Origin of the sequence: Limimaricola variabilis (assembly GCF_014195545.1) — a bacterium.
Classification (GTDB): Bacteria; Pseudomonadota; Alphaproteobacteria; order Rhodobacterales; family Rhodobacteraceae; genus Limimaricola; species Limimaricola variabilis.
Map to the genome: position 1 here is coordinate 216892 of NZ_JACIBX010000002.1, position 111555 is coordinate 328446.

At 68.7% G+C, this 111555-nt stretch carries 108 protein-coding genes, 2 tRNA genes and 2 pseudogenes (2 of these 112 cut by a window edge); 69 read left to right on the forward strand and 43 right to left on the reverse strand.

Going from position 1 to position 111555, the window contains the following annotated elements:
• From rnr to FHS00_RS04150, 3 genes are all read left to right on the forward strand, one after another.
• A protein-coding gene (gene rnr / locus FHS00_RS04140) for a ribonuclease R (protein WP_183470162.1) crosses the window boundary here: on the forward strand, positions 1 to 282 show its end. Its footprint begins 1983 nt before the window's first position; 282 of the gene's 2265 nt are visible here — the last part of the coding sequence; the start codon falls outside the window, past its left edge; its stop codon occupies positions 280 to 282.
• 55 nt (positions 283 to 337) lie between these two features.
• The gene (locus tag FHS00_RS04145; RefSeq protein ID WP_183470164.1) at positions 338 to 1852 is read left to right on the forward strand and encodes an FAD-dependent oxidoreductase; all 1515 of its coding nucleotides are present in this window, start codon (positions 338 to 340) and stop codon (positions 1850 to 1852) included.
• Between the two features lie 94 nt (positions 1853 to 1946).
• The gene (locus tag FHS00_RS04150) at positions 1947 to 3203 is read left to right on the forward strand and encodes a lytic murein transglycosylase (protein ID WP_425486028.1); all 1257 of its coding nucleotides are present in this window, start codon (positions 1947 to 1949) and stop codon (positions 3201 to 3203) included.
• A gap of 16 nt (positions 3204 to 3219) precedes the next feature.
• Here the strand turns inward: FHS00_RS04150 and FHS00_RS04155 are convergent, their stop codons facing one another.
• The 9 genes from FHS00_RS04155 to FHS00_RS04195 form a co-directional block, all read right to left on the reverse strand.
• Entirely contained in the window at positions 3220 to 3750 is a 531-nt protein-coding gene (locus tag FHS00_RS04155; RefSeq protein ID WP_221188705.1) for a GNAT family N-acetyltransferase, read from the reverse strand.
• Entirely contained in the window at positions 3747 to 4196 is a 450-nt protein-coding gene (locus tag FHS00_RS04160) for a hypothetical protein (RefSeq protein WP_183470169.1), read from the reverse strand. The genes FHS00_RS04155 and FHS00_RS04160 overlap by 4 nt, the downstream gene beginning before the upstream one ends.
• 17 nt (positions 4197 to 4213) lie before the next feature.
• Positions 4214 to 4696 (reverse strand): RNA pyrophosphohydrolase, encoded by a 483-nt coding sequence (locus tag FHS00_RS04165; RefSeq protein WP_183470171.1) that lies wholly within the window; start codon positions 4694 to 4696, stop codon positions 4214 to 4216.
• Positions 4693 to 6084: a S41 family peptidase gene (locus tag FHS00_RS04170; RefSeq protein ID WP_183470173.1), complete on the reverse strand. Its 1392-nt coding sequence runs from the start codon at positions 6082 to 6084 to the stop codon at positions 4693 to 4695. Before FHS00_RS04170 ends, FHS00_RS04165 begins: the two co-directional genes overlap by 4 nt.
• A gap of 58 nt (positions 6085 to 6142) precedes the next feature.
• On the reverse strand, positions 6143 to 7261 hold the full coding sequence (locus FHS00_RS04175) for a murein hydrolase activator EnvC family protein (protein WP_183470175.1): 1119 nt from the start codon (positions 7259 to 7261) through the stop codon (positions 6143 to 6145).
• Complete coding sequence (gene gpmI, locus FHS00_RS04180) at positions 7258 to 8772, reverse strand: 2,3-bisphosphoglycerate-independent phosphoglycerate mutase (RefSeq protein WP_183470177.1); 1515 nt, start codon at positions 8770 to 8772, stop codon at positions 7258 to 7260. Before gpmI ends, FHS00_RS04175 begins: the two co-directional genes overlap by 4 nt.
• A gap of 72 nt (positions 8773 to 8844) precedes the next feature.
• Positions 8845 to 9315, reverse strand: a complete 471-nt coding sequence (gene rlmH, locus FHS00_RS04185; RefSeq protein WP_183470179.1) for a 23S rRNA (pseudouridine(1915)-N(3))-methyltransferase RlmH — start codon at positions 9313 to 9315, stop codon at positions 8845 to 8847.
• Positions 9315 to 9752 (reverse strand): ribosome silencing factor, encoded by a 438-nt coding sequence (rsfS, locus tag FHS00_RS04190; protein ID WP_407660050.1) that lies wholly within the window; start codon positions 9750 to 9752, stop codon positions 9315 to 9317. The genes rlmH and rsfS overlap by 1 nt, the downstream gene beginning before the upstream one ends.
• Before the next feature lie 86 nt (positions 9753 to 9838).
• Entirely contained in the window at positions 9839 to 11263 is a 1425-nt protein-coding gene (locus FHS00_RS04195; protein ID WP_183470181.1) for a mechanosensitive ion channel family protein, read from the reverse strand.
• Positions 11264 to 11544: 281 nt separating this feature from the next.
• On the opposite strand from FHS00_RS04195, the gene leuC reads away from it, so the two are divergent.
• The 8 genes from leuC (at position 11545) to FHS00_RS04235 (ending at position 19398) form a co-directional block, all read left to right on the forward strand.
• Entirely contained in the window at positions 11545 to 12948 is a 1404-nt protein-coding gene (gene leuC / locus FHS00_RS04200; protein ID WP_183470183.1) for a 3-isopropylmalate dehydratase large subunit, read from the forward strand.
• Positions 12948 to 13553 carry a 3-isopropylmalate dehydratase small subunit gene (gene leuD, locus FHS00_RS04205; protein WP_183470185.1) on the forward strand — a complete coding sequence of 202 codons (606 nt, stop codon included), beginning with the start codon at positions 12948 to 12950 and terminating at the stop codon, positions 13551 to 13553. Before leuC ends, leuD begins: the two co-directional genes overlap by 1 nt.
• 402 nt (positions 13554 to 13955) lie before the next feature.
• The gene (locus tag FHS00_RS04210; protein ID WP_183470187.1) at positions 13956 to 14789 is read left to right on the forward strand and encodes a hypothetical protein; all 834 of its coding nucleotides are present in this window, start codon (positions 13956 to 13958) and stop codon (positions 14787 to 14789) included.
• Positions 14789 to 15874, forward strand: a complete 1086-nt coding sequence (locus FHS00_RS04215; RefSeq protein WP_183470189.1) for an endonuclease/exonuclease/phosphatase family protein — start codon at positions 14789 to 14791, stop codon at positions 15872 to 15874. The genes FHS00_RS04210 and FHS00_RS04215 overlap by 1 nt, the downstream gene beginning before the upstream one ends.
• A gap of 87 nt (positions 15875 to 15961) precedes the next feature.
• Positions 15962 to 17068, forward strand: coding sequence for a 3-isopropylmalate dehydrogenase (leuB, locus tag FHS00_RS04220; RefSeq protein ID WP_183470191.1), 1107 nt, complete (start codon positions 15962 to 15964; stop codon positions 17066 to 17068).
• A 113-nt stretch (positions 17069 to 17181) separates the two neighbouring features.
• Complete coding sequence (locus FHS00_RS04225) at positions 17182 to 18147, forward strand: DMT family transporter (protein WP_183470193.1); 966 nt, start codon at positions 17182 to 17184, stop codon at positions 18145 to 18147.
• A 53-nt stretch (positions 18148 to 18200) separates the two neighbouring features.
• A tRNA-Pro gene (locus FHS00_RS04230) sits at positions 18201 to 18277 on the forward strand.
• 98 nt (positions 18278 to 18375) lie between these two features.
• Complete coding sequence (locus FHS00_RS04235; RefSeq protein ID WP_085895142.1) at positions 18376 to 19398, forward strand: aspartate-semialdehyde dehydrogenase; 1023 nt, start codon at positions 18376 to 18378, stop codon at positions 19396 to 19398.
• Positions 19399 to 19536: 138 nt separating this feature from the next.
• On the opposite strand, the gene FHS00_RS04240 is transcribed toward FHS00_RS04235, so the two are convergent.
• The 4 genes from FHS00_RS04240 to FHS00_RS04255 all read right to left on the reverse strand — a co-directional run bounded on the left by FHS00_RS04240 (position 19537) and on the right by FHS00_RS04255 (position 22262).
• The gene (locus tag FHS00_RS04240; RefSeq protein ID WP_183470195.1) at positions 19537 to 19806 is read right to left on the reverse strand and encodes a hypothetical protein; all 270 of its coding nucleotides are present in this window, start codon (positions 19804 to 19806) and stop codon (positions 19537 to 19539) included.
• A gap of 333 nt (positions 19807 to 20139) precedes the next feature.
• Positions 20140 to 20562, reverse strand: coding sequence for a response regulator (locus tag FHS00_RS04245; RefSeq protein ID WP_183470198.1), 423 nt, complete (start codon positions 20560 to 20562; stop codon positions 20140 to 20142).
• An 8-nt stretch (positions 20563 to 20570) separates the two neighbouring features.
• Complete coding sequence (locus tag FHS00_RS04250; protein WP_183470200.1) at positions 20571 to 21647, reverse strand: PAS domain-containing protein; 1077 nt, start codon at positions 21645 to 21647, stop codon at positions 20571 to 20573.
• A 117-nt stretch (positions 21648 to 21764) separates the two neighbouring features.
• On the reverse strand, positions 21765 to 22262 hold the full coding sequence (locus FHS00_RS04255) for a GbsR/MarR family transcriptional regulator (RefSeq protein WP_183470202.1): 498 nt from the start codon (positions 22260 to 22262) through the stop codon (positions 21765 to 21767).
• A gap of 190 nt (positions 22263 to 22452) precedes the next feature.
• Between FHS00_RS04255 and FHS00_RS04260 the strand changes: the two genes are divergently transcribed.
• The 4 genes from FHS00_RS04260 to FHS00_RS04275 all read left to right on the forward strand — a co-directional run bounded on the left by FHS00_RS04260 (position 22453) and on the right by FHS00_RS04275 (position 27818).
• Positions 22453 to 23646, forward strand: a complete 1194-nt coding sequence (locus tag FHS00_RS04260) for an efflux RND transporter periplasmic adaptor subunit (RefSeq protein ID WP_183470204.1) — start codon at positions 22453 to 22455, stop codon at positions 23644 to 23646.
• Positions 23643 to 26771, forward strand: coding sequence for an efflux RND transporter permease subunit (locus FHS00_RS04265; protein WP_183470206.1), 3129 nt, complete (start codon positions 23643 to 23645; stop codon positions 26769 to 26771). Before FHS00_RS04260 ends, FHS00_RS04265 begins: the two co-directional genes overlap by 4 nt.
• A gap of 117 nt (positions 26772 to 26888) precedes the next feature.
• Complete coding sequence (locus FHS00_RS04270) at positions 26889 to 27209, forward strand: hypothetical protein (protein ID WP_183470207.1); 321 nt, start codon at positions 26889 to 26891, stop codon at positions 27207 to 27209.
• Between the two features lie 177 nt (positions 27210 to 27386).
• The gene (locus FHS00_RS04275) at positions 27387 to 27818 is read left to right on the forward strand and encodes a DUF411 domain-containing protein (protein ID WP_183470208.1); all 432 of its coding nucleotides are present in this window, start codon (positions 27387 to 27389) and stop codon (positions 27816 to 27818) included.
• A 54-nt stretch (positions 27819 to 27872) separates the two neighbouring features.
• On the opposite strand, the gene FHS00_RS04280 is transcribed toward FHS00_RS04275, so the two are convergent.
• Positions 27873 to 28487 carry a L,D-transpeptidase gene (locus FHS00_RS04280; protein ID WP_183470209.1) on the reverse strand — a complete coding sequence of 205 codons (615 nt, stop codon included), beginning with the start codon at positions 28485 to 28487 and terminating at the stop codon, positions 27873 to 27875.
• Between the two features lie 47 nt (positions 28488 to 28534).
• Positions 28535 to 28918, reverse strand: a complete 384-nt coding sequence (locus tag FHS00_RS17855) for a metal-sensitive transcriptional regulator (protein ID WP_183470210.1) — start codon at positions 28916 to 28918, stop codon at positions 28535 to 28537.
• Positions 28919 to 29022: 104 nt separating this feature from the next.
• Between FHS00_RS17855 and FHS00_RS04290 the strand changes: the two genes are divergently transcribed.
• Positions 29023 to 29919 (forward strand): DUF6692 family protein, encoded by an 897-nt coding sequence (locus FHS00_RS04290; protein ID WP_183470211.1) that lies wholly within the window; start codon positions 29023 to 29025, stop codon positions 29917 to 29919.
• 111 nt (positions 29920 to 30030) lie between these two features.
• On the opposite strand, the gene FHS00_RS04295 is transcribed toward FHS00_RS04290, so the two are convergent.
• Together FHS00_RS04295 and FHS00_RS04300 are read right to left on the reverse strand one after the other, a co-directional pair.
• Complete coding sequence (locus tag FHS00_RS04295) at positions 30031 to 30582, reverse strand: ActR/PrrA/RegA family redox response regulator transcription factor (protein ID WP_183470213.1); 552 nt, start codon at positions 30580 to 30582, stop codon at positions 30031 to 30033.
• A 52-nt stretch (positions 30583 to 30634) separates the two neighbouring features.
• Positions 30635 to 31261 (reverse strand): SCO family protein, encoded by a 627-nt coding sequence (locus tag FHS00_RS04300; protein ID WP_183470215.1) that lies wholly within the window; start codon positions 31259 to 31261, stop codon positions 30635 to 30637.
• A 91-nt stretch (positions 31262 to 31352) separates the two neighbouring features.
• Here FHS00_RS04300 and regB point away from each other — a divergent pair, with 91 nt between their 5' ends.
• The 11 genes from regB to hslU all read left to right on the forward strand — a co-directional run bounded on the left by regB (position 31353) and on the right by hslU (position 45374).
• A complete protein-coding gene (gene regB / locus FHS00_RS04305) occupies positions 31353 to 32726 on the forward strand; it encodes a sensor histidine kinase RegB (protein ID WP_246391043.1) in 1374 nt (457 codons plus the stop codon).
• A 76-nt stretch (positions 32727 to 32802) separates the two neighbouring features.
• Complete coding sequence (locus FHS00_RS04310; RefSeq protein WP_183470217.1) at positions 32803 to 34452, forward strand: PAS-domain containing protein; 1650 nt, start codon at positions 32803 to 32805, stop codon at positions 34450 to 34452.
• A gap of 47 nt (positions 34453 to 34499) precedes the next feature.
• Complete coding sequence (gene tsaE / locus FHS00_RS04315; protein ID WP_183470219.1) at positions 34500 to 34967, forward strand: tRNA (adenosine(37)-N6)-threonylcarbamoyltransferase complex ATPase subunit type 1 TsaE; 468 nt, start codon at positions 34500 to 34502, stop codon at positions 34965 to 34967.
• Positions 34960 to 35907 carry an aminoglycoside phosphotransferase family protein gene (locus FHS00_RS04320; RefSeq protein ID WP_221188706.1) on the forward strand — a complete coding sequence of 316 codons (948 nt, stop codon included), beginning with the start codon at positions 34960 to 34962 and terminating at the stop codon, positions 35905 to 35907. Before tsaE ends, FHS00_RS04320 begins: the two co-directional genes overlap by 8 nt.
• Positions 35904 to 36602, forward strand: a complete 699-nt coding sequence (locus FHS00_RS04325) for a nucleotidyltransferase family protein (RefSeq protein WP_183470221.1) — start codon at positions 35904 to 35906, stop codon at positions 36600 to 36602. The genes FHS00_RS04320 and FHS00_RS04325 overlap by 4 nt, the downstream gene beginning before the upstream one ends.
• Entirely contained in the window at positions 36592 to 39543 is a 2952-nt protein-coding gene (addB, locus tag FHS00_RS04330) for a double-strand break repair protein AddB (protein WP_183470223.1), read from the forward strand. The genes FHS00_RS04325 and addB overlap by 11 nt, the downstream gene beginning before the upstream one ends.
• Positions 39540 to 42911 carry a double-strand break repair helicase AddA gene (addA, locus tag FHS00_RS04335; RefSeq protein WP_183470225.1) on the forward strand — a complete coding sequence of 1124 codons (3372 nt, stop codon included), beginning with the start codon at positions 39540 to 39542 and terminating at the stop codon, positions 42909 to 42911. Before addB ends, addA begins: the two co-directional genes overlap by 4 nt.
• 57 nt (positions 42912 to 42968) lie before the next feature.
• Positions 42969 to 43289 (forward strand): thioredoxin, encoded by a 321-nt coding sequence (gene trxA / locus FHS00_RS04340; protein ID WP_183470227.1) that lies wholly within the window; start codon positions 42969 to 42971, stop codon positions 43287 to 43289.
• Between the two features lie 10 nt (positions 43290 to 43299).
• Entirely contained in the window at positions 43300 to 43482 is a 183-nt protein-coding gene (locus FHS00_RS04345; protein WP_183470229.1) for a hypothetical protein, read from the forward strand.
• Entirely contained in the window at positions 43479 to 44036 is a 558-nt protein-coding gene (gene hslV / locus FHS00_RS04350) for an ATP-dependent protease subunit HslV (protein ID WP_183470231.1), read from the forward strand. Before FHS00_RS04345 ends, hslV begins: the two co-directional genes overlap by 4 nt.
• A 39-nt stretch (positions 44037 to 44075) precedes the next feature.
• Positions 44076 to 45374: an ATP-dependent protease ATPase subunit HslU gene (hslU, locus tag FHS00_RS04355; protein ID WP_183470233.1), complete on the forward strand. Its 1299-nt coding sequence runs from the start codon at positions 44076 to 44078 to the stop codon at positions 45372 to 45374.
• On the opposite strand, the gene FHS00_RS04360 is transcribed toward hslU, so the two are convergent.
• The 5 genes from FHS00_RS04360 to FHS00_RS04380 all read right to left on the reverse strand — a co-directional run bounded on the left by FHS00_RS04360 (position 45371) and on the right by FHS00_RS04380 (position 49447).
• Positions 45371 to 46159, reverse strand: coding sequence for a metallophosphoesterase family protein (locus tag FHS00_RS04360; protein WP_221188707.1), 789 nt, complete (start codon positions 46157 to 46159; stop codon positions 45371 to 45373). The genes hslU and FHS00_RS04360 overlap by 4 nt on opposite strands.
• Positions 46156 to 47094, reverse strand: a complete 939-nt coding sequence (locus tag FHS00_RS04365; protein ID WP_183470235.1) for a diacylglycerol/lipid kinase family protein — start codon at positions 47092 to 47094, stop codon at positions 46156 to 46158. The genes FHS00_RS04360 and FHS00_RS04365 overlap by 4 nt, the downstream gene beginning before the upstream one ends.
• A gap of 66 nt (positions 47095 to 47160) precedes the next feature.
• On the reverse strand, positions 47161 to 47760 hold the full coding sequence (locus FHS00_RS04370; protein ID WP_183470236.1) for a Smr/MutS family protein: 600 nt from the start codon (positions 47758 to 47760) through the stop codon (positions 47161 to 47163).
• Positions 47760 to 48791 carry a murein transglycosylase A gene (gene mltA / locus FHS00_RS04375; protein WP_183470238.1) on the reverse strand — a complete coding sequence of 344 codons (1032 nt, stop codon included), beginning with the start codon at positions 48789 to 48791 and terminating at the stop codon, positions 47760 to 47762. Before mltA ends, FHS00_RS04370 begins: the two co-directional genes overlap by 1 nt.
• Complete coding sequence (locus tag FHS00_RS04380; RefSeq protein WP_183470240.1) at positions 48788 to 49447, reverse strand: Tim44/TimA family putative adaptor protein; 660 nt, start codon at positions 49445 to 49447, stop codon at positions 48788 to 48790. Before FHS00_RS04380 ends, mltA begins: the two co-directional genes overlap by 4 nt.
• A 143-nt stretch (positions 49448 to 49590) precedes the next feature.
• On the opposite strand from FHS00_RS04380, the gene FHS00_RS04385 reads away from it, so the two are divergent.
• Both FHS00_RS04385 and secB read left to right on the forward strand, forming a co-directional pair.
• Entirely contained in the window at positions 49591 to 50070 is a 480-nt protein-coding gene (locus FHS00_RS04385) for an FxsA family protein (RefSeq protein ID WP_183470242.1), read from the forward strand.
• A gap of 53 nt (positions 50071 to 50123) precedes the next feature.
• Positions 50124 to 50663 carry a protein-export chaperone SecB gene (gene secB / locus FHS00_RS04390; RefSeq protein WP_183470244.1) on the forward strand — a complete coding sequence of 180 codons (540 nt, stop codon included), beginning with the start codon at positions 50124 to 50126 and terminating at the stop codon, positions 50661 to 50663.
• 4 nt (positions 50664 to 50667) lie between these two features.
• Here secB and dnaQ read toward each other — a convergent pair whose 3' ends face one another.
• Genes dnaQ through FHS00_RS04410 form a run of 4 tightly spaced genes read right to left on the reverse strand, consistent with a single transcriptional unit; the run spans position 50668 to position 53366 of the window.
• Complete coding sequence (gene dnaQ / locus FHS00_RS04395) at positions 50668 to 51357, reverse strand: DNA polymerase III subunit epsilon (protein WP_183470246.1); 690 nt, start codon at positions 51355 to 51357, stop codon at positions 50668 to 50670.
• Complete coding sequence (gene coaE / locus FHS00_RS04400; RefSeq protein ID WP_183470248.1) at positions 51350 to 51943, reverse strand: dephospho-CoA kinase; 594 nt, start codon at positions 51941 to 51943, stop codon at positions 51350 to 51352. The genes dnaQ and coaE overlap by 8 nt, the downstream gene beginning before the upstream one ends.
• Positions 51940 to 52770 carry a shikimate dehydrogenase gene (locus FHS00_RS04405; protein WP_183470250.1) on the reverse strand — a complete coding sequence of 277 codons (831 nt, stop codon included), beginning with the start codon at positions 52768 to 52770 and terminating at the stop codon, positions 51940 to 51942. The genes coaE and FHS00_RS04405 overlap by 4 nt, the downstream gene beginning before the upstream one ends.
• A complete protein-coding gene (locus FHS00_RS04410; protein ID WP_183470252.1) occupies positions 52767 to 53366 on the reverse strand; it encodes a Maf family protein in 600 nt (199 codons plus the stop codon). Before FHS00_RS04410 ends, FHS00_RS04405 begins: the two co-directional genes overlap by 4 nt.
• A gap of 418 nt (positions 53367 to 53784) precedes the next feature.
• Between FHS00_RS04410 and hemJ the strand changes: the two genes are divergently transcribed.
• The 7 genes from hemJ (at position 53785) to FHS00_RS04445 (ending at position 61108) form a co-directional block, all read left to right on the forward strand.
• A complete protein-coding gene (gene hemJ, locus FHS00_RS04415) occupies positions 53785 to 54234 on the forward strand; it encodes a protoporphyrinogen oxidase HemJ (protein ID WP_183470254.1) in 450 nt (149 codons plus the stop codon).
• Positions 54235 to 54367: 133 nt separating this feature from the next.
• Positions 54368 to 55642 carry a transcription termination factor Rho gene (rho, locus tag FHS00_RS04420; RefSeq protein ID WP_183470256.1) on the forward strand — a complete coding sequence of 425 codons (1275 nt, stop codon included), beginning with the start codon at positions 54368 to 54370 and terminating at the stop codon, positions 55640 to 55642.
• A gap of 24 nt (positions 55643 to 55666) precedes the next feature.
• A complete protein-coding gene (mnmE, locus tag FHS00_RS04425) occupies positions 55667 to 56950 on the forward strand; it encodes a tRNA uridine-5-carboxymethylaminomethyl(34) synthesis GTPase MnmE (RefSeq protein WP_183470258.1) in 1284 nt (427 codons plus the stop codon).
• Positions 56951 to 56954: 4 nt separating this feature from the next.
• Positions 56955 to 58820, forward strand: a complete 1866-nt coding sequence (gene mnmG, locus FHS00_RS04430; protein ID WP_183470710.1) for a tRNA uridine-5-carboxymethylaminomethyl(34) synthesis enzyme MnmG — start codon at positions 56955 to 56957, stop codon at positions 58818 to 58820.
• Positions 58820 to 59443 carry a 16S rRNA (guanine(527)-N(7))-methyltransferase RsmG gene (rsmG, locus tag FHS00_RS04435; protein WP_183470261.1) on the forward strand — a complete coding sequence of 208 codons (624 nt, stop codon included), beginning with the start codon at positions 58820 to 58822 and terminating at the stop codon, positions 59441 to 59443. The genes mnmG and rsmG overlap by 1 nt, the downstream gene beginning before the upstream one ends.
• The gene (locus FHS00_RS04440; protein WP_183470263.1) at positions 59436 to 60218 is read left to right on the forward strand and encodes a ParA family protein; all 783 of its coding nucleotides are present in this window, start codon (positions 59436 to 59438) and stop codon (positions 60216 to 60218) included. The genes rsmG and FHS00_RS04440 overlap by 8 nt, the downstream gene beginning before the upstream one ends.
• Positions 60219 to 60226: 8 nt before the next feature.
• Positions 60227 to 61108, forward strand: a complete 882-nt coding sequence (locus FHS00_RS04445; protein WP_183470265.1) for a ParB/RepB/Spo0J family partition protein — start codon at positions 60227 to 60229, stop codon at positions 61106 to 61108.
• A gap of 3 nt (positions 61109 to 61111) precedes the next feature.
• Here the strand turns inward: FHS00_RS04445 and hemW are convergent, their stop codons facing one another.
• The 3 genes from hemW to rph are packed head-to-tail and all read right to left on the reverse strand — an operon-like array spanning position 61112 to position 63580.
• Positions 61112 to 62275 (reverse strand): radical SAM family heme chaperone HemW, encoded by a 1164-nt coding sequence (gene hemW, locus FHS00_RS04450; RefSeq protein ID WP_183470267.1) that lies wholly within the window; start codon positions 62273 to 62275, stop codon positions 61112 to 61114.
• Positions 62265 to 62876 carry an RdgB/HAM1 family non-canonical purine NTP pyrophosphatase gene (gene rdgB, locus FHS00_RS04455; RefSeq protein WP_425486029.1) on the reverse strand — a complete coding sequence of 204 codons (612 nt, stop codon included), beginning with the start codon at positions 62874 to 62876 and terminating at the stop codon, positions 62265 to 62267. The genes hemW and rdgB overlap by 11 nt, the downstream gene beginning before the upstream one ends.
• A complete protein-coding gene (gene rph, locus FHS00_RS04460) occupies positions 62873 to 63580 on the reverse strand; it encodes a ribonuclease PH (protein WP_183470269.1) in 708 nt (235 codons plus the stop codon). The genes rdgB and rph overlap by 4 nt, the downstream gene beginning before the upstream one ends.
• Before the next feature lie 132 nt (positions 63581 to 63712).
• Between rph and hrcA the strand changes: the two genes are divergently transcribed.
• Together hrcA and FHS00_RS04470 are read left to right on the forward strand one after the other, a co-directional pair.
• Positions 63713 to 64777, forward strand: coding sequence for a heat-inducible transcriptional repressor HrcA (gene hrcA / locus FHS00_RS04465; protein WP_183470270.1), 1065 nt, complete (start codon positions 63713 to 63715; stop codon positions 64775 to 64777).
• Between the two features lie 14 nt (positions 64778 to 64791).
• Positions 64792 to 65367: a nucleotide exchange factor GrpE gene (locus FHS00_RS04470; protein WP_183470271.1), complete on the forward strand. Its 576-nt coding sequence runs from the start codon at positions 64792 to 64794 to the stop codon at positions 65365 to 65367.
• 89 nt (positions 65368 to 65456) lie between these two features.
• On the opposite strand, the gene mutS is transcribed toward FHS00_RS04470, so the two are convergent.
• Positions 65457 to 68102 (reverse strand): DNA mismatch repair protein MutS, encoded by a 2646-nt coding sequence (mutS, locus tag FHS00_RS04475; protein ID WP_183470272.1) that lies wholly within the window; start codon positions 68100 to 68102, stop codon positions 65457 to 65459.
• Positions 68103 to 68242: 140 nt separating this feature from the next.
• On the opposite strand from mutS, the gene FHS00_RS04480 reads away from it, so the two are divergent.
• From FHS00_RS04480 to FHS00_RS04515, 8 genes and pseudogenes are all read left to right on the forward strand, one after another.
• The gene (locus FHS00_RS04480) at positions 68243 to 70504 is read left to right on the forward strand and encodes an NADP-dependent malic enzyme (protein ID WP_183470273.1); all 2262 of its coding nucleotides are present in this window, start codon (positions 68243 to 68245) and stop codon (positions 70502 to 70504) included.
• Complete coding sequence (locus FHS00_RS04485; protein ID WP_183470274.1) at positions 70501 to 71373, forward strand: ribokinase; 873 nt, start codon at positions 70501 to 70503, stop codon at positions 71371 to 71373. Before FHS00_RS04480 ends, FHS00_RS04485 begins: the two co-directional genes overlap by 4 nt.
• 19 nt (positions 71374 to 71392) lie before the next feature.
• Positions 71393 to 72163, forward strand: a complete 771-nt coding sequence (locus FHS00_RS04490) for a sulfite exporter TauE/SafE family protein (RefSeq protein WP_183470276.1) — start codon at positions 71393 to 71395, stop codon at positions 72161 to 72163.
• Between the two features lie 77 nt (positions 72164 to 72240).
• On the forward strand, positions 72241 to 73035 hold the full coding sequence (locus tag FHS00_RS04495; RefSeq protein WP_183470278.1) for a hypothetical protein: 795 nt from the start codon (positions 72241 to 72243) through the stop codon (positions 73033 to 73035).
• Positions 73032 to 74387, forward strand: coding sequence for a tetratricopeptide repeat protein (locus FHS00_RS04500; protein WP_183470280.1), 1356 nt, complete (start codon positions 73032 to 73034; stop codon positions 74385 to 74387). Before FHS00_RS04495 ends, FHS00_RS04500 begins: the two co-directional genes overlap by 4 nt.
• On the forward strand, positions 74384 to 74788 hold the full coding sequence (locus FHS00_RS04505; RefSeq protein ID WP_343064582.1) for a DUF6165 family protein: 405 nt from the start codon (positions 74384 to 74386) through the stop codon (positions 74786 to 74788). Before FHS00_RS04500 ends, FHS00_RS04505 begins: the two co-directional genes overlap by 4 nt.
• A 73-nt stretch (positions 74789 to 74861) precedes the next feature.
• The gene (locus FHS00_RS04510; protein WP_183470282.1) at positions 74862 to 75698 is read left to right on the forward strand and encodes a flagellar motor protein MotB; all 837 of its coding nucleotides are present in this window, start codon (positions 74862 to 74864) and stop codon (positions 75696 to 75698) included.
• 63 nt (positions 75699 to 75761) lie between these two features.
• A pseudogene (locus tag FHS00_RS04515) lies at positions 75762 to 76985 on the forward strand (flagellar hook protein FlgE); the annotation flags it as partial.
• 32 nt (positions 76986 to 77017) lie between these two features.
• On the opposite strand, the pseudogene FHS00_RS17650 reads toward FHS00_RS04515, so the two are convergent.
• From FHS00_RS17650 to FHS00_RS04525, 3 genes and pseudogenes are all read right to left on the reverse strand, one after another.
• Positions 77018 to 77158: pseudogene (locus tag FHS00_RS17650) on the reverse strand (flagellin N-terminal helical domain-containing protein); the annotation flags it as partial.
• 221 nt (positions 77159 to 77379) lie between these two features.
• Positions 77380 to 77727, reverse strand: a complete 348-nt coding sequence (locus FHS00_RS04520; RefSeq protein ID WP_183470286.1) for a hypothetical protein — start codon at positions 77725 to 77727, stop codon at positions 77380 to 77382.
• Positions 77724 to 78005 (reverse strand): rod-binding protein, encoded by a 282-nt coding sequence (locus FHS00_RS04525; protein WP_183470288.1) that lies wholly within the window; start codon positions 78003 to 78005, stop codon positions 77724 to 77726. The genes FHS00_RS04520 and FHS00_RS04525 overlap by 4 nt, the downstream gene beginning before the upstream one ends.
• 2020 nt (positions 78006 to 80025) lie before the next feature.
• Here FHS00_RS04525 and FHS00_RS04530 point away from each other — a divergent pair.
• A complete protein-coding gene (locus tag FHS00_RS04530; RefSeq protein ID WP_183470290.1) occupies positions 80026 to 80484 on the forward strand; it encodes a flagellar hook-length control protein FliK in 459 nt (152 codons plus the stop codon).
• A gap of 9 nt (positions 80485 to 80493) precedes the next feature.
• Positions 80494 to 81159 (forward strand): flagellar hook capping FlgD N-terminal domain-containing protein, encoded by a 666-nt coding sequence (locus FHS00_RS04535; protein ID WP_183470292.1) that lies wholly within the window; start codon positions 80494 to 80496, stop codon positions 81157 to 81159.
• On the opposite strand, the gene ubiB is transcribed toward FHS00_RS04535, so the two are convergent.
• Both ubiB and ubiE read right to left on the reverse strand, forming a co-directional pair.
• Positions 81156 to 82682, reverse strand: a complete 1527-nt coding sequence (gene ubiB, locus FHS00_RS04540; protein WP_183470714.1) for a 2-polyprenylphenol 6-hydroxylase — start codon at positions 82680 to 82682, stop codon at positions 81156 to 81158. The genes FHS00_RS04535 and ubiB overlap by 4 nt on opposite strands.
• Complete coding sequence (ubiE, locus tag FHS00_RS04545) at positions 82679 to 83425, reverse strand: bifunctional demethylmenaquinone methyltransferase/2-methoxy-6-polyprenyl-1,4-benzoquinol methylase UbiE (protein WP_425486027.1); 747 nt, start codon at positions 83423 to 83425, stop codon at positions 82679 to 82681. The genes ubiB and ubiE overlap by 4 nt, the downstream gene beginning before the upstream one ends.
• Before the next feature lie 81 nt (positions 83426 to 83506).
• On the opposite strand from ubiE, the gene mutM reads away from it, so the two are divergent.
• The 9 genes from mutM (at position 83507) to gyrB (ending at position 93555) form a co-directional block, all read left to right on the forward strand.
• Positions 83507 to 84358, forward strand: a complete 852-nt coding sequence (gene mutM, locus FHS00_RS04550; RefSeq protein WP_183470296.1) for a bifunctional DNA-formamidopyrimidine glycosylase/DNA-(apurinic or apyrimidinic site) lyase — start codon at positions 83507 to 83509, stop codon at positions 84356 to 84358.
• Positions 84359 to 84415: 57 nt separating this feature from the next.
• Positions 84416 to 85192 (forward strand): enoyl-CoA hydratase-related protein, encoded by a 777-nt coding sequence (locus FHS00_RS04555; protein WP_183470298.1) that lies wholly within the window; start codon positions 84416 to 84418, stop codon positions 85190 to 85192.
• A gap of 97 nt (positions 85193 to 85289) precedes the next feature.
• Positions 85290 to 85556: a 30S ribosomal protein S20 gene (gene rpsT / locus FHS00_RS04560; protein ID WP_183470300.1), complete on the forward strand. Its 267-nt coding sequence runs from the start codon at positions 85290 to 85292 to the stop codon at positions 85554 to 85556.
• A 723-nt stretch (positions 85557 to 86279) separates the two neighbouring features.
• Positions 86280 to 87638, forward strand: coding sequence for a chromosomal replication initiator protein DnaA (gene dnaA, locus FHS00_RS04565; protein WP_221188708.1), 1359 nt, complete (start codon positions 86280 to 86282; stop codon positions 87636 to 87638).
• A gap of 106 nt (positions 87639 to 87744) precedes the next feature.
• The gene (dnaN, locus tag FHS00_RS04570; protein WP_183470302.1) at positions 87745 to 88863 is read left to right on the forward strand and encodes a DNA polymerase III subunit beta; all 1119 of its coding nucleotides are present in this window, start codon (positions 87745 to 87747) and stop codon (positions 88861 to 88863) included.
• A 49-nt stretch (positions 88864 to 88912) separates the two neighbouring features.
• On the forward strand, positions 88913 to 90013 hold the full coding sequence (recF, locus tag FHS00_RS04575; RefSeq protein WP_183470304.1) for a DNA replication/repair protein RecF: 1101 nt from the start codon (positions 88913 to 88915) through the stop codon (positions 90011 to 90013).
• Positions 90010 to 90444, forward strand: coding sequence for a VOC family protein (locus FHS00_RS04580; RefSeq protein ID WP_183470306.1), 435 nt, complete (start codon positions 90010 to 90012; stop codon positions 90442 to 90444). The genes recF and FHS00_RS04580 overlap by 4 nt, the downstream gene beginning before the upstream one ends.
• On the forward strand, positions 90441 to 91061 hold the full coding sequence (locus FHS00_RS04585) for a LysE family transporter (RefSeq protein WP_183470308.1): 621 nt from the start codon (positions 90441 to 90443) through the stop codon (positions 91059 to 91061). The genes FHS00_RS04580 and FHS00_RS04585 overlap by 4 nt, the downstream gene beginning before the upstream one ends.
• A 79-nt stretch (positions 91062 to 91140) precedes the next feature.
• Complete coding sequence (gene gyrB, locus FHS00_RS04590) at positions 91141 to 93555, forward strand: DNA topoisomerase (ATP-hydrolyzing) subunit B (RefSeq protein WP_183470310.1); 2415 nt, start codon at positions 91141 to 91143, stop codon at positions 93553 to 93555.
• Between the two features lie 199 nt (positions 93556 to 93754).
• Here the strand turns inward: gyrB and FHS00_RS04595 are convergent.
• From FHS00_RS04595 to FHS00_RS04610, 4 genes are all read right to left on the reverse strand, one after another.
• Positions 93755 to 93830, reverse strand: a tRNA-Thr gene (locus tag FHS00_RS04595).
• 42 nt (positions 93831 to 93872) lie between these two features.
• Positions 93873 to 95438 (reverse strand): heme biosynthesis protein HemY, encoded by a 1566-nt coding sequence (locus FHS00_RS04600; RefSeq protein ID WP_183470311.1) that lies wholly within the window; start codon positions 95436 to 95438, stop codon positions 93873 to 93875.
• Between the two features lie 10 nt (positions 95439 to 95448).
• On the reverse strand, positions 95449 to 96825 hold the full coding sequence (locus FHS00_RS04605; RefSeq protein ID WP_183470313.1) for a COG4223 family protein: 1377 nt from the start codon (positions 96823 to 96825) through the stop codon (positions 95449 to 95451).
• Positions 96826 to 97017: 192 nt separating this feature from the next.
• Entirely contained in the window at positions 97018 to 97746 is a 729-nt protein-coding gene (locus FHS00_RS04610; protein ID WP_183470315.1) for a uroporphyrinogen-III synthase, read from the reverse strand.
• 76 nt (positions 97747 to 97822) lie between these two features.
• Here FHS00_RS04610 and tsaD point away from each other — a divergent pair, with 76 nt between their 5' ends.
• The 6 genes from tsaD to FHS00_RS04640 all read left to right on the forward strand — a co-directional run bounded on the left by tsaD (position 97823) and on the right by FHS00_RS04640 (position 101992).
• Positions 97823 to 98914 carry a tRNA (adenosine(37)-N6)-threonylcarbamoyltransferase complex transferase subunit TsaD gene (gene tsaD, locus FHS00_RS04615; protein WP_183470317.1) on the forward strand — a complete coding sequence of 364 codons (1092 nt, stop codon included), beginning with the start codon at positions 97823 to 97825 and terminating at the stop codon, positions 98912 to 98914.
• On the forward strand, positions 98911 to 99879 hold the full coding sequence (locus tag FHS00_RS04620; RefSeq protein WP_183470319.1) for an NAD(P)H-dependent glycerol-3-phosphate dehydrogenase: 969 nt from the start codon (positions 98911 to 98913) through the stop codon (positions 99877 to 99879). The genes tsaD and FHS00_RS04620 overlap by 4 nt, the downstream gene beginning before the upstream one ends.
• Positions 99876 to 100148, forward strand: coding sequence for a YciI family protein (locus FHS00_RS04625; RefSeq protein WP_183470321.1), 273 nt, complete (start codon positions 99876 to 99878; stop codon positions 100146 to 100148). The genes FHS00_RS04620 and FHS00_RS04625 overlap by 4 nt, the downstream gene beginning before the upstream one ends.
• On the forward strand, positions 100148 to 100573 hold the full coding sequence (locus FHS00_RS04630) for an EVE domain-containing protein (protein ID WP_183470323.1): 426 nt from the start codon (positions 100148 to 100150) through the stop codon (positions 100571 to 100573). The genes FHS00_RS04625 and FHS00_RS04630 overlap by 1 nt, the downstream gene beginning before the upstream one ends.
• Positions 100574 to 100622: 49 nt before the next feature.
• A complete protein-coding gene (locus tag FHS00_RS04635; RefSeq protein WP_183470325.1) occupies positions 100623 to 101018 on the forward strand; it encodes a DUF1761 domain-containing protein in 396 nt (131 codons plus the stop codon).
• 239 nt (positions 101019 to 101257) lie between these two features.
• A complete protein-coding gene (locus FHS00_RS04640) occupies positions 101258 to 101992 on the forward strand; it encodes a hypothetical protein (RefSeq protein WP_183470326.1) in 735 nt (244 codons plus the stop codon).
• A 31-nt stretch (positions 101993 to 102023) separates the two neighbouring features.
• Here the strand turns inward: FHS00_RS04640 and ahcY are convergent, their stop codons facing one another.
• Positions 102024 to 103412 carry an adenosylhomocysteinase gene (ahcY, locus tag FHS00_RS04645; protein WP_183470327.1) on the reverse strand — a complete coding sequence of 463 codons (1389 nt, stop codon included), beginning with the start codon at positions 103410 to 103412 and terminating at the stop codon, positions 102024 to 102026.
• 122 nt (positions 103413 to 103534) lie between these two features.
• On the opposite strand from ahcY, the gene FHS00_RS04650 reads away from it, so the two are divergent.
• A complete protein-coding gene (locus tag FHS00_RS04650) occupies positions 103535 to 104125 on the forward strand; it encodes an HD domain-containing protein (RefSeq protein ID WP_183470328.1) in 591 nt (196 codons plus the stop codon).
• Between the two features lie 4 nt (positions 104126 to 104129).
• On the opposite strand, the gene msrA is transcribed toward FHS00_RS04650, so the two are convergent.
• The 3 genes from msrA to FHS00_RS04665 all read right to left on the reverse strand — a co-directional run bounded on the left by msrA (position 104130) and on the right by FHS00_RS04665 (position 106660).
• Entirely contained in the window at positions 104130 to 104768 is a 639-nt protein-coding gene (gene msrA, locus FHS00_RS04655; RefSeq protein ID WP_183470329.1) for a peptide-methionine (S)-S-oxide reductase MsrA, read from the reverse strand.
• A 135-nt stretch (positions 104769 to 104903) separates the two neighbouring features.
• Positions 104904 to 106130, reverse strand: a complete 1227-nt coding sequence (locus FHS00_RS04660; RefSeq protein ID WP_183470330.1) for an argininosuccinate synthase — start codon at positions 106128 to 106130, stop codon at positions 104904 to 104906.
• A 35-nt stretch (positions 106131 to 106165) separates the two neighbouring features.
• The gene (locus FHS00_RS04665; RefSeq protein ID WP_183470331.1) at positions 106166 to 106660 is read right to left on the reverse strand and encodes an NUDIX domain-containing protein; all 495 of its coding nucleotides are present in this window, start codon (positions 106658 to 106660) and stop codon (positions 106166 to 106168) included.
• Between the two features lie 70 nt (positions 106661 to 106730).
• Between FHS00_RS04665 and hslO the strand changes: the two genes are divergently transcribed.
• From hslO to FHS00_RS04690, 5 genes are all read left to right on the forward strand, one after another.
• Entirely contained in the window at positions 106731 to 107783 is a 1053-nt protein-coding gene (gene hslO, locus FHS00_RS04670) for an Hsp33 family molecular chaperone HslO (RefSeq protein WP_183470333.1), read from the forward strand.
• Positions 107770 to 108378: a CoA pyrophosphatase gene (locus FHS00_RS04675; protein WP_343064583.1), complete on the forward strand. Its 609-nt coding sequence runs from the start codon at positions 107770 to 107772 to the stop codon at positions 108376 to 108378. The genes hslO and FHS00_RS04675 overlap by 14 nt, the downstream gene beginning before the upstream one ends.
• On the forward strand, positions 108375 to 109532 hold the full coding sequence (locus tag FHS00_RS04680; RefSeq protein WP_183470337.1) for a CCA tRNA nucleotidyltransferase: 1158 nt from the start codon (positions 108375 to 108377) through the stop codon (positions 109530 to 109532). Before FHS00_RS04675 ends, FHS00_RS04680 begins: the two co-directional genes overlap by 4 nt.
• Before the next feature lie 80 nt (positions 109533 to 109612).
• On the forward strand, positions 109613 to 111463 hold the full coding sequence (locus tag FHS00_RS04685; protein ID WP_183470339.1) for an ABC transporter ATP-binding protein: 1851 nt from the start codon (positions 109613 to 109615) through the stop codon (positions 111461 to 111463).
• Positions 111460 to 111555: the 5' end (the start) of an ABC transporter ATP-binding protein gene (locus FHS00_RS04690; protein ID WP_183470341.1), read on the forward strand. It continues 1728 nt past the right edge of the window; 96 of the gene's 1824 nt are visible here — the first part of the coding sequence; its start codon is at positions 111460 to 111462; its stop codon lies off the right edge, out of view. The genes FHS00_RS04685 and FHS00_RS04690 overlap by 4 nt, the downstream gene beginning before the upstream one ends.

Below are 111555 nucleotides of genomic sequence, written 5' to 3' on the forward strand. Positions count from 1 at the left end.
GGCAACGAGTTCTTCCACTTCGACGCCGAGGACCAGACCCTGATGGGCTCGGACAGCGGCCGGGTGATCGCGCTGGGACAGCGCGTCACCGCGCGGCTGGTGGAGGCCGCGCCGATCTCCGGCGGGCTGATCGCGGAGCTGGTGGAGATCGACGGCGCGACCATGCCCCGTGGCCCCTCCCGCCGCTCCGGCAAGCCGGCCAAGCGCAAGCTCGGCGCCGCCAAGAAGAAGGCGGCGGCCAAGGCCAAGAAGGAAAAGCGCAAGGTCACGCGCAAGCGTTGAGCCGGAACCACCCGTCCTTCCGCCGGTTCGCCCAGAGCTACCGGCGGAGGGCGACATGGCACGGCACGATATCGGCACGCTCGAGGATTTCGAGGAGAACCGCCCGATCAAGGGGATGGCGGGCGAGACCGCCATCCTGGTGATCCGGCGCGGGTCGGAGGTGACGGCGCTGGCCCATGCCTGCCCGCATTTCGGACTGCCCCTCTCCAAGGGGCATCTGGAAGGCGACCGGCTGATCTGCCCGTTCCACCATGCCTGCTTCGACGTCTCGTCCGGCCGGCAGACCCAACCGCCGGGCCATGGCGACCTGGCCCGCTACGCGGTCGCCATCGCGGATGGGCGGGTGACGGTGGAGATCCCCGAAGGCGCTGATCCGCATCCTGCTCCGGCGCATGTGCGGCGCGGCGCGGACAACCGCCGCGTCGTCATCGCGGGCACCGGCGCCGCCGCCGATGCCTGCGCGCTGACCCTGCGCGAGGAGGGCTTTGAGGGGAGCATCGCGATGATCTCGCCCGAGGGACAACCGCCCTATGACCGCACCTTGCTCAGCAAGGCGGTGCTGGCCACGGGCGACCTGCCGCGTCATCTCACCCTGACGCCGCCGGAGGCGCTGGCCGCGCGCGACATCGACCTGATCGAGGGCCGGGTCGCGGCGATTGACGCCGCCCGGCACGAGATCCGTACCGAAACCGGCGCGGTCCATGGCTACGATTCGCTGCTCATCGCCACCGGCGGCACCGCCAACCGCCTCGACCTGCCCGGCAGCGATCTGGGCGGGCTGCACCACCTGCGCTCACGCCAGGAGGGCGAGGTGCTGGCCCGCGACGCCGGCACGGCGCGCCAGGCGGTCGTGGTCGGCGGCGGCTTCACCGGCATGGAGGCGGCGCTGAGCATCGCCAAGCGCGGGCTCGAGGTCACCGTCGCGCTGCGCGAAGCGGTGCCGCTGGCTCGGATCGTGGGCGAAGCGGTGGGCCGGGCGATCATGGCCGAGCATGAGGCCAAGGGCGTGCGCTTCGTCACCGGCGCGAAAGTTGCGGGCTTCGAGGGCGACGGCCGGGTCGCGGCGGTGCGGCTGGAGGACGGGTCCCGACTCGACGCCGATCTGGTGCTGCTCGCCATCGGGGTGCGGCCCGCCACCGATATCGAGGGGCTGTCGCCCGAGGATGATGGCGGGCTGGCAACCGGTCCAGACCTCGCGGTTGAGGGGCTGGAGGGGGTCTGGGCCGCGGGCGACGTCGCCCGCCTGCCGACCCCATGGGGCCGCACTCGGATCGAGCATTGGCGGCTCGCGCGCCAGCACGGCGCGCGCGCGGCGCGGGCCATGCTGGGACACGACACCGGCGCGCCGGACATCCCCTTCTTCTGGACCGCGCTGGGCCGGCAATACCGCTATCTCGGCCATGCCGAGGATTGGGACGAGATACGCATCGACGGCGAGGCATCCGGCGATTTCGTCGCGCGCTTCATCCGGGACGGCCGGGTCATGGCGCTGCTCGGGGCGGGCTGCGACGCCGAGATCGCCCGCGCCCATGCCGAGATGGCGCGCGTTGGTGGGCCGCTACCGCTCTAGGCGATTTCCCGCCGCCCGGTGCCGCGCCCCTGTGGCGACTCACCTGCATCGCGGTAGTGCTGCCACAAACGAAAAGGAGCAGTCGGTGCGGAACTTGACGACATTTGGACGGGCGGGCCTTCTGGGCCTCGCACTCGCGGCGCTGGCCTCGTGCGGGGCGGTCTCCGGACCCCTCGACAGCTCGCTCCGCCCCCCCGCCCGCGCGGAAAAGATGGACGAGAACATGCGCCCCCGCCCCAATGCCGGTTTTTCGAACTGGGTCGCAGGCTACCGCCCGCGCGCGCTGTCGGCCGGCGTCTCCGGCGCCACCTTCGACCACGCCTTCGCCTCCGCCGGCTATATCCCCGGCGTGATCGAGAAGGACCGCAACCAGGCCGAGTTCACCAAGACTCTGGGCGAGTACCTCTCCACCGCCGCCTCCGACACCCGTGTCGAGACCGGCCGGGCGATGCTGTCGCAATATTCGAGCCTGCTGTCGGAGATCGAAGCCCGCTACGGCGTCGACCGGCAGACCGTGCTCGCGGTCTGGGGCATGGAGAGCAATTTCGGCAAGCGACGCGGCGACGTGCCCGTGGTCTCGGCGCTCGCGACCCTCGCCTATGAGGGCCGCAGGGGCCGCTTCTTCGAGCAGCAGCTCACCTCGGCGCTCAAGATCCTGCAGAACGGCGATGTCAGCCCCGAGAACATGAAGGGCAGCTGGGCCGGGGCGATGGGCCACACCCAGTTCATCCCCACCTCCTACGAGGCCTATGCCGCCGATTTCCGCGGCGACGGGCGGCGCGACATCTGGTCGGACGATCCGACCGACGGTCTCGCCTCGACCGCGAAATACCTCTCCAGCTTCGGCTGGCGCCGCGGCCAGCCCTGGGGCGTCGAAGTGGTGCTGCCCGCGGGCTTCAACTACGGCCTCGCCGGCGGCACCAAGAAGAGCGCCGCCGAATGGCAGGCGCTGGGCGTGCAGGCGGCGACCGGCGGGCGGATCGGCGATTTCGGCGCGGCCGAGATCCTGGTGCCCGAGGGCGCGCAGGGCGCGGCCTTCATGACCTTCAAGAACTTCGACGTCATCAAGCGCTACAACGCCGCCGATGCCTATGCGATCGGCGTCGGCCATCTGGGCGACCGGATCGCCGGAGCCGGGCCGTTCCGCACGCCGATGGCCACCGGCCGGGCGCTGAACCGGGCCGAACGCTCCGAGGTGCAGCGCCGCCTGACCGCGCTGGGCTTCGACACCGGCGGTGCCGACGGCATCATCGGCCCGAACACCACCGCCGCGATCCGCCGCTACCAGCAGGTCAACGGCCTGCCGGTCGACGGCTTCGCCTCGGAATCGCTGCTCAAGCGGCTGCGCTGAACGCTGGGGTGGCGGTTCAGCCCGCCACCCTCGCAGGCCCCGGCTCCGGCCAGACCAACCCCATGATCAGCATGTCGTCGGTCGTCCCGTCGAAGCGGCATGCGGCGAGCTTTCGCCCCTCGTGGCGAAAGCCCATCCGCTCGTAGAGCGCGATGGCCGGGGTGTTGGAGCCGCGTACCTCAAGCTCGACCCGCAGCATGCCTGCCACCCGCGCCGCGCTCAGCGCGGCGCCCAGAAGCGCCCGCCCGATCCCGGCGCCACGATGCCCGGCCACGACCCCCATGCCGAGCACGCCGCAATGCGCCCGCAGCGGCGAGCGATGGCGGGTGATGTCGCACCAGCCGAGGAGACGATCACCGCCGCGGGCCACGACATGCGGGTTGCCCTCGCGCAGATTGGTTTCGACGAAGGCGCGCACCTGTTCGATCGGCGGCGCCTCGAAGGCCGCGAGGTAGAGCCTCTCCCGCGCCACGGAGTCGAGCGCCGCGCAGAAATCCTCGACATCCTTCGGGGAGATCGGCTCGATCCGGACAGGCATCTCGCTCATTGATCCGGCAGGCAGTCCTCGCCGCGCATGCAGGCGGCCAGCCTCTCGCGCATGGCGGCATCCGGCGCGCCCTGCACCTTGCCCGGGCAGGGTTCGAGATCGACGATCAGCCGCCCGTCCTCCTCGCGCGCGAAGACCAGCACCTCGTCGCCGGGGGACAGGCTGCCACACCAAGGCCCGGCGCAGGAGGGTTGCAGGATCATCGGCGCCTCGACCGGCGTGTCGAAGCCGGTCGGCCCGAGCTGGCGACCGGCGAATTCGGCCGGCACCGGATTCGGGGTCGCGGTCACCGGCTGAGACAGATCCTGCATCGGCGGCAGCTTGTCCGCGTCGAAGGCGAAGCTTCCGACATAGGCGCGGTAGCTTTCGGGCGCGGCGTGAATCTCCGCGAAGCTGCGGATCGGGTCGGGCACGAGGCAGGACAGGGCGGTGGCAGGCTGCGCCACCGCTGCCAGAACGAGGCTCAGACCAGCGGCCCGAGCTGCTCCAGAACCTGTTCGTAGACGCGCCGCTTGAAGGGCACGATGGCCGAGACCAGCTCGGCGGGGTCGATCCATTTCCATGCGCTGAACTCCGGGTGCTCGGTGGCGATGTCGATGTCGGAATCCCGCCCCGTGAAGCGCATCAGCACCCATGTCTGGGCCTGGCCGCGATAGCGGCCGCCCCAGATATGCGGCACCACGTCGGCGGGCAGATCATAACGCAGCGGCGCCTCGGTCTGGGCCACCATGATCACCTTGTCGGGCGTCACGCCGGTCTCCTCGCGCAGCTCGCGCAGCGCCGCCCCGGTCACGTCCTCGCCCGGGTCGATGCCGCCTTGCGGCATCTGCCAGGCATCCTGGTCGCGATCGATCCGCTGGCCGACGAAGACCTTGCCCTCGGCATTGACCAGCATGACGCCCACGCAGGGGCGGAACGGCAGCGCGGCGATGCTCGATGGCCTCACTGCGCCTCCTCCTCCTCCGCGGCCTCGGCCCGCTTCTCGGGGTCGGGCAGCGACCGGGGACCGAGCGCGGAGAGGCCCTTGAGGATGTCGATCGCATAGGCGAGCTGGTAGTCCTGCTCGCGCAGTTCCGCCGCCTTCTCGGCCCGCTCGCGGTCGGCCTCGAGCTGCTTGATCTCGTCCTCGGTCAGGCTGTCATTGTCGAGGCTGCCGCGCAGATCGGCCTCCGACCGCAGCGGACGCGGCGTCGTGTTCTCCTCCTCGGTCTCCGCGACGGGCTTGGGCCGGGGCTGCTCGACGATGATGTCGGGCGAGATGCCCAGCGCCTGGATCGAGCGGCCCGACGGCGTGTAGTAGCGCGCCGTGGTCAGCCGCATCGCGCCTTCGCCCCGCAGCGGCATCACCGTCTGGACCGAGCCCTTGCCGAAGCTCTGGGTGCCGACGACGATGGCGCGGCGATGGTCCTGCAGCGCGCCGGCGACGATCTCGGAGGCCGAGGCGGAGCCGCCATTGACCAGCACCACCATCGGCTTGCCGTCGATCAGGTCGCCTGGGGTGGCGTTGTTGCGCTCGGACTGGATCACGTCGCGGCCACGGGTCGAGACGATCTCTCCTGCCTCGAGGAAGGCGTCGGAGACGTAGATCGCCTGGTTCAGCAGACCGCCGGGGTTGTTGCGCAGGTCGAGCACCACGCCGTTGACGTTGTCGAGCCCGCCCGCCTTCTCGATCTCCTCGGCCAGACCCTTTTTCAGGTCGGGATAGGTCTGGTCGTTGAAGGTGGTGACGCGGACCACGATGGTGTCGCCCTCGGTCCGGGCGCGCACGGCGTTGAGCTTGATCGTGTCGCGGATGATCGAGACGTCGAAGGGCTCTTCCTCGCCCTCGCGCACCACGGTGATGATGATCTCGGAGCCGACCGGCCCGCGCATCAGGTCGACCGCCTCGTCGAGGGTCAGGCCGAGCACGCTTTCGCCATCGACGGCGGTGATGAAGTCACCGGCGAGGATGCCGGCGGCGTCGGCAGGGGTGCCGTCCATCGGCGAGACGACCTTGACGATCCCCTCCTCCTGCGTGACCTCGATCCCGAGGCCGCCGAACTCGCCGCGCGTCTGGGTGCGCATGTCGGCGGCATCCTCGGGCGACAGGTAGGAGGAATGCGGGTCGAGCGATGTCAGCATGCCGTTGATCGCGGCCTCGATCAGCTCGCTCTCCTCGACTTCCTCGACATATTCGGCGCGGATCCGTTCGAAGATGTCTCCGAACAGATCGAGTTGTTCGTAGACGCTGGCGTTGCGCTCGGCCTCCTGCGCGACGAGCGGCCCGGCCACCTGCGTCGTGACGACCAGCCCGAGCGCAGTTCCGCCCAGCGCGGCCAGTAGCAGTTTCCTCATGCGCGACCTTCCCTCTCGTTTCCGGCGCTGCGGCCGTTTCCGTCGTGCCCCCGGCAGATCAGCCGGACACGAACCACGTGGCGGGGTCGACCGGCGCGTCGCCCTCCCGCACTTCCAGATAAAGCGTTTCCGGGCGCGGCGCGCCACCGCCCTGCGCCGTTTCGGTCAAGATTTCGTGCGGGGCTGGCAGCTCTCCGCCCATCAGCCCCACCGCCGCGCCCTCGGGCAGGATCTCTCCCGGGGTGCCATAGACCTCGGCGAGCCCGGCCAGAATCACAAGAACTCCTGCCGCCGGCTCGAGGATCGCGACATTGCCGTAATCGAGCAGCTCGCCGCGGAACCGCAGCGTCGCCGCGACCGGCGTGGTGACGAGGCTGCGCGGCGCGGTCGCGATCACGAGGCCGGGCCGGGTCACCCCGGCGGCGTCGGCCTGGCCGAAGCCGCGCAGCACCTGTCCCTGCACCGGCAGCGGGATCGATCCCTTGCGGTCGCTGGCATCCGGCGCGTTGGCCGACAGCTCGGCATCCACCGTCTGCGCCAGCCCGGAGGCAAAGGCGTCGAGCGTGTCGGTCGAGGCGATCAGCAGCGCCGTGGCGACCGGGTCCTCGGTGAAACGGCGCGGCAGGTCGGTGCGCTCCGAGATCGCCTCGGAGAGCGCGCTGCGCGCGGCCTGGGCCCCGGCCAGCCCCTCTTCCAGAGTGACGATCGCGCTTTGCTGCAGGGCGGCGAGATCGGCCGCCTCCTGCAGGTCGAGGCGCAGCTTCTCGGCCTCGGCCTGCAATGCCGGGGTAACTTCGGCGGCGATCAGGCCGGCCCGCGCGGTGCCCAGCGGCCCTGCCGGGTGCAACAGCAAGGCCGGCGCCGGAGCGCGCGACATCGCCTGCAGCGCGCCCAGAAGCGCCGCGATCTCCTCGCGCCGCGCGTCGAGTTCCACCGCGATGGCCCGCTCGCGGATCGCTGCGCGCCGCAGCCCGTCGCGCAGCGCCTCGAGACCGGTCTCGTAGGCGCGCACCGTCTCGGTCAGCGCGGCGACCCGGTCACGCGCGGCCTGCGCCGCGTCGAGCTGTTCCGAGGCGGCGGCGAGACGTGCGGCGGCCTCGCGCGCCGCAGTGGCGGTGTCCTGCGCGGCGGCGGGTGTGGCGAGCAGCGCCAGCGCGAGGGCGAGCGCCGCCCTCATTCGATGAGGCTGCGCCCGGTCATCTCGGACGGCAGGTCGAGGCCCATCAGGTCCAGCAGCGTCGGCGCCAGATCGGCCAGCCGCCCGTCGCGCAGCCGCGCACCCTCGGGCCCGCCGAACAGCGCCACCGGCACCGGGTTCAGCGTGTGCGAGGTGTGCGGCCCGCCGGTCTCGGGGTCGATCATCATCTCGCAATTGCCGTGATCGGCGGTGACGATCATCGCGCCGCCCGCCTGCTCCAGGGCCTCGCAGACCCGCGCGAGGCCCTGATCCACCGCCTCGCAGGCGCGGATCGCGGCGTCGAGATCGCCGGTATGGCCGACCATGTCGGGGTTGGCGAAGTTGGTGACGATCAGGTCGTAGCCCTGGCCGATCGCCTCGACGAACTTCTCGGTCACTTCGCCGGCCGACATCTCGGGCTGTATGTCATAGGTGGCGACGTTCGGCGATTTCGGCATGAAGCGGTCCTCGCCCGGCTCGGCCTCTTCCTTGCCGCCATTGAGGAAGAAGGTGACATGCGGGTATTTCTCGGTCTCGGCGAGACGGAACTGCCGCAGCCCCTTGGACGCGACCCAGGCGCCCAGCGTGTTGGCGATGTCGCGCTTGGGAAACACGGTCTTGTACCAGGCGACATGCTTGTCGGAGTATTCGACCATGCCGAGGCGCGCGGCCAGCGCCGGGGCCTCGCCGCGATCCCAGCCGTCGAACTCCGGATCGGCAATGGCAGCGAGGATCTCGCGCGCACGGTCGGCCCGGAAGTTGAGGCAGAACAACCCGTCCTGCGGCTGCATGCCGGCATAGTCGCCGATCACCGTGGCGGGGATGAACTCGTCGGTCTTGCCGGCATCCCAGGCCGCCTTCACCGCCGCGAGCGGATCCTCGGCGCGGTTGCCTTTGCCTGCCACGATGGCCTCGTAGGCGGTCTTCACCCGGTCCCAGCGGTTGTCGCGATCCATCGCGAAGTAGCGGCCGATCACGGTGGCGATCCGGGTGCCCTCGGGCAACTTCTGCAGCAGATCCTCGACATAGGCGTCGGCCGAAGAGGGCGCGACGTCGCGCCCGTCGGTGATGGCGTGGATCGTCACCGCGACGTCGCGGTCGCGCAGCGCCTTGGCCGCCGCGACGATATGGTCGAGATGGCCGTGCACGCCGCCATCCGAGACGACACCGAACAGATGCGCGGTGCCGCCCGAATCCTGCAGGGTCTTGGCGAAATCGACGATCGCCTCGGCGTCGTGGAAGGAGCCGTCCTCGACCGCGAGGTCGATCTGCCCGAGATCCATGGCGACCACCCGCCCGGCGCCGATATTGGTGTGACCGACCTCGGAGTTGCCCATCTGCCCGGAAGGCAGCCCGACATCCGGCCCATGCGTCACCAGCGTGGCGTTCGGACCTTGCATGATCCGGTCGAAAGCGGGGGTCTTGGCCAATGCGGGCGCGTTGCCCTCGCGCTCCGCGCGCAGGCCCCAGCCGTCGAGGATACACAGGACCACGGGTTTGGGTGTCGTCATCGGGGGGCCTCCTGCAATGGGTCGGGCAAGTCCTGAGCCAAAGCGCCCCGTTTGTCCACCGAGGGCCCCGGTTCAGACCCGGTGATAGGGCGCGCCCGCGAGGATCGAGGCGGCGCGGTAGAGCTGCTCGGTCAGCATCGCCCGCACCAGCATATGCGGCCAGACCATCGGCCCGAAGGAGAGCATCGCGTCGGCGCGCGACCTGAGCGCCGGGTCGATCCCGTCGGCGCCGCCGATCACGAAGGCGACCTCGGAGCGACCCTGGTCGCGCCAACCGGCCAGCATCTCGGCAAAATCGGGGGAGGACATCTGGCGACCGCGCTCGTCCATGGCGCAGATCACCGCGCCTTGCGGGATCGCGCGCTCCAGCAGCGCCGCCTCGGCGGCCATGCCGCCGCCCTTACGGTCGTCGACCTCGGAGACGGCGAGCGGGCCGAGGCCCAGCGCCCGCCCGGTCCGGTCGAACCGAGCAGTATAGTCATCAACCAGAGCGCGTTCGGGGCCGGCTTTCATCCGGCCCACCGCGCAGATCCTCACGCGCATCAGCGGAAGGCGTCGGCGGCCGCCCCCTGGGGCGCCCACATCTTCTCCAGCTGGTAGAACTCGCGCACCTCGGGCCGGAACACGTGAACGATCACGTCGCCGGTATCGATCAGCACCCAGTCGCCGGTCTCCTTGCCCTCGGTCTTCGAGAGCACGCCGAACTCCTGCTTGAGCTTGTCGGTGAGATGCTCGGCAATGGCCGCGACCTGGCGGGTCGAACGGCCCGATGCGATCACCATGTAATCGCCCATCTCCGAGCGTCCGCGCAGATCGATCTGCACGATCTCTTCGGCCTTGTCGTCATCGAGGGAAGCGAGGATTGCTGCGAGCAGCGTTTCACTCGTCGCGGAGGGCGCCCCGGCCATCAGGCCCGCGCCCCGGGAAGCGGCTTGCGCCGCATGGGTGGAAAGGGACAGGTCATCATCCTCCGGTTTCACGCCGCCGACTTTGCCCCGGCGCCAGGCATGGTTTCAATGTAGCAAGGGGGGTGGCCGTTTTCAACGATCCCGCCCCTCTCGTCCGATCACTCGGCGGTGCGTTGCGCGACCTGCAAGGCGGAGCCATCGAGCACCCGAACCTCGCGCTGCGGAAAGGGAATTGAGATGCCCTCGGCCTTGAACGCGTCCCACAAGGCGAGGAACACGTCGCCGCGGATATTGGTGAGTCCCGCCGTCGCGTCGTCGATCCAGAAGCGCAACGTGTAATCCACGCTCGAATCGCCGAAGGCGGTGATATGGCAGACCGGCGCGGGCTTTTCCAGAACCCGTCCGCAGCCCGCCGCCGCGGCCACCGCCACCCGCCGCACGAGATGCGGATCGTCGCCATAGGAGGCGCCGAAGGCGATGTCGATCCGCACCGAGTTGTCGGAATGGGTCCAGTTGACCACCTGCGTGGTGATCAGGTCCTCGTTCGGGATCAGGTATTCCTTGCCGTCTCGGGTGACGACGCTGGCGTAGCGCGCGCCCAGCGTCGAGATCCAGCCGAAGGTCTCGCCCAGCGAGATCACGTCCCCGGGCTTGATCGACTTGTCGAGCAGGATGATCAGGCCCGAGACGAGGTTCGACACCACCTTCTGCAGGCCGAAGCCGAGACCCACGCCGATCGCGCCCGACAGTACCGCGAGACCGGTGAGGTCCACCCCCACCGCGCGCAGCCCGACGAAGACCGCGATGCCGTAGAACAGCAGCTGCGACAGCTTCACCGCCAGCACCTGCATCGAGGGGCTGATCTCGGCATTGCTCTCGATCCGGTGCGCCGAGGTCCGCGCCAGCAGCCGCGCCAGGAAGAAGGCGACGCCGAGCACCAGCGCCGCCTTGAGCACCAAGAGCACCGAGATCCGCAGATCGCCGGTCTGGATCGACAGGCTGTCGAGCAGCCGCGAGGTCTCCTCCGTCAGGTCGAGGATGCGCAGGGTGATCCAACTCCAGGCGCCGTAGCGCACGATGCCGCGCAGGATCGGGTTGACGATCATCCGCGCCACCAGCGCCACGATCAGCCAACCGGTGGCGAGGTTGGCCACGATCCTGAGCACCCCGGCCCCGCCGCCGGGGTCGATCTGCCGCACCACCGCCAGCGCGATCCACAGCAGCAGCACGAACAGCACCCCGCGCAGCCGCCGGTGCAGCGTCACCGCGTAGCGCATCCGCCAGCGCGGCCAGCCCGTGCGGTGCCGCATCCAGTCATGCAGCTTCGGCCCGAGCCAGGCCCGGCCCAGATGCGCCAGCACGAAGACGCCGAGCACGATCACCAGCTGCCAGGCGTTCCAGGGCTGCATCACGCCCTGCGCCACCCGCTCGGCATCCGCGAGCAGCCGGTCGCCCAGATCGGTCGCCGCCTGGGCGATCACCTCGGGCGCCTCCTCGGCCTGACGGGCCATCTCGGCGGCGGCCGCCTCGGCTTCCTGCGCCGCGGTCCCGGCCACCTCGTCCACGCCCGTCTCCGGCTCCATCACCCATCCCCTGCCCGTTCGACTGTCCGAAGAATGTAGCGCCCCGCCCCCCCGGTCCAGCGGCTGCACAGGCTCTTGTGCCGCAGGGTCCGAAGGAGTATCTGGACGCCATGACACGGGTCTTCGACATGGATGATCGCGCGCGGCTGCCCTGGCGGTTCTTTGGCGCGACCTGCACGATCCTCGCGCGACTCTGACGCGGCGGGGCGCTTTCGCGCCCGCACGACCCCCGGCGCCAGCGCGCGCCCGTCACACATATCCAGCCGCAAGAGGACCACTCCATGACCGGCAAGACACTCTACGACAAGATCTGGGACGCCCACCTCGTCCAGCAGGATGCCGACGGCACCGGCCTGCTCTATATCGACCGTCACCTCGTGCACGAGGTGACCAGCCCGCAGGCCTTCGAGGGGCTGCGCATGGCCGGTCGTCAGGTGCGCGCGCCGGAGAAGACCATCGCCGTGCCGGACCACAACGTCCCCACCACCGAGGGCCGCGACAAGGTCATCGAGAACGAGGACAGCCGGATCCAGGTCGAGGCGCTCGACAAGAACGCGCGCGAGTTCGGGATCAACTACTACCCGGTCTCCGATATCCGTCAGGGCATCGTCCATATCGTCGGTCCCGAGCAGGGCTGGACCCTGCCCGGCATGACCGTGGTCTGCGGCGACAGCCACACTGCGACGCATGGCGCCTTCGGCGCGCTGGCGCATGGCATCGGCACCTCTGAGGTCGAGCACGTGCTCGCCACGCAGACGCTGATCCAGTCGAAGTCCAAGAACATGAAGGTGGAGATCACCGGCAAGCTCGCGCCGGGCGTCACCGCCAAGGACATCACCCTGTCGGTGATCGGCAAGACCGGCACCGCCGGCGGCACCGGCTATGTCATCGAGTATTGCGGCGAAGCGATCCGCGCGCTGTCGATGGAAGGTCGGATGACGGTCTGTAACATGGCGATCGAGGGCGGCGCCCGCGCCGGCCTGATCGCGCCCGACGAGACCACCTTCGAATACGTCAAGGGCCGGCCCCATGCGCCGAAGGGCGCGCAGTGGGAAGCGGCGATGGAGTGGTGGAAGACGCTCTATTCCGATGACGACGCGCATTGGGACAAGGTCGTCACCATCCGCGGCGAGGACATCGCCCCGGTCGTCACCTGGGGCACCTCGCCCGAGGACGTGCTGCCGATCACCGACGTCGTGCCGGATCCGGCCGCCTTCAAGGGTGGCAAGGTCGAGGCCGCGAAGCGCGCGCTCGACTACATGGGCCTCAAGGCCGGCACGCCGCTCAAGGAGATCAAGATCGACACGGTCTTCATCGGCTCCTGCACCAACGGCCGGATCGAGGATCTGCGCGCCGCAGCCGCGATCCTCAAGGGCAAGAAGATCAAGGACGGCATGCGCGCCATGGTCGTGCCCGGCTCGGGCCTCGTGCGCGCCCAGGCCGAGGAAGAAGGCCTGGCCGATATCTTCAAGGAGGCGGGCTTCGAATGGCGCCTCGCCGGCTGCTCGATGTGCCTGGCGATGAACCCCGACCAGCTCGCCCCCGGCGAGCGCTGCGCCGCGACCTCGAACCGCAACTTCGAGGGGCGCCAGGGCAAGGGCGGGCGCACCCACCTGATGAGCCCGGCGATGGCGGCGGCCGCCGCGATCACCGGACACCTGACCGACGTGCGGGAGATGATGTGATGGACAAGTTCGAAAGCTTCAGCGGCATCGCCGCGCCGATGCCGTTGGTCAACATCGACACGGACATGATCATCCCCAAGCAGTTCCTCAAGACCATCAAGCGGTCGGGGCTCGGGGTGAACCTGTTTGCCGAGATGCGCTACCTCGACGACGGCTCCGAGAACCCGGATTTCGTGCTCAACAACCCGGCCTACCGGAACGCCGAGATCATCGTCGCCGGCGACAATTTCGGCTGCGGCTCCTCGCGCGAGCACGCGCCTTGGGCGATCAAGGATTTCGGGATCAAATGCGTGATCTCGACCAGCTTCGCCGACATCTTCTTCAACAACTGCTTCAAGAACGGCATCCTGCCGATCACCCTCCCCGAGGAGCAGGTCGAGGTGCTGATGCGCGACGCCGAGAAGGGCGCCAACGCCCGGCTCGACATCGACCTCGAGAACCAGACCGTGACCACCTCGGAGGGCGAGAGCTTCCACTTCGAAGTCGACCCCTTCCGCAAGCACTGCCTGCTCGAGGGGCTCGACGATATCGGCCTGACCATGGAGAAGGCCGCCGCGATCGACAGCTTTGAAAGCCAAGCCGCGCAAGCCCGTCCCTGGGTCTGATTGAGGCAGCACGCCCCGGCGCGGGCGGGCGATGATTCGGACAAGAATGGGGCGGCCCGCCGGGGTCGCCCCGTTTTTCGTGGGGCCCAATCCAAAAGAATATGACGTAAAGTCATATATACCCACCGCTGGTAGGGCATCCCCCACCCTCTCCCACAAGATATGGCCCGAATAAGGCATAGAATTGGGCGTACCCGTCCCATTATCGGACCAGTTCGGCTGCCTCCGCGTCGCAAAAGAGCCGCAGTTCGAGCGCTTCCTGAGTCTTGATCGTTGCGCCTGAACTCGGAAAGGGCCCAAATAGTGGCAGGATTGAGGCAAGCGGGCCTGCATGGGCCGCACATCGCCGATGAAGAGCCGCGGATTTCAATCGTGGCCGCTCGGCACAGGAATGGGCAGACTATGGTCACGCGACTGACAGGAGGACTCCTGCGCGCGGCGCTGATGATGTTGCTGATCGCGACACCATCGATGCTGTTGCAGACCGGCGCCTCGGGCACCCCCGAGATCGTCGCGCTGGTCGCGCTCGGCGCCGGCCTGTTCACGGCGGTGGAATATACCTCGGTTTCGCCCAGCCTGGTGGAGTTCCGGGACGCGCCGCCCTTCAACCGCATCCGCTTCGTCACCCTCGGCGCGGCGGTGTTCCTGCTGTCGCTGCTGGCGCGCGACGCCAGCGAGCCCGCGACCATCACCGCGCTGGTCGCCGCGCTGACCGCGCCGCTGGGCCACCTGCTCGACATTCCCTATTCGCCGGTGCGGCTACTGATGCTGACCCTGCCCGACGGCACGCCCGGCGCGCTCGCCGACCAGGTCCGGGCCGGCGCGGCGCTGAGCTACCTGCTCTCGCTCGCCTCGATGGCGCTGTTTGCCGGGCTGCTGCGGTTCCGCGGCTGGCCGATGCGCTCGGGCAATTTCAACGTTTGGATCAACCTGCCGACCTTCGACCCGACCTCGGGGCCGGACGTGATCTGGCGGCTGCGCCGCGACGGTCAGGTGAACCTGGTGCTGGGCTTCCTGCTGCCCTTCGTGATCCCGGCGCTGCTCAGCCTCGGCATGCCGATGTTCGGCCAGCTCGACCTGTCCAACCCGCACACGATGATCTGGGCGCTGACCGGCTGGGCCTTCCTGCCCGCCAGCCTGCTGATGCGCGGCGTCGCGCTGCAGCGCGTCGCCGACATGATCGGCGCCCAGCGCGAGCGCGCCTCGGCCCGCGAGGCCGGGCTGATCCCGGCCTGATGCGCGGGGCGCGGCTCGGCGCCCTGCTCTCCACGCTTGCCCTCCCGCTTGCGGCCGAACCGATCCGGATCGCCAGCTACGACCCCGAACTGAGCCGCGACGGCCCCGGCCTGCTTTTGCGCGATCTGCAGCGCGGCGAGGATCCGCAGATCGCCGCCATGGCCCGGATCGTCGCCCATGCCGCCCCCGACATCCTGCTGCTCACGGGCGTCGACCGCGACGCGCAGGGCGCGACGCTCGACGCGCTCGCGGCGCGGCTGCAGGCGGCGGGCGCGCCGGACTATCCGCACCGCCTCGCCCCGCCCTCCAATGCGGGGCTGGCCTCCGGGCTCGATCTCGACGGCGATGGCCGCATCGACGGGGCGCGCGATTCCCATGGCTACGGCCGCTCCACCGGCGACGGGGCCATGGCGCTGCTGTCGCGCTTCCCGCTGCGGCTGGAGCGCGACCTGACCGGGCTGCTCTGGCGCGACCTGCCGGGCGCGGAGCAGCCCGCAATCGAGGGCACACCGTTTCCCTCCGCCGAAGCGCAGGCGGCGCGGCGGCTGTCGAGCGCGGGACACTGGGTGGTGCGGGCCGAGACCCCGTCCGGGCCGCTCCGGCTGCTGGCCTTCGCCGCGACCCCGCCGGTCTTCGACGGGCCCGAGGATCTCAACGGGCTGCGCAACCGCGACGAGATCCGGCTGTGGCCGCGCCTCATGGACGGGGATCTCGGCCCCGCCCCCGCGCCGCCCTTCGTCATCCTGGGCCTTGCCAATCTCGACCCCGCCGATGGGGAAGGACGCCGCGAGGCGATGCGCGCGCTGCTCGGCGACCCGCGTCTCGCCGACCCCCTCCCCGGCAGCGAGGGCGGCCGCGCGGCGGCCGATCCCGCCCATGCGGGCGACCCCTCGCACGACACGGCCGACTGGGATGCCCCCCCGGACGGCCCCGGCAACCTGCGGGTCGATTACGTCCTGCCCTCGCGCGACGGGCTGGCCGTCATCGATGCCGGCGTGGTCTGGCCCGCCACCGGCCCGCTGGCCGAGGCCGCGGCGCGCGCCTCGGCGCACCGGCTGGTCTGGGTCGATCTCGAACTGGAGTGAGCGCGGGCGGCCGGGCGCGAACTTGACCCGAGGGCGACCACGGGCTACCGCATCGCCATTCCATTCGTTTCAACCCGGAGCGCCAAAGTGTCCAATCCTTCCCTTCTGATCCTCGCCGGCGACGGCATCGGTCCCGAAGTCATGAACGAGGTGAAGAAGATCATCGGCTGGTACGGCGAGAAGCGCGATCTCGCCTTCGACGTCGAGGAGGACCTCGTCGGCGGCGCGGCCTATGACGCGCATGGCACCCCGCTCACCGACGCCACCATGGAGCGTGCCCAGAACGCCGACGCCGTGCTGCTCGGCGCCGTGGGCGGCCCGAAATACGACACGCTCGACTTCTCGGTGAAGCCCGAGCGCGGCCTGCTGCGCCTGCGCAAGGAAATGGACCTGTTCTCGAACCTGCGCCCGGCGCAGTGCTTCGACGCGCTGGCCGATTTCTCCTCGCTCAAGCGCGAGGTGGTTGCCGGCCTCGACATCATGATCGTGCGCGAGCTGACCTCGGGCGTCTATTTCGGCGAGCCGCGCGGCATCCACAAGGAAGGCAACGAGCGCGTCGGCATCAACACCCAGCGCTACACCGAGAGCGAGATCGCCCGCGTCGCGCGCTCCGCCTTCGAGCTGGCCCGCCGCCGGAACAACAAGGTCTGCTCGATGGAGAAGGCCAACGTCATGGAGTCGGGCGTGCTCTGGCGCCAGGTGGTGACCGAGATCCACGAGGCCGAGTATCCGGATGTCGAGCTGAGCCACATGTATGCCGATGCCGGCGCCATGCAGCTCTGCCGCTGGCCCAAGCAGTTCGACGTGATCGTCACCGACAACCTGTTCGGCGACCTGCTCTCGGACGCCGCGGCGATGCTGACCGGTAGCCTGGGCATGCTGCCCTCCGCGTCCCTGGGTGCACCGATGGCCAATGGCCGTCCCAAGGCGCTCTACGAGCCGGTGCACGGCTCGGCTCCCGACATCGCGGGTCAGGGCAAGGCCAACCCGATCGCCTGCATCCTGTCGTTCGCCATGGCGCTGCGCTACAGCTTCGACAATGGCGACGAGGCGACCCGCCTCGAGCAGGCCGTCGAGAAGGTGCTGGCCGATGGCAAGCGCACCGCCGACCTGCTCGGCCCCGAGGGCGGCACGCCGATCTCCACCGCCGAGATGGGCGACGCCATCATCGCCGCGCTCGACGCCTCGATCTGACACCGGTCATGCGGGCGGGGAAACCTGCCCGCATAACCCTCCCCGGCTTGCATCGCGCGCGGGGCTCGGACAATGGTGGCGCTATCATCGCCATTTCGACCGGGAGAACGCGCATGGGTGACAATGCGAGAGGCGCGCTGCTGGCGCTTGCTTCCTTCGGCGTCTTCGCCACGCATGACGTGGTCATCAAGGTGCTGGGCAGCGGCTACTCGCCGGTGCAGCTGATCTTCTTCTCGGTGACGCTCGCCTTCCCGCTGGCGCTGGTGATGATCATCGGCGATCCCGAACCCGGCACCCTGCGTCCGCGTCACCCCTGGTGGGTCGCGCTGCGGACCGCCGCCGGCTTCCTGACCGCGACATCCGCCTTCTACGCCTTCTCGCAGCTGCCATTGGCACAGGTCTACGCGCTGATCTTCGCGACGCCGCTGCTGATCACCGTGCTGGCCATCCCCGTGCTGGGTGAAACCGTCGGCATCCACCGCTGGGCGGCGGTCCTGGTGGGTCTCGCGGGGGTGCTGGTGGTGCTCAGGCCCGGCCAGACCGAGCTGTCGCTGGGCCATCTCGCGGCGCTCGGCGTGGCGATCGGCGGCTCCACCGCGTCGATCGTGGTGCGCAAGATCGGCCATGACGAGCGCCCCGTCGTGCTGCTGCTCTACCCGATGATCGCCAATTTCGTGCTGATGGGCGCGGCTCTGGCCTTCGTCTACAAGCCGATGCCGATCTCGGATTTCGGGCTGATGGCGCTGATCGCGGTGCTGGGCTGGATCGGCGGGCGGATCATGGTCGCGGCCTATTCCACCGGCGAGGCGGTCGTGGTCGCGCCGATGCAGTACAGCCAGATCATCTGGGCCACCGCCTATGGCGCGCTGTTCTTCGACGAGCTGCCCGACGGGGCGACCATCCTCGGCACCGGAATCATCATCGCCTCCGGCATCTACATCGTGCTGCGCGAGGGCCGCGGCGGCAGGTCGGCGCACCGCCCCGTCTCGCAGACGCGGCTGCGCTGGGAGACCGGTAGCGCGCCGCGCGCCAGCGTGCTCAAGCGGTTCCTGCGGCCCGGACGGTTCCGCCAGGAATGATCGCCACCCCCTCTTGCAAAGCGGCAAACAAGGCGTTAGGTCGGCGCCACGGTCGGAGTGTAGCGCAGCCTGGTAGCGCACCTGCTTCGGGAGCAGGGGGTCGGAGGTTCGAATCCTCTCACTCCGACCAGTTTTTCCCCACATGACAGCCTCGATGCGCAGCCGGGCGCTTTCCCTTCCGTCGCGAAACGTGTAGGGACCGCTCGAACTTTCAGGAGGCTCCAGAACATGGGCTACAAGGTCGTCGTCGTCGGCGCCACGGGCAACGTGGGTCGCGAAATGCTCAACATCCTGGACGAGCGCGCGTTTCCGATCGAGGAAATCGCCGTTCTCGCCAGCCGCCGCTCGCTCGGCACCGAGGTGAGCTTCGGCGACCGAACTTTGAAAACCCAGGACCTCGCTGCCTTCGATTTCACCGGCTGGGACATCGCGCTCTTCGCCGTGGGCTCCGAGGCCACCAAGGAATACGCCCCCAAGGCCGCCTCGCAGGGCTGCGTGGTGATCGACAACTCGTCGCTCTACCGCATGGACCCCGACGTCCCGCTGGTGGTGCCCGAGGTCAACGCCGACGCCGTGCTGGGCTACACCAAGAAGAACATCATCGCGAACCCGAACTGCTCGACCGCGCAGATGGTGGTGGCGCTCAAGCCGCTGCATGACCGCGCCAAGATCAAGCGGGTCGTCGTCTCGACCTACCAGTCGGTCTCCGGCACCGGCAAGGACGCGATCGACGAGCTGTGGAACCAGACCAAGGGCATGTACGTGCCCGGCCAGGAGGTCGCGCCTTCGGTCTATCCGCGTCAGATCGCCTTCAACGTGATCCCGCATATCGACGTCTTCATGGAGGATGGCGGGACCAAGGAAGAGTGGAAGATGATGGTCGAGACCAAGAAGATCCTCGACCCGTCGATCAAGCTCACCGCCACCTGCGTGCGGGTGCCGGTCTTCGTCGGTCACTCCGAGGCGATCAACATCGAGTTCGAGGAATTCCTCGACGAGGACGAGGCCCGCGACATCCTGCGCGAGGCCCCGGGCGTCATGGTGATCGACAAGCGCGAGCCCGGTGGCTACGTGACCCCGGTCGAATGCGTGGGCGACTTCGCCACCTTCATCAGCCGGATCCGCCAGGACTCGACCATCGAGAACGGCCTGAACCTGTGGTGCGTCTCCGACAACTTGCGCAAGGGCGCGGCGCTCAACGCGGTGCAGATCGCCGAAGTGCTCGGCCAGAAGGCCCTCAAGAAAGGGTAAGGCGCGCCCCGATGAGGCTCCGCCGGAGCCTCGTCAGCGCCGAACGGCCCCATGCAGACGCATGGGGCCGCCCATCACACGCACTGAACGGTCAGAGGCGAAACCACGTCGCGGAGGCGTTCTCCTTCCCTCCCGATCTCAACGATCGTGGGAACGGACATAATCCAACGACGAAATGCTGCCGTTGCGTGGGTGGATGGTCAGGGCGACCTCGCTGCCGTTTCGGTCGAAGGCGACGATCCTGCGGGCGTCGGTGTCGACCAGCCGCACATGGCGGTAGCCGTTCTCCTGCAACTGCGAGGCGACTCCCTCCAGATAGCCCGGCACGGCCGCATCCTGCGCCGCCGCGGCCCATGGCTGCACCAGCACGGCGAGCCCGAGGCCCGTCGCGAGAATTGCGATTCTCATAAAATTTCCAATCATCAAGCAAGAGCGTCCCGGCCCTGCACCACGGCATGGGGCACGGTCGTCATGACGCCGTTCATGGACTTCGGATGACGCGCCCCCGAGAGAAGTGACGCAGGGTAACACGCATCGTCATCGTGCCAGCGCGGGCCCTTCGATGCAATCGCACCACGATCCGGTGGCGGTACGGATCGCCGATGGGACAGAGCTGTGCAAGGGACAAGCCGATGCAATCGGACGGCATTTCCCGCGCCCGCAGAGTTCGAAGATCGACGTGTGCACCACTCGCACCGGGCGAAGTTTTCACCCGGTGAATGCAGCGGTGGAGAGCCTAATCTACCCGCGGCTGCGAATCGCGCCCGGCTGCGCGCTGCCGACCGCTTCCTGCAGCGCCTCGATGATCATCCCCATGTCGCAGGGCTTCTCCAGCACCGGCGCACCGATATTGGAGATGGTCTCCCCCAGACGCTGCAAATCGCCCGAATGCAGGACGAAGGGCACCCCGCGCGCCCGCAGCGCCTCGACGATCGGCAGGCAGGTTTCCGAGCGGCCGAGGGTCACGTCGAGCAGCGCCACGTCGAGTTCCTGCTCCAGCCGCTGCATCCCCTGGCGCAGGTTGCGGCCATAGACCACCTCGGCCCCCGCCTCCTCCAGCGTCTCGTTGATGTCCATGGCGATCAGCACCTCGTCCTCGACCACCAGGACGGTCAGGCCTGCGAGCGGGCGATGGCCGGACCCCGGCCTGTTGATCTCGGTCATGACGTCCCTCACAGGCTGGTCGGAAAGCTTATCTCGACCCGCAACCCTTCTGGGCGCCAGTCATGGCTGATTTCGCCGTCGCCCATGGCGAGCATGCGGCGGATGATGGTGGTGCCGACCCCGCGGCGCTTGGGCGGCCCCTCGGGCGCAGGCCCGCCGCTCTCGCGCCAGTCGAGCCGCAGTCGCTCCTCGCCCTCGGCATCGGTCTCGCGCGCCCAGGCAAGCCGGACATGGCCATCCGGCACCGAATAGGCGCCGTGCTTGACGGCGTTGATCGCCAGCTCGTGCAGCGTCAGCGCCAGCACCGAGACGATGTTGCTGTCGAGCGGGACCGCCCCGCCCTCCAGCGTCAAACCCGCCTCGCCGCTCGGCGCATAGGGCAGCAGCAGGTCGCGGAACAGCGGGTGGGGATCGGTCGGGCCCTCGGTGAAGGACACCTCCAGCATCGCCTCGTGGGCGCGCCCCAGCGACCGGATCCGGGCATTGATCTTCTCGGCCAGCTCCTCGGCGTCGTCGAGCTTGCCGGTCATGGTGACGACCGACGAGATCACCGCGAACATGTTCTTCATGCGGTGGCTGATCTCGCGCTCCATCATCCGCGCATGTTTCTCGTCGGCGCGGGCGGCGTGGACGTCGGTCACGTCCCATTGCGACCCGAACAGATACCGCACCGAGCCGTCCTCGTTGTAGATCGGCCCCAGATGCAGCGCGTTCCAAAAGGCCGAGCCGTCCTTGCGGTAGTTGAGCAGTTCGACCACCACCACGTCTTCGTTGGCGATCGCCTGGCGCAGCTTGCGCACCTGCTCGGGATCGGTGCCCGGCCCCTGCAGGAAGCGGCAGTTCCGGCCGATGATCTCCTCTTCCTCATAGCCGGTCAGATCGCGGAAGGCGCGATTGACGAAGACGAGCGGCTGGTCGGGCAGGTTCGGGTCGGCGAGGCAGATCGCCATGCGGGTCTGGGCCATCGCCTGCTCGAACAGCACCCCGGACTCGGAATGGATCGGCATGCGCTGCGCCTGGTTGCGCGCCCGGTCGAATTCCTTGCCGTGCTCGTCCCGCGTGCTGCGATGTGCTTGGTCGCTCATGTCAAACCCATGCGTCTCGCCGGATCGCGGCCCGGCTCGTCATACGAAGGCAGAAGATAAGACAACGCCGGCGGCAGTCCAGCCTCCCCCACGCGGCCGTTACGTCGTGACCCGGGGTCAGCCCTGCTGACGTCGCGACGAATGATCCGACGGTTCCGCGCCGCTCAGCGCCTCGACCATCCGCTCGTAGAAGCGCGCATAGCCCTCGACCCGCTGCCAGATCCCGGCGCAGCCATCGGGCAACTGTTCGAGGGTCGCGCCGATCTCGGCCCGGGCCCGCTCAAGGCTCGCGGCCTCGGCCGCCAGCATGCTCTCATAAGGGTCGTCGGCGAGGCGAAAGAAGTCCTGCCGCTGGCCGGGCTTGCCGACGCGCTTGATCATGCCCCGATCCTCGAGCAGCCGGGTGGCCGAGCTGACGCTGCCGCGGCTGACGCCGAGCCGGGTGGCGAGATCGGCGAAGGAGACGGTCTCGCCGTCGAAGACCAGCAGCGCGAAGACCCGCCCCGCGATGCGCGGCAAACCCTTGGATTGCGCGATCAGGCCGACCTTCTCGATGAATTCGCTGCGGATCGCCGCGAGATCGTCGCCCGTCTTCGCGGTGTCGGTGTCGCTCATCACGGGCCCTCCTAGGCCTTGAAATTAGTCGCAAGGCCCGCGAGGGTCCATATAGCGCCGGGTGCCGCACATCGTATTTACAGATCGTTCAGTCAATACTGAAACCACTGGACGGATACCTGCCCGCTACCTATATGCGGCCTCGACGCGCGCAAGGGCCGCCCTTCGGCGCGGCTGCAGGAGAGCCTCCATGACCATCGAGACCGAGACCGCCCCCGCGCCGCTGCGCTTCGACGACGATGCCGGCAGCGGGCGGGCCAAATACGTCGCGGGCGGGCTCGTGCTGGCGCTGGTCGGCTGGATGGGCAGCGGCCTCGTGCTGCCGTCGGAACCTGCCCCCGAGGCGGCGGTCCCCGATCCCGCCCCGCGCCGCGTCGCGGTCGAGGTCCAGCCCTCCCGAGCCCGCGCCGTGGCGCAGGTCTTCGCCGCCGAAGGCCAAGCCCTGCCCGAGCGCGACACCCAGGTGCTCGCCGAGACCCGTGGCCAGATCGCCGAGGTGCCTGTGCGGCGCGGCGACAGCGTTGTGGCGGGCGACGTCATCGCCCGTTTCGAGACCACCCGCAGCGCGGCCGATCTGACCCGGGCGGAGGAAGAGCGCACACGCGCCGCGCGCGAGCTCGAGAATGCCCGCACCCTGCTCGAGCGGGGCAGCGCCACGCAGGACCGCGTCACCGAGGCCCGCGCCGATCTGGCCGCCGCCGAGGCCGCCCTCGCCGCCGCGCAGGAGGCGATGGACGAAACCGTGGTGCGCGCGCCCTTCGATGGCCGGATCGAGGATCTCGAGGTCGAGGCGGGCGAATTCGTCACCGCCGGCGCCGCGATCGCCCGGGTGGTCGACGCCACCCCGCTCAGGATCGAGATCCAGGTCCCGCAGCAGCAGCTCTCCCAGATCACCTCGGGGCTGGAGGCGGAGGTGGTCTTCATCACCGGCGACACCGCCCCCGGCGAGGTCCGTTTCGTCAGCCGTAGCGCCGATCCCCAGACCCGCACCTTCACCGCCGAGATCGAGGTCGCCAACCCCGAGGGCGCGATCCCGGCCGGGGTCAGCGCCCAGGTCCGCATCGCCACCGGCGAGCGGACCGGGCATTTCGTCTCACCGGCGATCCTGTCGCTCGACACCGACGGCACGCTCGGGGTCAAGACAGTCGACGACGCGGCGCGGGTGGTGTTCCAACCCGTCCAGATCATCCGCGCCCAGACCGACGGGGTCTGGCTCGCCGGGCTGCCAGACGAGGCGCGGATCATCACCGTGGGACAGGGCTTCGTGAATGACGGCGAGCTGGTCGACCCGCGCGACCCGGCCGCCGACACGGCCTCGGCCGAGGGCGCCGCCGCCGTGCAGGACGACGCGGCGCCGCGCGTGCTGGTCGAGGCGGCCCGATGAACCGTCTGATCGACGCCGCCTTCGGGCGCACCCGGACGGTGATGCTGGCGCTGATCGCGATCCTCGGGGTTGGCGCGGTCTCCTACATGGCGATCCCCAAGGAAAGCTCGCCCGAGATCCCGATCCCGCTGGTCCATGTCTTCACCACGCTCGAGGGCATCGCCCCGCAGGACGCGGAACGGCTGCTGGTCGAGCCGATGGAGACCGAATTCGCGTCCCTCACCGGGCTGCGCAAGATGGAAGGCACGGCACGCGAGGGTCACGGCGCGGTGATGCTGGAGTTTGAGCCCGGCTTCGACGCCGATCAGGCGCTCGACTCGGTGCGCGAGGCGGCCGATCGCGCCGCGAACGAGCTGCCGGAGGACGCGGCCGAGCCGGTGGTGACCGAGACCAACACCGCGCTGTTCCCGATCCTGACCGCGATCCTGTCGGGCCCGGTGCCCGAGCGCACGCTCAACGGCCTCGCCGAGGATCTGCAGGACCGGATCGAAGGGCTGAGCGGCGTGCTCGAGGTCGACCTCGCCGGCGCCCGCGACGAGCTGCTTGAGGTGCTGATCGACCCCACCGTCTTCGAGACCTACAACATCTCCTTCGAAGAGCTGATCGGCCAGATCAGCCGCAACAACCGGCTGATCGCCGCCGGCGCGATCGAGACCGGCGCCGGGCGCATCGTGCTCAAGGTGCCGGGGCTGATCGAGAACGTCGAGGACGTGATGGCGCTGCCGGTCAAGGTGCGCGGCGACACGGTCGTCACCTTCGGCGACGTCGCCACGATCCGCCGCAGCTTTGCCGACCCATCCGGTTTCGCCCGCATCGACGGCCAGCCGGCGCTGGCACTCGAGATCAAGAAGCGGATCGGCGCCAACGTCATCGACACGGTCGAGGCGGTCAAGGCGGTGGTGGCCGAGGCCCAGGCCGACTGGCCCGACAGCGTCGACATCAACTACATGCAGGACGAGAGCGAGCAGGTGAAGACCATGCTCTCCGATCTCGAGGCCAACGTCATCGCCGCCGTCATCCTGGTGATGATCGTCATCGTCTGGGCGCTCGGCATCCGCTCGGCGCTGCTGGTCGGGCTGTCGATCCCGGGCGCCTTCCTCGCCGGCGTCGCGATGCTGTGGGCGATGGGCTACACGATGAACCTCGTGGTGCTGTTCTCGCTGATCCTGGTGGTCGGCATGCTGGTCGACGGCGCCATCGTCACCACCGAGCTGGCCGACCGGCGGCTGCAGGAGGGGGCGAGCCCGAAGCAGGCCTATGCCGACGCGGCCAAGCGCATGGCTTGGCCGGTGATCGCCTCGACCGCCACCACCTTGTCGGTGTTCTTCCCGCTGCTGTTCTGGAGCGGCACGGTCGGCGAGTTCATGAAGTTCCTGCCGATCACCGTGCTGCTGACACTGACCGCCTCGCTGTTCATGGCGCTGGTCTTCATCCCGGTGCTGGGCGGGCTGATCGGCCGCAGGCCGCCGCAATCGGCCATCGACAAGGCGGTGCTGCATGCCGCCGAGCGTGGCGACCCGCGCCGCCTGCCGGGCTTTACCGGCGCCTATGTGCGGCTCTTGGAAAAGGCGATCCTGCGCCCCGGCGCGACCCTTCTCTTCGCCGTGGCCTTCCTGCTGGCCGCCTTCGGCACCTATGGCCAGCTGGGCAACGGCGTCAGCTTCTTCCCCTCGGTCGAGCCGGATTTCATGCAGGTGCAGCTGCGCGCCCGCGACAACTTCTCGGTCTTCGAGCGCGACGCGCTGGTGCGCCGGGTCGAGGAGCGGCTGCTCGACGACCCCGAGATCGCCTCGGTCTATGCCCGCTCAAGCTCGGCCTCGGGCTTGGGCGACGAAGAGGTGATCGGCACGATCCAGCTCGAGCTGACCGAATGGGACAGCCGCCGCACGGCCGAGACGATCGGCGCCGAAATCCGCGAGGAAATGGCCGATATCGCCGGGATCGAGGTGCAGGTGCAGACCGCCTCGAACGGCCCCTCCGCCGGCAAGCCGGTGCGGCTCGAACTGCGCGGCTCCGACCCGGAGGCGCAGACCGCGGCGGTGGCCACGATCCGCGAGGAGATGGAGCGGCTCGGCGGCTTCACCGACGTCACCGACACCCGCCCCCTGCCCGGCGTCGAATGGAGCATCCGCGTCAATCGCTCGGAAGCGGCCCGCTTCGGTGCCGACGTCTCGCTCCTTGGCCAGGCGGTTCAGCTCCTGACCCAAGGCATCACCGTGGCCGACTACCGCCCCGCCGACGCCGAGGGTTCGGTCGACATCCGCGTGCGCTTTCCCTCCGACGCGCGCACGCTCGAGGAGCTACAGTCGCTGCGCGTGCCGACCAATGCCGGGCTGGTGCCGATCTCGAACTTCGTGACCTTCGAGCCCAGCCCGCGCACCGGCATCATCCGCCGCATCGATCAACGCCGGGTGCTGTCGATCGAGGCCAATGTCGCGCCGGGCGAACTGGTCGACGAGCGGATCACCGCGCTGCGCGGGGCACTGGCCTCGGCCGAACTGCCCGACAGCGTGGAGTGGTCCTTCGGCGGCGAGGCACAGGACCAGGCCGAGGCGATGATCTTCCTCCTTGGCGCCTTCGTCTCGGCGATCTTGCTGATGTTCACGATCCTGCTGACCCAGTTCAACAGCGTCTGGCAGAGCCTCGTGGTGATGTCGGCGATCGTCTTCTCGGTCGCAGGAGTCCTGTTCGGCCTGATCGTCACCGGCCGCCCCTTTGGCGTCGTCATGGGCGGCATCGGTGTGATCGCGCTGGCCGGCATCGTGGTGAACAACAACATCGTGCTGATCGACACCTTCAACGATCTGCGCCGGTCGGGGATGAGCCCGCGCGAGGCGGCGCTGCGCAGCGGCGCGCAGCGTCTGCGGCCGGTGCTGCTCACTTCGGTGACCACGGCGCTGGGGCTGATGCCGATGGTGATCGGCGCGAACCTCAACTTCTTCACCCGCGAGATCGTGCTCGGCGCGCCCTCGACCCAATGGTGGACCGAGCTGTCGAGCGCGATCGCCGGCGGGCTGATCGTGGCGACGGTGCTGACGCTGGTGGTGACCCCCGCCATGCTGATGCTGGGACAGGGTCGGGCCATCCGCGCGGCCGCCGCACCCCCCGAGCCCGCATCGGCCTGACCTGCCACAAACGATCCTGCCCCCGGACCGCTCTGGGAAGGACCGCGACATCGCGCCCACCCTGCAGTGATCGGCCACCCCTTGCGAAGCCCGAGGCGGCCCGGCCATAGTCGCCGCGTGACACGGATTCTCGCCATCTGCCTGCTGATTTTCGGCCTGCTGTTGCCGCTCGCGCCGACCGGCTCGGAGGCGGCGCAAGCCGGGCATGGCGAGATGGGCATGACCGATTGCACCGAATGCGAGACCGGCGCACCGGTGGACCGCATGGGCTGCGGCGCCGCGGGCATGTGCCTTGCGCCTACGGCCATCACCACGGCCCGCGCGCCCGAGACACGATTTGCACCGCGCGCCCGCGCCCTGCCGCGCTTTTCGGACGCCGTGGCCCTGGCCGGCCTCCGCCCGGCCCCGATCCCGCGACCGCCACGTCACCTGTCCTGACGCCGTCCGGACCCACAGGGTCCCGGGCGAATGCTGCCATGCGCGGCCCCTATGCGACCGAGGACCATCCACATGCACCCACGGGTTTCACCCGACGCGGCTTACTCGCCGGCGCTTCGGCGCCGGGTGGAGCGGCGCTGGCCCGCGTCGCAAATTGATCCCTCCAAGGAGACACTGATGAAGACCCTCAGGACCCTCACCACCGCGACCCTGTTCAGCCTCACCGCCCTGCCGGTGCTGGCCGAGACCATGACCCTCTACAAGGATCCCAATTGCGGCTGCTGCGCCGCCCATGCCGAGTATCTGCGCGAGAACGGCTTCGAGGTGGAGATCGTCGAGACCTACGACCTCGTCACCGTCAACAAGGAAGCGGGCGTGCCGCTCGGCCAGCAGGGCTGCCACACCGCGCTGATCGACGGCTACGCGGTGAGCGGTCACGTCCCCGCCGACATCCTGTCGCGCTTTCTCGCGGAAAAGCCAGAAGCGGTGGGCCTCAGCCTGCCCGGCATGCCGATGGGGGCGCCCGGCATGGGCGACGACCCCGAGGCCGAGCTCGACGTCGTGATGATCGGCACCGACGGCACCGTCACGCCCTGGCCGGCTGATTAACGAAAACGGGGCCCGGCGCCCCCATGCGCCGGGCCCCGCCCTGTCGGCTCGCACTCAGCCGTGGTGGTCCATGCCATGCGCGTCGGGCCGATAGGGATTGCCCGCCTTGGGATAGAGGAACACCTTGGTGCCCACCGGCACCTTCTCGTAGAGCTCGATCATATGCTCATTGATCAGGCGCGCGCAGCCGTTAGAGACCGCCCGGCCGATGGTCGAGGGCGCGTTGGTGCCGTGGATTCGCAGATAGGTGTCGCGGCCGTTGACGAACAGGTAGAGCGCCCGCGCGCCGAGCGGGTTGTCGATGCCGCCGGGCATGCCTTCTTCGGCGTATTTCTCGTATTTCTCGGGCTCACGCTTGATCATCGCGGGCGTCGGCTTCCAGCTCGGCCATTCCTTCTTGGCGCCGACGACATAGCTGCCGGCATGGTAGAGATCGTTGCGGCCGATGCCGACGCTGTATCGGATCGCCCGGCTTCCGGGCAGCGTCCAGTAGAGCGCGAACTCGTCGGGCATGACGTGGATCTCACCCGGCGTCAGCCCGGTGGCGACATCCACCTCGCGCGGCAGGAAGCGCTCGGGCAGCGCCTCGGCCCCGTGTGCCCGTAGCAGCCCCGGCAGGGCGAGCATGCCCAGCCCGATCGCGCCTTTGAGGATATGCCGTCTGTCCATGATGGTCCTTTCGCTTGCATGGCTGTCCGGTCGTAGCAGGGTCGGCCTCAATCGCGGGCCTGTTCCAGAAGCGCGACCAGCTCACCGAACTTGGCGCGCTGTTCGTCCGGATCGCCCGAGAGGATGGCCTTCTCCATGCAGTGATCGGCGTGATCCGCGATGATCAGCCGCTCCACTGCCCGGAGCGCGGAACGCACTGCTGCCGTCTGCATCAGCACATCGACGCAGTAGCGATCCGTCTCCACCATCTTGGTGATGCCGCGAAGCTGCCCTTCGAGCCGAGCCAGTCGTTTCAGAATGGCGGCCTTGTTCTTTTTTTTCCTGCATTCCCGGTGCCTCCGTTGATGGAACCATAGGGGAGGCGAAGGGTTCCCGCTATACCCGGCGAGGGTATACACAAAGGCTGCCCATTGTGGCGAGACCGGTGCCATCCGAGGCGCCAAGCAGTCGCCTTTCTCCGGGCCAAGGCCGTTCCGAGATGGCAGGGCGGTCACGAGTTTTCCGGGGACGATCCCCGCAGTCGAAAGGAGTTCCCATGTCCTACTGGCGTTTCGCCGCGATGATCGCGACCTCGACGGTGGTGATGTTCGGGCTGATGTACATCAACACCTACGCCTTCGAGCACATCTTCTTCAGCGAGACCCGGACCTACATGGCGCTCCTGATGGGCGGGGTGATGGCGGTGATCATGCTCAGCTTCATGCTGTCCATGTACGCGAACAAGGCGATCAACATCGCGATCTATGCCGGCGCGGTCGTGGTCTTCGGCGTGACGCTCTGGCTGATCCGCAGCCAGGAGACGGTGGACGATACCAGCTACATGGCGGCGATGATCCCGCACCATTCGATCGCCATCATGACCTCCGAGCGGGCGCAGATCGAGGACCCGCGCGTGCGCAAGCTCGCCGACGAGATCATCGCCGCCCAGCGCAAGGAGATCGGCGAGATGCGCTACCTGATCGAGGATATCGAGCAGAACGGCATCGCCACCGACCCCGCCTTGGGCGAGCCGGAGGCCCCTGCCGAGGAAGGCAGCGTCGATGAGGCGCTGGGCGCGGCCGAGCTGGCCGGGATCGATCCCGCCGGTCTCAAGCCCGAGGAGATCGAGACCGTTCTGTCGTCCGGGGCCGCCTGCGAGTTTCGCCGCACCAATGCCGGCGAGCCGGTGCTGGCGATGGCAGGTGAGAGCGGTGCGATCAAGCTGTCGGGCACGCTGATCCAGCTCGCCGCCGACGCCCCCGTCGCGGTCGAGACGCTGGAGGATGGCGCGCGGCTCACCGCGCCGGGGACCGAGATCACGATCATGCCCGACCCCGAAGCCGATTGGACCGACACCGGCGATAGCCTGCGTCGCGCCGAGGCCGACATGGTGTTCCATCTCGAACAGGGCCTGACCGTCGGCTATCGCGGCTTCCTCGACTGCGCCGCCTGATCCCCGGACACTTAACATGCAAACGGCCGCCCCACGGGGGCGGCCGTCGTCGTTTTAGTGCCGAATACGCGGTTGCAGCCCGTTTCCGCAGGTACCGTTCCGGTGCCGGGCCTATCGCGGGCTGCGCTTGGCGAGGATGCGTTGCAGGGTCCGGCGATGCATGCCCAGACGGCGGGCGGTCTCGCTGACATTGCGGTCGCACAGCTCGTAGACCCGCTGGATATGCTCCCAGCGCACGCGGTCGGCGCTCATCGGGTTCTCGGGCGGCGGCGGCAGCGCGTCGCCTCGCGCCAAGAGCGCGTTGGTCACCTCGGTCGCGTCGGCGGGCTTCGACAGGTAGTCGGTCGCGCCGATCTTCACAGCGGCCACGGCGGTAGCGATGGCACCGTAACCGGTGAGCACCACGATCCGCGCCTCGGGGCGCGCTTCGCGCAGCGCCTCGACCACGTCGAGCCCATTGCCATCCTCGAGCCGCAGGTCGACCACCGCGTAGGCCGGGGGCTGCTGGGTGGCGATGCGCCGCCCTTCCTCGACCGTGCCGGCCATGGTCACCGCGAAGCCGCGCTTCTCCATCGCCTTGCCGAGCCGCTTGAGAAACGCCTCGTCGTCATCGACGAGGAGCAGGCTCGGATCGGGGCCGAGATCGATCGCCTCCGCGTTCATGGCCGGATCTCCTTGGTATCGTGTTGCGAAACTAGGTGCGGGCGCGGCCCGGTCAATCCGCGGCCTCGACGAGGCAGGCGGTGCGCTCCGCCACTTCCTCGGGCCCGTCGTCGCGGTTGAAGAACTCGACCGTGCCCAGCCCCGGCAGCGCCAGGTAGGTCATGGTCTGGTGGTTCATCAGGTAATAATCCGGGTCCTCGTCCGCCTTGGCGTAATAGGTGGAATAGGCCTTGGCCGCCGCGGCGATCTGCGACTCGCTGCCCGACAATCCGACCATCTCGGGATGCATGTTGGCGGCATAGTCGGCCATCACCTCGGGCGTGTCGCGGGCCGGATCGACCGTGATGAAGACCGGCTGCGCGTCGATGCCGTGATCCTCGGCGAGGATGTCGACCGCGGCGGCGTTGCGGGCGTTGTCGACCGGGCAGACATCCGGGCAGGAGGTGTAGCCAAAATAGATCAGGCTCGGCTCGGTAATGACATCCGCGTCGGTGACCTCGCGCCCGGCCCCGTCGAGCAGCGTGAACGGCCCGCCCAACCGGTCGAACCCGCCCGCCACGTTGCTGGCCCGGCAGGCCGCCATCCGGTCCGCCGGGGCGAGTATCGTCGTGGCGATCAGCGCCCCCCCGGCGAAGGTGACGAGAATGCCGGCGGCGGCGAGGGCGACAGGGCGTTGCATCGTATCTCCTGTGGGACGGGGCGCCGCATTGATGCCTGTCCGCCCCCGCCCTATCAATGGGCGAGATTGACGCACGAGCCGGAGCCGCGCCTTGCCCCCAGCCGATACCGAGCTCGCGATGCTGCGCGATCTGGGCCGCCGCAACCGCGTCCGGCTCAAGACACAGATCCTGCTGCGCTGGATCGCGGTCGCCGGGCAGACCGCGGCGGCGCTGGTGGCGGCGACGGTCTATGGCCTCGTTTTTCCCAGCGGACTCGTGGCGATCACCATCGGCGCGGCGGTGCTGGCCAACCTGCTCGCCGCCTTCCTGCTGCCGGCGACGCGCCGGCTGAGCGAGGGCGAGGCCGCCGCGATGCTGGTCTTCGACGTGGCGCAGCTCTCGGTACTCCTGTGGCTTACCGGCGGGCTCGACAATCCCTTCGCGCTGCTGATGCTGGCGCCGGTTACAATCTCCGCCACCATGCTGCGGCTGCCCGGCGTGCTGCTGGTCAGCGGGCTGGCGTTGGTGTCGGTGACGGTGCTGTGGCTATGGAGCCGACCGGTGCTGTCGCCGCAGATGGTGGCGCTGTCGCTGCCCGAGCTCCTGCGCTTCGGCTTCTGGCTGGCGCTGGCGATCGGCATCCTGTTCATCGCCCTCTACGTGCGACGGGTGACGCTCGAGATGCAGGCGATGGGCGACGCGCTGGCCGCGACCCAGCTGGCTCTGGCGCGCGAGCAGAAGCTCACCGATCTGGGCGGCGTGGTGGCGGCGGCGGCGCATGAGCTGGGCACGCCGTTGGCCACCATCACCCTCACCGCCAGCGAGCTGGTCGACGATCTGGCCGACCGGCCCGACGCGGCCGAGGACGCGGCGCTGATCCGGGCCCAGGCGATCCGTTGCCGCGATATCCTGCGCTCCATGGGCCGGGCCGGCAAGGAGGACACCCACCTGCGGCAGGCGCCGCTCGAGGCGGTGGTGCGCGAGGCGGCCGAGCCGCATCTGGCGCGCGGCCGGGATGTCGTCTTCGCGGTCGGCGCAGAGCCCGGCAGCGGCGCCGAAGCCGAGCTGCAGCCGCTGATCCACCGCCGCCCCGAGATCGTCCATGGGCTGCGCAACCTGATCCAGAACGCGGTCGATTTCTCCCGTGGCCGGGTCGAGATCGACCTCTCCTGGACCCCCGAGGCGGTGATGGTGACGATCGAGGATGACGGGCCGGGCTTCCCGCCGGGACTGATCGGCCGGATCGGAGACCCCTTCATGCGCTCGCGCCGCAGGCCCGGCTATGAGGGGATGGGGTTGGGGCTGTTCATTGCCAAGACACTGCTCGAACGATCCGGCGCCCGGCTCAGTTTTGCCAATGGCGGCGACCGGCTGCGCGCCAGCGGCGACGCGGCGGGGGGCGCCATCGTGATGATTGTCTGGCCGCGGGAGACCATCGAGGCGACCGACGCCGGCACCGCGCCGAACCCGCATTTCCTGCCCTGAGCCGGCGCGGCTGGTTAACACACGGTTAAGACTTCGCACACAATCTGGGCGCGATTTCGCTCTGGTTGCATGTTCCATGACCTTGACCCCGCTCCTGCCCCTGTTGATCGTGATCTGCGTCTCGACCCTCGCGGCGGCGGCGATCGTGACGCTGCTGGCGCGGCTGGCCCCCGGCGGCCGGTCCCGTCCCGCTCCGGCGGAGCTGAGGTCGGTCTTCCTGTTCGACGGCGACTGCCTGATCGACGCCACAGCCCCGGCGCGGCGGCTGCTCGACCGGCTCGAGGGGCCGGGCACCGAGCGCGACCTGCTGGTATCGTTGCTCGATCACCGCTTTCCCGGTCTGGCGCGGCGGCTCGCGGCGCTCGAGGGCGACGGGCGGCGGCGGATCGAGGCGCGCGGCGGCATCGGCTGGCTCGAACTGGAGCATTGGGACGGGTTGCTGCGGCTCAGCCTCTGCCCGGGCGGGCCCTCCGCCCCCGATCAGACCTCGATCGACGCGATCGCCTTTGCAGCGCTTCAGGACGAGCTGGAGACCCTGCGCTGCATCGGCGAGGACGCGCCGCAGCTAATCTGGAAGATCGACGGCGAGGGCCGACTGAGCTGGGCCAACCGTGCCTATCTGCGGCTCGCCGAGGCGCAGGCCAAGGCGACGCAGCCCGCCGGGGATGCGGGACAGGGGCTTAATGAGGGGGCCGAGCACGGGCGCGGCTGGCCGCCCGACCGGCTCTTCGAAGTGGGCGAGTTCAAGCCTGCCGGGCCCGAGGGCGAGAGCTGCCGGGTCAGCCTGTCTCAGCCCCGGCGGCCCGCCCGGCGCTGGTTCGAGGTCACCCGACTGCATCGCGGCACCGAAACGGTGCATTTCGCGCTCGACGTGACCGAGATCGTCGAGGCCGAGCAGGCCCGCCGCAAGTTCGTGCAGACCCTGACCAAGACCTTCGCGCAGCTTGCCATCGGTCTCGCCATCTTCGACCGCGACCGCAAGCTGGTGATTTTCAACCCCGCCTTCCACGACCTGACCGGCCTGCCGATCGCCTTTCTCAACTCGCGCCCGCAGGTGCAGACCGTGCTCGACCGGTTGCGCGACCGCAGCATGCTGCCCGAACCCAAGGATTACGCCAGCTGGCGGGAGCAGGTCGCGGCGCTCGAGGCGCAGGCCACGCGCGGCACCTATTGCGAGACATGGTCCCTGCCCGGCGGCCAGACCTACCGCGTCACCGGCAGGCCGCATCCCGACGGCGCCGTCGCTTTCCTGTTCGAGGACATCAGCGCCGAGATTTCCCTGACACGGCACTTCCGGGCCGAGATCGACACCGCCCGCGCCGTGCTCGACACGCTGCCAGAGGCAATCGCGGTCTTCTCGGCGGGCGGCACCCGGCTGCTGCACAACGAGGCCTACGAGACCCTCTGGGGCGCACCCGACCCCGGTCTGGCCGAGACCGGCATCACCGAAGAGGTCGCACGCTGGCAGCAGGGCCTCGCGCCGAGCCCGGCGCCGGGCCGTCTGCGCGACCTCGTCGGCGGCTTTGGAGAGCGCAGCGCCGGAACGGAACGGCTGCGCCGGGCCGATGGGCGCGGGCTCACCTGTCGCCACCTGCCGCTGCCGGGCGGCGCCATGCTGATCGGCTTTGCCGAGGATGCCGCCGAAGGCCCCCGCATCACCACCGCCGAGACCGGGGCGCCCGGCCAGCACGATCCGGAAGCGCCGGTCCGCGCAAGGGGCCGCTGAGGGCCGTTTCGGCTTGCAGCACACGGCCCAGCGCCTAGGTTGCGGCCATGACGTTCCAGGCCGGTCCGATCCCCCTGCCCGACGAATCGCACAGCCACGCCCTCGCCGCGCGGCTGGCGCCATTGCTGCGTCCGGGCGACACGCTGCTGCTCTCCGGCCAGATCGGCGCCGGCAAGAGCTTCTTCGCGCGCGCGCTGATCCGTGCCCGCACCGGCAACCCCGACGAGGAAGTGCCTTCGCCCACCTTTACGCTGGTGCAAAGCTACGAGACTCCGGGGGCCGAGATCTGGCATTGCGACCTCTACCGCCTCTCCGACCCGTTCGAGCTTGTCGAGCTTGGCCTCGAAGAGGCGATGGGTCGGGCCATCTGCCTGATCGAATGGCCCGACCGGATGGGCGACATGGCCCCGGCGGACGCGCTGTCGCTGGCCTTCGAGGCGCGCCCCGAGGGGCATCTGCTGACCGTTTCGGGGCCCGCCGCCTGGCGCGAGCGACTGGAGCCGCTCCTTGGCTGACATCGACGCCTTCCTCGCCCGGCACGGCTTCGACAGCCATGCCCGCCGGCCGCTGGCCGGTGACGCCTCGGCGCGCCGCTACGAACGGTTGGCCGCGCCCGGTGGCGACAGCCTGATCCTGATGATCTGTCCGCCGGAAGGCCGCGCCGCACTCGACGCCTTCGTGGCCATCGCCGTGCACCTGACGGGGATCGGCCTTTGCGCGCCGCGCCTGCACGCGCTTGACCGCGAGGCCGGTCTCGCGGTGATCGAGGATCTGGGCGAGATCCAGGTCGCGGGCTGGGCCGAGGCGCATCCCCGTGACACCACCCCCTACGCGATCGCGATCGACGCGCTGGCCCGGCTGCAGGCCGCGGTTCCGCCCCCCGGGCTTGCTGCGCTGACCCCGTCGGTCGGGGCGGAGATGATCGCCCCCTTGGGCGAATGGTACGCGCCCGGCCTTGACCTCCGCGCGCTGCAATCGGCCCTGCATGACACGCTTGAGCAGCACGCGCCCGCGGCCTCGGTACTGGCGCTCAGGGACTACCATGCCGAGAACCTTATCTGGCGGCCCGAGCGCGCAGGGACTGACCGGATCGGTCTGCTGGATTTCCAGGACGCGCTGCTGGCCCCGCCCGAATACGATCTCGTCTCGCTGCTGCGCGACGCGCGGCGCGACGTCTCCGAGGATCTGCGCCATGCCATGATGCAGCGCTTCGCTGTTGCGACCGGGCGCGACCCGGAGGCGGTAGCCGCCGCCTGCGCCGCGCTGGGCGTGCAGCGCAACCTGCGCATTCTCGGTATCTTTGCCCGACTCGCACGGCGCGACGGCAAGACCCGCTATCTCGCGCTGATGCCGCGCGTCTGGCGCCAGATCCGCGCCGATCTCGACCATCCGGCGCTGGCCGGGCTCGCCCCCCTCGCCGCCGCCATCCCCGCCCCCGAGGAGACCGCCGCATGACCACCCACGCGCCCGGCGCCATCATGATCTTCGCCGCCGGTCTCGGCCGTCGCATGGGCCCGCTCACCGCCCAGCGCCCCAAGCCGATGGTCGAGGTGGCGGGCCGGCCGCTGATCGACCACGCGCTCGATCTCACCGCGCCGCTGATGCCGCTCCGGCGGGTCGTCAACCTGCATCACCGGAGCGAGGTGCTGCGCGAGCATCTCGCGGATCGCGACGTGATCCTCTCGAACGAGACGGAGAAGCTCCTCGAGACCGGCGGCGGGCTCCGCAAGGCGCGGCCGCTGCTCGGCCCCGGCCCGGTCTACACGCTCAATTCCGACGCGATCTGGGCCGGGCCGAACCCGCTTCTGGCGCTGCGCCGGGCCTGGGATCCGTCGCGGATGGAGGCGCTGCTGCTGCTGCTCCCGCGCGAGAACGCGATGGCCCATTCCGGCGCCGGCGATTTCCTGATCGATGCCGAGGGGCGGCTCTCGCGCGGGCCCGGCCATGTCTATTCCGGGGCGCAGATCATCGTGCCCGACGGGCTCGACGCGATCCCCGAGGAGGCCTTCTCGCTCAACCTGCTGTGGAACGAGATCGCGGCCCGGGGCCGGCTCTACGGCGTGGTGCATGACGGGCGCTGGTGCGATGTCGGCCGCCCCGACTGCATCGAGATCGCCGAATCCATGCTGCAGGACGCCCATGCCGTCTGAGACCTTCCCCGACGCGGGGGCGGCGCATCTTTACGCCCTGCCCTGCGGCGTCGATTTTGCCGAAGGGCTTGTCGCCGGTCTGCGGGCCCGGTTCGGGGCGCAGGGACCCGAGGCGATGGCCCGGGTGACGGTCTATCTGGGCACCAACCGGATGCGCCGCAGGGTGCGCGAGGTGTTCGACGCCGGTCCCGCCACGCTGCTGCCCCGGTTGCGGCTGATCACCGAGTTGGCGCTCGACCCGCTCGGGCCGGACCTGCCGCTGCCCGTGGCGCCGCTGCGCCGCCGGCTGGAGCTGACGCAGCTAGTCTCGAGGCTGGTCGAAGCGCAGCCCGACCTTGCCCCGCGCGCGGCGGTCTACGATCTCGCCGACAGCCTCGCCGGGCTGATGGACGAGATGCAAGGCGAGGGCGTGAGCCCCGACGATCTCTCGGCCCTCGACGTCAGCGACCTGTCCGGCCACTGGGCCCGGTCGCTGCAATTCCTGCACATCGTCACCCATTGGTTCGGGCCGGATGCCGCGCCCGACCTCGAGGCCCGCCAGCGGATCTCGGTGGAGCGGCTGATCGAAGGCTGGGAGACTACTCCCCCGACCGACCCGGTGATCGTCGCCGGATCCACCGGGTCGCGCGGCGCGACGGCGCTCCTGCTGCAGGCGGTGGCGCGTCAGGACAAGGGGGCGGTGGTGCTGCCCGGCGTCGACATGGATCAGCCGCAGGAGGTCTGGGAGCGGCTGGACGAGGCGCTGGCCGCCGAGGATCACCCGCAGTTCCGCTTCCGCCGCATCTTGCGGATGCTCGACATGGAGGCCGAGGAGCTGCGGCTGTGGCACGACACGCCCGCGCCCTCGCCCGCGCGCAACCGGCTGGTGTCGCTGTCGCTGCGCCCGGCGCCGGTCACCGACCAGTGGCGTGAGGAAGGGCCGGGACTGGGCGATCTCGGCCCCGCAACCGAGGGCATGACCCTGCTCGAGGCGCCCTCGCCTCGCATGGAAGCCGAGACCATCGCGCTGCGGATGCGCGCCGCCGTCGACGAGGGCAAGACCGTCGCCCTCGTCACCCCCGACCGGATGCTGACCCGGCAGGTCTCGGCCGCGCTCGACCGCTGGAACCTCGTGGCCGACGACAGCGCCGGCGTGCCGCTGCCGCTGACGCCCCCGGGCCGGTTCCTGCGGCTTGCCGGCGAGGTGATGGGCGAGCGCCCCGGCCCGGCGGCGATCCTGTCGCTGCTCAAGCATCCGCTGTGCCATTCGGGGCGCGAACGCGGCCCACACCTGCTGCGCACCCGCGAGTTGGAGCTCTGGCTTCGGCGCGAGGGCGCGGCCTATCCCGACGACGCGGTGCTGCGGCGCTGGGCGGAGAAGGCCGGCACGCGCGATCCCGGCCGGATGGGCTGGTCCGACTGGGTCTGCGAGGCGCTCGACCTCGTGCCGAACGGCACGGAAAAGCCGCTCTCCGAGCATCTCGCCTGCCATCTCAAGCTCGCCGAATGCCTCGCCGCCGGTCCCGGGATCCAGGGCGCCGGCGGGCTCTGGGACGAGGCGGCGGGCCGCGCCGCGCGGCAGGCCTGCGACGGTCTGGCCGAGCATGCCGAGGCGGCGGGCGCCATGCCGCTGCGCGATTACCGGTCGCTGTTTCTCGGGGTGATGCGCCGGGTCGAGGTGCGCAATCCCGATATCGGCCATCCGCAGGTGCTGATCCGCGGCACGCTCGAGGCGCGGGTGCAGGGCGCCGATCTCACCATCCTCGCCTCGATGAACGAAGGCTCTTGGCCCGAGGCGCCGCCCGCAGACCCTTGGCTCAACCGCCGGATGCGGGCCCAGGCCGGGCTGTTGCTGCCCGAACGGCGGATCGGCCTCTCGGCACATGACTACCAGCAGGCGGTCGCGGTGCGCGAGGTCTGGATCACCCGCTCGACCCGCTCCGCGGATAGCGAGACGGTGCCGTCGCGCTGGATCAACCGGCTGACCAACCTGCTCGACGGGTTGCCGGAACAGGGCGGACGTCAGGCGCTGGCGGCGATGCGTGCCCGCGGCGCGGACTGGCTGGCCCGGGCCACGGCGCTCTCGGTGCCCGAGGCGCGGGTGCCGCCCGCCCGTCGCCCCAGCCCGCGTCCACCGCTGGCGGCGCGGCCCGACAGGCTCTCGGTCACCGCGATCCGCACGCTGATCCGCGACCCCTATGCGATCTATGCCCGTCACGTGCTGCGTCTGCGCTGTCTCGATCCTCTGACGCCGAGCCCGGACGCGGCGCTGCGCGGCACGGTGCTGCACAAGGTGTTCGAGGAGTTCCTCAAGGAAGGGCTCGCGCCGAGCGACCCGATCGCCAAGGCGCGGCTCCTCGCGGTGACCGAGCGGGTGCTTGAGGCCGAATGTCCCTGGCCCACGGTGCGCAGGCTCTGGATCGCGCGGATCGCCCGGATCAGCGACTGGTTCCTGACCACCGAGGCGGCGCGTCAGAAGCTGGCGACCCCGCGCCACTTCGAGATCGACGGCGCCGCCACCATCGAGGATCTGAACTTCACCCTGACCGCGCAGGCCGACCGGATCGATGTCGGCGATGACGGCTTCAGGATCTATGACTACAAGACCGGCAGCCCGCCCACCGGGCCGCAGCAGAAGAACTTCGAGAAGCAACTCCTGCTCGAAGCGGCGATGGCCGAGCGCGGCGGTTTCGAAAAGGCCGGGCCGGGTCGGGTCGCAGGCGCGGCCTATATCGGCCTCGCCGGCAGCGGCCGGGTCGTGGAGGCACCGCTCGACGAGATCCCGCCGGACATGGTCTGGGCCCAGCTGCGCGAGCTGATCGCCCGCTGGCAGGAGCGCGATCGCGGCTACTCGGCACGGATGGCGCTGATGAGCGACAAGGACCGCAGCGACTACGACCACCTGTCGCGCTTCGGCGAATGGGATTTCTCGGCCAAGGCCGAGGGGGAGGCGGTCGGATGATCCGCGACGAGGCGACCGAACGGCAGGTCCGCGCCGCCGACCCGGCCAATTCCACATGGCTCTCGGCCAATGCCGGGTCGGGCAAGACCCGCGTGCTCACCGACCGGGTGGCGCGGCTTCTCCTCGACGGCACCGATCCGCAGAACATCCTGTGCCTGACCTACACCAAGGCCGCCGCCTCCGAGATGCAGAACCGGCTGTTCCAGCGGCTCGGGCAATGGGCGATGATGGAGGACCGGGCGCTGCGCGAGGCGCTGGAGCGGCTCGGCACGCCGCAGGCGATCTCGCTGCGGGCCGCACGCACGCTTTTCGCCCGCGCGATCGAAACGCCGGGCGGGCTGCGCATCCAGACCATCCATTCCTTCTGCGCCGGGCTGCTGCGCCGCTTCCCGCTCGAAGCCGGGGTCAGCCCGCAATTCACCGAGATGGAGGACCGCGCCGCCCAGCTGCTGCGCGCCGAGGTGGTCGACGTGATGGCGGCGGGGCCGGAGCGGCCGCTGGTCGACGCGCTGGCGATGCTCGCCTCCGAAGGCGATTTCGACACGCTGCTGCGCGAGATCACCGCTCGGCGCGAGGCTTTCCTGGGCGCGTCCGACCCGACGGCGCTGGCGCGGCATTTCGATCTGCCCGCCGGGCTCACCACCGAGCGGTTCCACGACGTCGCGCTCGAGCCGGAGGATTTCGACACGCTCGGCGCTCTGCGGGTGCTGCTGCGCCGGGGCACCTCGACCGATCTCAAGGCTGCCGACCGGCTCGACAAGGTGGATCTCAAGGCCGCGCCCGATGCGGCGCTGTTTGACCTGCTCGAGAGTCTGTTCCTGTTCGGTGCCTCGGCCAAGACGCCTTACGGCGCCAAGATCGGCAAGTTCCCGACCAAGGCGCTGCGCGAGAGCGAACCGGCGCTGATCGAGCGACTCGACGACCTCATGGCGCGCGTCGAGGAGGGGCGTCAGACGCGGCTGGCGCTCGCGGCCTTCGACAAGACCCGCACCCTCGACGCCTTCGCCCGCGTCTTCGTCCCGGCCTATGAGCGGCGCAAGCTGCTTGGCGGCATGCTCGATTTCGACGATTTGATCGGCCGCGCCCGCAAGCTGCTGACCGATCCGGCGGTGGCGCAATGGGTGCTGTTCAGGCTCGATGGCGGCATCGATCACATCCTCGTCGACGAGGCGCAGGACACCTCTCCGGCGCAATGGGCGGTGATCGAGCGGCTGGCGCAGGAATTCGCGGCCGGGGAGGGCGCGCGCGCCGAGCACCGCCGCACCATCTTCGTCGTCGGCGACAAGAAGCAGTCGATCTACTCCTTCCAGGGCGCCGATCCCGAGGGCTTCGACGAGATGCAGCGCCATTTCGCGGAGCGACTGGAGGCTGCGGGGCAGGGGCTCAACAGGCTCGATCTCGAATATTCCTTCCGCTCATCCGAGGCGGTGCTGCGCGCGGTCGACGCCACCTTCGTCGGCCCGCATCGTGAGGGGCTGGGCCAGGAAGTGCCGCACCGCGCCTTCAAATCGGCGATGCCGGGCCGGGTCGACCTCTGGCCGCCGGTCGAGCCGCCCGAGAAGGAAGAGGACGACACGCCCTGGACCGACCCGGTCGACCGGCCCGGCGCGACCGACCCCTCGGTGGTGCTGGCGCGGCGCATCGCCGACGAGATCAAGCGCATGAAGGCCGAGGAGACCATCCCGGTCGAGCGTGGCCATTCCGGTGTCTATGACCGCCGCCCGGTGAGCGAGGGCGACGTGCTGATCCTGGTGCAGCGCCGCTCGGCGCTGTTTCACGAGATCATCCGCGCCTGCAAGGCAGCCGGGCTCGACGTGGCGGGGGCCGACCGGCTACGCATCGGCGGCGAGCTGGCGGTCAAGGACATCGCCGCCTTCCTGCGCTTCCTCGCGCTGCCGGAGGACGATTTGTCGCTGGCCTGCGCGCTGCGTTCGCCGATACTGGGCTGGAGCGAGGCGGATCTCTACGACCTCGCCCAGGGCCGCCCCGGCCATCTGTGGCCGCGGCTGCGCGACGCCCGCGAGCGATATCCCGACACCATGGCGGTGATCGACGACATGCGCCGACAGGCCGACTTCCTGCGGCCCTACGACCTGATCAACCGGCTGCTGCTGCGCCATGACGGCCGCCGCAAGCTTCTGGCCCGGCTCGGCGCGGAGGCCGAGGACGGCATCGACGCGCTGCTGTCGCAGGCGCTCTCCTACGAGCAGACGCAGGTGCCGGGGCTGACCGGTTTCCTCGAATGGATGGAAACCGACGAGCTGGAGATCAAGCGGCAGGCGGAATCCGCGGGCGACCGGCTCAGGGTGATGTCGGTGCATGGCGCCAAGGGTCTCGAGGCGCCGATCGTGATCCTGCCCGACACCGCCAAGCGCCGGGTGGACCTGCGCGACAAGCTCTACGAGGCCGAGGGCGCGCAGCTCTGGGCCGTGCCGGTGGCCGAGAGCCCCGAGCCGCTGCAGGCGCTGCGCGCAGAGCTGGTCGACGCGCAGGAGCGCGAGCGGCGGCGGCTGCTCTACGTGGCGATGACCCGAGCCGAGAGCTGGCTGATCTGCTGCGCGGCGGGCGATGTGGGCGAGGGCGGCGACAGCTGGCACGCGACCATGGCCGAGGGGCTCGACCGGCTCGGTGCCGAAGTCGCGCCGATGCCCGGCGGGGAAGGGCGGCGCTACGCCCATCTCGACTGGGCCTGCGGCGAGCTGCTCGCGCCCCGCGCCCCCGTCGCGGCGCTGCCGGAGGCGCCCTCCTACCCGGCGGTGGCCATGCCCGAGAGCGCGCCCGCCATCCTCACCCCCTCGGATCTCGGCGGCGCCAAGGTGATGCCCGGCGAGACCGAACCCGAGCAGGGCGAGGCGGCGCGGGCGCGCGGTACCTTGATGCACCTGCTGCTCGAACACCTGCCCGCCTTGCCGGAGGCGCATCGCGCCGCGCAGGGACGCAGGCTCCTCGACAATGCCGAGGAAACGGTCGAATGCGACGATCCGGAAGCGATCCTGACGGATGCGCTGGGCCTCGTCGCGGCGCCGGGGCTGGATAAGGTCTTCGCCCCCGATGCACTGGCAGAGGCCGCGATTACCGCCGATCTCGACGCGCTGGGCGGGCAGCGGCTGCACGGCGCCATCGACCGGCTGCTGATCGGCGAGGAGCGGGTGCTGGCCGTGGACTTCAAGACCAACCGGCTGGTGCCCGACCATCCCGAGCAGGTCCCGGAGGGGATCCTGCGGCAGATGGGCGCCTATGCGGCGATGCTGGAGGCACTCTGGCCGGACCGCCGGGTGGAGGTGGCGGTGCTGTGGACCCATGGCGCCAGGCTGATGCCCTTGCCACGCGATCTGGTCATGACGGCCCTGCGCCGCGCCGCCCATTGACGCGCCCCACCCGCATCCTTACCTGACTGACCCAAGCCCAGACCAAGGAGAGCCCCGATGGCCACCGTTGCAGTCAATGACGCGAATTTCGACACCGAAGTGCGCCAGTCCGACATCCCCGTCGTGGTGGATTTCTGGGCCGAGTGGTGCGGCCCCTGCAAGACCATCGGCCCGGCTCTCGAGGAGCTGTCGGACGAGTATCAGGGCCGCGTGAAGATCGTGAAGGTCAACGTCGACGAGAACCCGAACTCGCCTGCCCAGCTCGGCGTGCGCGGCATCCCGGCGCTGTTCCTGTTCAAGGATGGCGAGATCGTCTCGAACCGTGCCGGCGCCGCCCCCAAGGCCGCGCTCAAGGGCTGGATCGACGAGTCGCTCTGATCCACCGGACATGACGACGATCAAGGCGCCTTCGGGCGCCTTTTTCGTGTCTGATCAGGCTCTGATCGGGGCCAAACTTGCCCTTCCCGGCCACGGCCCCCATATCGGCCCGGACGGCGAAGGAGGTCCCTCCTTCACCATTCGAAAAATACGCATGGTGCGCGGGCAGCCCCGCGCCCGACAGGAGGCATGATGAGCGACGACTTCCCCGGCTGGCACGGCACCACGATCATCGGCGTGCGCAAGGGCGGCAAGGTGGTGATCGCGGGCGACGGCCAGGTGAGCCTCGGCCAGACCGTGATCAAGGGCACCGCGCGCAAGGTGCGCAGGCTCTCCCCCGGCGGCTACGAGGTCATCGCGGGCTTCGCCGGATCGACCGCCGACGCCTTCACCCTGCTGGAGCGGCTCGAGAAGAAACTCGAGGCGACGCCGGGCCAGCTGGCACGCGCCAGCGTCGAGCTCGCCAAGGACTGGCGCACCGACAAGTACCTGCAGAAGCTCGAGGCGATGCTGATCGTCTCCGACGGCAAGGACCTTCTGGTCATCACCGGCGCCGGCGACGTGCTCGAACCCGAGCATGACGTCACCGCGATCGGCTCGGGCGGCAACTTCGCCCTCGCCGCCGGACGCGCGCTCATGGACACCGATATAGATGCCGAGGCCATCGCGCGGCGCGCCATGGCGATCGCCTCCGATATCTGTGTCTACACCAATGGCAAGCTGACCGTGGAGACGCTCGAGGCCTGAGGCCTCGCGTTTTCCGTTTCCCCAGACAAGGACAGTCCGATGACCGACCTGACCCCCCGCGAGATCGTCTCCGAGCTCGACCGCTTCATCATCGGCCAGAAGGAGGCCAAGCGCGCCGTCGCCGTCGCCCTGCGTTCGCGCTGGCGGCGCAAGCAGCTCGGCGCCGACCTGCGCGACGAGGTGTATCCCAAGAACATCCTGATGATCGGCCCCACCGGCGTCGGCAAGACCGAGATCTCGCGCCGCCTCGCCAAGCTGGCGCGCGCGCCCTTCCTCAAGGTCGAGGCCACGAAGTTCACCGAAGTCGGCTATGTCGGCCGCGACGTGGAGCAGATCATCCGCGATCTCGTCGATGTCGCGATCTTCCAGACCCGCGAGCAGATGCGCGAGGACGTGAAGGCCAAGGCGCATGAAGCCGCGGAGAACCGCGTGATTTCGGCCATCGCCGGCACCGACGCCCGCGACCAGACCCGCGAAATGTTCCGCCGCAAGCTGAAGTCGGGCGAGCTCGACGGCACGATGATCGAGATCGAGGTGACCGATAGCTCGAACCCGATGCAGGGTCTCGACATCCCTGGACAGCCCGGCGGGATGATGAATCTGGGCGACCTGTTCGGCAAGGCGATGGGCGGCCGCAAGGTCAAGAAGCGCGTCACCGTGGCCGAGAGCTACGAGCTGCTGATCGCCGACGAGGCCGACAAGCTGCTCGACGACGAGACCGTGACCAAGGCCGCGGTCGAGAATGTCGAGCAGAACGGCATCGTGTTCCTCGACGAAATCGACAAGGTCTGCGCCAAGGCCGATGCGCGCGGCGCCGATGTCAGCCGCGAGGGCGTGCAGCGCGACCTGCTGCCGCTGATCGAGGGAACCACCGTTTCGACCAAGCACGGCCCGATCCGCACCGACCACATCCTGTTCATCGCGAGCGGCGCGTTCCACGTGGCCAAGCCCTCGGACCTGCTGCCCGAGCTTCAGGGCCGGCTGCCGATCCGGGTCGAGTTGCGCGCGCTGACCGAGGAGGATTTCGTCCGCATCCTGACCGAGACCGATAACGCCCTGACCCGCCAATACGCGGCGCTGATGGGCACCGAGGAGGTGACGGTCGAATTCACGCCAGAGGGCATCGCGGCGCTGGCGCGGATCGCGGCCGAGGTGAACCGTTCGGTCGAGAATATCGGCGCGCGCAGGCTCTACACGGTGCTCGAGCGGGTGTTCGAGGAGCTGAGCTTCACCGCGCCCGATCGTGCCGGCGAGACGATCAGCGTCGACGAGGCCTTCGTCGAGGCGCATCTGGGCGAGCTGTCGCGCTCGACCGACCTGTCGCGCTACGTGCTCTAGACCTCGCGCCAGACCCCCTTCGCCTTGGCGAAGCGTGCGGTCTGTATGATTTCGAAGCGGGGCCTCTCGCAGGCCCCGTATCGCTCCACCTTGATCCGCTCCGGCTCGATGTAGAGCAGGTTGAAGTTGTTTGTCTCCTCGCGCAGCCGCGATGACAGCCCGGTCCCTGCCTGCACCAGCAACACACCCGGCGCCGCGGTCAGCGGTGCCACCGCGGCGTTGTGCAGATGCCCCGACAGCACCACGTCGGCGCCGCAGCGGCCGAGACAGGCCACGGCGGCGCGGGCGCCCCGCATCAGCCGCTTCTCGACGCCCGGATCGTGTTCGAGCGGATGGTGCATCATCGCCAGATGCGTCCGCCCGTCCGGGGCGCCTGCGAAGGCGTCGCAGACCCTGCGGATCGTGCGATTGCTGATCTTGCCCGATTGCCAGGCAAAGCGGTTGACCGTGTTGACGCCCACCAGTGCCACCTCGTCGTCGATGTATTCCGGCTCGAGATCTTCGGAGATCAGCGTGCGGTACCGATGGAACGGCTTGATGAAGCGCAGCCAGGGATTGTCGATCGGCGTGTCGTGATTTCCCGGCACGATCAGCACCGGCATTTCCAGCCGTGAGACGAATTCGGCGGCCTGGACGAACTGGCTCTCACGGGCGCGCTGGGTGAGATCGCCGGAAAACGCCACGATATCGGGAGCGAGCCGGTTGATCGTTTCGATCAACGGCTCCAGCAGGTCCTCGCGGGTGCGCCCGAAATGCAGGTCGGAGATATGCAACACTCGCCTCATGCGGCGGTCTCGTTCGCGGTCTCGGGGACGATCACCTCGAAGGCGCCGCGGATCATCTCGAACTCCAGCGGCGCCTCCATCACGAATTTCTCGCCGTCGCAGGCGACGAGCTGGCGCTGGCGTTTCACGTGGATCGTCAGCCGATCGGCGCAGATCAGCTCGAAATCCTCGCCCAACCGCATCTGCCGCACCGCGAGCCGCACCGCGTCCGACAACAGGCCCATCCGCCCCTCATCGGGCGCCACGAAGATCGAAAAGCCGCCATTGCGGATGCAGTCGACGCCCTGCAGACCGAAATGTTCGAGCTGGAAGGCCGACCGCGCGGCAAAGACCAGTGGCGTGCGGAACTTGCGCCGCTCGCCATCTACCTCGATCTCGACCTTGAGCGGCCGGCGGAAGCGCCAGAACGTCTTGAGCACCGACCAATGCGCGGCGATGCGGCGGCGACCCCAGCGGCGATAGACGGTCTCGCGCTCCTTGAGGATCGCCGGATAGACCCCAATGCTGGCGTTGTTGAGAAACAGCCGGCCGTTGACCGCGCCCAGATCGATCGGGCGGCGATGCCCGGCGGCGATCACCTGCGCCGCCGCTTCGGGATCCTCGGGGATGCCATAGCCGCGGGCGAAGAAGTTGAAGGTGCCGAGCGGCAGCACACCCAGCGCGCAGCCCGAGCCGTTGAGCGCCGAGGCCACCGCCATGATGGTGCCGTCGCCCCCCGCCGCGACGACCACGTCGCAGCCGTCGCGCACGGCCTGCCGGGCGGCGGTGTCGATGTCGCGCCCCTTGACGTGGCGCAGCTCGGCATCGGGGCCAAGCACGCGCATCGCCTGCTCGATGGCTTCGGCTTCCCGGCTGTTGCGCCCCGAGCGATCATTACAGATCACGCGGATGCCGGCCCGGTCCGGGACGGGTCGGGCGATGATGGGTTCGGACATCCGGGGGCTCCTGAAAGGCTTCCCGGACAAACGCTTGGGCTTCGGTTCGGTTTCGCGTGGAACGCGTCAGCGTGGTTTGCGCAGATAGACGTAGTAGGCGCCCTCGCCGCCATGCCTGATATGGGCCGGGGCGATCTGCAGCACAGCCTGCCGCAACGGCGGCAGGTTGAGCCATTGCGGCACCTGATGGCGCAGCACCCCGTGCCGCGCCGGCATCGGCGCCTCGTAATCGCGCGCGCGCCCCTTGCCGGTGATTACCAGCACCAGCCGCCGTCCCATCGCCTGGCTCGACAGGATGAAGGCGATCAGCTCGGGATGGGCCTCCGAGAGGGTCATGCCATGCAGGTCGAGCCGCCCCTCGGGATGCAGCTTGCCGCGCTTCATCCGGCCATGCGCCTTGGCGTCCATCGCCACCGGCGCCGCACGCAGCCTCTCGCCCAGCCCCGGAAGGACGTCATCCGGGCGCCTGGGATCGGCCATCTGGCCGACGCGGAACCGGGGCAGGGGATCGTAGCGCGGCGCGGGGTCGGGTGTCTTCGGCGGTGCCTTGGGCTCGGGCGGCGCGGCGGGGGGTTTGCGCCGCTTGTGCATCGGCGCGGCCTGGCGGGCGACGCTATCCCACAGGGCCCGTTCCTCGGGCGACAGATGGCGCGGCTTTCGAGACATCAGGCCGGGTCGGCCAGGGTCTGCGGCATCATGTCGAGGGCACGCTGGATCGGCAGCAGCATCACCATCCGCCCGGTGTCGCGGGTTCGGCCCGCGCGTTTCCCGGCCAGCCGACCGGTGCCGAAGAAGATGTCGGCGCGCTGTGCCCCCTTGATCGCCGAGCCGGTGTCCTGCGCCACCATCAGGCGGCGGAACTCGTCCTCGCCCTCGGTCTCGATCCAGACCGGTGCGCCCAGCGGCACGAAAGCCGGATCGACCGCGATCGTCCTGAGCGGCGTGATCGAGCGGTTCATCGCGCCCAGCGGACCGCGCTCGGCCGGGACCTCGTTCACCTCGCGAAAGAAGACGTAGGATCGGTTGGTCCACATCAGCTTCTTGCCGTCAACCGGGTTGCGGCGCACCCAGGACCGGATCACGTCGGCCGAAACCTGGTGGGGCTCGTAGACGCCGCGCGACACCAGCTCCTGACCGATCGAGGAATAGGGCTGACGATTGGCCGCCCCGAAGCCCAGCCGGATCACCTTGCCGCTGGGCAGCCGGACCCGACCCGAACCTTGGATCTGCAGGAAGAACAGCTCGATCGGATCGACATAGGCGATCTCGAGCCCGCGCCCCCTGAGCGCGCCGCCTTCCTCGATCTCCTGCCGGGTCAACCACGGCCCCTCGGGCGGCAGTTCGTCGGGGACGCGGTAGACCGGCGCCACGTAACGGCCATCGGGCACTTCGGAGCCGCGCAGTTCCGGCTCGTAATAGCCGGTGAACAGCGCCTCGCGCCCGTCTTCGACCAGCACCGGCAGGAAGAACAGCTCGAAAAAGCCGCGCGCATCCTCGGTCTCACGGGCCAGCCCGCACAGCGCCTGCCAGTCGCGGTCACGCAGGTCACGGCAGGTTTCGAGAAAGGTCTCGAGCGCGGCGCGGTGATCGTCGGCCTTCCAGCCCCGGAGCTGGTCGAAGCTCAGCAGCTTGGGCGAGGCCGCCGCACTCAGCGGCAGGCCCAAAGCCAGCGCCAGTGCCGCGGCGAGACGGGTCATTCCCCGGTCGCCACCAGCTTCCAGTTGGGATCGTCGCTGCCCATCACCCGGCCGAAGGTCCAGACATCGCGCTGGCGCTTGATCTCGGTGGTCGAACCCTCGACCACCTCGCCGGCGGTGTTGCGCACCACATAGGTCAGCTCGCCGGTGAAGCGCACCGCGATTTCGCCCTCACGGGTGGCGGTGTCGAAGATGGCGTCGCGCACCGCGATCTCGGACAGGCCGACAAAGGTCGCCTCGACCTTCAGCCCCTCGCGCTCGCGCGTCGCGATCACCTCGGCGAAGGCGTCGTGGACCTCCTGCGACAGGAAGGGCCGCACGCTTTCGAGATCGCCGTTCTCGAAGGCCATCAGGATCATCTCGTAGGCGGCGCGGGCCCCCTGCAGGAAGTCGTTGAGGCCGAAGTCCGGATCCGCCGCCTTCATCGCGTGCAGCGCCCGGGCGGCATCGCTGCCCTCGGGAACGTGATCGGTGATGTCGCGGTCGGGACCGCCTTCGATCACTTCGAATTCCGGGCGCGGACGGCGCTTGTCGGTCTGCGCGGGCAAGGTCGGCTTCTCGAACCCTTCTCGCGTTCCCAGCACGCCGCGCAGACGCAGGATCAGGAAGATCGCGATGCCTGCGAGCACCAGAAGCTGGATGATGGGAGAGTTCATGCGGCGCCTCTTGTCAGCACGGGCCTCGCACCGGCCCCGTGTGGCACCTATGTAAGCCACGCAACAGTTCAAGTCCACCGACCCACCCGGCCCAGAACGTCGCGGGAGCGGGCGGACGCCAATCGAGTTCCGGGAGACCGCCCATGTGGCTCTTCATCGCCTTCCTCGCCGTGCCGCTGATCGAAATCGGCCTGTTCATCCAGGTCGGAGGGCTGATCGGCCTGTGGCCGACATTGCTGATCGTCGTGCTGACCGCGATCGCGGGCACCGCGCTGGTGCGCGGGCAGGGCATGCAGGCGATCGCGCGATTGAAACGCTCGATCAACGACTTCTCCGACCCGTCCCGGCCGCTGGCCGACGGGGCGATGATCCTGTTCGCCGGCGCGCTGCTGCTGACGCCCGGCTTCTTCACCGATGCCTGCGGCTTCGCGCTGCTGGTGCCGGCGGTGCGTAGCCGGGTGTTCCGGCTTCTGAAGGACAAGGTGAAGGTCACGCAGTTCCAGACCGGCGCGCCGCACCGCCCCGACCCGACCGCACCGCGCGATACCGTGATCGACGGTGATTTCCACGAGCTCGACGAAAGCCGTCGTCCCACCCACCCCTCCGGCTGGACCCGGCATTGAGGGGGGGCGCGGCGGCTGTTAGACATCTGTCCAACTGACATCGGAGGACAGCCATGACCGACACGCCCGACGCCCCCTCGACTCCCGAGGCCAATGGCCAAGCCGCGCAGCAGCAACCCAAGGTGACGCAGCGCGTCGTCGCGCAATACATCCGCGACATGTCCTTCGAGAACGCGCTGGCGCAGAAGGGCCTGACCGGCGACCTGCAGCCCGAGGTCTCGGTGCAGGTCAATCTCGACGCCCGCAAGCGCGGCGCCGAGGGCCAGTACGAGGTCATCACCAAGCTCAACATCACCTCGAAGGCCAAGGAGTCGGGCAACCCGCTCTTCCTGTTCGAGATCGAATATGCCGGTGTGTTCCAGATCTCCGGCGTGCCGGACGAGCAGCTGCACCCCTACCTGCTGATCGAGTGCCCGCGCATCACCTTCCCCTATCTGCGTCGGATCGTCTCCGACGTGACCCGCGACGGGGGCTTCCCGCCGCTGAACCTCGAGCAGATCGACTTCCTGCAGCTCTATCGCAACGAGCTCCAGCGTCGCGCCCAGGCGCAGCAGGCCGCCTCGGCCGAGCAGGGGCCGAGCGGCACCGCCTGATCGCTCAGCCGAATTTCGACCAGAGCGCGCCGTCGCCCAGACGACCGATGAACTCGGCATGGGCGGCGGCTTCCTCTTCGGTAAGCCGCGACGGCAGCGGCACGGGACGCGGCCGCGGCCGCCAATCCCCCGCCGCATCGCCACCCGCACGGCCTTGGGCCACGTCGAGCGCGAAGTCGGGCTGCCGGCCGCCGATCAGTTCCAGATAGACCTCGGCAAGGATTTCGCTGTCGAGAAGCGCGCCGTGCAGCGTGCGCGACGAGTTGTCGATGCCGAAGCGGCGGCACAGCGCGTCCAGCGAGGCTGGCGAGCCGGGAAAGCGCTTGCGCGCGATCGCCAGCGTGTCGAGCGCCCGCTCCATCGGGATCTTGGGAAAGTTCACCCAGCCCAACTCGGCATTGAGGAATTTCATGTCGAAGGCGGCGTTGTGGATCACCAGCCGCGCATCGCCGATGAACTCCACGAAATCGCGGGCGATCTCCGCGAATTTCGGCTTGTCGCGCAGGAAATCATCACCCAGCCCGTGCACCTCGAAGGCCGCCTGCGGCATCGAGCGTTCTGGATTGATGTACTGGTGGTAGGTGCGGCCCGTCGGCATGTGATTGAGCAGCTCGACCGCGCCGATCTCGACGATGCGGTCGCCTTCGGCCGGCTCGAAGCCGGTAGTCTCGGTGTCGAGAACGATCTCACGCATCGCGCATTCCCTTCCTGATCCGGTCGATCACCTGTCGCACGGCGGCACGGGCGGCGTCGAGCGTCACGGTCTCGATCACGTAATCGGCGCAGGCGCGCTTTTCCATGTCGGGCATCTGCCGCGCGAGGATCGCGTCGAGCTGATCGTGGGTCATGCCCGGACGGGCGAGCACCCGCGCGGCCTGAACCTTGGCCGGGGCGCTGACCACCGCCACCGCATCCATCTCCGTTTCGCCGCCGGTCTCGTAAAGGAGCGGGATGTCGAAGACGACGATGTCGGAGGCCTGCCGTGCGGCGAAATCCTCGCGATCGGCGCGCACCAACGGATGCACGACCGTCTCGATCCGCGACAGCGCGCCCGGATCGGCAGCGATGATCTGCTTGAGCGCGTCGCGCGACACCGCACCATCGACGATGGCCTCGGGAAAGAGCGCCGCCATCGGTGCCACCGCCGCGCCGCCCGGCCCATAGAGCCGGTGCACGGCGGCATCGGCATCCCAGACCGGCAGGCCCTCATCGGCGAACATGGCGGCGGTGGTCGATTTGCCCATGCCGATCGACCCGGTGAGACCGAGCCGGAAGCTCATGCCAGGACCGCCGCGCGGGTGGCCTCCGTCACTTGGGGCGTCGCGCCGAACCAGCGCTCGAAACCCGGCACCGCCTGATGCAGCAGCATGCCGAGCCCGTCGACCGTGCGGCAGCCGCGCGCCCGCGCGGCGATGAGCATCGGCGTGTCGAGCGGCACGTAGACGATATCGGTGACCAGCGCCGAAGCGGGCAGGGCGGAGAGGTCGAGATCGAAGGGATCGGCCCCCTTCATGCCCAGCGAAGTGGTGTTGACCGCGGTGGCTGCACCGTCGAAGGCCTCGTTCGCGCGATCCCAATCGATCACCTCGATCTTCGGGCCGAAGGTCGCGGCCAGCGTCTCGGCCCGGGCCCGGGTGCGGTTGGCGAGCCGGATCGTCGGCACACCTGCCTCGATCAGCGAGTCCAACACGGCCCGCGCCGCGCCGCCGGCCCCCAGCACCACCGCCGGACCGGCCTCGGGTTGCCAGTCGGGCGCGCCCTGCCGCAAATTCGCGACGAAGCCATGGCCATCGGTGTTGTCCGCGTGAATCCCGTCCTCGCCGAAAGTCAGCGTGTTGGCCGCCCCGATCCGCCGGGCGCGGTCGCTGACGCGATCGGCGATGGCCAGCGCGGCCTCCTTGTGCGGCAGGGTGACGTTGGCACCGCGGAAACCCATCCGGGGCAGGGTGCGGATCACCTGCTCGAAATCGGCGGGTTCCACGTGCAGCGGCGCGTAATGCCCCTCGATCCCCATCTCGGACAGCCAATGCGCAAAGAGGCGCGGCGATCGGGAATGGGAGATCGGGGCGCCGATGACGCCCGCCAGCGGAATGCGATGCGTGCTCATCTCTCGAGATCCCCTCTCAGCACCAGCCAGTTGATCAGCTCGACCAAGGGCAGGCCGAGCACGGTGAAATAGTCACCCATTACCCGCACGAAGAGCCGGACGCCCTCCTCCTCGAGCTTGTAGCCGCCGACCGAATGACGGATCGAATCCCAGTTGCGATCGACGTAACCCCGCAGCCAGTCCTCGGACAGCTTGGCCATGTCGAGGCGGACCACGCCGACATAGCGCCAGATCGGCTCGCCATCGCGACAGACCACCGCGGCGGAGAGCAGCTGGTGGGTGCGGCCGGAGAGCCGGGTGAGCTGGTCGAGCGCTTCTTCCGGGGTCTCGGGTTTGGAAAAGACCTCGCCTCCCAGCGCCAGCACCTGGTCGCAGCCCAGCACCAACTGGCCCGGTCGACGATGCGACACCTTGAGGGCTTTCATCTCTGCCAGCTTGTCTGCGAGATCGCGCGGCGGTGCCTCCTCGGCCAGAAGCGCGGCCTTGAGCGCAGCCTCGTCGATACGCGGTTTCTCGACATCGAACGGGATCGCCGCGTTCCTGAGGAGGGTGGCGCGGATCTCGGATCCGGAGGCGAGAACGAGGTTCGGGGTCATGGCGGGCCTGTGGACGACTCGAGGGAGGAATCGGGATCGAATCATGAGGGCGACTCGGTGGAGAGTTGTGACGCCTCCCGCGACTCGGGACAAGCGGGGTGAGTCGCCGGTGCGACTCAGCGACTTATCCACGGGGGACGAGGACAAGCCCGTCGCTGGGGATCGTTGTGGGCAAATGACCGAGTCAAGAGCGCGACTCGGGCGGAAGATATGACAAGCTGAAAATTAATATATATTAATTTCAGCCACTTAACCGATGTAGCCGAGTCGTTCCAACCGCTTCGGATCGACCTTCAGCCTGTGGACGACTCTGAGGATAGGCCGTCAACGAGCGCTTATCCACGGCCCTACTACCCTCTTCATCTTTTCTTTTATCCTTATTCATTTGAGAAGGAGCCGGTCCGAGAAAGGGATCGAGATGACCGACTTCGTCGCCAACGCCTATCCGTGGATAAAGACGGGACACATCCTGTCCTTCGTGGCGTGGATGGCCGGGATGTTCTATCTGCCGCGGCTCTTCGTGTATCACGCGGAGCGGGCGCAGAAGGGCTCGGAGCTCGATGAGACCTTCAAGGTCATGGAGCTGAAGCTGCTGAAGCTGATCATGACGCCGGCGATGATCTCGACCTGGATCTTCGGGTTGCTGCTGATCTCGTTTGGCGTGGTCGACTGGTCCCAGCCCTGGCCCTGGATTAAGGCGGCGGCCGTGCTGGCGATGACCGGGATGCATGGCTGGCTGTCGAAGCGGCGCAAGGAGTTCGCCGCCGGCACCAACAGCCGTAGCGGCAAGCAATATCGCATCGCCAACGAGGTGCCGACGCTCCTGCTCTTGGTGATCGTGGTGGCGGTGGTGGTCCGCCCGTTCTGAGGCACCGGCACGCCTGGCGTTGACGTACGACTTATCCACGCCTAAGACTTCTCCCGCTTGCCCGTCCGGGCGAAGCGATTCCATTTTCACGACCGACAAGAGCGGCCCGCGGGCTGCCACAGGACCGTTTCCCATGTCCCAGGACCGCCTGAACCTCGCCGATCTCAAGGCGCAGAGCCCGAAGGATCTTCTCTCGCTGGCCGAAGAGCTGGAGATCGAGAACGCCTCGACGATGCGCAAGGGCGACATGATGTTCGCCATCCTCAAGGAGCGTGCCGAGGAGGACTGGGTCATCGGTGGCGATGGCGTGCTCGAGGTGCTGCAGGACGGCTTCGGCTTCCTGCGCAGCCCCGAGGCGAACTATCTTCCGGGTCCGGACGACATCTACGTCTCGCCGGACATGATCCGCCAGTTCTCGCTGCGCACCGGTGACACGGTCGAGGGCGTGATCCAGGAGCCGAACGAAAACGAGCGCTACTTCGCGCTGGTCAGCGTCGAAAAGATCAACTTCGAGGATCCCGAGCGCGCCCGTCACAAGGTCGCCTTCGACAACCTGACCCCGCTCTATCCCGATGAGCGGCTGAAGATGGAAGTCGAGGAAGAGGCCGCGACCAAGGATCGCTCGGCGCGGATCATCGATCTCGTCGCGCCGATCGGCAAAGGCCAGCGTTCGCTCATCGTGGCGCCGCCGCGCACCGGTAAGACGGTTCTGCTGCAGAACATCGCCCACTCGATCGAGAAGAACCATCCCGAGTGCTATCTCATCGTGCTGCTGATCGACGAGCGGCCCGAGGAAGTCACCGACATGCAGCGCTCGGTGAAGGGTGAGGTCGTCTCCTCGACCTTCGACGAGCCCGCTTCGCGTCACGTCGCGGTGTCGGAGATGGTGATCGAAAAGGCCAAGCGTCTCGTCGAGCACAAGCGCGACGTGGTCATCCTGCTCGACTCGATCACCCGTCTGGGCCGGGCCTTCAACACCACGGTGCCGAGCTCGGGCAAGGTCCTGACCGGCGGTGTCGACGCCAACGCGCTGCAGCGCCCCAAGCGGTTCTTCGGCGCGGCGCGCAACATCGAGGAGGGTGGCTCGCTCACCATCATCGCCACCGCGCTGATCGACACCGGTTCGCGCATGGACGAGGTGATCTTCGAAGAATTCAAGGGCACCGGCAACTCGGAGATCGTGCTCGACCGCAAGGTCGCGGACAAGCGCGTCTTCCCGGCGATGGACATCCTCAAGTCCGGCACCCGCAAGGAGGATCTGCTGGTCGAGAAGACCGATCTGCAGAAGACCTACGTGCTGCGCCGCATCCTTAACCCGATGGGCACCACGGATGCGATCGAGTTCCTGATCTCCAAGCTCAAGCAGACCAAGACCAACTCGGACTTCTTCGACTCGATGAACACCTGACGCGTTGCAAGCGGGGAGGGGATCGTGGAAACGATCTATGCCTTGGCGACGGCGCGCGGGCGCGCCGGCGTGGCTATCATCCGGATTTCGGGCCCCGCCGCGCATGCGGCGGGCGAGGCGATGGCGGGCGAGCTTCCCCGGCATGGGCGCGGGTTGCGTCGTCTGCGCGATGCGCAAGGTGATCTTCTCGACGAAGCGCTCGTCCTGACTTTCGACGAGCGGCGCAGCTTTACCGGCGAAGCGGTGGTGGAGCTGCATCTGCATGGCAGCAGGGCGGTGATCTCTGCGGTTCTGGATCGGCTGGGCGATCTGCCGGACCTGCGGCCAGCCGAGGCGGGGGAGTTCACCCGCCGCGCGCTGGAGAACGGCCGCTTGGACCTGTCGCAGGTCGAGGGGCTGGCCGATCTCATCGATGCCGAGACCGAGGCTCAACGCCGCCAAGCCATGCGGACCATGTCGGGTGCTTTGGGCCAGCGCGCCGAGGTTTGGAAACGCGATCTTCTCCGCGCGATGGCGCTGCTCGAGGCGGTGATCGACTTCGCTGACGAAGATGTGCCGGTCGACGTCACGCCTGAGGTCGAGATGCTTCTCGATCGTAGCGCTGACGCAATGCGGCGTGAGATGGACGGCGTTGCCGCGGCGGAGCGTATCCGCGATGGCTTCGAAGTAGCCATCATCGGCGCGCCCAACATGGGAAAATCGACACTTCTCAATCACTTGGCCGGTCGCGACGCCGCGATTATCTCGGATGTGCCTGGGACTACGCGCGACGTGATCGAGGTGCGCATGGATCTGCGCGGCCTGCCGGTGACGTTGCTCGACACCGCCGGTCTTCGCGAATCCGTGGATCAAGTGGAAGCTATCGGCATCGGGCGGGCTCGCGAACGCGCCGCGGCTGCGGATATCCGGCTGCATCTCGTCAGTCCGGAGGATTTCGATACTGCGCTGGCCGGACCTGACGATCTGGTGCGGGTCGCGCGCTCGGATCTCCATGACGCCGATCCCCGCGGCATTTCCGGTCTGACGGGGCAGGGCGTTCCGGATTTGCTCGATGAGCTTGCGGATCGTCTGGAGGCGCGTAGCGCGTCGGCAGGGGTCGCCATTCGGGAGCGTCATCGCGTTGCTTTGCGCGAGGGTTTGGCCCATATTGCGCGCTGCCGTGAACTCCTTCCCTCTGGCGGGATTGCGCATGATCTTGCCGCTGAGGAACTGCGTCTGGCGGTGCGTGCCCTTGACAGCCTCGTCGGTCGGGTCGATGTGGAACACATCTTGGGCGAGATCTTTTCGAGCTTCTGTATCGGGAAATGAAGGGCTGTTTCACGTGAAACATGACCACTATGATGTCATCGTCGTCGGCGGCGGGCACGCCGGTGTAGAAGCCGCGGCGATCGCCGCCCGCATGGGCGCGAAAGTTGCGCTCGTGACCATGAAGCTCTCCACCATCGGCGCGATGTCCTGCAACCCGGCCATCGGCGGCCTCGGCAAGGGCCACCTCGTTCGCGAGGTCGACGCCCTCGATGGTTTGATGGGCCGGGTCGCCGACGCCGCTGGTATCCAGTTCCGCCTGCTTAATCGGCGCAAGGGTCCTGCCGTCCAAGGCCCGCGCCTTCAAGCAGACCGCGTGATCTTCCGTGATCGGATGCAGGCCGAGCTCCGATCCGTCAACGATCTTGACCTCGTCGAAGGCGAAGTGGCCGACCTCATCGAGGAAGGCGGCCGGATCACCGGGGTCATCCTGGGCGAGGGTCAGAAGCTTTCTGCCCACAGTGTTATCTTGACCACCGGCACTTTCCTCCGCGGCGTACTGCACTTCGGCGGGGAAACCCGACCCGGCGGCCGGATGGGAGATAATGCGTCGACCCGTCTGGCGGATCGGATGGACTCCTTCGGCCTGACCATGGGGCGTCTCAAAACCGGTACGCCGGCCCGGCTCGATGGCAAGACGATCGACTGGGAACGACTCGAAAGCCAGCCAGGCGACGAAGATCCGGTCATGTTGTCGTTCCTGAACACCGCGCCCGAAGCGCGGCAGATCGCGTGTGGCATCACACATACCAATGCTCAGGCGCATGATATCATTCGCGAGAACCTCTCGCGGTCGGCCATGTATAGCGGAAATATCAGCGGTACTGGCCCGCGATACTGTCCATCGATCGAGGACAAGGTGGTTCGTTTCGCCGACAAGGAGAGCCACCAGGTCTTCTTGGAGCCCGAAGGGCTGACCACGGACACGGTCTATCCCAACGGTATCTCGACCTCGCTACCGGTCGAGGTTCAGAACGACTTCATCCGGTCAATGAAGGGCCTCAAGCAAGTCAGGATCGAGCAGCCGGGCTATGCGATCGAATACGACTACGTCGATCCGCGCGCATTGACCCGTAATCTCGAACTGCGTGATGTGCCTGGACTTTATCTGGCGGGCCAGATCAATGGCACGACCGGATACGAAGAGGCGGCTGCTCAAGGCTGCGTCGCTGGTCGCGCCGCGGCTGCTGCCGCTCTCGGTTTCGAGGCGCCGGAATTCAGCCGTTCGACCTCCTACATCGGTGTAATGGTCGACGACCTGATTACGCGGGGGGTGACCGAGCCTTACCGCATGTTCACCTCTCGCGCCGAATTTCGCCTGTCGCTTCGCGCGGACAACGCCGACCAGCGCTTGACATCGCAGGGCCGCGAAATTGGCTGTGTCGGTGACGAACGCTGGCAGGCATTCAGCGAGAAGATGGAGCGCCTCGAGGCGGGCCGGATCATGCTTTCGCAGTCTAAATACCCGGTTTCGGCTCTGATCGGAGTGGGGGCGAACCTCAATCCTGAAAGACCTGCCAAGACTGGACTCGAAGCTCTTTCTCTCCCGGAAGTCGACTTCTCGGTTTTGGCGGAACTTGATCCTTCTCTTCAGGAAATCGATCCTCGGGTCGGGGAGCAGATTAAGCGCGAGGCAATCTATAGCGCATATCTTGATCGTCAGGAGCGAGATGCGCAGACAATCGCGAAAGACGAATCACGCCGCCTCCCTCATGATCTCGACTACGGCACGATCCCCGGCCTGTCGTCGGAACTCCGATTCAAACTCGAGCGGCACCGTCCGGCTTCGGTTGGGGAGGCAGCACGCATTGAGGGCATGACAGCCGCTGGCCTGCTGCTTCTTATTAATACCAGCCGCCGGATCGCAGCCTGATGTCTGCTGCCGAATGGGTCGTAGACGGATCGCATGTTTCACGTGAAACAGCTGACCGTCTGCGCACCTATTGCGAGCTCGTTCGAAAGTGGTCTCCCAAGATTAACTTGGTGTCCCGGCGAGACCTAGACGAGCTCGAAACTCGCCATGTTGCTGACTCTCTGCAACTTTCTGTCTTTCTGAACACAGAAATCGAAACTTGGGCTGATCTGGGGTCGGGCGGCGGCTTTCCCGGCATCGTTTTGGCGATCTGTGGCCTCGAGAAATCCCCGGTCACACGCTTTCACCTGGTGGAAAGCGACGCCCGGAAGGCTGCGTTCCTGCGTACGGCCATTCGAGAACTGAAACTCAATGCCCAAGTTCACGACCAGCGCATCGAAAACACCTCGCCCTTGAAGGCGGAAAGGGTCAGCGCCCGGGCTCTTGCATCGCTGGACAACCTCCTCGACCTCTCCTCGCGCCACCTGACCGCGGGGGGCCTCTGCGTGTTCCCGAAGGGACAATCCCATGCCGAAGAGATCGAAGCGGCACGACAAAGCTGGAATTTCGACGTCGAGACGCATAGCAGTGCGACCGATCCAAACGCGCGTATCCTAGTCGTGAGCAACCTCTCCCATGTCTGAGACCTGCCGCATCATCGCTCTCGCCAATCAGAAGGGCGGGGTGGGCAAGACCACGACGGCGATCAATCTCGGCGCTGCCCTTGCAAGCAAGGGCAAAAGGGTCCTGCTGGTGGACATGGATCCGCAGGGCAACGCCTCGACCGGACTCGGCCTCGCATCCGGACAGCGCCGCTCTTCGACCTATGACCTCTTGATCGGCTCGGATCCGGCGAGCGAGGGTATCCATCTCACCGGCGTCGAAGGCCTGGACATCATTCCTGCGACGACCGATCTCAGCTCGGCGGATGTCGAGCTCATGTCGACGAACGGCCGCAGCCGCGTCCTCAAGCGCCGACTCGAAGAGCTGCTCGCAGACAGGGGGGATTACGACTACCTCCTGATCGATTGTCCGCCCGCGCTCAACCTGTTGACCATCAACGCCATGGTCGCGGCCGGATCGCTTCTGGTGCCACTGCAGAGCGAGTTCTTCGCGCTCGAAGGCCTGTCGCAGTTGATGCTGACCCTTCGGGAAGTGCGCGGCTCCGCCAATGGCGATCTCCGCATCGAGGGGATCGTCCTGACCATGTATGACCGTCGCAACAATCTCTCCCAGCAGGTCGAGGCCGATGCGCGCCAGACGCTGGGCGAACTGGTGTTCAAGACGGTGATCCCGCGCAACGTCCGCCTCAGCGAAGCCCCCTCGCATGCCATGCCGGTGATCGAATACGATCCGACCTGTGCCGGGGCCCGGGCCTATCTGGATCTGGCCGACGAAGTTATCGAGCGAGAGAAATGAGGGTGCCCATGGCGGAAAAGCAGAAATCTCGCGGTCTGGGACGTGGCTTGTCCGCTCTCATGGCCGATGTCAGCCAGGATCAAACGACGGCAGAGCAGGCGAGGCGCCCAGACATGATGGTTCCGATCGAAAAGATCCGTCCCAATCCGGATCAGCCCCGACGCCATTTCGACGACACGGCACTCGAAGAGCTTGCAGCGTCGATCCGCGAGAAGGGTGTCATCCAGCCCTTGATCGTGCGCCGCGACCCTTCCCGAGAAGGGCATTTCGAAATCGTCGCTGGTGAACGCCGTTGGCGCGCCTCGCAGATCGCAAAGCTGCACGAGCTGCCCGTGCTCATCCGCGAATATAGCGACACCGAAGTCCTCGAAGTCGCGATCATCGAGAACATCCAGCGCGCCGATCTGAACGCGATTGACGAGGCGGCCGGCTACAAGCAGCTGATGGATCGTTTCGGCCACACCCAGGAGCAGCTGGCGAGCGCTCTCGGCAAGAGCCGCAGCCATATCGCGAACCTGATGCGGCTCCTGTCGCTGCCCGAAGACGTGCAGGAAATGCTGACCGCCGGTCAACTCACCGCCGGGCACGCCCGCACTCTCGTCGGCAATGAGCAAGCGTCGAGCCTTGCGCGGCAGATCATGCTCAAGGGCATGTCGGTTCGCGACGCCGAGGCGCTGGTGCGCAAGCCCGGCAAGACGCCGAATGCCAAGGCGCCGCGTAAATCCGGCAAGGATGCGGACACGTTGCAGATCGAAAGCGAGCTTTCCGCGACGCTCAAGATGCCCGTGAGCATCGATCATGACGCACAGGGCGAAAGCGGTCGCGTGACCCTGCGCTACCGCGATCTCGAACAGCTCGACGATTTGCTGCGGTTGTTGTCCGGCAACTGAAGCTCAGGCGAGAAGTTCGCGCAGCACTGCATTCAAAATCGGACGACCGGTCGCCGTAGCGATCAGCCGGTCGTCGCTCCGCTCGAGAAAGCCGAGACGCTCCATCTCGACCACCCGGCGTTCGAACTCGCCCGGGTCAGGGGCAAGGTGGAAGGGCAGGGCGATCCCCTCCGCCAGCCGCAATCCCATCATCACCCGTTCCTCGAACGCCTCGACAGAATTCAGCGCCTCGCGCGGCAGTTCACCGGGCTTGCCACTCTCGACCTCGGCGAGCCAGGCGCCGGGCGCCTTCGGGGCCTCGGTCGCCCATCTGTGGTCAGCCGACCCGAGCCGCCCATGCGCGCCGGGACCGATGCCCGCCCAATCTCCGGACCGCCAATAGACGAGGTTGTGCCGGCTTTCGGCACCCGGGACCGCATGGTTGGAAACCTCATAGGCCGGAAGACCGGCCTCGGCGGTGATCGCCTGCGTAATCTCGTACATCTCGGCAGCACGATCTTCGTCCGGAAGCCCACGCAAACCACCGCGTGCCAGCCGATCCCCAAAGGCGGTGCCGTCTTCGACCGTGAGTTGGTAGAGTGACAGGTGGTCCGCACAGAGCTCCATCGCGCGGCGCAGCTCCTGCTCCCATTGCTGCGGGGTCTGATCCTGACGTGCATAGATCAGATCGAAGCTCACCCGGTCGAACGCCGCACGCGCCACATCGAAGGCGCGGAGCCCCTCGGCCACGTCGTGCAATCGACCCAGCCGCTTCAGATCGCCATCGTTGAGTGCCTGCATCCCCATCGAGACCCGGTTCACCCCCGCGGCCCGGTAGCCGGCAAAGCGGTCGGCCTCGATCGAGGTCGGGTTCGCCTCAAGCGTCACCTCGATATCGTTACGCAGGCGCCAGCGCCGACCGATACGGTCGAGAATGGCCGCGACGATCTTCGGCTCCATCAGGCTCGGCGTGCCGCCCCCGAAAAAGATCGAACCGAGAATGCGATCGCCGGTCTCTTCCGCCAGTCGGTCGATCTCACGCAGGAAGGCCTCGCCCCAGCGATCCTGATCGATCCGTGCGGCTACATGGCTGTTGAAATCGCAATAGGGGCACTTGGCCTGGCAAAACGGCCAATGCAGGTAGAGGCCGAAGCCTCCACGCTGCCAGTTTTCGACACTATCGTCCAAGACAGAGCCGTAGTTTCTCGACGGCGCGGGCGCGATGGCTCAGGCCGTTCTTGGTTTCGGGATCCATCTCCGCAAAGGTCTGCTCGTGTCCTTCGGGGACGAAGATCGGGTCATAGCCATGGCCTTTCTTGCCGCGCATCGGCCAGACCAGATGGCCTTCTACATGACCGTCGAACACCTCTTCATGCCCGTCCGGCCATGCAAGGACGAGGGTGCAGCGGAACCGAGCGCCATGCGGGGCCGGCTTGCCGGACTCCTGCAACTCGCGCTGCACGCGCTCCATGGCGATATCGAAATCGCGGCCCGATCCGGTCTCGGCCCAGTCCGCCGTATGCACGCCGGGGCGACCGTCGAGGTCGTGGACCTCGAGCCCGCTGTCATCCGCCAACGCGGGCAGACCCGTCGCCGCCACGGCGGCCCGCGCCTTGATCCGCGCGTTGCCGACGAAGGTGTCCTCCGTTTCTTCAGGCTCCGGCAGGCCGTGATCGCCATTGCCCGTCACCGTCACGCCATAGGGCGTCAGCAGGGCCCGGAATTCCTCGAGCTTGCCCGCGTTGTGCGTGGCGATCACCAGATAGGTCTCGGTAAAGCGCCGCATCAGCTCGTGGCCTCCAGCTGCGCCCGCGCCAGTGCCGCGCAGCCCAGCTCCGCCAGTTCGATCAACTGCGTCATCTGCGCGCGAGAGAAGGTCGACCCCTCCGCGGACATCTGCACTTCGATCATCTGATCGCCCATCATCACGAAGTTGCCATCTACGCCAGCCTCGCTGTCCTCGGGATAGTCGAGGTCGAGCACGGGCTGACCGGCATAGAGACCGCAGCTCACCGCCGAGACAGGGGCGCCCAGCGGGTCGGTCTTGACCAGTCCTGCCTTCATCAGTTTCTGGATTGCCAGCTTCATCGCCACCCAGCCGCCGGTGATCGAGGCGCAGCGCGTGCCGCCATCGGCCTGGATCACGTCGCAGTCGATGGTGATCTGACGCTCGCCCAAGGCGTGGAAATCGACACCGGCACGCAGCGAACGGCCGATCAGCCGCTGGATCTCCTGCGTGCGTCCGGACTGCTTGTCCTTGGCCTCGCGGCGCATCCGGCTGTTGGTGGCGCGCGGCAGCATGCCGTATTCCGCCGTCACCCAGCCCTGGCCGGAGTTGCGCCGGAAGGGCGGCACCCGCTCCTCGACCGTGGCGGTGCAGATCACATGGGTGTCACCCATGCGGATCAGGCAGGAGCCTTCGGCATGGCGGTTGAAACCCGTCTCGATCTCGATCGGGCGCAGCGCGTCGGGGGTCCGGCCGGAGGGGCGCATGTTGTCATCCTTTGCTGTGTCGGGCTTGCGCATACGCCTCTATGCCCTCAAATCCAAGGCCGGGCCCCGCATTGACCTCCTGGTGGACCCCCCGCTAATGTGCCCTGCCTTTCGCCGAGGACAGCGACCGCGATGTCAGACAGATCGCCACGTATCGAAGACATGAACGACCGTTCCCGCGAGGTGTTTCGCCGCGTGGTGGAAGGGTATCTCGAAACCGGCGCCCCCGTCGGTTCTCGGACGCTGACTCGTCACATGAGCGAGAAGGTCTCGGCCGCGACGATCCGCAACACGATGCAGGATCTCGAGCATATGGGCCTGCTCGGCAGCCCCCATGTCAGCGCCGGCCGAATCCCGACCCAGAGCGGGCTGAGGATGTTCGTCGACGGCCTGCTCGAGGTTGGCGATCTCGACGGCGAGGACCGCCGTCGCATCGATCAGTCGATGGCCGAGGCCGACGGCGACGTGGCGACGCTGCTCGACCGCGTCGGGCACGCGCTTTCCGGTCTGACCCATGGCGCTTCGCTGGTGCTGACGCCCAAGCACGAGGCGCCGATCCGGCATGTGGAGTTCGTCTCGCTCTCGCCCGAACGGGCGCTGGTGGTGCTGGTCTTTGCCGACGGCCATGTCGAGAACCGCATCTTCACCCCGCCGGCCGGGCAGACCCCGTCCTCGATGCGCGAGGCGGCGAACTTCCTCAACGCGATCGCCGGCGGTCACACGCTGCGCGAACTGGCCGGCGTGATCTCGCGCGAGATCGCCGCCCGACGGCAGGAGATCGACCGGCTGGCAGCCGACCTCGTCGAATCCGGCCTCGCGACCTGGGTCGACCCGGGCGAGCAGGGCGAGCGGTTGATCGTACGCGGCCGGGGCAATCTGCTGGGAGGGGACGCCGCCGAGGCCGATCTCGAACGCATCCGGTCCCTGTTCGACGATCTCGAGCGCAAGCGCGACATCGCGCAGTTCCTCGACCTCGCCGAGGAGGGCGACGGGGTGCGGATATTCATCGGCTCCGAGAACAAGCTTTTCTCACTTTCGGGTTCCTCTCTGGTCGTTTCTCCTTATATGAACGCCGACCGTAAGATCATCGGCGCGGTGGGGGTGATCGGGCCCACGCGGCTCAATTACGGGCGCATCGTGCCCATCGTGGACTACACAGCACAGCTGGTCGGGCGTCTCGTCTCCGACCGCTCCTGAAGGGAAAGAAGCACATGGCAGAACAGGACGAACCGCGCAGCCTCGACGAGCTGGCCGCAGAGGTCGACGAGAACGGCGAAGCGCCTTCCGAGAAGACCAGCGCCGAGGCCGCCGAGGGCTCGGACGACCTCGAGATTCTCAAGCGCGAACGCGACGAGATTCGCGATCGGTTCATCCGGGCGCTGGCCGATGCCGAGAACACGCGCAAGCGGGCCGAACGCGACCGCCGCGAGGCCGAGAATTACGGCGGCTCCAAGCTGGCTCGCGATCTTCTCCCGGTGCATGACAACCTGCGCCGCGCGCTCGACGCGATCGCCGAGGACCAGCGCGAGGCGCAAAAGGCGCTGATCGAGGGAATCGAGCTGACAATGCGTGAGCTTCTGAGCGTCTTCAAGAAGCACGGCATCCACCCGATCGACCCGAAGGTCGGCGACAAGTTCGACCCGCAGATGCACCAGGCGATGTTCGAAGCGCCGGTGCCCGGCACCAAGGCGGGCGAGATCATCCAGGTCGCGGCGCAGGGCTTCATGCTGCACGACCGCCTGCTGCGCCCGGCGCAGGTCGGTGTGTCCTCGATGAAGGAAGGCTGAGGCCGACCGATCCGGACCTCCATCCAATTCGAAACGGAAAGGCGCGGCCACCGGGGCCGCGCCTTTTTCATGTCAACAGTTCGGCTGGCTCAGTGGCCCGGTTCCTGCGGCAACAGCCCGCGCAGCTCATAAACCAGATCGAGTGCCTCACGCGGCGACAGGTCGTCCGGGCGCAGCGTCCTTAGTCGTTCCTCGACCGCCGAGGAGGGCGTTGCTGCCGCCGCAGGTGCTGCGGCCGCAAACAGCGGCAGGTCGTCGATCAGCGCCTTCGGCTTGGCCCCGGACCCGGCTTCGCCGCTGTCCAGCGCCGCGAGCACGACCCGTGCCCGCTCCACCACCGAGGCCGGCAGGCCCGCCAGCCGCGCCACCTGCACGCCGTAGCTGCGATCGGCGGTGCCGTGCCGTACCTCGTGCAGGAAGATCACCTCGCCGCGCCATTCGCGGACCGCCATGGTCCCCGTCGCCACACCTTCGAGCCGTTCGGCCAGCTGCGTCATCTCGTGGTAATGGGTCGCGAAGATGCCGCGGCAGCGGTTGATCCCCTGCAGATGCTCCAGCACCGCCCAGGCGATCGACAGCCCGTCATAAGTCGCGGTGCCGCGCCCGATCTCGTCGAGGATCACCAGCGCTCGGTCGTCGGCCTGGTTCAGGATCGCCGCCGTTTCGACCATCTCGACCATGAAGGTCGAACGCCCGCGCGCCAGATCGTCGGAGGCCCCGACGCGGCTGAACACCTGACTGACGATGCCGATATGCGCCGAAGCCGCCGGCACGAAGCTGCCGATCTGCGCCAGCACCGCGATCAGGGCGTTCTGCCGCAGGAAGGTCGACTTACCCGCCATGTTCGGGCCGGTCAGCAGCCACAGCGGCGCGTCGCCCAAGTCGCAGTCATTGCCCACGAAGCTTTCACCCGCTTTGCGCAGAGCTTGCTCCACCACTGGGTGACGCCCCGATTCCACGTGAAACGCACGGCTGTCGTCGAGCCGCGGGCGGCACCAGTCGGCGCCGCGGGCCAGATCCGCCAGACCGGCGGCGAAATCGATCTCCGACAGCGCCCGTGCCAGCTGCCCGAGCGGGCCCGAAGCGGCCAAAATGGTCTCTCTCAACCGCGAATAGACCCGCTTTTCCAGCTCCAGCGCCTGACCGCCGGCATTTAGGATCCGGGTTTCGATCTCATTGAGTTCCACGGTGGTGAAGCGCACTTGGTTCGCCGTGGTCTGGCGGTGGATGAACCGCTCCGAGAGCGGCGGCGCCAGCATCTTCGCGGCATGGGTGGCGGTGGTCTCGATGAAGTAGCCCAGCACGTTGTTGTGCTTGATCTTCAGGCTCTGGATACCGGTTTCGGCGGCATAGTCCGCCTGCATCCTGGCGATCACGCCACGCCCCTCGTCGCGCAGCCGCCGCGCCTCGTCGAGCTCGGCATCATAGCCCGCCGCCACGAAGCCGCCATCGCGCGCCAGCAACGGAGGCTCGGCCACGAGCGCCGCGTCGAGCATGTCGTGCAGACTCTCCTGACCGTCCAGCTGCCCGATCGCCTCGGCGAGGGGCTGGGGCAGGACCCGCCCTTCGGCCAGCGCGGCGATGCGCGATGCGACGTCGAGCGTGGCGCGGATCGCCGCCATGTCGCGCGGGCCGCCGCGCTCGAGCGCGAGCCGGGACAGCGCCCGGTCGAGGTCATGTGCGCCGCGCAGCAGCCCGCGCAGATCGCCCCGCAGACCGTCATCCTCGACCAGATGCGCCACCGCCGCCTGCCGGTCGCGGATCGTGTCGAGCTTGCAGGAGGGCGAGGCGACCCGCCGCTCCAGAAGCCGCGCGCCGCCGGCGGTGACGGTGCGGTCGATGGCGTGCAGCAACGAGCCCTCGCGCCCGCCATGCATCGCATGGGTCAGCTCCAGCGAGCGGCGCGTCGCCGCGTCGATCCGCATCGCCGACATCCGCGCTTCCTGGCTCGGCGGGCGCAGCAAGGGCAGGCGGCCCTTCTGGGTCAGGTCGAGATACTCGACCAGCGCCGCCATCGCCGCGATCTCGGCCCGCGAGAAGGCGCCGAAAGCGTCGAGCGAGGCGACCTGCCACAGATCGGTCAGCCGCCGCGTGCCGCCAGCGACATCGAAGGCGCCGCGATGGATCGGCGTGACCGCCAGATCGAAGCCCGAGGTGATCTCCGACAGCTCGTTCTCCGCGCTCTCCTCGACCAGGAGCTCGCGTGGGGTCAGCCGCGCCAGTTCCGGGCCCAGCGCCAGCCGGTCGCAGCCCAGAACCGAGATCGCGCCGGTGGAGATGTCGACCCAGGCCAGCGCGCAATCGCCCCTGAGATCGGCGAAGGCGGCGAGGAAGTTGTGCCGCCGCGCGTCGAGAAGGCTCTCTTCGGTGAGCGTGCCCGGCGTGACGAGGCGCACCACGTCGCGTTTCACTACCGATTTCGAGCCGCGCTTCTTGGCCTCGGCCGGATCCTCGAGCTGCTCGGCGATGGCGACGCGGAAGCCCTTGCGGATCAGCGTCAGCAGGTAGCTCTCGGCGGCATGGACCGGCACGCCGCACATCGCGATGTCCTCGCCCATATGCTTGCCGCGCTTGGTCAGCGCGATGTCGAGCGCCTCGGCCGCCGCGACCGCGTCGTCGAAGAACATCTCGTAGAAATCGCCCATCCGGTAGAACAGCAGCGCGTCCGCATGCGCCGCCTTGATCTCCAGATACTGCGCCATCATCGGCGTGACGGTGCCTGCCTGCATGTTCATGCCTGTCCCCCGGAATGCGACCCGCGCGAGACTATCTTTGACCGGGCCGACGCGAAACCCTGCCTGGAGGGGTGACGCTGGGGCGTTGCGCCGCGCCGCAGCATCCCGCTATGGCTTGGGCCAAGGCAGGAGGGACGAAAATGGCCAAACCCCGTTTCACGCGCGAGGACGCGCTGAATTTCCATGAGGCGCCGCAGCCCGGAAAGTGGGAGGTGACGGCCACCGTCCCGATGACCACCCAGCGCGACCTGAGCCTCGCCTACAGCCCCGGCGTGGCGATCCCCTGCGAGGTGATCGCAGAGCACCCCGAGACCGCCTATGACTACACCAACAAGGGCAATCTCGTCGCGGTGATCTCGAACGGCACCGCCGTGCTCGGCCTCGGCAATCTCGGCGCGCTGGCCTCCAAGCCGGTGATGGAAGGCAAGTCGGTGCTGTTCAAGCGCTTCGCCGACGTGAACTCGATCGACATCGAGCTCGACACCGAGGACCCGGACGCCTTCTGCAACGCGGTGCGGCTGATGGGGCCGTCCTTCGGGGGCATCAACCTCGAGGACATCAAGGCGCCCGAATGCTTCATCATCGAGCAGCGCCTGAAGGAGGAGATGGACATCCCCGTCTTCCACGACGACCAGCATGGCACCGCCGTCATCTGCGCCGCCGGGCTGCTCAACGCGCTGCATCTGTCGGGCAAGAAGATCGAGGATGTACGCATCGTGCTGAACGGCGCAGGCGCGGCGGGCATCGCCTGTCTCGAGCTGCTCAAGTCGATGGGGGCCAAGCACGACAACTGCATCATGTGCGACACCAAGGGCGTGATTTGGAAGGGCCGCGCCGAGGGCATGAACCAGTGGAAATCGGCCCATGCCGCCGATACCCCGCTCAGGACGCTGGAACAGGCGATGGACGGGGCCGACGTCTTCCTCGGCGTTTCGGCCAAGGGCGCGGTGACGCAGGCGATGGTCAAGTCGATGGCGCCGAACCCGGTGATCTTCGCCATGGCCAACCCGGATCCCGAGATCACGCCCGAGGAGGCGCATGAGGTGCGCGAGGACGCGATCGTGGCGACGGGCCGGTCGGACTACCCCAACCAGGTCAACAACGTGCTGGGCTTCCCCTACCTGTTCCGCGGCGCGCTCGACATCCATGCCCGCGCGATCAACGACGCGATGAAGATCGCCTGCGCCGAGGCGCTGGCCGAACTGGCGCGCGAGGAGGTGCCGGACGAGGTGGCGCTGGCCTATGGCCAGAAGCTCAGCTTCGGGCGCGACTACATCATCCCGACACCCTTCGATCCGAGACTGATCCACCGGATTCCGCCCGCCGTCGCCCGCGCCGGCATGGCCACCGGGGTGGCCCGGCGGGAAATCGAGGACATGGACCATTACCAGCAGGCGCTGAAGGGCCGGATGGACCCGACCGCCAGCGTGCTGCGCGGTCTCAACGCCCGAGCGCGGGCGGCGCAGGCCACCATGATCTTTGCCGAGGGCGACGACCCGAGGGTGCTGCGCGCCGCCGTGCAGTATCAGCGTTCGGGCTTCGGCAAGGCTCTGGTGGTGGGGCGCAGCGACGATGTGGCCGAGAAGCTCGCCGCCGAGGGCATGGCCGATGCGGCGGCCGAACTGGAGGTGGTCAACGCCGCCAACACGCCGCATCTCGATACCTACAAGGCGTTCCTCTACGAACGGCTGCAGCGCAAGGGCCACGACCAGCACGACATCCATCGCCTCGCCGGGCGCGACAGGCACGTCTTCGCCTCGCTGATGCTGGCGCATGGGCATGGCGACGGCATGATCACCGGCGCCACCCGCAAGTCGGCGCATGTGATGGAGCTGGTGAACCACGTCTTCGACGCGGGCCCGCATGACGGCGCGGTCGGGGTCTCGGTGGTGATGCATAACGGCCGGATCGTGCTGATTGCCGACACGCTGGTGCATGAATGGCCCGACGAGGAGGATCTCGCCGACATCGCGACCCAAGGCGCGCAGGTGGCGCGCGAGCTGGGGCTCGAGCCGCGTGTGGCCTTCGTCAGCTTCTCGACCTTCGGCTACCCGGTTTCCGAGCGCGCGACCAAGATGCATGCCGCCGCGGGCGTTCTTGATGGGCGCAATGTCGATTTCGAATATGAGGGCGAGATGGCCGTCGACGTGGCGCTGAACCCCAAGGGGCAGGAGAACTATCCCTTCTCGCGTCTCACCGGCCCGGCCAACGTGCTGGTGGTTCCGGCGCGACACTCGGCCTCGATCAGCGTGAAACTGATGCAGGAGATGGCCGGTGCCACGGTGATCGGACCGATCCTGTCGGGCGTCGACAAGCCGATCCAGATCTGCTCGACGATCTCGACCGTCAACGACATCGTCAACATGGCGGTGATGGCCGCCTGCAAGGCGCGCCGGGCATGACGATCTGGAATCTCGGCTCGATCAACGCCGACCACGTCTATGCGGTGCCGCATATCCCGACCCCGGGCGAGACGCTGGCGGCCACCGGGCTGAGTCGCGGCCTGGGCGGCAAGGGGGCCAACATGTCGGTCGCCGCCGCCCGTGCCGGTGCCCGGGTCGCGCATCTGGGCGCGGTGGGCGAAGATGGCGGCTGGATGGTCGAGCGGCTCGAAGCCTACGGCGTCGACTGCGCCCATGTGCAGCGGCGCGGGGGCCCTTCGGGTCATGCCATCATCACCGTCGATGCAAAGGGCGAGAACGCTATCACGCTCTGGCCCGGCGCCAACCGCGACATCGAGCCCGAGGCCGTGAAACAGGCCCTGCAGGGCGCCGCGCCGGGGGACCTCTTCGTCACCCAGAACGAGACGGCGCTGCAGCCCGAGGCGGCGGCGCAGGCCCGCGCCAAGGGCCTTACAGTGGCCTATGCCGCCGCGCCCTTCGATGCCGAGGCCGTGCGCGCGGTGCGGCCGCATCTCGACCTTCTCGTGCTCAACGAGATCGAGGCGCGGCAGCTGGAGCAGGCGCTGAACTCTTCGATCGAGAGCCTCGGCATCGCGCATGTCGTGGTGACGCTGGGCGCGCGGGGCTGCGACTGGATCGAGGCGGGGTCCGGGACGCGCCACCATGTCGACGCCCCCCGCGTCGAGGCGGTCGACACCACCGGGGCGGGCGACACCTTCACCGGCTACCTGCTGGCGGGGCTGTCGCAGGGGCTCGCAATGGAGGCGGCGCTGAACCGCGCCACCCGCGCCGCCGCGCTCAAGGTCGGACGCCCCGGCGCCGCCGACGCGATCCCCACGGCCGAGGAGGTGGAGCGGGCGGTCTTCTAGACCCTGTCGCGGCACGACCATGCAGGATTTCGTCTTCTCCGAGCCTTCGGCGCTGCTTGCAGGCTGCGTCGCGGTGGTGCTGGTCGGGCTGTCCAAGGGGGGGCTGGGCGGTGCGCTGGCGCTGCTGGGGGTGCCGATCATGGCGCTGACGATCCCGCCGGTACAGGCGGCGGGTATTCTGCTGCCGATCCTTCTGGTGATGGACGCGATCAGCCTCTGGGCCTGGCGCGGACAGTACCACGCCCCCACGCTCAAGCGGATGCTGCCCGGCGCGGTGGTGGGGATCGGCATCGGCTGGCTGACCGCCGCGCTGGTCTCGGACGCGATGGTGCGGCTGATCGTCGGCGTCGTGGCGCTCGCCTTCGCCGCGCGCTGGCTGTTCTCGAGCCAGGCCAGCCGGGCCGAGCCCCGTACCGGCAGCGTGGCCCGCGCCTCGGTCTGGGCGACGCTGGCGGGCTATACCAGCTTCGTGGCCCATGCCGGCGGCCCGCCGTTTCAGGTCTATACCATGCCGCTCAGGCTCGATCCGCGGGTCTATACCGGCACGAGCGTGATCTTCTTCGCCGTGGTCAACGCGATCAAGCTGGTACCCTATGCCGCGCTGGGCCAGTTCGACGCCGCCAACCTGATGGCCGCCGCCTCGCTGGTGCCGATCGCCATCATCTCGACCTTGGCGGGGGCCTGGGTGGTGCGCAGGATGCGGGCCGAGATCTTCTATCCGCTGATGTACGGCATGGTGGTGCTGGTTGGCCTCAGGTTGTGCTGGGACGGGCTCACGACGCTGCTCTAGGCCGCGAGAGGCTTTGACAGTGTCGTTCGGCGAGATGCATCCTGCGCCGGCAGCGATCACCGAAGGGGCAGCAGCCCATGCAGTTCTCCGTCCATTTCGACCGCCCGCCGGACGGCCCGCCGGGCCGCGGGCCCGTGACCGTGGGCTGGTGCCTGAACGAGACCAAGGGCGGGATCATCTATGCCCCGCCGGAGCGGGTGCGCTCGGTCGATCTCGACCGGCGGCACGCGAAATCCGCCTCGCGCTGCCCGGCGGTGATCAATCTCGAAAGCCGGCATTTCCTGATCCGCTGCCCCTTCGACATCCATGTCGGCTTCGACCGCGACGAAAAGGGCCGACCGGTGCTGCGCAACCTGAACGGCGCGGCCAGCACGATCCGGGGCAACAAGCTCGGCGAGAAGCTCCACATGGTGAGCGAGGCGGAGTGGCGCCATCCCGGCGTGCCGACCCTGCAGCTGCTGCTGCCCTACCTGTTTTTGTGCGACGAGCCCGTCTACATGAGCCAGGTCGCGCCCTTTATGCATTACAGCCGCACGCCCCTGCCGGGCACGATCTTCGGCGGGCGCTTCCCGATCAATGTCTGGCCGCGCCCGCTGATGTGGGCCTTCGAATGGCACGAGCCGGAAAAGCCGCTGAAGATCTCGCGCGGCGATCCGTTGTTCTATGCCGCGTTCGAAACCCTGCCGCAGGATCGCGGCATCGCCATGGTCGAGGCGCAGCGCACGCCGGAACTGCTCGAATATCTCGACCTGATCTCGGGCGCGGTGAACTACGTCAACCAGACCTTCTCGCTGTTCGAGGCGGCCGAGGCGCGCCGACCGGAGCGGCTGGTGACGCCGGTGGCGCGGCGCGGCGGGCCCGGAACCGCGTGACCGGCATGACCCCGCGCGAGAGGATCGTCGCGCTGCACCGCGCAGGCGATCTCGCGGCGGCGGTGCCGCTCTACGGCGATTGGCTCGCGCGGAATCCCGGGGATGCCGGGATGTGGAGCAATCTCGGCGCAGCGCTGCGCAAGGCCGGGCGGCTCGAACAGGCGCTGCGCGCGCATCGCCGGGCACAGGCTCTGGCCGGGCCGCGGGACGCGCAGGTGCTCGCCAACCTCGCCAATGTGCTGGCCGATCTGGGCAAGAACAGGGAGGCGATCGCGCTGCGACGCCGCCTGCTCGAGCTGCAGGGGCCGGACCCGATGACCGAGGCGATGATCGGCAAGGCGCTGCGCGCCGACGGTCGCGCCCCGGCGGCGGTCGACTGGCTGCGCGGTGCCCTGACGCGCCATCCCGGCCATGTCGAAATCCGCCTGCAGTTGGCACTGGCGTTGCTGGCCGCCGGCCGGTGGGCCGAGGGGTTCGACGCCTTCGGCATGCGCTGGGAGAGCGGCGAGCTGACGCCGCGCCGGATGTCGATGCCGAAATGGGACGGCGCTCCGCTCGACGGTCGCAGCCTGCTGGTCATGCCCGAACAGGGGTTCGGCGACAGCATCGCCTTCGCCCGCTTCCTGCTGGTGGCGCGCGATCTCGGGGCCTCCCGGGTGATCCTCGCCGCCCGGCCCCCGCTGCTGCGGCTGCTGCAGGCGGCGCAGGGCGCCGATCTGGTCTGTCCCGAGGCCGAGGCCCGGGGCGATCTGTGGTGCGACCTGATGGACCTGCCCGCCCATGGCTTCACGCGCGACGCCGCCGTGCCGCCGCCGACCCGGCTCGCGGTGCCCGAGGACAGCCGCGCCCGGGCCCGCGCCGTCACCGCGCCGTATCGCGATCGGCTGCGCGTCGGCGTGGTCTGGAGCGGCTCGCCGAGCTTTCGCGCCAACGCCGCCCGCTCCTTCTCGCATGAGCGGTTCCTGCCGCTCGCCGACATTCCGGGCGTGCAGCTCTTCTCGCTCTACAAGGGGCCGGCGCTGGCGCCGTACCGGGCCGATGGCAGCGCCGCCTTCATCATCGACGCCTGCGGGCCCGACCGCGACTTCGCCGATTGCGCGGCGATGATGGAGGAGATGGATCTGATCGTGACCTCCGACACCGTCACCGCCCATCTCGCCGGATCGCTGGGCCGGCCGGTCTGGACCCTGCTGCACTGGGATGCCTTCTGGCTCTGGGGGCGCGGCTCGGATCGCACGCCCTGGTACCCCTCGATGCGGCTGATCCGGCAGACCCGGCCGCATGACTGGAGCGACGTGTTCGAGACGGTGGCGCGCGATCTGGCGGCGCTGGCTGGGGAGAAGCGGCGGTGAAGCAGGTCATGGTGCCGGTCGCGCCCGGCGAGCTGATCGACAAGCTGACGATCCTCGAGATCAAGCTGGCGCGGATCATCAACCCTGACAAGCGGGCCAACGTCGCGCGCGAACACGCGCTGCTCGAGGCGGCGCGCCGGGAGGCCGTTCCGGAGAGCGAGGGGCTCGACCATCTGCGTAGCGAACTGGCGGCGATCAATCTCGAATTATGGGAGATCGAGGACGAGATCCGCGCCTGCGAGGCGCGGCGCGACTTCTCGGAGCGGTTCATCGCATTGGCCCGCGCCGTCTACCGCACCAATGATCGCCGCGCGGTGGTCAAGCGGCGGATCAACCTGCTCCTGGGCTCCGATCTGGTGGAGGAGAAGTCCTATGTCGACCCGGATGGAGACGGGCGCTAGGGCGGCCTATACGCGGGCTTAACCCGTCCTAGCGCATGCTGCGGCCTCTCGATCGAGCCGCGCGGAGCCCGCCATGAGCGCCCAGAACGCCCCCGTCATCATCAAGCGCAAGAAGGTCGTCGCGGGCGGCGGCCATCACGGCGGCGCCTGGAAGGTCGCCTATGCCGATTTCGTCACGGCGATGATGGCCTTCTTCATGCTGATGTGGCTGCTCAACGCCACCACGGAGCAGCAGCGAAAGGGGCTCGCCGACTACTTCGCGCCGACCATCGCGATCAGCCGGACCTCGGGCGGCGGCGCCGAGGTGCTGGCCGGCGACACGCTGCACCAGAGCGACGCGCTCAGCGAATCCGGCACCGGTGCCAATGTCGGGCTGCGCGGCGCGGTGCCGCCCGACCGCACCCCGCCACGGGTGCGACCGGGCGAGGGCGCGGCCGCGACCGAGGTGGCGGCGCTGCGCGAGATCGAAGAGCTGCTGCTCGGCCGCGGCGGCGAGAGCCTGGTCGCACGCAAGGCCTTGCGCCACGTCGTCACCCGGCTCACCGATGAAGGGCTGGTGATCGAGATCTTCGCCCGGCCCGGCGCGCCGATCTTCGATCCGGGAGAGACCGATCCGCTGCCAGTCACTCGCGCGCTGCTGGGTCTCGTGGCGCAGGTCGTGGGCTTGGTCGACAACCCGGTGGCGCTGGCCGCGCATCTGGCCGCGCGGCCCGTGGTGCTGGCCGACAACCCGGTCTGGAGCCTCTCGGCGGGACGGGCCTTGGCGGCGCGCGACGCTCTCGAGGCGGCGGGTCTCGCGCCCACGCGGATGGCCCGCGTCACCGGTCTTGGCGACCGCAGCCCGGCGCCAGAGGGCGCCGCCACGCCGCGCAGCGAAAGGATCGAGATCACGCTTCTGCGCCGCCATTAGCCCGGTCTTAAGCCTGATGCCCTAGCCCTGTTTCCAGCAAGCTATCGAACGGAAAGGTCCCGCATGACGATCTCCTCCTCCCTCAGCGCCGGCGTGTCGGGTCTCGCGGCCAACGCGCACCGGCTGGCGACGATTTCGGACAACATCGCCAACTCGGCAACCTATGGCTATCGCCGCGCGGTGACCGATTTCCATTCCCTGGTGCTGGGCAATGAATCCGGGCGCTACGTGGCGGGCGGGGTCTCCACCACCTCGCAGCGGCTCATCGACGAGAGCGGCGCGCTCTCCTCGACCGCCAACCCGACCGATCTCGCGGTGCGCGGACGCGGCTTTCTGCCGGTCTCCTCCTCGGCCATGGCCGGGGATCGCGGCACCGAGGATTTCCGCCTGACCACCACCGGATCGTTCCGCGCCGACGAGGATGGCTATCTGCGCACCCCCGATGGGCAGACCCTGCTGGGCTGGCCGGCCGAGCTCGACGGCACGATCGGCACCTATCCGCGCGACACCGCGGGCGGGCTTCAGCCGGTGCGCGTGCCCGCGGGCGAGCTGTCGGGCATGGCCACGACCGAGGTCACGCTCGCCGTCAACCTCCCCGCCACCGAGACGCAGGAAGGCTCTGAGGGTTTTCCCGAGGAGCTGACGGTCGAGTATTACGACAATCTCGGCACCACGCAGAAGCTGAGCCTGATGTTCACCCCGACCGTGCCGGCACCGGGCGGTGCGCCGACCAACGAATGGACGCTGGAGATCACGGATGGCGCCTCGGCCGGGGCGGTGGTCGGTGAATACACGCTGGTCTTCGACGACAGCCGTGGCGCCGGCGGCACTTTGTCGAGCATGACCGTGGCCACCGGCGGCCCCTTCGACCCCGAGACCGGCACCTTTACCATCGACGTGGCCGGCGGCCCGATCGAGATCGATGTCGGCCTGCCCGGCGTCTCGGGTGGTCTGTCGCAGCTCGCCGGGGTCTTCGCGCCGCTCTCGGTCGGGCGCGATGGCGCAGCCACCGGTAACCTGACCTCGGTCGAGGTCGATCCCGGCGGCTATGTCCACGCTTATTACGACAATGGCGCAAGCCGCCGCATCTACCAGGTGCCGCTGGTCGACGTCGCCAACCCCAACGGGCTCGAAACACATGACGGCCAGTCCTATTCGCTGACCCGCGAAAGCGGCGAGATGCTGTTGTGGAACGCCGGCGACGGCCCAACCGGCGACATCGTCGGCTTCGCGCGCGAGGAATCGACGGTCGACGTCGCCTCCGAGCTCACCCAGCTGATCCAGACGCAGCGCGCCTATTCGTCGAACGCCAAGGTGATCCAGACGGTCGAATTGTCCTTGGCCGAAGAGACCGATTTGCCGGTCGAGATCTCGGTTTGGGTCTTGGACAGGTCGGAATTGATTCCCTTGAGGGTCTGCAGCGCGACCATCGCGCCTTTGTTGGTCAGAATGCTGGACATGGGTTGTACGGTCCTAAAGCTCGGCGGCCGTCGCGCGCCGGGTTTCGATCAAGGCCCCCGCAGGGGGGCTGCTGACAGCCGTTCTGACTTCGCGGTCCGGGACGATGCGCCCCGCCGCCTGGGGGTCCCCGGTTTCGGGAGACGAGGTCGTTCTCGCAGGGGAGGCTTAAGCCCGGCTTAATATCCGGGCGGCGAGATAGGGCTGATTTCAGTCGAATTTCTCAGGCCTTGCGGCTGAGCGCCGGGTTGGCGGCGGGCGGTGCCGGGCGGCTCCGGCCGTCCTGCCCATAGGTGACGAAGCCACCGGCCGCCGCGCGCAGCGCCTCGGCCCGCTCGCGCCCCTCGCGCAGCCCCGCGCGCGCGGCCTTGAACAGCCTGGCCTGCCGCGCGAGGGCACCGTCCAGCGCGGCGAGGGCGCGTGCCTCCACTGGATCGGGCGATTCCGCCGACAACTCCTCGAGCAGCGCCTGCTTGGGCGCGATCAGCGCACCCAGGGCCGTGACGTCGCCGGTGAGCAGCGCGTCGCGCTCCTGCGCCAGCAGCCGGGCAAGTCGGGTGGCGGCGCTCATCGGGCGCGCGCCGAAAGCTCGGCATAGAGTCGGTCGGCGAGGCCGATTCCCCCCGCCGCGACCATTCTCTCCGCCTGCGCCTCGAACAGGAACGAACGGAACTGGGCCTCACCCGCGCCCCCGCCGAAGCCGCCCTGTGGCGTGCCGGGATCGGACAGGCGCAGCAGCTCGGAAAGAAACCCGGCTTCGAGCTGCATGGCGGCGGTCATCAGCGAGTCCGGCTTCGCCGGGTTGAGGGGACGGGCAGGGACATGGCCCGTAATGAGAGAGGCGATCATGCGCGGAACTCCTTGCGATCCGCCGGTGATGATCCTGCCGCGTGGTAAATATTCGGTAAGCCTTTCGTGGTCAGGATGGGCGGACGCCGCCGCGCTGAAAGGACCGCGCATGTTCGACCCCCTGCCGACCGGACCGCGACTGCCCGCCTCCTCCAAGGTCCCCGAGGCCGAACTCACTCCGGCGCGGGCGGCGGGGTTCGTCGGGTTCCTGGCGGCATTGGAGGGCGCAGTGCGGACGCCCCAAGTACTTTCGAGTGCAGCCGGACAGGCCGAGATGACCGAAGCGGGGGATGTCGTGTCGGAAGAGGACCAGCCTGAAGCGGTGTCAGTGGATGGGCCTGTCACGCATGAACGCTTGCAGGGAAAGCACCATGTGAGAACGGAGCAGGCGATTCTGTCCTCGCTGCAGGTGCCGGAAATGAAGAATTCAGCCCTTCGCTCGTCGGAAGGTCCAGCGGCAGAGGTAGAAGAGGCTTCCCCGTCTCCCCGTCCGACAAAGCTCGATAGCGAGCCGTATCGTAAGGGGGTCCTGATGGAGGGCGCGCCTCTGCGAAAGGAGCGCCACGATGATATTGCCCCAGACCTGCACGTCTCGGGCGAGCTACTCAGTGACGATCACCCTGACCTTGTTGTTTGGATAGGCGCACGGGGCCTGTCGCAGCTCGACGCGTCTGAAGGCGCATTCGTGCCAACTCACCTAGAGCCAAGACCCGCGATAGAGGAAAGGATTGCTCCGGCGCTAGTGGCCGCTCCTGGTCCTGAAGCTAAAACGTGGGCATCGGACGATGTCGAGATCCCGGCGCGCGCGGTGGTATCACCGCTTGCCGATGAAGTGACGTGGCATGAGCCGAGGTGGGAGCGTTTGTTAGTCAAGGCTTCGAGCCTCGAAACACCACCTGCCCAACCGCTTCCCGGTGCCATGGTAGTTGCATCACGCGCGGATTGGTCCCGTCCCAGTGAGGCGATCCTTGATATGGCGGGACGGAGGCAGAGCGCAGCGAGCGGGCCGGATGAGCCCGTTCCCGTTACGCAGGCCCCAGCTGTCACATTGACCAAGAATGCTCAGGACGCTCCTCCAGTGTCCCATGCAGTCCGAGTCAGTGACGGAATTCGGGGCATGGAGTCCTCCGTCGTATCTATCGTTGATCCCGCCGTGTCAGGAGTCGGCGAGGAGGGTGCCGATCCGTCACCTCGTGACGTCGGTTTCGACCCGCTCCCACGCGTGGAGGGTGTGGTGCCTCTCGGAGCGACCAAAATACCAACAGAAGGTGCAGAGAGGGCGATTCGGGGCGTCGATACTTCATCCAGCCCTGAGGCGCGGCCGGTAACTCCAGTCGAGAACCTGAGGTTGTCCCCTTCCATCCCGGCAAAGACCTTGGCCGCTGGCCCAAGCGAGAACCCGGCAAGGCAAGATGATCCGAAGCTGTCCACATCCGTTCGAAGCGGAATCAACGAGTCCGGTGATTGGCCCGCCCGGCCGGTACAGCCCGTATGGTTCAATCCAGTAGCCATTGGCGCGCAGCCATCGGGGAATGCTGTGACGGCCGTATCGAAGCGCGAGGCTCCGAGGACAACGATCCCTATGTCAGGGACAACAAACGAGGCTTCTATTTCCTTAGAGAGGCTGACGCCTTCGTCCGGCGCAGCGGAGCGGCCGGTTTTCGTGCTGGGTGCTTTACGAGCAGAGCCGGTCGTGACGACGAACCCTGTCGGAGCGAAGCAGGTGAAGTCGGAAGGCACATTGACCGCGCTGTCGGATCGGACCGGTGAAACGGCGGTTCCGCCTGTGACTGATGCCAAACCTTCGGAAACGACGCCATTTGAGGAGCCGTTCACGCGCGTGCGTCTTACGCCCCTGGAATCACGGGAAGGGCGCGGGGTCCCACAGCTCAATGCCGAGGGGCAGTCCGTCCGGACGAGCCCAACCCCCGCATCGAGGGGCGAGTGGCATGCGCTGCCGTCTTCGGCAGTATCCGAGCCACTTCGCGTCGATGGCACTTCAAGCGAAGTGACGCCGTCCATGCCGCCGGAGCGTCCCTTCGGTATGGCTCCGACCGAGATGCGACAGGTCGAGGCACCGACCGCGCCGCGGCCATTGCCACTGCCACAGCAACTGGCTGCGGCCGTCACCGGCGCGTCGGATGGGCGGGTCGAGATCCGGCTCGATCCCGAGGAGCTTGGCCGGGTCGTGCTCCAGATGCAGAGCGATGGCGACCGGATCAGCCTGACCATCACGACCGAGCGCGCGGAAATCTCCGACCTGCTGCGCCGCCACCTGCAGGAGCTGGCGCAGGAATTCCGGGCGCTGGGCTACCGCTCGATCGATCTCGGCTTCGGCGGTGGAGATGGCGCGCGCAGTGGCGCGGGACGGGGGCAGGCGACCCCCTCGGCCCTTCCGACGGATGCGTCCGATGATGTGCCACCGCAGTCTGTTTCTGAGCCAGCGCCCGGCAGGGCCGGGCTCGATCTACGTCTCTAGGAGCACCGCATGAGCCTGATTTCCGACGCCGTCGCCGGGGCCATCCAGCCTGCGGCGCATGCCAGCAGCCCGGCCAGCACAGCCACTGCCTCCGATTTCGACATGTTCCTCAAGATGCTGACCGCGCAGATCCGCAATCAGGATCCGCTCGAACCGATGGAATCGGCCGATTATGCGGTGCAGCTCGCCACATTTTCCGGGGTCGAGCAGCAGGTGAAGACCAACGATCTGCTTGCAGCCCTTGCCACGGGTTCGGGCGCGGGCGGGCTGGCCGACATTGCGGGCTGGGTCGGGCGCGAGGCGCGCGCGCCGATGCCAGCCTGGTTCGACGGTGCGCCGGTGCCGCTCGGCTTCGAGACGCGGCCAGGCGCCGAGGCGGGCGAGATCGTGGTATCCGACGCGCAGGACGTCGAGGTGGCCCGCCACGCCGTGGCAGCCGGGGCGCAGGATCTCGATTGGGCCGGGACCACGGCCGAGGGGCGGCCGCTGCCGCCCGGTGCCTATCGCTTCGAGATCGTGAGCCTGGCAGCGGGGGAGGAGATCGGTCGCGACACGATCGAAACCTATGGCCGGGTGCGCGAGGTGCGTCTGGGCCCCGACGGACCGGTTCTGGTGGCCGAGGCGGGCGTGGAGGTCCCCGTCTCGGCAGTCACCGCGCTGCGCGAGGCCGGCTAGACCAGCGAGGCGATCCAGCCCGCCGTTGCCGTCAGCGCCGCGCCGATGGTCAGCCAGGCCAGCGGCGGCAAATCGCGGCGGCGCGGCTCGGGCTCGGGATGGCTCTGGCGCACCAGCGCGGCTTCGGCCAGCGCCGGCAGGCGCGGCCCGAAGCGCGACAGCACCTGGATCGTGCGGCCGAGATCGCGGGCCACGGCCTTGGGGCCGATGCTCTCGCGGATGTAGTCCTCGACCACCGGGCGGGAGGCCTCCCAGATGTTGATATGCGGGTCGAGCGTGCGCGCCACGCCCTCGACCACCACCATGGTGCGCTGCAGCAGGATCAACTCGGTGCGGGTCTCCATGCCGAAGCGCTCGGTCACCTCGAACAGGTAGTTGAGCAGTCGCGCCATCGAGATGCGCGAGGCGTCCATGCCGAAGATCGGCTCGCCCACCGCGCGCAGGGCGGAGGCGAAGGCGTCGACGTCGCGGTCGGCCGGGACGTAGCCTGCCTCGAAATGAACCTCGGCGACGCGGCGGTAATCCTTGCGGATGAAGCCGAAGATGATCTCGGCATAGACGCGGCGGGTGTATTCGTCGATCCGGCCCATGATCCCGAAATCGAGCGCGATCAGCGTGCCGTCGGGGCCGACCTTGAGATTGCCCTGGTGCATGTCGCCGTGGAAGAAACCGTCGCGCAGCGCATGGGCGAGGAAGAGCTGCAGCACCCGGGCGGCGAGGCGCTTGCGGTCGTGCCCGGCGGCGTCGATCTCGGCCACCTCTGCGGCGCCGATCCCCTCGACCCAGCTCATCGTCATCACCCGCCGCCCCGAGAGGTGCCAGCGCAGCGCGGGCACGGCGAAACCTTCGTCCTTGGCGGTGTTGGCCGCGAACTCGGCCGCGGCGGAGGCCTCGAGCCGCAGGTCCAGCTCGCCCAGCACCACGCTTTCGAAATGGGCGATCACCTCGACCGGGCGCAGCCGGCGCGAGGCGGGGGAGAGCCGCTCGATCATCCGGGCGGCGAAGTAGAAGGCTTCGATGTCGCGGCGGAAGGCGCGCTCGATGCCGGGGCGCAGCACCTTCACCGCCACCGTCTCGCCGGTCTCGGCCAGCCGGGCGCGGTGCACCTGCGCGATCGAGGCGGCGGCGACCGGCTCCGAGAACTCGGAGAACATGGCATCGACCGGTTGGCCCAGCTCGACCGCCACGGCGCGCTTGGCCTGGGCCGTGGGGAAGGGCGGCAGGCTGTCCTGCAGCACCCGCAGCTGCATCGCCAGCTCCTCGCCCACCACGTCGGGGCGGGTCGAGAGGATCTGGCCGAACTTGATATAGGCCGGGCCCAGCGCGGTGATGGCGCGGGTCGCGGGTGGCATGCTGGCGTCGCCCTCGTAGCCCATCCAGCGGAACGGCGCGGCGAAGAGCCGGACCGCCAGCCGCACCGCGCGCGGCGCCTCGACCGCGTCGAGCACGACGGCCATCGCCCCGGTGCGCTCAAAGGTTGCGCCGGTGCGGATCAGCCGAATGAGGTTGTGCGGGCCCCTCAGAGCTTCCACCCCGAATGCAGGCAGGCGATGCCCATGCTGAGGTTGCGGTACTTCGCCTGCTCGAATCCGGCCGCCTCGACCATGCCGAGGAAGGTCTCCTGGTCGGGGAAGCGGCGGATCGATTCGACCAGATACTGGTAGCTATCGCGGTCATTGGCGATCAGCTGGCCCATCGCCGGGATGACGTTGAAGCTGTAGAGATCGTAGGCCCGCTGCATCAGATCGTTGGGGATCTGGCTGAACTCCAGCACCATCAGCCGGCCGCCGGGGCGCAGCACGCGGTAGGCTTCGTCGAGCGCCTTCTGCGGCCGCGTCACGTTCCGGATGCCGAAGCTGATCGTGTAGACGTCGAAGCTGTTGTTGGGAAAGGGCAGCGCCATCGCGTCGCCCACCACCCAGTCGAGGCTGTCCTCCAGCCGCTCGGCCTCGGCCCGCTTGCGGCCCTCGACCAGCATCGGCTCGGTCAGGTCGCAGACCGTGGCGTGGCCGCGTCCGGCGCGGGCGAGGAAGCGGAACGACACGTCGCCGGTGCCGCCGGCGACGTCGAGGAGCTTCTGGCCCGGCCGCGGCGCCAGCCAGTCCATCATCGCGTCCTTCCACAGCCGGTGGATGCCGACGCTCATCACGTCGTTCATCACGTCGTAGCGCGAGGCGACGGAGGTGAACACGCCGCGCACGCGGCCTGCCTTCTCTTCCTCGCGCACCGTCTGGTAGCCGAAATGCGTGGTCTGCTCGTCGTTCAAGGGTCTTGTCCCGTGCCGGTGGCGTGCCTTGATAGGGCTCAGTGGCGGCATATAGGCCGCGGCAGCCGAAAGAAAGAAGCGATGCCCGAATTGCCCGAGGTGGAGACGGTTCGTCGCGGGTTGGCACCCGCGATGGAAGGGGCGGTGATCGAGATCGCCCATGTCAACCGGCCCGACCTGCGCTGGCCGTTCCCCGAACGCATGGCCGAGCGGCTCACGGGACGGCGGGTGGAGCGGCTGTGGCGGCGCTCGAAATACATCCTCGCGGATCTCGAGGGCGACGAGACGCTGATCGTGCATCTGGGCATGTCGGGGCGGATGACCGTCTCGGGCGTCCGGTTGGGGCGGTTCCACGTGGATCACCCGGCGCCGGCCAAGCATGACCACGTGGTGCTGGAGATGGCGGGTGGCGCCCGCGTCACCTTCAACGACCCGCGCCGCTTCGGGGCGATGGATCTCGCGCCGACAGCCACGCTCGAGCAGCACCGGCTGCTGCGCGGCATCGGGCCGGAGCCCTTGGGCAACGCCTTCGACGAGACCTACCTGATCGCGCGGCTCGCCGGGCGGGCGGTGCCGATCAAGGCGGCGCTGCTCGACCAGAAGATCGTCGCCGGGCTGGGCAACATCTATGTCTGCGAGGTGCTGCACCGGGCCGGGATCGACCCGCGGCGCAAGGCGGGCCGGATCGCGCCCGCGCGGGTCGCGACGCTGGTGCCGCTGATCCGCGAGGTGCTCGAGGAGGCGATCGCCTCGGGTGGCTCCTCGCTCAAGGATTACCGGCAGGCGGACGGGGCGATGGGCTATTTCCAGCACGGATTCCGGGTCTACGACCGCGCGGGCGAGGGCTGCACGACGGAAGGTTGCGACGGCACGGTGGAGCGGATCGTGCAGTCGGGGCGTTCCACCTTCCTGTGCCGGCACTGCCAGAGGTGACTTGAACACCGCGGCGGGGCGCGGCACGGTTCTTGGAACCTGCTCCGGAGACCCCGCATGGCCTACAGCACCATCCTCGTCGAAACCGAGGACGATATCGCCACCATCACGCTCAACCGCCCCGACGCGATGAACGCGATCAACTCGACGCTGCTGCACGAGCTGGTGACCGCGCTTGAGGAGGCGGATCGCTCCGACAGGGTGCGTTGCATCGTGCTGACCGGGTCGGACAAGGCCTTTGCCGCCGGCGCCGACGTCGCCGAGATGGCGCAGATGGGCTTCGTGGAGATGTACCGCAAGGCGCTCTACGCGGGCGACATGGCGCGGCTTGCGCGCATCCGCAAACCGGTGATCGCCGCGGTGGCGGGCTATGCGCTGGGCGGCGGCTGCGAGCTGGCGATGGCCTGCGACTTCATCATCGCCGCCGACAACGCCAAGTTCGGCCAGCCGGAGGTCAATCTCGGGATCATGGCCGGGATGGGCGGCAGCCAGCGGCTGACCCGTGCGGTGGGCAAGCCCAAGGCGATGGACATGCATCTGACGGGCCGCTTCATGTCGGCCGAGGAGGCCGAGCGCTCCGGGCTGGTCAGCCGGGTTGTGCCGGCGCGCCAGCTCGAGCAGGAGGCGCGGGCGGCCGCCGCCAAGATCGCCGAGAAGGGCCAAGTCGCGGTGCTGGCGATCAAGGAGGCGGTCAACCGCAGCCAGGAGGTCGGCCTGTCCGAGGGGTTGGCCTATGAGCGGCGGCTGTTCGAGGCGCTTTTCGCCACCGAGGACCAGTCCGAGGGCATGGCCGCGTTCCGCGAGAAGCGCGAGCCGCAGTACCGCGATCGCTGAGCCGGCCGGAAAAGGCGCGCGACAGGTTGACTAGCCGTCGAGTCGGCCTTAGAGACGCGGCTTCAGAACAATCACCCCGCAAGTGGATTCTCGACACATGGCCAACACGCCCCAGTCCAAGAAGCGCGCTCGCCAGAACGAGCGCCGCTACGCGATCAACAAGATGCGCCGTTCGCGCATCCGCACCTTCCTGCGCAAGGTCGAAGAGGCGATCGCCTCCGGCAACCCTGACGCTGCCAAGACCGCCCTGCGCGAAGCTCAGCCGGAGCTGATGCGCGGCGTCACCAAAGGCGTGGTGCACAAGAACACCGCCGCTCGCAAGATCTCGCGCCTGTCGTCGCGCGTGAAGGCGATCGCCGCCTGATCTCGCTCAAAGGCGAAAAATATCAAAGGGGTGCCCCGAAAGGGGCACCCCTTTTTCGTGTTCGGATTCGGCCCCACGCGTGGCGCTCGAATCCGTGCCGTTGCGGCAGAATCGACCCCATTTCCGTCATGCCACTGTCAAGCTGCACCCTTAGCATGGCCGGGCGCCCCGAAGCCGCTGTGGCCCCCTGACACGGCATTTGGCGCCGGGCCTTAGGATTCAGGGGCCCCGGCAAATGGCCGCGGATTCGATTCAGCGGAGTCCGTCGTCAAGCGCGTTGTTCGGTTGATGACGTCCGAACGCAGGCGCTAACTTGCCCCTGCGATTCACATCGTTCCTGGGGGAACATGGGCGAGTCGGCACCACGGTGGTCCGAAGGCCAGCTGCACGGCCGAATGATCGGAACCGCGACGGGGTGCCAGCTCTCATGAGCGTGACGGGCGCACGGCCTTGGCCGTGCCATTCGCCGTCCCGCGCTTGTCTGCATTGCGGCCGCCATCTCGGCGGACGTCACTGCCGTCATGTACCGATCCCGGGCCGAACTGCATGAGCGGGTTGGCGGCTTGTCCGTCCCCGTTCGGGTCCGGAGGTTAGGTCAGTCCGGTGCGGAACAGCGTCGGCGCATGCGCGCCGGCGGCCGCACGAGCTGTGCCCGGATGTGGATGGCGAGCCGGGCGCGGCGGGCGCGACCGGGTGACGATGAAGGCAGGTCGGGGACAGGTCATGACGAACGACAATTGGGCGCAGGTCAGCGAAGAGCTCAAGCAGGCGGTGGGCGCCAACAACCACACCACCTGGATCGCGCCGCTGCGCTTCGAAGGGCTGGTCGACGGCGTGGCCCGCTTCCACGTGCCGACCACCTTCCACGGCAACTACGTCCTGCAGAATTTCGGCGACCAGATCCTGACCCAGCTCGCTCGGGCCGGCATCACCGTGCAGCGCCTGATCTTCGCCCAGTCGGCCAACGCCTCCGCCGCGCCCCGCCCCGCGGCACCGCAGCCCGCCGCCCCGGCGCTGGCCGCGGCCGATGACGAGGACGCCACCCCCTCGGCCACGCTCGACCCGCGCTTCACCTTCGACCGCTTCGTCGTCGGCAAGCCCAACGAGATGGCGCATGCCGCCGCGCGCCGCATCGCCGAGGGCGGCTCGCTCGGCTTCAACCCGCTGTTCCTTTATGGCGGCGTGGGTCTGGGCAAGACCCACCTGATGCACGCCATCGGTCACGAGTTGAAGGCCAACCAGCCGCATCTCAAGGTCGTGCTCACCTCCGCCGAGCAGTTCATGTACCGCTTCATCACCGCGCTGCGCGACAAGCGCATGATGGATTTCAAGCAGCTCTACCGCTCGGTCGACGTGCTCATGGTCGACGACATCCAGTTCCTCGGTGGCAAGGATTCCACCCAGGAGGAGTTCTTCCACACCTTCAACGCGCTGATCGACGCCGGAAAGCGGATCATCATCTCGGCCGACCGTGCGCCGGGCGCGATGAAGGATGTCGAGGAGCGGATCACCTCGCGCATGGGATCGGGCCTCGTGGTCGATCTCTTCCCGACCGATTTCGAACTGCGCGTCGGCATCCTGCAGGCCAAGGCCGACTATTACCGTGCCCAGTATCCCGGCATCGTGGTCCAGCCCGGCGTGTTCGAGTTCCTCGCCCAGCGGATCTCCAACAACGTCCGCGTGCTCGAAGGCGCGCTGACCCGGCTGTTTGCCTTCGCCTCGCTGGTCGGGCGCGAGATCTCGCTCGAGATGACTCAGGATTGCCTGGCCGACATCCTGCGCGCCAGCGATCGCAAGATCACCGTCGAGGAAATCCAGCGCCGGGTCTCGGAGCATTACAACATCCGCCTCTCGGACATGATCGGGCCGAAGCGGCTGCGCAGCTATGCCCGGCCGCGCCAGGTCGCGATGTACCTGTCCAAGAAACTGACCTCGCGCTCGCTGCCCGAGATCGGCCGCCGCTTCGGCGGGCGCGACCACACCACCGTCATGCACGGGGTGCGCAAGATCGAGGAGCTGAAGGCCACCGACAGCCAGATCGCCGACGATCTCGAACTGCTGCGGCGCGCGCTCGAGGAGTGACGCGAGGCGGGCTTCGCGATGCCGCCGAAAGGGCTTGAGAACGGGTGGAAAACAGGTAGTTTTCCAGTCCCGGCCAAGGCCTGCGGCAACTAGCGGAGCGAAGCACATGAAATTCTCGATCGAACGCGGCGTTCTGCTCAAGGCCGTGGCCCAGGCCCAGTCGGTGGTCGAGCGGCGCAACACCATCCCGATCCTCGCCAACGTGCTGATCGAGGCCGAGGGCGACACGGTGCGCTTCCGCGCCACCGATCTCGACATCGAGGTGGTCGACCGCGCCCCCGCCACGGTCGAGCGCGACGGCGCGATCACCGTCGCCGCCGTGCTGCTCAACGAGATCGTCCGCAAGCTGCCCGACGGGGCGCTGGTGACGCTCACCGATCAGGGCGCCTCCGGGCGGCTGTCGATCGAGGCGGGGCGCTCGAACTTCCAGCTGGCAACCTTGCCGCGCGAGGATTTCCCAGTGATGGCCTCGGCCGAATACGCCGCGAGCTTCACTGCCCCCGCGCCGGTGCTGCGCCGCCTCTTCGACAAGGCCAAGTTCGCGATCTCCACCGAGGAGACACGTTACTATCTCAACGGCGTCTACATGCATGTGGCCGAGGGCGAAAAGGGCCGGGTGCTGCGCTGCGTCGCCACCGACGGGCACCGCCTCGCCCGGATCGACGCCGATCTGCCCGAAGGGGCCGAGACGATGGCCGGGGTGATCGTGCCGCGCAAGACCGTCAACGAGCTGCGCAAGCTGCTCGACGATGACGAGGCGCAGATCGAGGTGTCGGTCAGCGAGACCAAGGTACGCTTCGCCACGCCGAACATCACCCTGACCTCGAAGGTGATCGACGGCACCTTCCCGGATTACAGCCGGGTGATTCCGCAAAACAATTCCAAGCGCCTCGAGGTCGACGCGGCCGAATTCGCCAAGGCGGTGGACCGGGTCGCCACCGTCAGCTCCGAGCGTTCGCGCGCGGTCAAGCTGTCGCTCGAGGAGGACCGGCTGGTGCTCTCGGTCAACGCGCCCGATTCCGGCGCCGCCGAGGAAGAGCTGGCCGTCGCCTATGGCGATGAGCGGCTCGAGATCGGCTTCAACGCGAAATACCTGCAGGAGATCGCCAACCAGGTGGATCGCGAGAACGCGGTGTTCCTGTTCAACTCCTCCGGCGATCCGACCCTGATGCGCGAGGGCGACGACACCAGCGCGGTCTATGTCGTCATGCCGATGCGCGTGTGACGCCTGCGGGACCTGCGCCTGTCGGAAACGGTGAGGGCGAGGGCCGCGCATGAGGGCGGCCGTCACCGAGCTGGAGCTGTCGCATTTCCGCTCGCACAAGCGGGCGAGGCTGGCGCTTGACGGCCGGCCGGTCGCGATCTTCGGCCCCAACGGCGCCGGGAAGACCAACCTGATCGAGGCGGTGTCGCTGCTGTCGCCCGGCCGCGGCATGCGCCGCGCCGGCGCCGAGGAGATCGCCCGCCGGCCCGAGCGGCTGGGCTGGAAGGTCCGCGCCGAGGTCGAGGCCGAGGGCGCGCCGCACGAGATCGAGACCCGCGCCGAGGCGGGCCAGAGCCGGGGTGTCCGGATCGACGACAAGGCGGTGCCGCAGGTAGCGCTGGCACGGGTGCTGCGGGTGCTTTGGCTGGTGCCCTCGATGGACCGGCTCTGGATCGAGGCCGCCGAGGGGCGGCGCCGCTTTCTCGACCGCGCCGCGCTGAGCTTCGATCCCGGCCATGCCGAACAGGTGCTCGACTACGAAAAGGCGATGCGCGAACGCAACCGGCTCCTCAAGGACGGGGTGCGCGACGCGCATTGGTACGGCGCGCTCGAGGGGCGCATGGCGCGGGCCGGAGCGGTGATCGCGGCCACCCGCCGCGCCGCGATCGACCGGCTGATGGCGGCGCAGGACCGGGCCGAGACCGCCTTTCCCGCAGCGGATCTGGCGCTCGGCTATCCCGACGAGACGCCCGAGGCCGAGGAGGAGCTGCGCGCGGCCTTCGCCGGGATGCGCGGCCGCGACATGGCGGCGGGCCGCACGCTGATCGGGCCGCATCGCGCCGATCTCGACGCGCTGTGGCGCGCCAAGGGGGTGGCGGCGCGCGACGCCTCCACCGGCGAGCAGAAGGCGCTGCTGATCTCGCTCATCCTCGCCAATGCCCGGGCGCTGGCCGCCGAGGGCGGCGCGCCGCCGGTGCTGCTTCTGGACGAGGTCGCGGCGCATCTGGACACGCGCCGCCGCGCGGCGCTCTATGACGAGATCTGCGCGCTGGGGCTGCAGGCCTTCATGACCGGCACCGAGCCGGGGCTGTTCGAGGCGCTGGGCGACCGGGCGCAACGGATCGAAGTGACCGAGACCGCCGGCGTCTCGCAGGTCAGGGAGGCGACATGACACCGCAACGCGTGACCCTCATCACCCTCGGCGTTACCGACATGGACCGCTCGAAGGCCTTTTATGCCGCGCTGGGCTGGGTGCCGCATGCCTCCAGCCAGCCTTCCGTGACCTTCTACCAGATGCACGGGCTCGTGCTCGGCCTGTTCGGCCTCCCGGATCTTGCCGCGGATCAGGGCCGGCCGGGCGCGCGGCTCGGGACCGGAGCCGCGACGCTGGCGCAGAACTTCGAGGATCGGGCGGCGGTGGATGCCGCGTGGCAGGCCGCTCTCGATGCTGGGGCAGAGCCGCTCAAGGCACCGGAGGAGGTGTTCTGGGGCGGCTATTCCGGCTACTACGCCGATCCCGACGGCCATGTCTGGGAGGTCGCCCACAACCCGTTCTGGCCTCTGGCCGAGGATGGCTCGCTGACGCTGCCCGAGGCACCGTGACCCTCGGCTTCCCGGACCTCGCGCTCTACGCGGGCGCGCTTCTGGTGCTGTTCCTGACGCCGGGGCCGGTCTGGGTCGCGCTCACCGCTCGTGCGCTGTCTAGGGGGTTTCACGCCGCATGGCCGCTGGCGCTCGGCGTGGTGGTGGGCGACGTGGCGTGGCCGCTGCTGGCGATCCTCGGGGTGAACTGGGTGCTGTCGGTCTATGGCGGCTTTCTCGAGGCGCTGCGCTGGGTCGCGGCGGCGATGTTCGTGACCATGGGGGTGATGCTGTGGCGGCATGCGGGCGCCTCCATCTCCACCGACAGCCGACTGACCCGCCCCGGCATGTGGGCGGGCTTCATGGCCGGTCTGGCGGTCATCCTAGGCAATCCCAAGGCCATCCTGTTCTACATGGGAATGCTGCCGGGTTTCTTCGATCTCTCGGCGCTGGGCGGGCTCGACATCGCCGCGATCTGCGCGGTCTCCTTTGCCGTGCCGCTCTTGGGCAACCTCGTGCTGGCCGCCTCGATCGACCGGGCGCGGGCGATTCTGACCTCGCCCGAGGCGCTGCGCCGGACCAATCACGTGGCGGCGGCGATGCTGGTCGGCGTGGGGCTGCTCATCCCCCTCCTATAGCGCAAAATATGGGGGAAAACCGTGACATCCCCCACCAGTATTCGTATATTCCGCCGGTAACGTCCCGAGGATTTCCCCCATGGCTGAACCCGCTCTGCAACCCAACGCCTACGGCGCCGATTCCATCAAGGTTCTCAAGGGCCTGGATGCGGTCCGCAAGCGTCCGGGCATGTATATCGGTGACACCGATGACGGCTCGGGCCTGCACCACATGGTCTACGAGGTGGTCGATAACGGCATCGACGAGGCGCTGGCCGGCCATGCCGACTTCGTGCAGGTCAAGATCCATGCCGACAACTCGGTCAGCGTGCGCGACAACGGTCGCGGCATTCCCACCGATCTGCACCGCGAAGAGGGCGTCTCGGCGGCCGAGGTCATCATGACCCAGCTCCATGCCGGCGGTAAGTTCGACCAGAACTCCTACAAGGTGTCCGGCGGCCTGCACGGCGTCGGCGTCTCGGTCGTGAACGCGCTGTCGGACTGGCTGGAGCTACGGATCTGGCGCGACGGCAAGGAGCACGTCGCCCGGTTCGAGCGCGGCGAGACCGTGAAGCATCTCGAGGTGGTGGGCGAGACCGACCAGACCGGCACCGAGGTCCGCTTCCTTGCCTCGACCACGACCTTCTCGAACCTCGAATACGACTTCGCCACGCTCGAAAAGCGCCTGCGCGAACTGGCCTTCCTGAACTCTGGCGTGCGTATCATCCTCGAGGATGACCGCCCGGCGCAGCCGCTGCATTCCGAGCTGTACTACGAGGGCGGCGTGCGCGAGTTCGTGAAGTATCTCGACCGCTCCAAGCATGCCGTGATGCCCGAGCCGATCTGGATCGAGGGCGAGAAGGACGGCATCGGCGTCGAGGTGGCGATGTGGTGGAACGACACCTACCACGAGACCGTGCTGCCCTTTACGAACAACATCCCGCAGCGCGACGGCGGCACCCACATGGCGGGCTTCCGCGGCGCGCTGACCCGGACCATCAACAACTACGCGCAGTCCTCGGGCATCGCCAAGAAGGAGAAGGTCTCCTTTACCGGCGACGACGCCCGCGAGGGGCTGACCTGCGTGCTGTCGGTCAAGGTGCCGGACCCCAAGTTCTCCTCCCAGACCAAGGACAAGCTGGTCTCGTCGGAGGTGCGCCCGGCGGTCGAGAACCTCGTCGGCGAGAAGCTCGCCGAGTGGTTCGAGGAAAACCCCAACCTCGCCAAGCAGATCGTCGGCAAGATCATCGAGGCCGCTCTCGCGCGCGAGGCCGCGCGCAAGGCGCGCGAGCTGACCCGCCGCAAGACCGCGATGGACGTGAACTTCCTCGCCGGCAAGCTCAAGGACTGCTCCGAGAAGGACCCGTCGAAGACCGAGGTGTTCCTCGTCGAGGGTGACTCGGCGGGCGGTTCGGCCCAGACCGGCCGCGACCGCGGCACCCAGGCGATCCTGCCGCTCAAGGGCAAGATCCTCAATGTCGAGCGGGCGCGGTTCGACCGGATGCTGGGAAGCCAGGAGATCGGCAACCTCGTGATGGCGCTCGGCACCGGCATCGGCCGCGACGAGTTCGACATCAAGAAGCTGCGCTACCACAAGATCGTCATCATGACCGACGCCGACGTCGACGGCGCGCATATCCGGACACTCCTGCTGACCTTCTTCTTCCGGCAGATGCCGGAGCTGATCGAGGGCGGGCATCTCTACATCGCGCAGCCGCCGCTCTACAAGGTGACGCGCGGCAAGTCCGAGGTCTATCTCAAGGACCAGGCGGCGATGGACGAGTACCTGATCCACCAGGGCACCGACGGCACCGCGCTGCGGCTCGGCACCGGCGAGGAGATCACCGGCAACGACCTGCGCCGCGTGGTCGAAGAGGCGCGTCAGCTGCGCCGTGTGCTCGATGCTTTCCCGACCCATTACCCGCGCCACATCCTCGAACAGGCGGCGATCTCCGGCGCCTTCGTGCCCGGCGCGGTCGATGCCGACCTGCAGGGCGTGGCCGACAAGGTCGCTAAGCGGCTCGACCTGATCGCGCTGGAATACGAGCGCGGCTGGCACGGCCGGATCACCCAGGATCACGGCATCCGGCTCGCCCGCATCCTGCGCGGGGTCGAGGAAGTGCGCACGCTGGACGGCCCGATGCTCCGCTCGGGCGAGGCGCGCAAGACCGGCAGCTTCACCAAGTCGCTGCAGGAGATCTACGACCTGCCCGCGACTCTGGTGCGCAAGGACCGGACCCAGCTGATCCACGGCCCGCTCGATCTTCTCGCCGCGATCCTCGAGGAGGGTCAGCGCGGCCTGACGCTGCAGCGCTACAAGGGTCTGGGCGAGATGAACCCCGACCAGCTCTGGGAGACGACTCTGGATCCCGAGGCGCGGACTCTGCTGCAGGTGAAGATCGAGGATTCGACCGAGGCCGACGACCTGTTCACCAAGCTGATGGGCGACGTGGTCGAGCCACGCCGCGAGTTCATCCAGCAGAACGCCCTCAACGTCGAGCATCTCGACTTCTGATCGACGATCCGCAGTGCGGCGGCGGGCTGGAGACAGCCTGCCGACCACGTCGCGGGCCTCTCCATGAACCGACGCTTTCCAGCGTGTCGCGTTCCGAAGTCTCTCACAGGGGGCGGTCGAGCGGTCGTCACGAAAGCGGGTCCACCAAAAAGCGAAACCCCGAGAACCGGTCAGGTTCTCGGGGTTTCGTGCTTTGAAGTGGTGCCGCTGAAGGGACTCGAACCCCCGACCCCATCATTACGAATGACGTGCTCTACCAGCTGAGCTACAGCGGCGCCCGGGCGCCTCTTAGCACCCGGGCGCCGGGGGGAAAAGGGCTATTTTCGCTCTTCCGCGAGGGCCTCTCCCTCGGTTTTCTCGGGCGTGGTCGCGGCCGTCCCGGGGGCGACGATCTCGGCCTCCTCGGGGCCGGACGTGGCCGGCGTCGCGGTCTGCGCGGGCAGGGGCGAGGCGGTGGATCCAGCCTCGCGCACGGCCGGGACCGTGCCTTCGCCATTGGTGCGCCCGGCACCGCCGACGATTAGCGGCAGCATCTCGGTGCCGCGCGGCAGGTTGGGCTCGCCCTCTTCCGGACGGGTCCAGGCAAGCGTGTCGAAGGCGTGGCAGTTCGAGCAGACCGGGTCCCAGTGCGGGTGCAGGTGATGGCAGTTCTCGCAGACCCATTGCGGGCCGCGGGGCGCGGTCAGCGCCCGCGCCAGCCAGCCGCGCACCACCGCGTCGTCGGCGCCGCGGCCGCGCTCGATCGCCGCCATCAGCGTCAGTACACGCGCGGTGGGGTCGGTTTCGACCAGATCGCCCAGCGCGCGCCGCGCCTCGTTGAAGCGCTCGGCCGCGATCATCAGCTCCGCCTCGAGCATCCGCGTCTCGGGGTGGTCGGGGCGCGACTGGATTAGCACCGAGAAGCGGTCCAGCCGGGCCTGCGGGTTCTCCTCGGGGGCGATCTCGGCGAAGACCTGCGCCAGGTCGGGATGGGGCTCGGCTTCCCAGGCCTTGCGGATTACCCGCGTGGCGTAGCGGCTGTTGCCGACCGCGAGATAGCTGCGGGCCGCCATCACGGCCGCCGGGATCAGGTCGGGCGAGAGCCGGTTGGCCTCGATCGCCTTCTCGCGCGCCTCGATGCTCAGGCTCTCATCCATCACGTCGCGGGCTTCCGACAACGCGAGAACTGCGTCGCGGCGCTTGGCGACGTTGCGGGGCAGGCTGCCCGAACGGCGCTTGGCGTCGAGCGTGGCGCGCGCACCGGTCCAGTCATGTGCCTCGGCCTGCAGCCGCAGCAGCGTGTCCTGCGTCTCGGTGTGGCGCGGCTTGAGCTCGAAAGCCTTCTTGGCGAGCTTCATCGCGGTGTCGGTATCGCCCTCGGCGAGGCGCTGCCGCATCAGGCCGCGAATGCCGACGAAGCGGGTGCGGTCGATCTGCACCAGCTCGCGATAGGCGCCCTCGGCGGTGCGGCGGTCGCCGGCCAGCTCCGCGCCCTGCGCCACGAGGATCGAGGTCAGGTCGGGACGGCGCAGGTAGCGCTCGGCCCGGCGGCCCTTGGCCATCGCGGTCTCGCCCTCGCCGGAGGCCAGCGCGATCATGCCGTCGGCCAGTGCCTTGTAGCCACGCCGCTCGCGCGAGCGCGAGAACCAGCGGCTGACGGCAGTGTCGTCGCCATTGATGAAGCGCAGCAGCGCCAGCAGGAAGCCGAGCGCCTTGAACAGCAGCCAGCCGAGCAGGGCCAGCAGCGCGATGGCGAGCACCAGCTGCAACGGGCCGAGGGTGACCTCGTAGCCGGCCATGGCGATCTCGGCCCCGCCGGCCACGTCGGTGAGCCGCGCGGCACCCCAGGTGAGACCGGCGACGACGGCGACGAAGACCAGGATCTTGATCAGGGACAGGAGCATGTGCGGCGCCTCAATTCTCGGTCAGGGATTGCGACAGGGTGTCGGCGGCGGCGAGCGCCTCGGCGCGGGTCCGGGCCGGTGCGAGCCATTCGGCCAGCGGCTCTTGCACCGGGTCGGGCAGGGCCTCGATCTCGGCGATCGCCTCGTCGAGACGACCGTCGCGCAGCGCGGCTTCGGCGCGTGACAGGACGGCATCGGTGGTCGTGCCCTCCTGCGGCGCGGTGGAGCGGAGCTGCAGCGTGTCGCGGAAGAAACCGGCGACGCGGCCGCCCTCCTCGCCGGACAGCCCCTCACGCCGCGCCGTGGCGAGCGAGAGCCGGGCCGGTTCGGGGAAGGCTTCGATCAGCTCGGAGCGGCTGGCCACGCCTTCCTCGGCCGGCGCGGCGAGAGCCTCGGGGATCTCGGCGGGCGAGGTCGCCTGCAGCTCTTCGAGCAGGGCGGTGTAGGGCTCTCCGGTCTCGAGCGCGGCTTCGATCTCGGCCAGGGTGGCACGGGCCCGGGCACGGGCGGCGACCGCCGCGGCCTCGGCCTCGATCTCCTCGGCGGTGCGGCCGACGCTGGCCACTTCCTGCGCGGCCTCTTCGGCCATGCGGGCGATCTCCTGCGCCTGCCGCTCCAGATCGGCGCGCAGCGCGTCGACCTCGGCCTGCCAGCGCGCGACGGCCTCGCGCGCCAAGGTGCCGTCGGGACCGGCGGAGGCCTCGGCCTCGGTCAGGCGGGTTTCGAGGGTGTCGAGCCGTTCGGACAGTTCGGCCTGGCCGGCGTCGAGACGCGAGCCGAGATCGGACAGGTTGGTTTCGGTCTCGGTCCGCAGCCCTTCGATCCCGTCGGAAAGCGGGGCGATCTCGCCCTCGAGGGCGCCCAGTCGGGTTTCGAGCGCGGCGGTCCGGTCGCTGTTGTCGAACCAGATCCAGCCGATGCCGAGACCCAGCGCCGCAGCGATCAACCCGCCCAGCATTCCGGCGCCGAAGCCACGGCCGGTCGCGCCGGATCCGCTGCTTGTGGCAGGGGCGGTGGAGGGGGGCATCATGGAAGCGGTCGAAGCGGTCGAAGAGGCGGGCTTCGCCTCCGGCTTGGCATCGGCGTCCGCACGGGGCGCGCGGGTCACGGCCGGCATCGCGCCGGCGGCGGAGGCCGGTGCAGGGCGAGCCGTGGTGCCGAGATCGACCCCGGCGCTGGCGCCGCGCTTCGTCGATTTCGGCGCCTCTTCCGAAGCGTCCTTGCCGGCGGCGGTCGAGGCCGCCGTGCCGGTTTCGGCGGTCTTGCCGGGCTTGGCCTTCTCATCGGTACCGGCAGTGGTCGCACGCGATCCGGTTTCCGGGGTGACGGGGCCGGTCTTGGGCGTATTCGACTCCGGTGTCTTCGGCGCGTCGGAGGGGGTGGTCATCTTGTCGTCGGGACGCGGCTGCGCCGCCTCGCGGGGGGGAGATGCCGGGGTCTGGGGCTTTTTCGCGCCATCCCTTCCGCCGGGGGTGCCTGTCGTCCTACGTGCCAAAACCTGTCCCTTCCGTCCCCGTGCGCGGCAGATTTTCCCTGCCGCGGCTGCATTTGCCGACCCTAGCCCGGCCCGTCGCGCGCCTCAAGCGCCCCCCGAGCGGCGGGTCGTGGAACCGAACGCCGCATGAGCGGCAAGGGTTGCGTCGATCATCGCCGGGCCGTCCGGCCGAGCTGCCAGTGTCACCCCCTCGACACGGCCGGCGAGCGGCGCGGCCGCGGCCGGGCTGATCGCCACCGCGTGGAGCGGTGCAATGGACGGCAGCTGCGCCGCGAGCAGCGCTGCGCTGCGCGGCGAGAAGACCGGCGCCACCACCGGCGCACGCCCCGCCAGCGCCGCCTGGCCCGCGGCGGGCAGGGGCTGCGCCGACTGCGCATAGACCACCGCTTCGGCGCAGTCGCGCCCGGCGCGGCGCAGCCGCTCCGCGACGTCGCCGCGCTGATGGTCGCCGCGCAGATGCAGGAGCGGCCCGGCATCGGGCGCGTCGAGGATCGCGGCGATCAGCGCCTCGGCGTCGCCGCCCCCCTCGCGCGGGAGCAGCCCCGCCGCCTGCGCCGCCTGCGCGGTGCGGGGCCCGACGCACCAGGCGGGCAGGCCCGTCAGTCCCATCCGCACCGCCCCGGCCGCACCGCGCTCCGAGGTCAGGATCAGCATGGCGGGCGTCGTGTCAGGCGGTGGCGGCGTCACCTCGTCGATGCGCAGCAGAGGCGCGATCGCGGCCACCAGATGCCGCCCCGCCGCGACCTCCAGCTCGGCCAGAAAGCGCCGCGCCGCCGCCTCGGGGCGGGTGAGCAGCAGGATCGGTTCCGGCATCGTCCCCCCTTCGCGGCATTGTTCGGACCCCCGGGGGATGCTAGCTGCGACAGGCGCAGGCGCAAGCGGGGCGGACATGGCCACACTCACCATTCTCGGCATTGAATCGAGCTGCGACGACAGCGCGGCGGCGGTGGTGCGCGGCGGGCCGGACAGGGCCGAGGTGCTGGCCTCGGTGGTGCGCGGCCAGGCGGATCTGCATGCCGATTTCGGCGGCGTCGTACCCGAGATCGCGGCCCGCGCCCATGCCGAGGTGCTCGATCACTGCGTCGAGGCGGCGCTGGAGGAGGCCGGACTGGCGCTGCCCCAGATCGACGGCATCGCGGTGACCGCGGGGCCGGGCCTGATCGGCGGCGTGCTGTCCGGGGTGATGCTGGCCAAGGGGCTGGCGGCGGCCACCGGGCTGCCGCTGATCGGCGTCAACCACCTCGCGGGGCACGCGCTGACGCCGCGTCTGACCGACGGGCTCGAATTTCCCTACCTGATGCTGCTGGTCTCGGGCGGGCATTGCCAGTTCCTCGTGGTCGAGGGCGAGGATGCGTTCCGCCGTCTCGGCGGCACGATCGACGACGCGCCGGGCGAGGCCTTCGACAAGACCGCGCGGCTTCTGGGCCTGCCGCAGCCCGGCGGCCCGGCGGTCGAGGCCGAGGCGCGGCATGGCGATGCGGGGCGGATTCCGCTGCCGCGCCCGCTGCTCGACCGGCCGGGCTGCGACATGTCCTTCTCAGGACTCAAGACGGCGCTGCTGCGGGCCCGCGACGCCGAAATGGCCGGGCGGGGCGGCCTGACCCGCGCCGCGCGCGCCGATCTGGCGGCGGCTTTTCAAAAGGCGGTGGTCGAGATCCTGCACGAGAAGACGCGGCGCGCGCTCGAGATCTATCTCGACCGCGCGCCGGCGCGCCCGGCCTTTGCCGTAGCGGGGGGCGTCGCCGCGAACGGGCCGATCCGAGGGGCGTTGCAGGGGCTCTGCGCCGAACGTGGCGTGGCGTTCTCGGCGCCGCCGCTCGGCCTGTGCACCGACAACGCGGCGATGATCGCCTTTGCCGGGCTGGGACGGCTGGCCGCGGGCGCGACCGACGGGCTGGACCTCGCGGCGCGGCCGCGCTGGCCGCTCGATGCGGGCGCGGCACCGATGATCGGATCGGGCAGAAAGGGGGCCAAGGCATGAGGATTGGGATCGCGGGAGCGGGGGCGTTCGGCGCGGCGCTGGCGGTAGCGCTGGCGCGGACAGGCCGCGAGGTGACGCTCTGGGCGCGCGACGCGGCAGCGGTGGACAAGGCACGCGAGAGCCGCCGGGTCGAACGGCTGCCCGAGATCGATCTGCCGGCGAGCATCGACATCGTCTCGGATCTCGATGCGCTCCTGCCTTGCGACACGATCCTGCTGGCGCTGCCCGCGCAGGCGACGCGCGGCTTCGTCACCGCCCATGCCGAGGCGCTGGCGGGCAAGGTGCTGGTGGCCTGCGCCAAGGGCATCGACCTGACGCGCCTCACCGGCCAGACCGCGATCATCGCCGAGGCGGTGCCCAGCGCCACCCCGGCGCTGCTGACCGGGCCGAGCTTTGCCGCCGACATCGCGCGCGGCCTGCCGACCGCGTTGACGCTGGCCTGCATCGACGAGGGCTGCGGCGCGGCGCTGCAGGCGGCGCTGTCGACGCCCGGCCTCAGGCTCTATCGCACCGCGGATGTCATCGGGGCGGAGCTTGGCGGTGCGCTCAAGAACGTCATCGCGATCGCCTGCGGCGCCTGCATCGGCGCGGGGTTCGGCGACAGCGCGCGCGCGGCGCTCATGACCCGCGGCTTTGCCGAGATGCAGCGTCTTGCCGCCTCGCTCGGGGCCCGGCCCGAGACGCTGATGGGCCTGTCGGGCTTCGGTGATCTGGTGCTGACCTGCTCGTCCGAGCTGTCGCGCAACTACCGCTACGGGCTGGCGCTGGGCCGGGGCGAGAGCTTCGACACGGCCACCACGGTGGAGGGGGCGGCCACCGCGCGGGCGGTCACCGACCTGGCCGCCGCGCGCGGCCTCGACCTGCCGATCTCGGCCGTGACCGCGCGCATGGTCGCGCATGACCTCACCCCCCATCAGGCGCTCGACGCGCTGATCAACAGACCGCTCAAGGAGGAAAGCGAATGAGCTTCGCCGTCATCACCCGCGACAAGCCCGGTGCGCTGCAGATCCGCCGCGACACCCGCGAGGCGCATCTCGAATATATCGAATCCACCGGCGTGGTGGCCATGGCCGGGCCGTTCCTCGACGCCGAGGGCAACATGGACGGCTCGCTGGTGATCCTCGAGGTCGAGGACCGGGCTGCGGCCGAGGCCTGGGCCGAGAACGACCCTTATGCCCGCGCGGGCCTGTTCGAGAGCGTCGAGATCCGCGCCTGGAAGAAGGTGATCGGCTGATGCGCTACTGGCTGTTCAAGTCCGAGCCCAATGTCTGGTCCTGGGACGACCAGGTCGCCAAAGGCGATCAGGGCGAGGAATGGGACGGGATCCGCAATTACCAGGCCCGCAACTTCATGCGCGAGATGCAGATCGGCGATCGCGGGCTGTTCTACCATTCCAACATCGGCAAGGAGGCCGTGGGTGTGGTCGAGGTCTGCGCCACGGTGCATCCCGACAGCTCGACCGACGATCCGCGCTGGGAATGCGTCGACATCCGCGCGCTCTATCCCCTTGGGCGCGCGGTGCGGCTCGACGAGATCAAGGCCGAGCCGCGGCTGGCGGAGATGGTGCTGGTCAACAACTCGCGGCTTTCGGTGCAGCCGGTCTCCGAGGATGAGTGGCGCGTGATCCACGAGCTGGCGGGATCTCTGGCCGAGGCATAGCGCGGAGCCGCCATCCGGGGCATTCTGGGCAAAACCGGAGGGACCACGGATGACGTTACTCTCGATCCTGCTGGCGGCGCTGGCATCCTTCGCGCTCGGCGCGGCCTGGTACATGGCGCTGGCCAAGCCCTGGATGGCGGCCTCCGGCGTCAAGCTCGGCGAGGATGGCAAGCCGCTCAACAGCGGCTCGCCGACGCCCTATCTCGTCTCCTTCGTCGCGATGCTGATCATCGCCACGGCGATGCGCTATTTCTTCGGGCTGGCGGGGATCGATACCGGGATCGGCGGGCTGATCGGCGGTCTCGGCATCGGGGCGCTGTTCATCGCGCCGTGGATCACGCTCAACACCGGCTATTCCGATCGGCCGTGGTCGCTGGCGGTGATCGATGGCGGCTACGCGGCGCTGGGCTGCGCGGCGATGGGCCTCGTGCTCGGGCTGTTCTGAGGGCGGGTATACGGGGGGCGGCACGCTGGCCAGCACCCCCGTTCTCACCCGCGGACTCCCACCCGGCGGATCACTGAAACTGGGGTCTGGCCCTCCTGGCCGACACCGGGAGGCATAGGCCCGAGGGCGATTCGAGGCAAGGATTCCATGCCTCGAACTCGGTGCGAAACCACGCGATTTCCTCAAGGAACCGTCAAGTTCCGTCGCGGTTGACCCCCTGTATCACGGGAGGCTGCCGCATGACTTTCACTGCCCAGATCGGCGCCGCGATCGTGGCCCTGATCTTCGCCTCGGTGCATCTGCTCAGCCCCAAGCTGGTGTTCCTCGACCGCACGCCGCGCAGCATCTGGCTCTCGGCGGCGGGCGGGGTGTCGGTGGCCTATGTCTTCGTCCACCTGCTGCCCGAGATGTCCGAGTTCGGCGAGATGGTCGCGGGCGAAGAGGCGGGGCATGGGGGCTTCGCCGGGATGGGGGTCTGGCTGCTGGCGCTGACCGGTCTGGTGGTGTTCTACGCGCTGGAACGCATGGCGCGGCGACGGGCCGGCAACCGGGACGGCACGGAGTCGCCCGCCGGGGCCTTCTGGCTGCATCTGGGCGGCTTCGGGGTATACAACTTCCTCGTCGGATACCTGCTCGAGGAGCAGCTGCGCGAGGAGGGCTTCGGCGGCATGATGCTCTACGCTGTGGCGCTGGGGCTGCATTTCGTGGTCAACGACCGCGCGCTCTATGCCCATCACGGGCGGCAATACCTGCATGAAGGGCGGTGGCTGCTTGCCGCGGCGGTGCTGGCGGGCTGGCTGGCGAGCCTCGTGTTCGAGATCCCCGAGGCCTGGATCGGCGGCGGTTTCGGCTTTCTGGCCGGCTCGGTCGTCCTCAACGTCATCAAGGAAGAGCTGCCCGAGGAGCGCGAGAGCCGACTCTGGGCCTTCGCGCTGGGTGCTGCGTTCTACGCCGCGCTGCTCGTGATGGCGTGAAGGGCGGGCCCGGCGGGCCGCCCGAGACCGGTCAGTAGCGGTAATGCTCGGGCTTGAACGGTCCGTCGACGGTCACGCCGATATAGTCGGCCTGCTCCTTACGCAGCTCGGTCAGCTTGGCGCCGATCCGGCCCAGATGCAGCCGCGCGACCTTCTCGTCGAGCGCCTTGGGCAGGATGTGCACGCCGGGCGCATAGGCCTCGGCGCGGGTCCAAAGCTCGATCTGCGCCAGCACCTGGTTGGTGAAGGAAGCCGACATCACGAAGGACGGGTGCCCGGTGGCGTTGCCGAGGTTCAGGAGCCGGCCCTCGGAGAGCAGGATGATCCTGTTGCCCGAGGGCATCTCGATCATGTCCACCTGGTCCTTGATCCGGGTCCATTTGTGGTTGCGCAGGCTCGCGACCTGAATCTCGTTGTCGAAATGGCCGATATTGCCGACGATCGCCATGTTCTTCATCTCGCGCATATGCTCGATGCGGATCACGTCGCGGTTGCCGGTGGTGGTGACGAAGATGTCCGCGGTGGCGACCTCGTCCTCGAGCAGCGTCACCTCGAAGCCGTCCATCGCCGCCTGCAGCGCGCAGATCGGGTCGACCTCGGTGACCTTCACCCGCGCCCCGGCGCCGCGCAGGCTCGCGGCCGAGCCCTTGCCGACATCGCCATAGCCGCAGACCACGGCGACTTTGCCGGCCATCATCGTGTCGGTGGCGCGGCGGATGCCGTCGACGAGGCTCTCCTTGCAGCCATACTTGTTGTCGAACTTGGACTTGGTGACGCTGTCATTGACGTTGATCGCCGGGAAGGGCAGGCGGCCCTTTCTGTGAAGCTCATAGAGCCGGTGCACGCCGGTGGTGGTCTCCTCGGAGACGCCGCGGATCGCCTCGCGGGTCCGGGTGAACCAGCCGGGGCTGAGCTCCATCCGCTTGCGGATCTGGGCGAAGACCACTTCCTCTTCCTCGGAGGTCGGGACGCCGAGCACGTCCTCGCCCGCCTCGGCCCGCGCGCCCAGCAGCACGTAGAGCGTGGCGTCGCCGCCATCGTCGAGGATCATGTTGGCTCCTTCCTCGAACTGGAAGGAGCGGTCGAGATAGTCCCAATGCTCCTCGAGGCTCTGGCCCTTCACCGCGAAGACCGGGATGTCCTGCGCCGCGATCGCCGCCGCCGCGTGGTCCTGGGTCGAGAAGATGTTGCACGAGGCCCAGCGGACATCGGCGCCGAGCGCCACCAACGTCTCGATCAGCACGGCGGTCTGGATCGTCATGTGCAGCGAGCCGGTGATCCGGGCGCCGGTCAACGGTTTCGCGGCGCCGTATTCCTCGCGCAGCGCCATCAGGCCCGGCATCTCGGTCTCGGCGATCTCGATTTCCTTGCGACCCCAGTCGGCCAGCGCGATGTCCTTGACGATGTGATCCTGAGCCATCGGAGCCTCCTCTGGGCGAGTTCGGGGAACTGACAAGCCAGTTAACACTACGTAAACGGGCTGACAATTGCGGCGGCGCGCCGCGACATGCTAGGCCCGGACGGGGCCAAAGGGGGAACGGCATGGCGAAGGCACGGGCGTGGCAGCGGATGCTGTCGGGGCGCAGGCTCGACCTGCTCGACCCGACGCCGATGGATGTCGAGATCGATGACATCGCCCACGGGCTGGCCTTCGTCGCGCGCTGGAACGGGCAGACCCGGGGCGACCACGCCTATTCGGTGGCCGAGCATTCGCTGCTGGTCGAGGAGATCTTCGGGCACTGCCATCCCGCCGCCGGGGCGCGCGACCGTTTGGCGGCGCTGCTGCACGACGCGCCCGAATACGTGATCGGTGACATGATCTCGCCGGTGAAGGCGGCGGTGGGGCCGGGCTACGGCGCGCTCGACGCGCGGCTCACCGCGGCGATCCACCTGCGTTTCGGCCTGCCCGCGAGCCTGCCGCTCGAACTCAAGCGCCGGATCAAGCGCGCCGACAAGATCTCGGCCTGGCTGGAAGCGGTACGGATCGCGGGGTTCTCGGAGGCCGAGGCCGATCGGCTGTTCGGGCGGCTCGACCGCAATCTCGCGACGCGGTTCGAGATCCGGCTGAGACCGCCGCGCGAGACCCGCGCGGCCTTCGTCGCACGTCATCAGAGCCTGCTCGCCGCGCTTTAGAGCCTCAATTCGCGAACGGGGCCTGCGCGCCCCACAGCTCCCGCACCCGGGCGTCGCGGCCGCAGCCTCCGCGGTAGCGCTTGTAGGCTTCGGACTTCGGCACGAAGAGCCCGACCGAGCTTACCGAAAGCCGCTCCGAGGATTTGTAGTAATCCTGGTGATAGGCATCCGCCGGGTAGAAGCGTGCGGCGCCGAGGATCGGGGTGACGATCTGGCGGCCCAACGCCTGCTGCGCGGCCTGCTTGGCGGCCTCGGCCGCCTGGCGGTCACCGGCATCGGCGAAGATCGCGGTACGGTAGGAGGGGCCCCGGTCGCAGAACTGCCCGCCCGCGTCGGTCGGGTCGATCGAGCGGAAGAACAGGTCGTAGAGCTGCCGGGCGGTGACCTTGGAGGGGTCGTAGGTGATCTCGACCGCCTCGTAATGGCCGGTCCCGCCGCCGGTCACCTGCTCGTAGGTGGGATTGGCCGTGGCGCCGCCAGCAAAGCCGGACACTGCCTCGATCACGCCGCCGACCTTCTCGAAATCGGCCTCGACACACCAGAAACAGCCGCCCGCGACGGTGATCGTCTCGGTCGACTGGGCCTGCGCCACGGGCGCGAGAAGCGCGACGATGGCGGCAATGGCGAAAGGCATACGGGGCATGGGGTTATCTCCCTCTCTCCTCACGCAATTGTGCGCCACGCGGAAAAGGGAGCAAGACAAGGCTGCGTGATCCGGCCGTGACCAGAGCCGCAGGAGGGGGGCGGCGCCGGACCCGAGGACCCGGCGCCGAAGCCGTTACTTCACCCGGCGGTTGCGGGCGGCGAGCAGCTTGAGACGCAGCGCGTTGAGCTGGATGAAGCCCTTGGCGTCGACTTGGTCGTAGGCGCCGGCATCCTCTTCGAAGGTCACATGCGCCTCGGAGTAGAGGCTGTGATCGGACCAGCGGGCGATGGTGCGCGCCGCGCCCTTGTAGAGCTTCAGCCGGACGGTGCCGGTGACGTGCTCCTGGCTCTTGTCGATCAGCGCCTGCAGCATCTCGCGCTCGGGCGAGAACCAGAAGCCGTTGTAGATCAGCTCGGCGTAGCGCGGCATGATCGAATCCTTGAGGTGGCCCGCGCCGGAATCAAGCGTGATCTGCTCAATGCCACGGTGGGCTTCCAGAAGGATCGTGCCGCCCGGCGTCTCGTAGATGCCGCGGGACTTCATGCCGACGAAGCGGTTCTCGACGAGGTCGAGGCGACCGATGCCGTGCTTGCCGCCCAGCTCGTTGAGCTTGGTCAGGATCGTGGCGGGGCTCATCGCCTCGCCGTTGATCGACACGGCGTCGCCCTTCTCGAAGCCGATCTCGACGATCTCGGCTTGGTCCGGCGCGTCCTCGGGGTTCACCGTGCGCTGGTAGACGTAGTCGGGCGCGTCCTGCGCCGGGTCTTCCAGAACCTTGCCCTCGGAGGAGGTGTGCAGGAGGTTGGCGTCGACCGAGAAGGGCGCCTCGCCGCGCTTGTCCTTGGCGATCGGGATCTGGTGCTGTTCGGCGAACTCGATCAGCTTGGTGCGCGAAGTCAGGTCCCACTCGCGCCACGGCGCGATGACCTTGATCTCGGGGTTGAGCGCATAGGCGGCCAGCTCGAAGCGGACCTGATCGTTGCCCTTGCCGGTGGCGCCATGCGCCACGGCGTCGGCGCCCTCGGCCTCGGCGATCTCGACGAGGCGTTTGGAGATCAGCGGCCGGGCGATCGAGGTGCCGAGCAGGTAGAGGCCTTCATAGAGCGCGTTGGCGCGGAACATCGGGAAGACGAAGTCGCGCACGAACTCCTCGCGCAGATCCTCGATGTGGATCGAGGTGGCGCCCATCATCTCGGCCTTCTTGCGCGCGGGCTCCAGCTCCTCACCTTGGCCCAGATCGGCGGTGAAGGTCACCACCTCGCAGCCATATTCGGTCTGCAGCCATTTCAGGATGATCGAGGTGTCGAGACCGCCGGAATAGGCGAGGACGACCTTCTTCGGGGCGGGCTGGGCGGCCATGGGCAATTCTCCGTATGGGCGTTCAGGGGCGTGCGTTAAAGGCTTTCGGCCCTTGGGGCAAGCGCGCCTCGCGGGCGCGAGCGCGGTAGAAGCCCTTCGGCGAAGGCATGCGCAAAGGCGCGGTCACCCGCATTGCCCAGCCGCGGCGCAGCCTCGGCCAGCGACATCCACAAGGCGCGGTGGCCCGGCTCGGAGGGCGGGCCATGGGGCCGCACCGGGCGGGCGGTATAGATATGGCACAGCTTCTCGCCCCAGATGCCGTAATCGGGCATCCAGACGAAGCGGCGGAAGGCGCCGAGCCGGCGCGGCGCGCCGATCCGCCAGCCGGTCTCCTCGAACACCTCGCGGTGCAGCGCCTGCAGCGGGCTTTCGCCGGGATCGATGCCGCCGCCGGGCAGCTGGATATCCGCCGGGTCGTTGATCTTGCAGGTGAGCAGCAGGTCGCCGCCGCGTTCGAGAATCGCGTAGACCCCGGGGCGGTGGCGGTAGCTCTGGCCGCGCCGCACCTGTTCGCCATGGCGCCGGATCATCCCTTTTTGTCTCCCGACAAGCTTCCTATATGGTCGCGGTATGCCCATCCCCGACACGCAAGGAAACCCCATGAGCCTCGGCGCCCGCATTGCCTGGGACGACACCGTCCTGCCCTTTCAGCTCGACCGTTCGGACATCCGCGGCCGCGTGGCGCGTCTCGACGGCGTGCTCGACAAGGTGCTCGAGCAGCACGACTACCCCAAGCAGATCGAGGCGCTGGTCGCCGAGATGGCGCTGCTGACCGCGTTGATCGGCCAGACCGTGAAGCTGCGCTGGAAGCTGTCGCTGCAGGTGCGCGGCGACGGGCCGGCCCGTCTGATCGCGACCGACTACTATGCCCCCGAGCATGAGGGCGCGCCCGCTCGCATCCGGGCCTGGGCCAGCTTCGATGAAAGCCGGCTCGACGAGACCGCCGATCCCTATTCGCTGATCGGCAAGGGGTATTTCGCGATCCTGATCGACCAGGGCCAGGGCAACACGCCCTATCAGGGGATCACCCCGATCACCGGCGAGTCGCTGGCCGCCTGCGCCGAGACCTATTTCGCGCAGTCCGAGCAGCTGCCGACCCGGTTCTCGCTCAGCTTCGGCCGGTCGACCGAGCCGGGTCGCGACGAGAGCTGGCGCGCCGGCGGCGTGATGCTGCAGAAGATGCCCAAGGCCTCGCCCTTCGCCGCGAAGGCCGAGGGTGGCTCGGGCGAGGAGGGGCTGCTCGAGGCGACCGACATCCTCGACGAGAACGAGGGTGAGAACTGGAGCCGCGCCAACATTCTGCTCGATACGGTCGAGGAGATGGAGCTGATCGGGCCGAGCGTGGCGCCCACGGACCTGCTGCTGCGGCTGTTCCACGAGGAAGAGCCGCGCGTCTTCGACCCGCAGCCGGTGCAGTTCGGCTGCACCTGCTCGGAGGCCAAGGTGCGTCAGAGCCTGTCGATCTATTCGGCCAAGGACATCGCGCACATGACCACCGAGGAAGGCATCGTCACCGCCGATTGCCAGTTCTGCGGCGCGCATTACGAGTTCGCGCCCCAGACGCTCGGCTTCGAAGCGACCGAGGGGCCGGACGCCAAGCCCGCCGATGAGAGCGGCGCGACCGCCGGCAAGGCTGCCGGTGGACGGGGCTGACCTCGACATCGAGGCGCGGCTCCGGGCCGCGCTGGCCCGGCGGGGCGACGCCTCGTCGGATTACGACATCGACCCCGGCCTGCCCCAGCCCAGCGGGCGGACATTGCGGCAGGCCGGGGTGCTGGTCGCGGTGCATCTCGGCGGTGACGGGCCACGGCTGTGGCTGACCAAGCGGTCGGCCCGGCTGCGGCACCATCCGGGCCAGATCGCCTTTCCGGGCGGCAAGGTCGATCAGGGCGATGACGGCCCGGTCGGGGCCGCGCTGCGCGAGGCGCATGAGGAGATCGGCCTCGACCCGGATCGGGTCGAGATCCTCGGCACGCTGCCCGCACACGAGACGGTCACGGGGTTTTCGGTGACGCCGGTTGTGGGACTGCTGCGCGGCCCGTTCGCGCCGGTTCCCGAGGCGGGCGAGGTGGCCGAGGCCTTTTGCGTGCCTTTGGCCCACGTCACCGACCCGACGCGCTTCCGGATCGAGGGGCGGCGTTGGCAGGGGCGGCGGCGGCACTACTATGTCGTGCCTTGGGGCCCCTATTACATCTGGGGGGCCACCGCGCGCATGCTGCGCAGCCTGGCCGAAAGGATGAGCCGATGAGCGAGCGGATCGAGGCGGAGTGGCTGTCGAGCGAGGCGGCCCGCGCCGTCACGGAGATGCTGGAAGCGGGCGGTCACGCTGCCTGGTTCGTCGGCGGCTGCGTGCGCAACGCGCTGATCGGGGCGCCGGTCTCGGATATCGACCTGACCACCGATGCAAGGCCCGAACGAGTGGTGGAGCTGGCCCGCGCGGCGGGGCTCAAGCCGGTGCCGACCGGGATCGAGCACGGCACGATCACCGTGGTCGCGCATGGCACGCCGATCGAGGTCACGACCTTTCGCCGCGACGTGGAGACCGACGGGCGCCGCGCCACCGTGGCCTTTTCCGACGATATCGCCGAGGACGCGGCGCGGCGCGATTTCACCATGAACGCGCTCTATGCCGATGCGCGCGGCCATGTGGCCGACCCGCTGGGATCGGGGCTCGCCGATCTCGCGGCGCGGCGGTTGCGCTTCATCGGCGACGCGCATGACCGGATTCGCGAGGACTACCTGCGGATCCTGCGCTTCTTCCGCTTCCACGCCTGGTACGGCGACCCGCAGGGGGGCATCGACCCCGACGGCCTCGCCGCCTGCGCCGAGCTTGCCGAGGGCATTGCCGGCCTCTCGCGCGAGCGGGTGGGCGGCGAGATGCTGCGGCTGATGGCGGCGCCCGACCCGGCGCCCGCGGTCGCGTCGATGGCGATCTCCGGCGTGCTGATGCGGGTGCTGCCGGGCGGCGCCTCGGATCCGCTCTCGGTGCTGGTGCATGTCGAGGAGGAGGCCGGGCTCGCGCCCGACCCGATCCGCAGGCTGGCGCTCGTGGGTGGCGAGGCGGCGGCGGAGCGGCTGCGGCTCAGCCGGGCACAGGCGCGCACGCTGCAATCCCTGCAGGAGGCGCTGGGCGCGGGCTGGGGTCCGGGCGAGCTGGGCTACCGGCTGGGGCGAGAGCGGGGACTCGACGTTCTGGCGATGAACGCCGCGCTATCGGGCCGCGAGATCGACCCCGTTTCACGGGAAACCATGGAGGCCGGGGCGGGCGCGGCGCTGCCGGTGAAGCCCGCCGACCTGATGCCGGACTACACTGGCCCGGCGCTGGGCGAGAAGCTGCGCGAGATCGAGGCACGCTGGATCGCCTCGGGCTTCGCATTGGAACGGGCCGAACTTCTCCCGTAGGCTGTCTGCGCCTCAAGGGGCACGCGTTTCCCTTTCGGCCGATCCGGATTATATGCCGGTGACACGTAGTCGAGACATCCATGTTCCGTTTCTTTGAAAACCTCGTGGACCCTTACGGTCCCTACGAGCAGACCGACCGTCCGCCGACCCGGCTCTGGCCGTTCCTCAGGGACTACGCGCGCCCCTTCGCGCGGGTGTTCTGGGTCACGGGAATCCTGTCGGTCGTGGTCGCGGTGGTGGAGATCTGGCTGCTGTCCTACATGGGCCGCCTGGTCGACATGCTCGGCAGCGGCGAAGCCGGCGAGGTGCTGGCCCGGCACGGGACCGAGCTGCTGGCGGTGGCCGCCTTCATCCTGCTGCTGCGCCCGGCGCTGCAGGCGGCGCATGTGCTGCTCCTGAACAACGCGATCCTGCCCAATTTCGGCACCCAGCTGCGCTGGCGCGCGCATCGCCATGTGCTGCGCCAATCGGTCGGCTGGTTCGAGAACGATTTCGCCGGCCGGATCGCGAACCGGATCATGCAGACGCCGCCCGCCGCCGGAGAGGTGGTGTTCCAGATCTTCGACGCGATCACCTTCGCGCTGGCCTATGTCGTAGGCGCGGCGGTGCTGCTGTGGGACGCCGATCCGCGGCTGCTGCTGCCGCTCTTGGGCTGGTTCGCGCTCTATGCGGCGCTGATGCGCTGGACCGTGCGTCGGATCGGCCCGGCCTCGGAAGCCTCCTCCAACGCCCGCAGCGCGGTGACCGGCCGGGTGGTCGACACCTATACCAACATCCACTCGGTCAAGATGTTCGCCCACCACGACCGCGAGATCGAGGGCGCCAGGCAGGTGATCGAGGAGGCCCGTGCCACCTTCCAGCAGGAGATGCGGCTCTACACGATCATGGACGTGGCGCTGTCGGTGCTGAACGGCCTGCTGATCGTCGGCGTGGTCGGCTGGGGCATCTGGCTCTGGGCCGGCGGCTTTGCCAGCGTCGGTGTCGTCGCCGCGGCCACGGCGCTGTGCCTGCGGCTCAACGCGATGACCGGCTGGATTATGTGGGCGGTGACCAATTTCTTCCAGAACCTCGGCGTCGTCTCCGAGGGCATGCGCACCATCGCCCAGCCGATCACGCTCACCGACGATGCGCGCGCCGGCCAGCTGACGGTCACGCGTGGCGAGATCGCGGTGACCGGGCTCAACCATCGCTACGGGCAGGATGCGGGCGGGGTCGGGCCGCTCGATCTGGTGATCCCGGCCGGGCAGAAGGTCGGTCTGGTCGGGGCCTCGGGCGCCGGCAAGTCGACGCTGGTGAAGCTGCTGCTGCGGTTCTACGACGCGGAGCAGGGGCGGATCGAGATCGACAGGCAGGACATCTCCGCCGTGACGCAGGACAGCCTGCGACAGGCCATCGGCATGGTGCAGCAGGACAGCGCGCTGCTGCACCGCTCGGTGCGCGACAACATCCTCTATGGCCGTCCCGGCGCCAGCGAGGCCGAGATGATCGCCGCCGCGAGGCAGGCCGAGGCGCATGACTTCATCGGAAGCCTCGTCGATGGCGAGGGACGGCAAGGCTACGACGCACAGGTCGGCGAGCGCGGCGTCAAGCTTTCGGGCGGGCAGCGGCAGCGCATCGCGCTGGCGCGGGTGATCCTCAAGGACGCGCCGATTCTGGTGCTCGACGAGGCCACCTCGGCGCTGGATTCGGAGGTCGAGGCGGCGATCCAGAAGACCCTCTACGAGATGATGGAGGGCAAGACCGTGATCGCCATCGCGCACCGGCTTTCGACCATCGCTCGGATGGATAGGGTGCTGGTGATGGAAGATGGCCGAGTCGTCGAGGACGGCACCCATGACGAGCTGCTGGCGCGCGGCGGCATCTATGCACGCTTCTGGGCCCGGCAGTCCGGCGGCTTCCTCGGGCTCAACGCGGCCGAGGCGGCGGAATGAAGAATTTGATCGCTCCGTTCCGGGCCGCCGAGGGGCCGCCGCCGGGCACGCTGCTGCGCTTCCTGCGCTGGGCGTTGTCGGGCAGCTTCCTC

What these genes read in the sequence shown, in the direction of transcription:
- FHS00_RS04145 (WP_183470164.1), top strand. Translation starts at nt 338, where the DNA reads ATGGCACGGCACGATATCGGCACGCTCGAGGATTTCGAGGAGAACCGC.
- FHS00_RS04155 (WP_221188705.1), bottom strand. Translation starts at nt 3,750, where the DNA reads ATGAGCGAGATGCCTGTCCGGATCGAGCCGATCTCCCCGAAGGATGTC.
- FHS00_RS04170 (WP_183470173.1), bottom strand. Translation starts at nt 6,084, where the DNA reads ATGAGGAAACTGCTACTGGCCGCGCTGGGCGGAACTGCGCTCGGGCTG.
- FHS00_RS04175 (WP_183470175.1), bottom strand. Translation starts at nt 7,261, where the DNA reads ATGAGGGCGGCGCTCGCCCTCGCGCTGGCGCTGCTCGCCACACCCGCC.
- gpmI (WP_183470177.1), bottom strand. Translation starts at nt 8,772, where the DNA reads ATGACGACACCCAAACCCGTGGTCCTGTGTATCCTCGACGGCTGGGGC.
- rlmH (WP_183470179.1), bottom strand. Translation starts at nt 9,315, where the DNA reads ATGCGCGTGAGGATCTGCGCGGTGGGCCGGATGAAAGCCGGCCCCGAA.
- FHS00_RS04195 (WP_183470181.1), bottom strand. Translation starts at nt 11,263, where the DNA reads ATGGAGCCGGAGACGGGCGTGGACGAGGTGGCCGGGACCGCGGCGCAG.
- leuC (WP_183470183.1), top strand. Translation starts at nt 11,545, where the DNA reads ATGACCGGCAAGACACTCTACGACAAGATCTGGGACGCCCACCTCGTC.
- leuD (WP_183470185.1), top strand. Translation starts at nt 12,948, where the DNA reads ATGGACAAGTTCGAAAGCTTCAGCGGCATCGCCGCGCCGATGCCGTTG.
- FHS00_RS04210 (WP_183470187.1), top strand. Translation starts at nt 13,956, where the DNA reads ATGGTCACGCGACTGACAGGAGGACTCCTGCGCGCGGCGCTGATGATG.
- FHS00_RS04215 (WP_183470189.1), top strand. Translation starts at nt 14,789, where the DNA reads ATGCGCGGGGCGCGGCTCGGCGCCCTGCTCTCCACGCTTGCCCTCCCG.
- FHS00_RS04225 (WP_183470193.1), top strand. Translation starts at nt 17,182, where the DNA reads ATGGGTGACAATGCGAGAGGCGCGCTGCTGGCGCTTGCTTCCTTCGGC.
- FHS00_RS04235 (WP_085895142.1), top strand. Translation starts at nt 18,376, where the DNA reads ATGGGCTACAAGGTCGTCGTCGTCGGCGCCACGGGCAACGTGGGTCGC.
- FHS00_RS04240 (WP_183470195.1), bottom strand. Translation starts at nt 19,806, where the DNA reads ATGAGAATCGCAATTCTCGCGACGGGCCTCGGGCTCGCCGTGCTGGTG.
- FHS00_RS04245 (WP_183470198.1), bottom strand. Translation starts at nt 20,562, where the DNA reads ATGACCGAGATCAACAGGCCGGGGTCCGGCCATCGCCCGCTCGCAGGC.
- FHS00_RS04250 (WP_183470200.1), bottom strand. Translation starts at nt 21,647, where the DNA reads ATGAGCGACCAAGCACATCGCAGCACGCGGGACGAGCACGGCAAGGAA.
- FHS00_RS04255 (WP_183470202.1), bottom strand. Translation starts at nt 22,262, where the DNA reads ATGAGCGACACCGACACCGCGAAGACGGGCGACGATCTCGCGGCGATC.
- FHS00_RS04260 (WP_183470204.1), top strand. Translation starts at nt 22,453, where the DNA reads ATGACCATCGAGACCGAGACCGCCCCCGCGCCGCTGCGCTTCGACGAC.
- FHS00_RS04265 (WP_183470206.1), top strand. Translation starts at nt 23,643, where the DNA reads ATGAACCGTCTGATCGACGCCGCCTTCGGGCGCACCCGGACGGTGATG.
- FHS00_RS04275 (WP_183470208.1), top strand. Translation starts at nt 27,387, where the DNA reads ATGAAGACCCTCAGGACCCTCACCACCGCGACCCTGTTCAGCCTCACC.
- FHS00_RS04280 (WP_183470209.1), bottom strand. Translation starts at nt 28,487, where the DNA reads ATGGACAGACGGCATATCCTCAAAGGCGCGATCGGGCTGGGCATGCTC.
- FHS00_RS17855 (WP_183470210.1), bottom strand. Translation starts at nt 28,918, where the DNA reads ATGGCACCGGTCTCGCCACAATGGGCAGCCTTTGTGTATACCCTCGCC.
- FHS00_RS04290 (WP_183470211.1), top strand. Translation starts at nt 29,023, where the DNA reads ATGTCCTACTGGCGTTTCGCCGCGATGATCGCGACCTCGACGGTGGTG.
- FHS00_RS04295 (WP_183470213.1), bottom strand. Translation starts at nt 30,582, where the DNA reads ATGAACGCGGAGGCGATCGATCTCGGCCCCGATCCGAGCCTGCTCCTC.
- FHS00_RS04300 (WP_183470215.1), bottom strand. Translation starts at nt 31,261, where the DNA reads ATGCAACGCCCTGTCGCCCTCGCCGCCGCCGGCATTCTCGTCACCTTC.
- FHS00_RS04310 (WP_183470217.1), top strand. Translation starts at nt 32,803, where the DNA reads ATGACCTTGACCCCGCTCCTGCCCCTGTTGATCGTGATCTGCGTCTCG.
- tsaE (WP_183470219.1), top strand. Translation starts at nt 34,500, where the DNA reads ATGACGTTCCAGGCCGGTCCGATCCCCCTGCCCGACGAATCGCACAGC.
- FHS00_RS04325 (WP_183470221.1), top strand. Translation starts at nt 35,904, where the DNA reads ATGACCACCCACGCGCCCGGCGCCATCATGATCTTCGCCGCCGGTCTC.
- addB (WP_183470223.1), top strand. Translation starts at nt 36,592, where the DNA reads ATGCCGTCTGAGACCTTCCCCGACGCGGGGGCGGCGCATCTTTACGCC.
- addA (WP_183470225.1), top strand. Translation starts at nt 39,540, where the DNA reads ATGATCCGCGACGAGGCGACCGAACGGCAGGTCCGCGCCGCCGACCCG.
- trxA (WP_183470227.1), top strand. Translation starts at nt 42,969, where the DNA reads ATGGCCACCGTTGCAGTCAATGACGCGAATTTCGACACCGAAGTGCGC.
- FHS00_RS04345 (WP_183470229.1), top strand. Translation starts at nt 43,300, where the DNA reads ATGACGACGATCAAGGCGCCTTCGGGCGCCTTTTTCGTGTCTGATCAG.
- hslV (WP_183470231.1), top strand. Translation starts at nt 43,479, where the DNA reads ATGATGAGCGACGACTTCCCCGGCTGGCACGGCACCACGATCATCGGC.
- hslU (WP_183470233.1), top strand. Translation starts at nt 44,076, where the DNA reads ATGACCGACCTGACCCCCCGCGAGATCGTCTCCGAGCTCGACCGCTTC.
- FHS00_RS04360 (WP_221188707.1), bottom strand. Translation starts at nt 46,159, where the DNA reads ATGAGGCGAGTGTTGCATATCTCCGACCTGCATTTCGGGCGCACCCGC.
- FHS00_RS04365 (WP_183470235.1), bottom strand. Translation starts at nt 47,094, where the DNA reads ATGTCCGAACCCATCATCGCCCGACCCGTCCCGGACCGGGCCGGCATC.
- FHS00_RS04370 (WP_183470236.1), bottom strand. Translation starts at nt 47,760, where the DNA reads ATGTCTCGAAAGCCGCGCCATCTGTCGCCCGAGGAACGGGCCCTGTGG.
- mltA (WP_183470238.1), bottom strand. Translation starts at nt 48,791, where the DNA reads ATGACCCGTCTCGCCGCGGCACTGGCGCTGGCTTTGGGCCTGCCGCTG.
- FHS00_RS04380 (WP_183470240.1), bottom strand. Translation starts at nt 49,447, where the DNA reads ATGAACTCTCCCATCATCCAGCTTCTGGTGCTCGCAGGCATCGCGATC.
- FHS00_RS04385 (WP_183470242.1), top strand. Translation starts at nt 49,591, where the DNA reads ATGTGGCTCTTCATCGCCTTCCTCGCCGTGCCGCTGATCGAAATCGGC.
- secB (WP_183470244.1), top strand. Translation starts at nt 50,124, where the DNA reads ATGACCGACACGCCCGACGCCCCCTCGACTCCCGAGGCCAATGGCCAA.
- dnaQ (WP_183470246.1), bottom strand. Translation starts at nt 51,357, where the DNA reads ATGCGTGAGATCGTTCTCGACACCGAGACTACCGGCTTCGAGCCGGCC.
- coaE (WP_183470248.1), bottom strand. Translation starts at nt 51,943, where the DNA reads ATGAGCTTCCGGCTCGGTCTCACCGGGTCGATCGGCATGGGCAAATCG.
- FHS00_RS04405 (WP_183470250.1), bottom strand. Translation starts at nt 52,770, where the DNA reads ATGAGCACGCATCGCATTCCGCTGGCGGGCGTCATCGGCGCCCCGATC.
- FHS00_RS04410 (WP_183470252.1), bottom strand. Translation starts at nt 53,366, where the DNA reads ATGACCCCGAACCTCGTTCTCGCCTCCGGATCCGAGATCCGCGCCACC.
- hemJ (WP_183470254.1), top strand. Translation starts at nt 53,785, where the DNA reads ATGACCGACTTCGTCGCCAACGCCTATCCGTGGATAAAGACGGGACAC.
- rho (WP_183470256.1), top strand. Translation starts at nt 54,368, where the DNA reads ATGTCCCAGGACCGCCTGAACCTCGCCGATCTCAAGGCGCAGAGCCCG.
- rsmG (WP_183470261.1), top strand. Translation starts at nt 58,820, where the DNA reads ATGTCTGCTGCCGAATGGGTCGTAGACGGATCGCATGTTTCACGTGAA.
- FHS00_RS04440 (WP_183470263.1), top strand. Translation starts at nt 59,436, where the DNA reads ATGTCTGAGACCTGCCGCATCATCGCTCTCGCCAATCAGAAGGGCGGG.
- FHS00_RS04445 (WP_183470265.1), top strand. Translation starts at nt 60,227, where the DNA reads ATGGCGGAAAAGCAGAAATCTCGCGGTCTGGGACGTGGCTTGTCCGCT.
- rph (WP_183470269.1), bottom strand. Translation starts at nt 63,580, where the DNA reads ATGCGCCCCTCCGGCCGGACCCCCGACGCGCTGCGCCCGATCGAGATC.
- hrcA (WP_183470270.1), top strand. Translation starts at nt 63,713, where the DNA reads ATGTCAGACAGATCGCCACGTATCGAAGACATGAACGACCGTTCCCGC.
- FHS00_RS04470 (WP_183470271.1), top strand. Translation starts at nt 64,792, where the DNA reads ATGGCAGAACAGGACGAACCGCGCAGCCTCGACGAGCTGGCCGCAGAG.
- mutS (WP_183470272.1), bottom strand. Translation starts at nt 68,102, where the DNA reads ATGAACATGCAGGCAGGCACCGTCACGCCGATGATGGCGCAGTATCTG.
- FHS00_RS04480 (WP_183470273.1), top strand. Translation starts at nt 68,243, where the DNA reads ATGGCCAAACCCCGTTTCACGCGCGAGGACGCGCTGAATTTCCATGAG.
- FHS00_RS04485 (WP_183470274.1), top strand. Translation starts at nt 70,501, where the DNA reads ATGACGATCTGGAATCTCGGCTCGATCAACGCCGACCACGTCTATGCG.
- FHS00_RS04490 (WP_183470276.1), top strand. Translation starts at nt 71,393, where the DNA reads ATGCAGGATTTCGTCTTCTCCGAGCCTTCGGCGCTGCTTGCAGGCTGC.
- FHS00_RS04495 (WP_183470278.1), top strand. Translation starts at nt 72,241, where the DNA reads ATGCAGTTCTCCGTCCATTTCGACCGCCCGCCGGACGGCCCGCCGGGC.
- FHS00_RS04510 (WP_183470282.1), top strand. Translation starts at nt 74,862, where the DNA reads ATGAGCGCCCAGAACGCCCCCGTCATCATCAAGCGCAAGAAGGTCGTC.
- FHS00_RS04520 (WP_183470286.1), bottom strand. Translation starts at nt 77,727, where the DNA reads ATGAGCGCCGCCACCCGACTTGCCCGGCTGCTGGCGCAGGAGCGCGAC.
- FHS00_RS04525 (WP_183470288.1), bottom strand. Translation starts at nt 78,005, where the DNA reads ATGATCGCCTCTCTCATTACGGGCCATGTCCCTGCCCGTCCCCTCAAC.
- FHS00_RS04530 (WP_183470290.1), top strand. Translation starts at nt 80,026, where the DNA reads ATGCCGCCGGAGCGTCCCTTCGGTATGGCTCCGACCGAGATGCGACAG.
- FHS00_RS04535 (WP_183470292.1), top strand. Translation starts at nt 80,494, where the DNA reads ATGAGCCTGATTTCCGACGCCGTCGCCGGGGCCATCCAGCCTGCGGCG.
- mutM (WP_183470296.1), top strand. Translation starts at nt 83,507, where the DNA reads ATGCCCGAATTGCCCGAGGTGGAGACGGTTCGTCGCGGGTTGGCACCC.
- FHS00_RS04555 (WP_183470298.1), top strand. Translation starts at nt 84,416, where the DNA reads ATGGCCTACAGCACCATCCTCGTCGAAACCGAGGACGATATCGCCACC.
- rpsT (WP_183470300.1), top strand. Translation starts at nt 85,290, where the DNA reads ATGGCCAACACGCCCCAGTCCAAGAAGCGCGCTCGCCAGAACGAGCGC.
- dnaA (WP_221188708.1), top strand. Translation starts at nt 86,280, where the DNA reads ATGACGAACGACAATTGGGCGCAGGTCAGCGAAGAGCTCAAGCAGGCG.
- dnaN (WP_183470302.1), top strand. Translation starts at nt 87,745, where the DNA reads ATGAAATTCTCGATCGAACGCGGCGTTCTGCTCAAGGCCGTGGCCCAG.
- recF (WP_183470304.1), top strand. Translation starts at nt 88,913, where the DNA reads ATGAGGGCGGCCGTCACCGAGCTGGAGCTGTCGCATTTCCGCTCGCAC.
- FHS00_RS04580 (WP_183470306.1), top strand. Translation starts at nt 90,010, where the DNA reads ATGACACCGCAACGCGTGACCCTCATCACCCTCGGCGTTACCGACATG.
- gyrB (WP_183470310.1), top strand. Translation starts at nt 91,141, where the DNA reads ATGGCTGAACCCGCTCTGCAACCCAACGCCTACGGCGCCGATTCCATC.
- FHS00_RS04600 (WP_183470311.1), bottom strand. Translation starts at nt 95,438, where the DNA reads ATGCTCCTGTCCCTGATCAAGATCCTGGTCTTCGTCGCCGTCGTCGCC.
- FHS00_RS04605 (WP_183470313.1), bottom strand. Translation starts at nt 96,825, where the DNA reads ATGACCACCCCCTCCGACGCGCCGAAGACACCGGAGTCGAATACGCCC.
- FHS00_RS04610 (WP_183470315.1), bottom strand. Translation starts at nt 97,746, where the DNA reads ATGCCGGAACCGATCCTGCTGCTCACCCGCCCCGAGGCGGCGGCGCGG.
- tsaD (WP_183470317.1), top strand. Translation starts at nt 97,823, where the DNA reads ATGGCCACACTCACCATTCTCGGCATTGAATCGAGCTGCGACGACAGC.
- FHS00_RS04620 (WP_183470319.1), top strand. Translation starts at nt 98,911, where the DNA reads ATGAGGATTGGGATCGCGGGAGCGGGGGCGTTCGGCGCGGCGCTGGCG.
- FHS00_RS04625 (WP_183470321.1), top strand. Translation starts at nt 99,876, where the DNA reads ATGAGCTTCGCCGTCATCACCCGCGACAAGCCCGGTGCGCTGCAGATC.
- FHS00_RS04630 (WP_183470323.1), top strand. Translation starts at nt 100,148, where the DNA reads ATGCGCTACTGGCTGTTCAAGTCCGAGCCCAATGTCTGGTCCTGGGAC.
- FHS00_RS04635 (WP_183470325.1), top strand. Translation starts at nt 100,623, where the DNA reads ATGACGTTACTCTCGATCCTGCTGGCGGCGCTGGCATCCTTCGCGCTC.
- FHS00_RS04640 (WP_183470326.1), top strand. Translation starts at nt 101,258, where the DNA reads ATGACTTTCACTGCCCAGATCGGCGCCGCGATCGTGGCCCTGATCTTC.
- ahcY (WP_183470327.1), bottom strand. Translation starts at nt 103,412, where the DNA reads ATGGCTCAGGATCACATCGTCAAGGACATCGCGCTGGCCGACTGGGGT.
- FHS00_RS04650 (WP_183470328.1), top strand. Translation starts at nt 103,535, where the DNA reads ATGGCGAAGGCACGGGCGTGGCAGCGGATGCTGTCGGGGCGCAGGCTC.
- msrA (WP_183470329.1), bottom strand. Translation starts at nt 104,768, where the DNA reads ATGCCCCGTATGCCTTTCGCCATTGCCGCCATCGTCGCGCTTCTCGCG.
- FHS00_RS04660 (WP_183470330.1), bottom strand. Translation starts at nt 106,130, where the DNA reads ATGGCCGCCCAGCCCGCCCCGAAGAAGGTCGTCCTCGCCTATTCCGGC.
- FHS00_RS04665 (WP_183470331.1), bottom strand. Translation starts at nt 106,660, where the DNA reads ATGATCCGGCGCCATGGCGAACAGGTGCGGCGCGGCCAGAGCTACCGC.
- hslO (WP_183470333.1), top strand. Translation starts at nt 106,731, where the DNA reads ATGAGCCTCGGCGCCCGCATTGCCTGGGACGACACCGTCCTGCCCTTT.
- FHS00_RS04680 (WP_183470337.1), top strand. Translation starts at nt 108,375, where the DNA reads ATGAGCGAGCGGATCGAGGCGGAGTGGCTGTCGAGCGAGGCGGCCCGC.
- FHS00_RS04685 (WP_183470339.1), top strand. Translation starts at nt 109,613, where the DNA reads ATGTTCCGTTTCTTTGAAAACCTCGTGGACCCTTACGGTCCCTACGAG.